General features: G+C 72.0%; 100 protein-coding genes, 2 tRNA genes, 1 pseudogene and 1 riboswitch (1 of these 104 cut by a window edge). Of the genes and pseudogenes, 57 read left to right on the top strand and 46 right to left on the bottom strand.

Going from position 1 to position 114904, the window contains the following annotated elements:
• Positions 1-34 precede the first annotated feature (34 nt).
• The gene (locus C3492_RS16205) at positions 35-1417 is read right to left on the bottom strand and encodes an AarF/ABC1/UbiB kinase family protein (RefSeq protein WP_103812480.1); all 1383 of its coding nucleotides are present in this window, start codon (positions 1415-1417) and stop codon (positions 35-37) included.
• On the bottom strand, positions 1410-2624 hold the full coding sequence (locus tag C3492_RS16210) for a TOMM precursor leader peptide-binding protein (protein WP_103812481.1): 1215 nt from the start codon (positions 2622-2624) through the stop codon (positions 1410-1412). Before C3492_RS16210 ends, C3492_RS16205 begins: the two co-directional genes overlap by 8 nt.
• A 232-nt stretch (positions 2625-2856) precedes the next feature.
• Between C3492_RS16210 and C3492_RS16215 the strand changes: the two genes are divergently transcribed.
• From C3492_RS16215 to C3492_RS16230, 4 genes are all read left to right on the top strand, one after another.
• Positions 2857-3462 (top strand): M48 family metallopeptidase, encoded by a 606-nt coding sequence (locus C3492_RS16215; protein WP_103812482.1) that lies wholly within the window; start codon positions 2857-2859, stop codon positions 3460-3462.
• A gap of 194 nt (positions 3463-3656) precedes the next feature.
• Positions 3657-5330, top strand: coding sequence for a TerD family protein (locus C3492_RS16220; protein ID WP_103812483.1), 1674 nt, complete (start codon positions 3657-3659; stop codon positions 5328-5330).
• Positions 5331-5342: 12 nt separating this feature from the next.
• On the top strand, positions 5343-6023 hold the full coding sequence (locus C3492_RS16225; protein ID WP_103812484.1) for an AIM24 family protein: 681 nt from the start codon (positions 5343-5345) through the stop codon (positions 6021-6023).
• Positions 6024-6040: 17 nt separating this feature from the next.
• Positions 6041-6796: an AIM24 family protein gene (locus C3492_RS16230; RefSeq protein WP_103812485.1), complete on the top strand. Its 756-nt coding sequence runs from the start codon at positions 6041-6043 to the stop codon at positions 6794-6796.
• A gap of 158 nt (positions 6797-6954) precedes the next feature.
• Here C3492_RS16230 and C3492_RS16235 read toward each other — a convergent pair whose 3' ends face one another.
• Together C3492_RS16235 and C3492_RS16240 are read right to left on the bottom strand one after the other, a co-directional pair.
• Complete coding sequence (locus tag C3492_RS16235) at positions 6955-7476, bottom strand: NUDIX hydrolase (RefSeq protein WP_103812486.1); 522 nt, start codon at positions 7474-7476, stop codon at positions 6955-6957.
• The gene (locus C3492_RS16240) at positions 7473-8930 is read right to left on the bottom strand and encodes a zinc-dependent metalloprotease (RefSeq protein WP_103812487.1); all 1458 of its coding nucleotides are present in this window, start codon (positions 8928-8930) and stop codon (positions 7473-7475) included. Before C3492_RS16240 ends, C3492_RS16235 begins: the two co-directional genes overlap by 4 nt.
• A gap of 192 nt (positions 8931-9122) precedes the next feature.
• Between C3492_RS16240 and C3492_RS16245 the strand changes: the two genes are divergently transcribed.
• The 4 genes from C3492_RS16245 to C3492_RS16255 all read left to right on the top strand — a co-directional run bounded on the left by C3492_RS16245 (position 9123) and on the right by C3492_RS16255 (position 12806).
• A complete protein-coding gene (locus tag C3492_RS16245) occupies positions 9123-10286 on the top strand; it encodes an SDR family oxidoreductase (RefSeq protein ID WP_103812488.1) in 1164 nt (387 codons plus the stop codon).
• A 115-nt stretch (positions 10287-10401) separates the two neighbouring features.
• Positions 10402-10863 carry a molybdenum cofactor biosynthesis protein MoaE gene (locus C3492_RS16250; protein WP_014674870.1) on the top strand — a complete coding sequence of 154 codons (462 nt, stop codon included), beginning with the start codon at positions 10402-10404 and terminating at the stop codon, positions 10861-10863.
• Positions 10864-11484: 621 nt separating this feature from the next.
• Positions 11485-11658: a hypothetical protein gene (locus tag C3492_RS44635; protein ID WP_165951753.1), complete on the top strand. Its 174-nt coding sequence runs from the start codon at positions 11485-11487 to the stop codon at positions 11656-11658.
• 50 nt (positions 11659-11708) lie between these two features.
• Entirely contained in the window at positions 11709-12806 is a 1098-nt protein-coding gene (locus C3492_RS16255) for a PDZ domain-containing protein (protein ID WP_181140395.1), read from the top strand.
• Positions 12807-12880: 74 nt separating this feature from the next.
• Here C3492_RS16255 and C3492_RS16260 read toward each other — a convergent pair whose 3' ends face one another.
• Positions 12881-13423 carry a PPA1309 family protein gene (locus C3492_RS16260; protein WP_258055735.1) on the bottom strand — a complete coding sequence of 181 codons (543 nt, stop codon included), beginning with the start codon at positions 13421-13423 and terminating at the stop codon, positions 12881-12883.
• 164 nt (positions 13424-13587) lie between these two features.
• On the opposite strand from C3492_RS16260, the gene C3492_RS16265 reads away from it, so the two are divergent.
• The 4 genes from C3492_RS16265 (at position 13588) to C3492_RS16280 (ending at position 18745) form a co-directional block, all read left to right on the top strand.
• Entirely contained in the window at positions 13588-16470 is a 2883-nt protein-coding gene (locus C3492_RS16265; RefSeq protein ID WP_258055744.1) for a UPF0182 family protein, read from the top strand.
• A 41-nt stretch (positions 16471-16511) separates the two neighbouring features.
• Positions 16512-16585 (top strand) — tRNA-Met (locus tag C3492_RS16270).
• Positions 16586-16791: 206 nt separating this feature from the next.
• Entirely contained in the window at positions 16792-18603 is a 1812-nt protein-coding gene (locus tag C3492_RS16275; protein ID WP_181140398.1) for a tetratricopeptide repeat protein, read from the top strand.
• Between the two features lie 68 nt (positions 18604-18671).
• A tRNA-Met gene (locus C3492_RS16280) sits at positions 18672-18745 on the top strand.
• A gap of 137 nt (positions 18746-18882) precedes the next feature.
• Here C3492_RS16280 and C3492_RS16285 read toward each other — a convergent pair.
• Positions 18883-19299, bottom strand: coding sequence for a Fur family transcriptional regulator (locus C3492_RS16285; RefSeq protein ID WP_103812490.1), 417 nt, complete (start codon positions 19297-19299; stop codon positions 18883-18885).
• Positions 19300-19444: 145 nt separating this feature from the next.
• Here C3492_RS16285 and C3492_RS16290 point away from each other — a divergent pair, with 145 nt between their 5' ends.
• Entirely contained in the window at positions 19445-20899 is a 1455-nt protein-coding gene (locus C3492_RS16290) for a catalase (RefSeq protein WP_103812659.1), read from the top strand.
• A gap of 66 nt (positions 20900-20965) precedes the next feature.
• On the opposite strand, the gene C3492_RS16295 is transcribed toward C3492_RS16290, so the two are convergent.
• Together C3492_RS16295 and hisN are read right to left on the bottom strand one after the other, a co-directional pair.
• Positions 20966-21361, bottom strand: a complete 396-nt coding sequence (locus C3492_RS16295; protein WP_103812491.1) for a cyclic nucleotide-binding/CBS domain-containing protein — start codon at positions 21359-21361, stop codon at positions 20966-20968.
• 159 nt (positions 21362-21520) lie between these two features.
• Positions 21521-22321: a histidinol-phosphatase gene (gene hisN, locus C3492_RS16300; protein ID WP_103812492.1), complete on the bottom strand. Its 801-nt coding sequence runs from the start codon at positions 22319-22321 to the stop codon at positions 21521-21523.
• A gap of 209 nt (positions 22322-22530) precedes the next feature.
• Between hisN and C3492_RS16305 the strand changes: the two genes are divergently transcribed.
• A complete protein-coding gene (locus C3492_RS16305; protein ID WP_103812493.1) occupies positions 22531-23136 on the top strand; it encodes a TetR/AcrR family transcriptional regulator in 606 nt (201 codons plus the stop codon).
• Between the two features lie 8 nt (positions 23137-23144).
• Here C3492_RS16305 and C3492_RS16310 read toward each other — a convergent pair whose 3' ends face one another.
• The 5 genes from C3492_RS16310 to C3492_RS16330 form a co-directional block, all read right to left on the bottom strand.
• Positions 23145-23750 carry a hypothetical protein gene (locus tag C3492_RS16310; protein WP_103812494.1) on the bottom strand — a complete coding sequence of 202 codons (606 nt, stop codon included), beginning with the start codon at positions 23748-23750 and terminating at the stop codon, positions 23145-23147.
• A 10-nt stretch (positions 23751-23760) separates the two neighbouring features.
• Positions 23761-24084: a multidrug efflux SMR transporter gene (locus C3492_RS16315; RefSeq protein WP_103812495.1), complete on the bottom strand. Its 324-nt coding sequence runs from the start codon at positions 24082-24084 to the stop codon at positions 23761-23763.
• 84 nt (positions 24085-24168) lie between these two features.
• Positions 24169-25179, bottom strand: a complete 1011-nt coding sequence (gene rsgA / locus C3492_RS16320; RefSeq protein ID WP_103812496.1) for a ribosome small subunit-dependent GTPase A — start codon at positions 25177-25179, stop codon at positions 24169-24171.
• Between the two features lie 11 nt (positions 25180-25190).
• On the bottom strand, positions 25191-26507 hold the full coding sequence (aroA, locus tag C3492_RS16325) for a 3-phosphoshikimate 1-carboxyvinyltransferase (RefSeq protein ID WP_014674885.1): 1317 nt from the start codon (positions 26505-26507) through the stop codon (positions 25191-25193).
• A gap of 28 nt (positions 26508-26535) precedes the next feature.
• The gene (locus C3492_RS16330; RefSeq protein ID WP_103812497.1) at positions 26536-27258 is read right to left on the bottom strand and encodes a M50 family metallopeptidase; all 723 of its coding nucleotides are present in this window, start codon (positions 27256-27258) and stop codon (positions 26536-26538) included.
• A 50-nt stretch (positions 27259-27308) separates the two neighbouring features.
• Here C3492_RS16330 and C3492_RS16335 point away from each other — a divergent pair, with 50 nt between their 5' ends.
• The 10 genes from C3492_RS16335 (at position 27309) to C3492_RS16380 (ending at position 37293) form a co-directional block, all read left to right on the top strand.
• Complete coding sequence (locus C3492_RS16335) at positions 27309-28124, top strand: SOS response-associated peptidase (protein ID WP_103812498.1); 816 nt, start codon at positions 27309-27311, stop codon at positions 28122-28124.
• Between the two features lie 19 nt (positions 28125-28143).
• Positions 28144-28773, top strand: coding sequence for an alpha/beta family hydrolase (locus C3492_RS16340; protein WP_103812660.1), 630 nt, complete (start codon positions 28144-28146; stop codon positions 28771-28773).
• Between the two features lie 255 nt (positions 28774-29028).
• Positions 29029-29724, top strand: coding sequence for an RNA polymerase sigma factor SigR (gene sigR, locus C3492_RS16345; protein ID WP_014674890.1), 696 nt, complete (start codon positions 29029-29031; stop codon positions 29722-29724).
• The gene (gene rsrA / locus C3492_RS16350; protein WP_103812500.1) at positions 29721-30032 is read left to right on the top strand and encodes a mycothiol system anti-sigma-R factor; all 312 of its coding nucleotides are present in this window, start codon (positions 29721-29723) and stop codon (positions 30030-30032) included. The genes sigR and rsrA overlap by 4 nt, the downstream gene beginning before the upstream one ends.
• A gap of 111 nt (positions 30033-30143) precedes the next feature.
• Entirely contained in the window at positions 30144-31448 is a 1305-nt protein-coding gene (locus tag C3492_RS16355; protein ID WP_103812501.1) for an HD-GYP domain-containing protein, read from the top strand.
• Positions 31445-32728: an HD-GYP domain-containing protein gene (locus tag C3492_RS16360; protein WP_103812502.1), complete on the top strand. Its 1284-nt coding sequence runs from the start codon at positions 31445-31447 to the stop codon at positions 32726-32728. Before C3492_RS16355 ends, C3492_RS16360 begins: the two co-directional genes overlap by 4 nt.
• A 99-nt stretch (positions 32729-32827) precedes the next feature.
• A complete protein-coding gene (locus C3492_RS16365) occupies positions 32828-33808 on the top strand; it encodes a hypothetical protein (RefSeq protein WP_103812503.1) in 981 nt (326 codons plus the stop codon).
• A gap of 64 nt (positions 33809-33872) precedes the next feature.
• Positions 33873-34523 carry a peptide deformylase gene (gene def, locus C3492_RS16370; protein ID WP_103812504.1) on the top strand — a complete coding sequence of 217 codons (651 nt, stop codon included), beginning with the start codon at positions 33873-33875 and terminating at the stop codon, positions 34521-34523.
• A 290-nt stretch (positions 34524-34813) separates the two neighbouring features.
• The gene (cyc1, locus tag C3492_RS16375) at positions 34814-35899 is read left to right on the top strand and encodes an epi-isozizaene synthase (protein ID WP_103812661.1); all 1086 of its coding nucleotides are present in this window, start codon (positions 34814-34816) and stop codon (positions 35897-35899) included.
• Complete coding sequence (locus C3492_RS16380; protein WP_103812505.1) at positions 35896-37293, top strand: cytochrome P450; 1398 nt, start codon at positions 35896-35898, stop codon at positions 37291-37293. The genes cyc1 and C3492_RS16380 overlap by 4 nt, the downstream gene beginning before the upstream one ends.
• 22 nt (positions 37294-37315) lie before the next feature.
• On the opposite strand, the gene C3492_RS16385 is transcribed toward C3492_RS16380, so the two are convergent.
• Positions 37316-38278, bottom strand: coding sequence for a GlxA family transcriptional regulator (locus tag C3492_RS16385; RefSeq protein WP_103812506.1), 963 nt, complete (start codon positions 38276-38278; stop codon positions 37316-37318).
• Positions 38279-38370: 92 nt separating this feature from the next.
• Here C3492_RS16385 and C3492_RS16390 point away from each other — a divergent pair, with 92 nt between their 5' ends.
• A complete protein-coding gene (locus C3492_RS16390) occupies positions 38371-38586 on the top strand; it encodes a hypothetical protein (protein ID WP_103812507.1) in 216 nt (71 codons plus the stop codon).
• 170 nt (positions 38587-38756) lie between these two features.
• Positions 38757-39086 (top strand): annotated as a pseudogene (locus tag C3492_RS16395) (hypothetical protein); the annotation flags it as partial.
• A 7-nt stretch (positions 39087-39093) separates the two neighbouring features.
• Here C3492_RS16395 and C3492_RS16400 read toward each other — a convergent pair.
• Complete coding sequence (locus C3492_RS16400) at positions 39094-40107, bottom strand: ribonucleotide-diphosphate reductase subunit beta (RefSeq protein WP_103812508.1); 1014 nt, start codon at positions 40105-40107, stop codon at positions 39094-39096.
• Entirely contained in the window at positions 40107-42482 is a 2376-nt protein-coding gene (locus tag C3492_RS16405; RefSeq protein ID WP_103812509.1) for a ribonucleoside-diphosphate reductase subunit alpha, read from the bottom strand. Before C3492_RS16405 ends, C3492_RS16400 begins: the two co-directional genes overlap by 1 nt.
• Before the next feature lie 122 nt (positions 42483-42604).
• Positions 42605-42758: riboswitch (cobalamin riboswitch) on the bottom strand.
• Positions 42759-43154: 396 nt separating this feature from the next.
• Between C3492_RS16405 and C3492_RS16410 the strand changes: the two genes are divergently transcribed.
• Positions 43155-46775, top strand: a complete 3621-nt coding sequence (locus C3492_RS16410) for an ATP-binding protein (RefSeq protein WP_103812510.1) — start codon at positions 43155-43157, stop codon at positions 46773-46775.
• 20 nt (positions 46776-46795) lie between these two features.
• Here the strand turns inward: C3492_RS16410 and mctP are convergent, their stop codons facing one another.
• The 5 genes from mctP to C3492_RS16440 all read right to left on the bottom strand — a co-directional run bounded on the left by mctP (position 46796) and on the right by C3492_RS16440 (position 51523).
• Complete coding sequence (gene mctP, locus C3492_RS16415) at positions 46796-48424, bottom strand: monocarboxylate uptake permease MctP (protein WP_103812511.1); 1629 nt, start codon at positions 48422-48424, stop codon at positions 46796-46798.
• A complete protein-coding gene (locus C3492_RS16420; protein ID WP_181140399.1) occupies positions 48421-48684 on the bottom strand; it encodes a DUF3311 domain-containing protein in 264 nt (87 codons plus the stop codon). Before C3492_RS16420 ends, mctP begins: the two co-directional genes overlap by 4 nt.
• Before the next feature lie 137 nt (positions 48685-48821).
• Positions 48822-49583 carry a GntR family transcriptional regulator gene (locus C3492_RS16425; protein ID WP_030657187.1) on the bottom strand — a complete coding sequence of 254 codons (762 nt, stop codon included), beginning with the start codon at positions 49581-49583 and terminating at the stop codon, positions 48822-48824.
• A gap of 229 nt (positions 49584-49812) precedes the next feature.
• Positions 49813-50598: a glucosamine-6-phosphate deaminase gene (nagB, locus tag C3492_RS16430; protein ID WP_103812513.1), complete on the bottom strand. Its 786-nt coding sequence runs from the start codon at positions 50596-50598 to the stop codon at positions 49813-49815.
• A gap of 172 nt (positions 50599-50770) precedes the next feature.
• Entirely contained in the window at positions 50771-51523 is a 753-nt protein-coding gene (locus tag C3492_RS16440) for an SDR family oxidoreductase (RefSeq protein WP_103812514.1), read from the bottom strand.
• Positions 51524-51616: 93 nt separating this feature from the next.
• Between C3492_RS16440 and C3492_RS16445 the strand changes: the two genes are divergently transcribed.
• Both C3492_RS16445 and C3492_RS16450 read left to right on the top strand, forming a co-directional pair.
• Positions 51617-52246: a TetR/AcrR family transcriptional regulator gene (locus C3492_RS16445; protein WP_181140400.1), complete on the top strand. Its 630-nt coding sequence runs from the start codon at positions 51617-51619 to the stop codon at positions 52244-52246.
• Positions 52247-52570: 324 nt separating this feature from the next.
• Positions 52571-54046 (top strand): sensor histidine kinase, encoded by a 1476-nt coding sequence (locus C3492_RS16450; RefSeq protein ID WP_103812516.1) that lies wholly within the window; start codon positions 52571-52573, stop codon positions 54044-54046.
• Positions 54047-54237: 191 nt separating this feature from the next.
• On the opposite strand, the gene C3492_RS16455 is transcribed toward C3492_RS16450, so the two are convergent.
• Positions 54238-54495: a WhiB family transcriptional regulator gene (locus C3492_RS16455; RefSeq protein WP_003992873.1), complete on the bottom strand. Its 258-nt coding sequence runs from the start codon at positions 54493-54495 to the stop codon at positions 54238-54240.
• Between the two features lie 321 nt (positions 54496-54816).
• Positions 54817-55785, bottom strand: coding sequence for a diacylglycerol kinase family protein (locus C3492_RS16460; protein WP_103812517.1), 969 nt, complete (start codon positions 55783-55785; stop codon positions 54817-54819).
• A 136-nt stretch (positions 55786-55921) separates the two neighbouring features.
• On the opposite strand from C3492_RS16460, the gene C3492_RS16465 reads away from it, so the two are divergent.
• A complete protein-coding gene (locus C3492_RS16465; RefSeq protein ID WP_103812518.1) occupies positions 55922-56392 on the top strand; it encodes a hypothetical protein in 471 nt (156 codons plus the stop codon).
• A gap of 58 nt (positions 56393-56450) precedes the next feature.
• Here the strand turns inward: C3492_RS16465 and C3492_RS16470 are convergent, their stop codons facing one another.
• The 3 genes from C3492_RS16470 to C3492_RS16480 all read right to left on the bottom strand — a co-directional run bounded on the left by C3492_RS16470 (position 56451) and on the right by C3492_RS16480 (position 58632).
• Complete coding sequence (locus tag C3492_RS16470; RefSeq protein WP_181140401.1) at positions 56451-57560, bottom strand: RNA polymerase sigma factor SigF; 1110 nt, start codon at positions 57558-57560, stop codon at positions 56451-56453.
• Between the two features lie 17 nt (positions 57561-57577).
• Positions 57578-57994 (bottom strand): anti-sigma regulatory factor, encoded by a 417-nt coding sequence (locus tag C3492_RS16475; RefSeq protein ID WP_009190566.1) that lies wholly within the window; start codon positions 57992-57994, stop codon positions 57578-57580.
• A gap of 377 nt (positions 57995-58371) precedes the next feature.
• The gene (locus tag C3492_RS16480; protein WP_103812520.1) at positions 58372-58632 is read right to left on the bottom strand and encodes a UBP-type zinc finger domain-containing protein; all 261 of its coding nucleotides are present in this window, start codon (positions 58630-58632) and stop codon (positions 58372-58374) included.
• Between the two features lie 61 nt (positions 58633-58693).
• On the opposite strand from C3492_RS16480, the gene C3492_RS16485 reads away from it, so the two are divergent.
• Entirely contained in the window at positions 58694-60277 is a 1584-nt protein-coding gene (locus C3492_RS16485) for a Na+/H+ antiporter (protein ID WP_103812521.1), read from the top strand.
• Here the strand turns inward: C3492_RS16485 and C3492_RS16490 are convergent.
• Both C3492_RS16490 and C3492_RS16495 read right to left on the bottom strand, forming a co-directional pair.
• Positions 60274-61194, bottom strand: a complete 921-nt coding sequence (locus tag C3492_RS16490; protein WP_103812522.1) for a 1-aminocyclopropane-1-carboxylate deaminase/D-cysteine desulfhydrase — start codon at positions 61192-61194, stop codon at positions 60274-60276. The genes C3492_RS16485 and C3492_RS16490 overlap by 4 nt on opposite strands.
• Before the next feature lie 231 nt (positions 61195-61425).
• Positions 61426-62019 (bottom strand): N-acetylmuramoyl-L-alanine amidase, encoded by a 594-nt coding sequence (locus C3492_RS16495; protein ID WP_103812523.1) that lies wholly within the window; start codon positions 62017-62019, stop codon positions 61426-61428.
• Positions 62020-62318: 299 nt separating this feature from the next.
• Between C3492_RS16495 and C3492_RS16505 the strand changes: the two genes are divergently transcribed.
• From C3492_RS16505 to C3492_RS16520, 4 genes are all read left to right on the top strand, one after another.
• The gene (locus tag C3492_RS16505) at positions 62319-63725 is read left to right on the top strand and encodes a family 2B encapsulin nanocompartment shell protein (RefSeq protein WP_103812525.1); all 1407 of its coding nucleotides are present in this window, start codon (positions 62319-62321) and stop codon (positions 63723-63725) included.
• A 112-nt stretch (positions 63726-63837) separates the two neighbouring features.
• Complete coding sequence (locus C3492_RS16510; protein WP_103812526.1) at positions 63838-64983, top strand: family 2 encapsulin nanocompartment cargo protein polyprenyl transferase; 1146 nt, start codon at positions 63838-63840, stop codon at positions 64981-64983.
• Positions 64984-65184: 201 nt separating this feature from the next.
• Entirely contained in the window at positions 65185-65436 is a 252-nt protein-coding gene (locus tag C3492_RS16515) for a hypothetical protein (RefSeq protein WP_103812527.1), read from the top strand.
• Positions 65437-65472: 36 nt separating this feature from the next.
• Complete coding sequence (locus C3492_RS16520) at positions 65473-65805, top strand: DUF952 domain-containing protein (protein WP_103812528.1); 333 nt, start codon at positions 65473-65475, stop codon at positions 65803-65805.
• Between the two features lie 45 nt (positions 65806-65850).
• On the opposite strand, the gene C3492_RS16525 is transcribed toward C3492_RS16520, so the two are convergent.
• The 4 genes from C3492_RS16525 to sodN all read right to left on the bottom strand — a co-directional run bounded on the left by C3492_RS16525 (position 65851) and on the right by sodN (position 68133).
• Positions 65851-66618, bottom strand: coding sequence for a VOC family protein (locus tag C3492_RS16525; RefSeq protein WP_103812529.1), 768 nt, complete (start codon positions 66616-66618; stop codon positions 65851-65853).
• A gap of 79 nt (positions 66619-66697) precedes the next feature.
• The gene (locus C3492_RS16530) at positions 66698-67114 is read right to left on the bottom strand and encodes a VOC family protein (RefSeq protein ID WP_103812530.1); all 417 of its coding nucleotides are present in this window, start codon (positions 67112-67114) and stop codon (positions 66698-66700) included.
• A 34-nt stretch (positions 67115-67148) separates the two neighbouring features.
• Entirely contained in the window at positions 67149-67550 is a 402-nt protein-coding gene (locus C3492_RS16535; RefSeq protein ID WP_103812531.1) for a helix-turn-helix transcriptional regulator, read from the bottom strand.
• 187 nt (positions 67551-67737) lie between these two features.
• On the bottom strand, positions 67738-68133 hold the full coding sequence (sodN, locus tag C3492_RS16540) for a superoxide dismutase, Ni (RefSeq protein WP_014674929.1): 396 nt from the start codon (positions 68131-68133) through the stop codon (positions 67738-67740).
• A 145-nt stretch (positions 68134-68278) separates the two neighbouring features.
• Here sodN and sodX point away from each other — a divergent pair, with 145 nt between their 5' ends.
• A complete protein-coding gene (sodX, locus tag C3492_RS16545; RefSeq protein ID WP_103812662.1) occupies positions 68279-68713 on the top strand; it encodes a nickel-type superoxide dismutase maturation protease in 435 nt (144 codons plus the stop codon).
• Here the strand turns inward: sodX and C3492_RS16550 are convergent.
• Positions 68617-69246, bottom strand: coding sequence for an ABATE domain-containing protein (locus tag C3492_RS16550; RefSeq protein ID WP_103812532.1), 630 nt, complete (start codon positions 69244-69246; stop codon positions 68617-68619). The two genes, sodX and C3492_RS16550, sit on opposite strands and share 97 nt — an antisense overlap.
• A gap of 100 nt (positions 69247-69346) precedes the next feature.
• On the opposite strand from C3492_RS16550, the gene C3492_RS16555 reads away from it, so the two are divergent.
• Positions 69347-70105, top strand: a complete 759-nt coding sequence (locus tag C3492_RS16555; RefSeq protein WP_103812533.1) for a trans-aconitate 2-methyltransferase — start codon at positions 69347-69349, stop codon at positions 70103-70105.
• A 328-nt stretch (positions 70106-70433) separates the two neighbouring features.
• Here C3492_RS16555 and C3492_RS16560 read toward each other — a convergent pair whose 3' ends face one another.
• From C3492_RS16560 to C3492_RS16570, 3 genes are read right to left on the bottom strand one after another with little or no spacing between them, the layout of a single operon-like run.
• Entirely contained in the window at positions 70434-71186 is a 753-nt protein-coding gene (locus tag C3492_RS16560) for an amino acid ABC transporter ATP-binding protein (RefSeq protein ID WP_103812663.1), read from the bottom strand.
• Between the two features lie 41 nt (positions 71187-71227).
• Positions 71228-72163, bottom strand: coding sequence for an amino acid ABC transporter permease (locus C3492_RS16565; RefSeq protein ID WP_014674933.1), 936 nt, complete (start codon positions 72161-72163; stop codon positions 71228-71230).
• Positions 72164-72199: 36 nt separating this feature from the next.
• Positions 72200-73159, bottom strand: coding sequence for an ABC transporter substrate-binding protein (locus tag C3492_RS16570; RefSeq protein ID WP_103812534.1), 960 nt, complete (start codon positions 73157-73159; stop codon positions 72200-72202).
• Positions 73160-73746: 587 nt separating this feature from the next.
• On the opposite strand from C3492_RS16570, the gene C3492_RS16580 reads away from it, so the two are divergent.
• The 4 genes from C3492_RS16580 (at position 73747) to C3492_RS16595 (ending at position 77145) form a co-directional block, all read left to right on the top strand.
• Positions 73747-74970, top strand: a complete 1224-nt coding sequence (locus tag C3492_RS16580; RefSeq protein WP_103812536.1) for an NADP-dependent malic enzyme — start codon at positions 73747-73749, stop codon at positions 74968-74970.
• 253 nt (positions 74971-75223) lie between these two features.
• Positions 75224-76189, top strand: coding sequence for a zinc-binding dehydrogenase (locus tag C3492_RS16585; protein ID WP_103812537.1), 966 nt, complete (start codon positions 75224-75226; stop codon positions 76187-76189).
• A gap of 171 nt (positions 76190-76360) precedes the next feature.
• On the top strand, positions 76361-76570 hold the full coding sequence (locus C3492_RS16590; RefSeq protein ID WP_014674937.1) for a helix-turn-helix domain-containing protein: 210 nt from the start codon (positions 76361-76363) through the stop codon (positions 76568-76570).
• Complete coding sequence (locus C3492_RS16595; protein WP_103812538.1) at positions 76570-77145, top strand: Clp protease N-terminal domain-containing protein; 576 nt, start codon at positions 76570-76572, stop codon at positions 77143-77145. Before C3492_RS16590 ends, C3492_RS16595 begins: the two co-directional genes overlap by 1 nt.
• 151 nt (positions 77146-77296) lie before the next feature.
• Here the strand turns inward: C3492_RS16595 and C3492_RS16600 are convergent, their stop codons facing one another.
• Both C3492_RS16600 and C3492_RS16605 read right to left on the bottom strand, forming a co-directional pair.
• Positions 77297-78343, bottom strand: coding sequence for a PadR family transcriptional regulator (locus C3492_RS16600; RefSeq protein ID WP_103812539.1), 1047 nt, complete (start codon positions 78341-78343; stop codon positions 77297-77299).
• A gap of 1 nt (position 78344) precedes the next feature.
• Positions 78345-79328: a DUF4097 family beta strand repeat-containing protein gene (locus tag C3492_RS16605; protein WP_103812540.1), complete on the bottom strand. Its 984-nt coding sequence runs from the start codon at positions 79326-79328 to the stop codon at positions 78345-78347.
• A gap of 218 nt (positions 79329-79546) precedes the next feature.
• Between C3492_RS16605 and C3492_RS16610 the strand changes: the two genes are divergently transcribed.
• From C3492_RS16610 to fxsT, 8 genes are all read left to right on the top strand, one after another.
• Positions 79547-79726, top strand: coding sequence for a DUF6104 family protein (locus tag C3492_RS16610; RefSeq protein WP_014674941.1), 180 nt, complete (start codon positions 79547-79549; stop codon positions 79724-79726).
• Positions 79727-79892: 166 nt separating this feature from the next.
• Positions 79893-80282, top strand: coding sequence for a CU044_2847 family protein (locus C3492_RS16615; protein WP_103812541.1), 390 nt, complete (start codon positions 79893-79895; stop codon positions 80280-80282).
• The gene (locus tag C3492_RS16620) at positions 80279-82810 is read left to right on the top strand and encodes a trypsin-like peptidase domain-containing protein (RefSeq protein WP_258055736.1); all 2532 of its coding nucleotides are present in this window, start codon (positions 80279-80281) and stop codon (positions 82808-82810) included. Before C3492_RS16615 ends, C3492_RS16620 begins: the two co-directional genes overlap by 4 nt.
• A 187-nt stretch (positions 82811-82997) precedes the next feature.
• Positions 82998-84011 carry a MoxR family ATPase gene (locus tag C3492_RS16625; RefSeq protein ID WP_103812665.1) on the top strand — a complete coding sequence of 338 codons (1014 nt, stop codon included), beginning with the start codon at positions 82998-83000 and terminating at the stop codon, positions 84009-84011.
• A gap of 7 nt (positions 84012-84018) precedes the next feature.
• Entirely contained in the window at positions 84019-87582 is a 3564-nt protein-coding gene (locus C3492_RS16630; RefSeq protein WP_103812542.1) for an SAV_2336 N-terminal domain-related protein, read from the top strand.
• 92 nt (positions 87583-87674) lie between these two features.
• Positions 87675-87953 (top strand): hypothetical protein, encoded by a 279-nt coding sequence (locus tag C3492_RS16635; RefSeq protein WP_258055737.1) that lies wholly within the window; start codon positions 87675-87677, stop codon positions 87951-87953.
• Complete coding sequence (locus C3492_RS16640) at positions 87950-89281, top strand: HEXXH motif-containing putative peptide modification protein (protein WP_103812543.1); 1332 nt, start codon at positions 87950-87952, stop codon at positions 89279-89281. The genes C3492_RS16635 and C3492_RS16640 overlap by 4 nt, the downstream gene beginning before the upstream one ends.
• Before the next feature lie 83 nt (positions 89282-89364).
• The gene (fxsT, locus tag C3492_RS16645; protein ID WP_103812544.1) at positions 89365-92367 is read left to right on the top strand and encodes an FxSxx-COOH system tetratricopeptide repeat protein; all 3003 of its coding nucleotides are present in this window, start codon (positions 89365-89367) and stop codon (positions 92365-92367) included.
• Between the two features lie 99 nt (positions 92368-92466).
• On the opposite strand, the gene C3492_RS16650 is transcribed toward fxsT, so the two are convergent.
• The 4 genes from C3492_RS16650 to C3492_RS16665 form a co-directional block, all read right to left on the bottom strand.
• Positions 92467-96273, bottom strand: a complete 3807-nt coding sequence (locus C3492_RS16650) for a multifunctional oxoglutarate decarboxylase/oxoglutarate dehydrogenase thiamine pyrophosphate-binding subunit/dihydrolipoyllysine-residue succinyltransferase subunit (RefSeq protein WP_103812545.1) — start codon at positions 96271-96273, stop codon at positions 92467-92469.
• Between the two features lie 299 nt (positions 96274-96572).
• Positions 96573-97697, bottom strand: coding sequence for an ATP-binding protein (locus tag C3492_RS16655; RefSeq protein WP_103812546.1), 1125 nt, complete (start codon positions 97695-97697; stop codon positions 96573-96575).
• A complete protein-coding gene (locus C3492_RS16660) occupies positions 97694-98434 on the bottom strand; it encodes a response regulator transcription factor (RefSeq protein WP_014674952.1) in 741 nt (246 codons plus the stop codon). The genes C3492_RS16655 and C3492_RS16660 overlap by 4 nt, the downstream gene beginning before the upstream one ends.
• 112 nt (positions 98435-98546) lie before the next feature.
• Complete coding sequence (locus C3492_RS16665) at positions 98547-99224, bottom strand: spermidine synthase (protein WP_103812547.1); 678 nt, start codon at positions 99222-99224, stop codon at positions 98547-98549.
• A 194-nt stretch (positions 99225-99418) separates the two neighbouring features.
• Here C3492_RS16665 and C3492_RS16670 point away from each other — a divergent pair, with 194 nt between their 5' ends.
• Together C3492_RS16670 and lon are read left to right on the top strand one after the other, a co-directional pair.
• Complete coding sequence (locus tag C3492_RS16670) at positions 99419-100339, top strand: rhomboid-like protein (RefSeq protein ID WP_103812548.1); 921 nt, start codon at positions 99419-99421, stop codon at positions 100337-100339.
• Between the two features lie 55 nt (positions 100340-100394).
• Entirely contained in the window at positions 100395-102815 is a 2421-nt protein-coding gene (gene lon, locus C3492_RS16675; RefSeq protein ID WP_103812549.1) for an endopeptidase La, read from the top strand.
• 314 nt (positions 102816-103129) lie between these two features.
• Here the strand turns inward: lon and C3492_RS16680 are convergent, their stop codons facing one another.
• Positions 103130-105514, bottom strand: a complete 2385-nt coding sequence (locus tag C3492_RS16680) for a SpoIIE family protein phosphatase (protein ID WP_103812550.1) — start codon at positions 105512-105514, stop codon at positions 103130-103132.
• A 139-nt stretch (positions 105515-105653) separates the two neighbouring features.
• Positions 105654-106505, bottom strand: a complete 852-nt coding sequence (locus tag C3492_RS16685) for a lysozyme (RefSeq protein ID WP_181140402.1) — start codon at positions 106503-106505, stop codon at positions 105654-105656.
• Positions 106506-106746: 241 nt separating this feature from the next.
• Between C3492_RS16685 and C3492_RS16690 the strand changes: the two genes are divergently transcribed.
• Positions 106747-107238: a MarR family winged helix-turn-helix transcriptional regulator gene (locus C3492_RS16690; RefSeq protein ID WP_103812551.1), complete on the top strand. Its 492-nt coding sequence runs from the start codon at positions 106747-106749 to the stop codon at positions 107236-107238.
• A gap of 45 nt (positions 107239-107283) precedes the next feature.
• Here C3492_RS16690 and C3492_RS16695 read toward each other — a convergent pair whose 3' ends face one another.
• On the bottom strand, positions 107284-108072 hold the full coding sequence (locus C3492_RS16695) for a protein phosphatase 2C domain-containing protein (RefSeq protein ID WP_103812552.1): 789 nt from the start codon (positions 108070-108072) through the stop codon (positions 107284-107286).
• A gap of 384 nt (positions 108073-108456) precedes the next feature.
• On the opposite strand from C3492_RS16695, the gene C3492_RS16700 reads away from it, so the two are divergent.
• The 5 genes from C3492_RS16700 to C3492_RS16720 are packed head-to-tail and all read left to right on the top strand — an operon-like array spanning position 108457 to position 114070.
• The gene (locus tag C3492_RS16700; RefSeq protein WP_181140403.1) at positions 108457-111216 is read left to right on the top strand and encodes a nitrate- and nitrite sensing domain-containing protein; all 2760 of its coding nucleotides are present in this window, start codon (positions 108457-108459) and stop codon (positions 111214-111216) included.
• Positions 111213-111716 carry a roadblock/LC7 domain-containing protein gene (locus tag C3492_RS16705; RefSeq protein ID WP_103812553.1) on the top strand — a complete coding sequence of 168 codons (504 nt, stop codon included), beginning with the start codon at positions 111213-111215 and terminating at the stop codon, positions 111714-111716. Before C3492_RS16700 ends, C3492_RS16705 begins: the two co-directional genes overlap by 4 nt.
• Entirely contained in the window at positions 111713-112138 is a 426-nt protein-coding gene (locus tag C3492_RS16710) for a DUF742 domain-containing protein (protein ID WP_030657823.1), read from the top strand. The genes C3492_RS16705 and C3492_RS16710 overlap by 4 nt, the downstream gene beginning before the upstream one ends.
• The gene (locus C3492_RS16715; RefSeq protein ID WP_103812554.1) at positions 112119-112775 is read left to right on the top strand and encodes an ATP/GTP-binding protein; all 657 of its coding nucleotides are present in this window, start codon (positions 112119-112121) and stop codon (positions 112773-112775) included. The genes C3492_RS16710 and C3492_RS16715 overlap by 20 nt, the downstream gene beginning before the upstream one ends.
• A 41-nt stretch (positions 112776-112816) precedes the next feature.
• On the top strand, positions 112817-114070 hold the full coding sequence (locus tag C3492_RS16720; RefSeq protein WP_103812555.1) for a styrene monooxygenase/indole monooxygenase family protein: 1254 nt from the start codon (positions 112817-112819) through the stop codon (positions 114068-114070).
• Here the strand turns inward: C3492_RS16720 and C3492_RS16725 are convergent.
• On the bottom strand, positions 114057-114904 hold the 3' portion of the coding sequence (locus C3492_RS16725) for a C40 family peptidase (RefSeq protein ID WP_103812556.1). It continues 226 nt past the right edge of the window; the window shows 848 of its 1074 coding nt (coding positions 227-1074); its start codon lies beyond the right edge, outside the window — the gene reads right to left on this strand; the stop codon is at positions 114057-114059. The two genes, C3492_RS16720 and C3492_RS16725, sit on opposite strands and share 14 nt — an antisense overlap.

The following is a 114904-nucleotide window of genomic DNA, read 5'->3' on the forward strand; positions in this document are numbered from 1 at the left end:
CCCCACCCCGCCCCAAGAACTCAAGGCACGCCGGCTACGCCCCTTCCGCCGACTCCTCCTCGTCGGTGTCGGTGTCCCCGGGCGCGTCGGCGGCGAAGCCTGGGAGCCATTCCTCCAGTTCGTCGCGGAGGCGTACCGTGGCGCCCAGTTGGCACAGGACCCCGATCGTGCTGAGGGTCACCCGGTGTATCAGCAGATAGGCCGGCGGGAGGTTGAGCCGCTTGCCGAGCTGGTAGGCGGGGGAGCGGGGGTCGGCGATGCGGGCGGCCTGGCTGCGCATCCAGGAGCGGGTGAAGGTGAACGCCTCCACGCGGGCCGGCTCGATGATCGGCAGCAGGTAGTCGAGGACCGCGTCCGGGTCCAGCTCGATGGTCTCCTTCACGAAGCCCTCGGCGCACAGCAGCTCGTAGACCGTCTCCGCCTCGCCGTCCAGCGTCATCCGCAGCGAGATGCCGATCGGGGTCGGCAGGCCGCCGGGGAGCCGGTCGACGGTGCCGAAGTCCAGCACTCCCAGGCGCCAGTCGTCCGGGCCGTCCGGGCCACCGGGCAGCAGACGGAAGTTGCCCGGATGGGGGTCGGCGTGCAGCAGGCCGGTGCGGGCCGGGCCGGAGAAGAGGAAGCGGGCCAGGAGCTGGCCGGCCCGGTCGCGCTGCTCCTGGGTGCCGTCCGCGATGACCTCGGACAGTGGGATGCCGTCGATCCATTCGGTCACCAGCACCTGGTCGCACTGGTGCACCACCGCCGGGACGACCACGTCCGGGTCGTCCGTGAACTCCTCCGCGTGGGCGCTCTGCGCCTGGGCCTCCAGCCCGTAGTCCAGCTCCTCCGAGACGCGGTCCCTCAGCTCCGCGATCAGCGGCTTGATGTCCATGCCCGGGATGAGCGGGCCCAACAGCCGGGAGAACCGGCTCAGTTGACCGAGGTCGGAGAGCAGTGCCTCACCCGCGCCCGGGTACTGCACCTTGACCGCCACCTCACGGCCGTCGTGCCACACCGCCCGGTGCACCTGGCCGATCGAGGCCGCGGCGGCCGGCTTGTCCTCGAACTCCTCGAAGAGGTCGCGCCAGTCCGGGCCGAGCCGCTCCTGGAGCACCGCGTGCACGGTGCGGGTCGGCATCGGCGGGGCGGCCTCCTGGAGCTTGGTCAGGGCCGCGCGGTAGGGGCCGGCGATCTCCTCCGGCAGCGCCGACTCGAAGACGGACAGTGCCTGCCCGAACTTCATCGCGCCGCCCTTCAGCTCGCCGAGCACCTTGAACAGTTGCTCCGCCGTGCGCTGTTGCAGCTCGCGGCCGACGATCTCCGCGGACTCGCCCACGATCCGCTTGCCCAGCCCCCAGGTCGCCCGGCCGGCGAAGCCGAGCGGGAGCGCGGCGAGCTTGGCGGTCCGGGTGACCGCCTTCCGGGGAAGATCAGACATGCGCCCTCCAGGTCCCAGTCGGCCGTGCCGCGCCTGCTTCGCGTCGCCGCTTCGTCGACGGCCGTTGCACCGCCATTGTCGCGCGCGTTCCGCCATCGGTTGCGGAGTGCTCCCGTTTCTGTCTCCCGGCCGCCCCGCACGCGCATTCCGGATGCGGCCGCACCGGCCGGGCGCACCAGTCCAGACCGGGCAGGGACACCTCCCAGCGAGTACCCGCGGCGGACGGTGACCCCCCGTCGAGGAAGGCCAGGGCGTGCGCCGCGGCGAGACCGGCCACCGCCGTGGCCAGGGTCAGGTCGCAGGCCCCGACCCGGCGGGACCGTCCGGACCGCCACTGGGTGACCAGACGGGGCCAGGCCGGGTCCCGGTCCGTGCGGTCCCGGTCCAGGCAGCCGGCGCAGCCCGACTCGCCGGGCAGGACGAGCGGGCCGACGACACCGGTGCCCTCCACGACCCCGGCGTAGAGATGAGGGGTGCCGGTGGTCATCAGCGGTTCGGCGGTGAACGGGTCCGGGGCGTGCACGGCGACATCGTCGCGGGGCGCGAAGATCACCAGGGAGAGGCCGGGCTCCTCGGCGCCGGAACCGGGGGAGTGCGCGTGGCGCGGGGGGCGGTCCGGTGCGGCGCGGCGGACGGCGGCCCGGGCCGCCGCGTCCCGGCGGTCGCCCAGCGACTCGGCGGTCAGCCCGCCCGGCGCCACGTCCCACGGCTCCACCCGGCCCACGTCGCACACCTCGACCTCGCCGACGCCGGCGCCCGACAGTGCGGAGGCGAGGAGGGCGCCGACCCGGCCCGCGCCGCGCACCCGGACGCGCAGTGCGCGCCGGGCCGCGAGGCGGGCCAGCGCTCCGCCCGGCTCGGGTGTGAGGAGGGACAGGGAGGCGAGGTCGGGGCGCAGTCGTTCGAGGACGTCCGTCTTCTCCCGCAGTGTGTCGGCGGCCGGTCCGCCGCCGCGTGCGTCGTCGAGGAGGCCCGCGCGGGCCAGCCGCTCCACCAGCGCGTCGACGTGGCCGGCCGGCACGTCCGCCCGGCGGCCCTCCTCGCGCAGCAGCGGCAGTCCGCGCGTGCCGTCGAGCAGGTCCAGGAAGCTGCCGGTCGCCGTGGCGACGGGGCCCAGGGTCAGGGCGTGCGCCGGGGTCATCCCGAACTGCACGGTGTTGCGGTCGCGCCAGCCGCGCCGGAGTGCGGGCTTCACCACCGGATGCATGACTGTCCCCCCGTGTCCGTGAATGCGTGTCTGGGCCAGCATGCCTGGGCGGTGGTCGGGGCGTCGGGAGTTGTCCACAGGCTGGGGGTGTTCTTCATATCAATCAGACGGGGTGAAGTGGTGTAAAAAGGATGGATGATTCGGTCGTACGAATCAAACACATGGTGGGGGATCCGGAGGGAACCGTCCCCGGGCCGGGACTTTGCCCCGGTCCAGCGGGTAACGTCGGGGCGTGCCCGCCGACCCACTGCACCGCGCCGGTGAACCACAGCGCAGCACGACGAGCCAGCCGCCCCGCGGCTCGGGGACGAGCGCGATCGAGGTCCGCAGGAGCGCCCGGCGCCGCCGGACGGTCTCCGCGTACCGCGAGGGCGATCGCACCGTCGTACTGATCCCCGCCCGGATGTCGAAGGCGGAGGAGCAGCGCTGGGTCACCGTCATGCTCGACAAGCTCGCCGCCCAGGAGAGCAAGCGGGTGCTGGGCGACGCCGAGCTGGCCGAGCGTGCCGAGCGGCTGTCCGCCCAGTACTTCGACGGCCGGCCCCGGCCCGCCTCCGTGCGCTGGGTCACCAACCAGAACACCCGCTGGGGTTCGTGCACCCCCGCCGAGGGCAGCATCAGGCTGTCGCACCGGCTGCAGGGGATGCCGGAGTACGTCGTCGACTACGTGCTCTGCCACGAGCTGGCGCATCTGCTCGTCCCCGGCCACGGCGCCGACTTCTGGCGGCTGCTGGATGCCTATCCGCGCACCGAGCGGGCCCGCGGCTACCTCGAAGGGGTGGTCGCCGCCGCCCGGCTGCCGCATGTGCCGGGCGTGAGCGATGAGCAGGAGACCTGAGCGGACTCCGGGCGTCCGGCGTCTTTCCGGGGTGACCGGGGGCAGCCCCGCGCGCCGAGTGCCTTCCGTGTGAGCGGCCGGGTGCGGTTGTGTACCGGGTCTGTACCGACCCGCACCCTCGGGGGTCGCTGTCGGTCTTTGCCGTTAGCCTGGCGCGACGCACTCACATTCGGGATGGGGGACGGTCGTAACGCATGGCCAGGGAATTCCAACGCGGCCACAAGGCCAGGATCAGTGACCTCACCGCGGGCACGGATCTGTACGTAGGCGTGCAGATCTCCGGTCCCGGACTGACCTTCGACATCAGCTGCTTCGGTCTGGACGCCGACGAGCGTCTCTCGGACGACCGGTACTTCGTCTTCTTCAACCAGCCGAAGTCCCCGGAGGAGTCCATCCAGCTGCTGGGTGCCCAGGCGGGTGACACGGAGTCGTTCCGGGTCACGCTCGACCGGATCCCCTCGCACATCCGCAAGCTGTCCTTCACGGCGACCGTCGACGGCACCGGTCAGATGTCCCAGATCGCTCCCGGACACCTGCGCATCGTGGCGGGCGGCGAGGAGGTCGCGCGGTACTCCTTCAGCGGCGCGGAGTTCTCCACCGAGCGGGCCGTGATGCTCGGTGACTTCTACTTCAAGGACGGATGGCGGTTCGCCGCCGTCGGACAGGGCTTCGACGGCGGTCTGGAGGCGCTGCTGAAGAACTTCGGCGGCGAGGTGCTGGAGGAGGAGGCGCCCGCCACCCCGCAGCAGCCCCAGTCCGGTGCGGCCCCGGGCTTCGCCCCGCCCGCCCAGACCACGCCCCCGCCCGCGTTCGGCGCCCCGGCCGCCCCGGCCCCCGCACCCGCCCCGGCCCCCGCACCCGCTCCGGCGCCGGCCCCGCAGGGCTTCGCCCCACCCCCCGGCCCGACTCCGCCCCCGGCCCCGGCGCCCGGCCCGAACGTGCACGCCGCGCCGACGGTCGTCGCCCCCCTGACCCCGCCCGGAGGCGGCACCGTCCCGCCGCCGGCCCCCGCACCCGCGCCCTACGGACAGTCGCCGCAGCAGCCGTCGTACGGCGGCGGGCCCGGCGCGCCGATGCCCCCGGGATACGGCCAGCAGCCCGCACCCTACGGCGGTCAGCCGACCCCGCCCATGCCCCCGGGCTACGGGCAGGTCCCCGGCCAGCAGCCCGCCGCCTACGGAGTGCCGCAGGGCGCGCCCCAGGGCGGTGCCGGCGTGACGGCCGCGCTCCAGGCGTTCAAGGAGACGCCGACCGGGCAGCGCTGGACCCAGCAGAACAAGAAGCTGATCCGCGTCGACCTCGGCATCGGCGGCCGGCCCGTGCTGGCCAAGCAGGGCAGCATGGTGCTCTACCAGGGCAAGGTCGACTTCAGCTACAAGGGCGCCGGGTTCGCCGGGCGGATCGTCGGCAACGCCACCGGCCAGGAGATGCAGCTGATGCGCTGCACCGGCCAGGGCCAGGTGTTCCTCGCCGAGAACTCCACCCACCTGCACCCCGTCGAACTCCAGGGCGACGCCATCTGCGTCTCCGCGGAGAACGTCCTCGCGTTCGACGAGAGCCTCCAGTACGAGGTCCGCCGCATCGAGGGCCACGGCATCCCCGGCGGCGCGCTGTTCACCATGCAGTTCCAGGGCACCGGCACGATCGTCGTCAAGACGCACGGCACGCCCGTGGTGCTGCCGGTCACGCCGACCACCTTCGCCGACTGCAACGCCGTCGTCGCCTGGTCGGCCGCCTCCCAGGTGATCGTCTCCAGCCAGGTCCGCATGCGCCGCAACGCCTACCCGGGCGACACCGGCGAGAGCGTCAACCTCCAGTTCCGGGGCGCGCCCGGCAACTTCATCGTCGTCCAGCCCTACGAGGTCTAGAGGGAGCCCGTCATGAACCAGCCGCTCGCGGGCTTCGCCCCCGCACCCATCACCGCCCGCATGGAGAACCACGGCAACCACATGCTGAAGGTCGCCCTCCAGACCGGGAACGACCTCCTCGCGCGCGTGGGGTCGATGGTCGCCTACGAAGGCTTCATCCAGTACGAGCCCAACCCGCCCGCCGTCCGCCAGATCGCCCGCGACTGGGTCACCGGCGAGGGCGCGCCGCTGATGAAGTGCTCCGGCGACGGCCTGCTCTACCTCGCCGACTACGGCGCCGACGTCGTCGTGATCAACCTCAACGGCGACGGCATCTCCGTCAACGCCACCAACCTGCTCGCCTTCGACGCGCACCTCACCTGGGGCGTGGAGCGCGTGAAGGGGCTCGCGAAGTTCGCCGGGCAGGGCCTGTGGAACACGAAGATCTCCGGGCAGGGCTGGGTCGCGCTGACCTCACGGGGCAAGCCGATCGTGGTGGACTGCGGCGGCGGCGAGGACGAGACGTACGTCGACCCGGACGCGCTCGTCGCCTGGTCGCCGAACCTCAAGGTGAAGGGCAAGCGCAGCTTCAAGGCCCAGTCGCTCATCGGCCGGGGCAGCGGCGAGGCCTACCAGATGGCCTTCTCCGGCCAGGGCATCGTCGTCGTCCAGCCCAGCGAGGACAGCACCGACCGCCTCCGGTTCCGGGGCTGAGGGGGAGCCAGAACACCATGCAGAGCCCGCTTTTCGCGCACAACGACATCCAGACGCAAGAGCGCTGGAGCCTCCAGAACGCGCAGATGCTCCGGGTCACCCTGGAGGGCCACGACGACCTGCTCGCCCGCAAGGGCACCATGGTCGCCTACCAGGGCCTGGTCGAGTTCGACGCCGAGTACCGCAGCAACGGCCAGGCACGCGCGCGTGCGCACACCGGCGAGGGCCTGGACCTGATGCGCTGTCACGGACAGGGCACCGTCTACCTCGCCAACCTCGCCCAGCACGTGCACATCATGGACGTCGAGCAGGACGGGCTGACCGTCGACAGCTCCTACGTCCTCGCCATGGACTCCTCGCTGCACCACGAGGTCATCGCCGTCGACAGCCTCTACGGCATCTCCGGCTCCGGGAAGTACCAGCTCAACATCACCGGTCGCGGCCGGGTCGCCCTCATGACCTCCGGGGCGCCGCTGCTGATGCAGGTCACTCCCGACCGGTACGTCAACTGCGACGCCGACGCGATCGTGGCCTGGTCCACCGGGCTGCGCGTGCAGATGCAGGCCCAGACGCACTCCTCCGGCGTGTGGCGCCGGCGCGGCAACACCGGTGAGGGCTGGGAGCTGAGCTTCATGGGCACCGGCTTCGCGCTGGTGCAGCCCAGCGAGCCGCTGCCGCCGCAGAACGCGGCGATCGGGCAGGGCCTCGCCGCCCAGTTCGGCATGGGGCAGCAGGGCGCGCGCGGGCAGAACCAGGGGAACGTCTGGAGCTGATCGCTCCGCCGGTCCGGCCCGGGGGTTCCGGGGGCCGCCGACCGCGTTCGGCTGCGGTCCGTATGTGGCCGGCGGCGCAGTCCCCGCACCCTCTGGGGGCGCGATGGGCCGCCCGACGCGAGGGGCGACCGCCCACGGTGGTCGCCCCTCGCCTGTGGTCACAGGCGGGCGCGGGTCGCTTCCAGCAGCCGTACGACCGACTCGTCCGCCACGTCGGCCACCTCGTCGTAGGCGTACCAGCGCAGGTCGAGCGACTCGTCGCTGATCCCGTGCACCGCGCCGGGCGGGGCCAGGACCGCGTACTGCACGTCGAGGTGCCAGTGGCACGGAGGCGGGATCGGGTGCCGGTCCAGCCGCACCGGGCCACCGGGAAGCAGCGTCAGCCCGGTGATGCCGGACTCCTCGGTCGCCTCCCGCAGGGCCGCCGCCTCCAGCGTCGGGTCGCCCGGCTCGCAGTGCCCGCCCATCTGCAGCCACATCCGCAGCTTCCGGTGCAGCGTGAGCAGCACCCGGCCGCGCTCGGGATCGACCACCAGGGCGCTGGCCGTGAGATGACCGGCGTGGCACGCCTTCCACAGGCCGTCCGGGTGGGCCGCCAGATGGTCCAGGTATGCCTGGCGCAGCTCTTCCTGGCCCTCGTACCCCTTCAGGACGAGGACCGCGTCGTCGTACAGGCTCACTCGGCGTCGTCGCCCTTGCCGTCGTCGCCCTTGTCGCCTTCGTCCCTCTTGCTCAGGTCCGGCTTGCCCGCGGAGCCGCCCGCCGCCTCGCCGAGCATCTTGTCCAGCTCGGAGAAGTCCAGCTGCTCGCGGTGGACGAAGCCGTCCGGATCGTCCAGGTCCGTCGCGGTCGGCAGCATGTCCGGGTGGGCCCACAGGCCGTCCCGGCCGTCGACCCCGCGCGCGTCCGTGAGCGAGGCCCACAGACGGGAGGCGTCACGCAGCCGGCGCGGACGCAGCTCCAGGCCGATCAGCGTGGCGAACGTCTGCTCCGCCGGGCCACCGGTCGCGCGGCGGCGGCGCAGCGTCTCGCGCAGGGCGTCGGCGGACGACAGGCGCGGCTTCGCGGCGGCGTGGACCACCGCGTCCACCCAGCCCTCCACGAGCGCGAGAGCGGTCTCCAGACGGGCCAGGGCGGCCTTCTGCTCGGGCGTGTCCTCCGGCTGGAACATGCCCTGCTGGAGCGCGTCCTGCAACTGCTCCGGGTTCTGCGGGTCGAACTGGCCGACCACGTCCTCCAGCTTGGCCGTGTCGACCTTGATGCCGCGCGCGTAGCCGTCGACCGCGCCGAACAGGTGCGAGCGCAGCCACGGCACGTGCGCGAACAGCCGCTGGTGCGCGGCCTCGCGCAGCGCCAGGTACAGCCGCACCTCCTCCTGCGGGACGCTCAGGTCCTTGCCGAACGCCTCCACGTTGGCCGGGAGCAGCGCGGCCTTGCCGGCCGGGCCCAGCGGCAGGCCGATGTCGGTCGAGCCGACGACCTCGCCCGCGAGCACACCCACGGCCTGGCCGATCTGGGTGCCGAACATGGCGCCGCCCATCGAACGCATCATGCCGATCAGCGGGCCGGCCATGGCCTGCATCTCCTCCGGCAGCACGTCGCCCATGGCCGCGCCGACCCGCTCGGCGACCGGGTCGACCAGCTCCTGCCAGGCGGGCAGGGTCGCCTCGACCCACTCCGCGCGCGACCAGGCCACCGCCGAGCCGGAGCCCGACGGCAGGGACGTCGCGTCGTCCAGCCACAGGTCGGCGAGGCGGACGGCCTCCTCCACCGCCCTGCGCTCGGCGGGGCCGACGCTCGCGTCCTTCGTGCCGTCCGACGTGCCCTGGGCGACCGTCTGGCGGGCGATCTGCTTGGCCATGTCCCAGTTCACCGGGCCGCCCTCGTAGGACAGCATCTGGCCGAGCTGCTGGAACGCGGCGCCCAGGTCGGTGGGGTTCAGGGAACCGAACATGGCTGCGAGCGGGTTGTCGGCGCCGGGGCCGCCAAAGCCGCCGGCTCCGGGCAGGCCGCCGAAACCGAACGGATTGGCCGGTCCCTGCCCACCACCGCTCTGCTGGTCCTTCTTCTTGCCCTCGTCGCCGTCTTCCGGCTCCTCCGGCGGAAGGCCGAAACCGAATGGGGTGTCACTCACGGGATTCCTCGGCTGGTAAGGCCACCGGTTTCGCTCCGGCGGCGCGGCTGCCCGACAACACCACCCAGCGTAGACACCCCGACCCGATCGGGCCTCGGTGCTTCGCCCACGGAACGCCTGCGGCAGGATGGATGCACCTGGTACGTACGCGTCACTCGCGCCCGTACTGAAGACAACCGCTGGAGACGCCCGGTGAGTTCCCCAGATCCGCAGGTTCGCGCAGCGCGAAACCTCTCAGCCCACCCGTCGCCCGACCACCGCCCCTCGACGACGGCGCTGCGCGCCGGCGAGACGTCTGCCGTGCGCGGGCCCGTCGTCGCGGTGACCGGCGCCGCCACCGGGGTCGGCGCCCTGCTCACCGAGCGACTGGCCGCGTCGGAGGAGATCAGACAGGTCCTCGCCATCGACGAACGGCGCGGTGAGTGCGCCGACGCGCAGTGGCACATCCTCGACGTCCGCGACCCCGCCATCGCGGACAAGCTGCGGGGCGCCGACGTCGTCGTCCACCTCGCGCTCGACCTCGACCTGGAGACCGATCCGGCGGCGCGCACCGCTTACAACGTCCGGGGGACACAGACCGTCCTGACCGCCGCCGCGGCCGCCGGCGTGCACCGGGTGGTGCTGTGCACCTCCGCGATGGTCTACGGCGCGCTGCCCGACAACGAGCTGCCGCTGTCGGAGGACGCCGAGCTGCGCGCCACCGCCGAGGCGACCGGCGTCGGGGACCTGCTGGAGATCGAACGCCTGGCGCGGCGGGCTCCGCGCGCGCATCCGGGCCTGAACGTCACCGTGGTGCGGCCGGCCGTGCTGGTCGGCGGCACGGACACCGCGCTGACCAGGTACTTCGAGTCGCCGCGGCTGCTGGTGGTGGCCGGGTCGCGGCCCGCGTGGCAGTTCTGCCATGTCGAGGACCTGTGCAGCGCCCTGGAGTACGCCGTGCTGGAGAAGGTCGACGGGGAACTGGCCGTCGGCTGCGACGGGTGGCTGGAGCAGGAGGAGGTCGAGGAGCTGAGCGGCATCCGGCGGATGGAGCTGCCCTCGGCGGTCGCGCTCGGCGCGGCGGCCCGGCTGCACCGGATCGGGCTCACCCCGTCCCCGGCGGGCGACCTCGCCTACACGATGTACCCCTGGGTGGTCAGCGGGAGCCGGCTCCACGACTCCGGGTGGCGGCCGAAGTGGACCAACGAGGAGGTGCTCGCCGAGCTGCTGGAGGAGGTGTCCGGCCGGCACACGGTGGCCGGGCGGCGGCTGGGGCGGAAGGACGCGACGGCCGCCGGTGCGGCCGGGGCGACGGTCGCCCTGCTGGGCGCGGCGGCCGTCGTACGGCGCGCCCGGAAGGCCCGGCGACGCGTCTGACGTGCGGGGAGCGGCCGATGCGGAAGCTGCGCTGTAGGAGCCTCCAAGCGTCCCGCGCGCGTGCCTGCGGAAACTCGTATTCCGCGGTGTCACACCCGTGCGGCACGATGGGGGCATGGCGCATACGAACGATCACCCCGGTGAGCAGGCGGCTCAGGACCCCATCAAGCTGATCGGCATCCGGGAGACCCCGCTCTCCGTGGACGAGGTGTTCCAGGCCGTCGGCGACGACGCGGCCGGGGGCGTCGCGCTGTTCGTGGGGACCGTGCGGAACCACGACGGGGGTGCCGACGTGGACGCGCTCGGGTACTCCTGCCACCCGAGTGCCGAGGCCGAGATGCGGCGGATCGCCGAGAAGGTCGTCGCCGACCACCCCGTGCGGGCGCTGGCCGCCGTCCACCGGGTGGGGGACCTCCGGGTCGGGGATCTGGCCGTCGTCGTCGCCGTGGCCTGCCCGCACCGCGCGGAGGCCTTCGACGCCTGCCGCAAGCTGATCGACGACCTCAAGCACGAGGTGCCCATCTGGAAGCACCAGAAGTTCTCGGACGGCACGGAGGAGTGGGTCGGCGCCTGCTGACGCCTGACCGACGCTCGATCCTGACGAGGGCGCCCGCTGATTCCCGGCCCGGGCGCCGGCTGATACTGGCGCGAGCGCCTGCTGACCCGGCCGGAGCCCGCCGTTCCCGGACGGTCGCCTCCGGCCTGGGCTCGGCGTCCGCTGGCTCCCGGCCGGCGCGCCCCGGCACCTCCCGGCTCCGGCCCGGAGCCCGCTGGCCCCGGCCCGGCACCCGCCGGCCCGCCGGCTTGCGCTTGCTGCCTCCCGCCCGGCACCCGCAGGCCCCACGCGGCCCCCGCAGCCCCGCCGGGTGCCCGTCAGCCGCGGCCCGACGACACGGCCCAGCGCCCGCAGCCCCCGCCCTGCACTCGTACACCTCGACCCGGCCCCCGCCGCACCCCAGCCCGTCACCCCCGACCCGGCCCCCGCAGCCCCCGCCCGTCCACCCCGCCCAGTGTCCGGGCCCCTCGCCCCGCCCCGTCCGCTGATCCGTCTGGTCTTCCGCGGTCCCCCGAAGGCGTCACACCCGGCACACGTCTGCTCCGGTTGCGTAACCGGCACCCTAGCGTGAGCGTTGTCCGTGCAGACGGTTAATCTGCTGATCAGTCATTTGCGGACGCTCATGGCGTATGGGAGGTCGGCATGGGGGTGCTTGTCTGGCTGCTGATCCCGCTGGTGGCCGCGATCGGCGGCGGGCTGTGGGGAACGTGGGCCAACCGGACCCGCAAGACGCGGAGCGACGGCCCTGAGCTGGACGGATACGCCCGGTTCCGCGAGGCCATGGAGAAGTCCCACACGGGTGCGCGCGGCGCCTGACGGGGGTGCCCTGACAGTGCGCTGACAGAGGCGTCCCGTACTGTCGTGACATGCCACGCCGCACCGCGACGATGCTCGCCTCGACCCTGATGCTGATCGCGCTCCTGTGCGCGGGAGTCCTCATCCCCGTGCCGTATGCGGAGATGTCTCCCGGCCCGACCGTGAACACGCTCGGGGAGCACGACGGCGAGCCGGTGCTGCAGATCTCGGGGCACAAGACCTACCCGACGGACGGCCATCTGAACATGACGACCGTCCGGGTCACCGGCGCCGACTACCGGATGAACCTGGTGGAGGCCGTCTACGGCTGGCTCGCCCACGACAGCAAGGTCCTCCCGCACGACACGCTGTACCCGGACGGCAAGACGGAGGAGCAGTCCACCCAGGAGAACGCCGAGGAGTTCAGTCAGTCCCAGGAGAGCGCCAAGGTCGCCGCCCTGAAGGAGCTGGGCGTCCCGGTGAAGTCCTGGGTGATCGTCTCCACGGTCGTCAAGGGCTCCCCGGCCGAGGGCAGGCTGCACGCCGGTGACGTGATCAAGGCCGTCGACGGTACGGCGATCAAGCAGCCGTCCGACGTCGCCAAGCTGGTCACCAAGCACAAGCCGGGGCAGAAGGTCGTCTTCACCGTCGTGCCCGCCAAGGAGCAGGCCGCCGCCGAGAAGGCGAACGGGGCGGCGACCAGGACGCGGGAGGTCACGATCACGACGACGACCTCCCACGACACCGCGGCGAAACGGGCCATCGTCGGCATCTCCGCCGGGACCGACCACACCTTCCCGTTCACCATCGACATCAAGCTCGCCGACGTCGGCGGGCCCAGCGCCGGCCTGATGTTCGCCCTCGGCATCTACGACAAGCTCACCCCGGGCAGCCTCACCGGCGGGAAGTTCGTCGCCGGCACCGGCACCATCGACGACAACGGCACGGTCGGCCCGATCGGCGGCATCGAGATGAAGACCGTCGGCGCGCGCGACCGCGGCGCCCGGTACTTCCTGACCCCCGCCGACAACTGCGCGGCGGCCGCCAAGGACACCCCGGACGGGCTCACCCTGGTCAAGGTCAAGACCATCGGTGACGCGCTCGACGCGCTGAAGGACATCCGCAGCGGGGACACCGCCGCCCTGCCGAAGTGCACCGCCAAGGGCTGAACGGGCCGTGACACGGCTGGGGGCGCCCCTGATGGCCAGGGGCGCCCCCAGCGCCGTGCCCCCGAGGGGCGGGATCAGTCCACGAACGTCGCCGCCAGGGCGTCCGCCAGGCCCGGCACCAGGTCGGGTCCGGTCAGGACCTCCGTCGGGGAGTCCTTCTCCCGCAGCCGCAGCGCCGACTCGCGGCTGCCGTCGCGCAGCACGGCGACCGTCATCCGGACCTCCTGGCGCTCGGGGTGCTCGGCCACCCACCTGGCCAGCCCGGCCTCGTCCAGACCGGAGGGGACCTGGGCCTCGGCGGACGGCGGCAGCATCAGGCGCTCCACCGCGAGCGCGCAGCCGGTCACGGCGTCGGGCCAGGCGATGGTGCCGAGGAACTCGTCGAGGGGCTTGCCGGACGGGAGCTCGTCCTGCTCGATCGGGGTGAGACCGACGGTCTCGGACTCGTCCTCCAGGCCCAGCTGGGCCGCGAGCGAAGGTTCCTGAGCCCGCAGCCGTGCGGTGTCTACGAGGGCGAAGAGGCGAGCGGGCTGGTCCCAGCCGAGGCCGGAGACGTACTCGTCGATCTCGAGTACGGCCCGGGTGAGCGGGCTCGCTGCCATGGGAGTGTTGGACATGGTCACAATCCTGCCTCGTTCCCGGCCGGAATCGGGAACCGAGTAGACCGTGAGTAAGTTGCATAGGTGTGGGCCCGCGATCACGGGGGGCCACGGCGGGCCCGCGAACCCGAGGGTCTGACGGATCGACAGCGAACTTCGAGGTGCGCACCTTGGCTTTCCAGATGCCGGACCGCGGCGGAGGCCCGACGGGGCCACGGATCAGAGCGGGCCGCCCGTCCCGGAGGGTGAGGGCCCTGCTCGTGACACTGGGCGTGCTCGCCGTGCTCGGCATGGCGTTCACCATGTTCGCGGGCTTCTGGACGGACTGGCTGTGGTACCGGTCGGTGCACTACTCGTCCGTGTTCACCACCACCCTGTCGACCAAGATCGGGCTCTTCTTCGTCTTCGGCCTGCTGATGGCGGCCGCGGTCGGCCTGAACATCTGGCTCGCCCACCGGCTGCGGCCGCCGCTGAGCGCCATGTCCATGGAGCAGCAGAGCCTCGACCGCTACCGCATGGCCGTCGCGCCGTACAAGAAGTGGCTGCTGCTCGCCGTCACCGCCCTGGTCGGACTGATCGCGGGCGCCTCGGCGGCCGGCCAGTGGCGGACCTGGCTGATGTGGGTGAACGGCGTGCCCTTCCACCAGAAGGACCCGCAGTTCCACCTCGACGTCTCCTTCTACGCCTTCGACCTGCCCTGGTACCGCTTCCTGCTGGGCTTCGGCTTCGCCGCCGCCATCCTGTGCCTGATCGCCGCCGCGCTCACGCACTACCTGTACGGCGGGCTGCGCGTCACCAGCCCGGGGGCGCGTGCCACCGCCGCCGCGACCGGCCACCTGTCGGTGCTGCTCGGCATCTTCGTCGCCCTCAAGGCGGTCGCCTACTGGCTCGACCGGTACGGCCTCGCGGTGAAGTCCAGCGACTTCAAGGCGACCGGCAACTGGACGGGACTGCGCTACGTCGACGCCAACGCCTACCTGCCGGCCAAGACGATCCTGTTCTGCATCGCCGTCATCTGCGCGCTGCTGTTCTTCGCCACCCTGTGGCGGCGCACCTGGCAGCTGCCGGTCATCGGCTTCGGCCTGATGGTGCTGTCGGCGATCCTGATCGGCGGCCTGTACCCGGCCATCGTGCAGAAGTTCCAGGTCCAGCCGAACGAGCAGGCCAAGGAGGCGCCGTACGTCCAGAAGAACCTGAAGGCGACCCGCGAGGCGTACGGCATCGACCAGGCCAAGGTCACCGAGTACCCGGGCAGGTCCACGACCTCGGACAAGACGAAGCTGCGCGACCAGGTCGGCGCCACGGCCAGCATCCGCATCATGGACCCGAACGTCGTCTCGCCGACGTTCCAGCAGCTCCAGCAGATCAAGGCCTACTACGGATTCCCGACCAACCTCGACGTCGACCGGTACCCCAAGGACGGCAAGGAGCAGGACACCGTCATCGGGCTGCGCGAACTGAACCTGGACGGCATCCCGAAGAACAACTGGATCAACGACCACTTCCGCTACACGCACGGCTTCGGCGTGGTGGCCGCCAAGGGCACCGAGGCGGACTCGGAGGGCCGGCCGGTCTTCACCGAGAAGAACCTGCCGTCCCAGGGCGACCTCGGGACGTACGAACAGCGGATCTACTACGGCGAGAAGACCACCACGTACTCGATCGTCGGAGGCCCCCAGAAGGAGGTCGACTACTCCGACAACGAGCGTGAGATGACCACCAGCTACCAGGGCAAGAGCGGGGTCAACCTCGACAACCCGGTCAACCGGGCCGCGTACGCGGTGGCGTTCAACGAGCCGCAGATCCTCTACTCGGGGGCGATCGGCAAGGGCTCCCGGATCCTGTACAACCGCACGCCCAAGGAGCGCGTGGAGGCGGTGGCCCCCTGGCTGACCATCGACGGTGACGCGTACCCGGCGGTCGTGAACGGCCGCATCCAGTGGATCGTCGACGCGTACACGACGTCGAACGGCTACCCGTACGCCTCCCGTACGACCCTCGGTGACACGACGGCCGACTCGCTCACCGCGACGAACAACTCACGCGCGGTGGTGGCCCAGCAGAACCAGGTCAACTACATCCGCAACTCGGTGAAGGCGACCGTCGACGCCTACACCGGCGACGTCAAGCTGTACCAGTGGGACACCCAGGACCCGGTGCTGAAGACCTGGATGAAGGCCTTCCCCGACACGGTGGAGCCGCGCAGCGCGATCTCCCCGGAGCTGATGGATCACCTGCGCTATCCGCAGGACCTGTTCAAGGTGCAGCGGGAGCTGCTCACCCGCTACCACGTGACGGACGCGCAGACGTTCCTCACCGGCAGCGAGGTGTGGGAGGTCCCGGACGACCCGACGAACAACTCGGGCAGCGCGGTGCCGCCGTACTACCTGAGCATGAAGATGCCGGGCCAGAGCGAGCAGGCGTTCTCGCTGACGACGACGTTCACGCCCAACGGGCGGGACAACCTCAGCGCCTTCATGGCCGTCGACTCCGATCCGCGCACCAGCGACTACGGCCGGATCAGAGTCCTGAAGCTGCCGACGAACACGACCGTCGACGGCCCCAAACAGGTCCAGAGCCAGTTCAACTCCGAGTCGGCCATCGCGGAGACCATCAGCCTCCTCAGCCGCGGGCATTCGAAGGTGGAGTACGGCAATCTGCTGACCGTGCCACTGGACGGGGGCCTGCTGTACGCGGAGCCCGTCTACGTCCGCGGTGGTTCGCTCAAGTACCCGTTGCTGAGGAAGGTTCTGGTCACCTACGAGGGCAAGACCGCCTTCAAGGACACCCTGGACGAGGCCCTCGACGAGGTGTTCGGCGTGAAGGGCTCGGCCAGGCCGCCGGAGACCGGCACCACCACCCCGCCCAACACCGCCAATCCGACGGTCAAACAGGCGCTGGAAGACGCGCAGAAGGCGTTCGACGCCGGGCAGCAGGCGCTGAAGAACGGACCGGACTGGGACGCGTACGCCAAGGCGCAGAAGGATCTCCAGGACGCGCTGAAGCGGGCCGAGGAGGCCCAGTCCAAGACGGGCGGCAAGAACGGCGACAAGAACCGGAGTTGATCAAGACCCCCTCGCACCGTGGTACGGTTGACACACAACGGCGCGGGGTGGAGCAGCTCGGTAGCTCGCTGGGCTCATAACCCAGAGGTCGCAGGTTCAAATCCTGTCCCCGCTACTGAAGTCGAAGGCCCGGATCCAACACGGATCCGGGCCTTCGTGGTGTGCGAACTCATGTGCTGAGGGGAGGGACCGGCCGCGCCGCCGTGGGGAGTTGGGCGGTATGTGTTTGACTTGTCTCTCTGTGGGCATGTCGACAAAACGCTCAAGTGACCTCACGGGCTGCGTTATACCGGGTGTACCCAGGTTGCAGGTGGTGCGACGATGGACGTTATGGGGGACAAGGCAACTCTGTTCGAGTCAGGGCGATTTGTGCAGCCTTCCGACGCGGAGCCGGCCCGCGACGAGTTGGCGGACATGGGGGAAGCCGGCGAGGATACGCGCCTCGCGCTCGCCGCGCAGAGCGGTGACGCCGAGGCGGCGAGCGTCCTCGGGGCCATGCTGCTGCGCCGCGGCGACCTGGACGGAGCCGAACCCCACCTGCGCGCGGCCACCGCGGCCGGTGACCGGGCCGCCGCCAACAACCTGGGCGTCCTGCTGCACCAGCGCGGTTACCCCGAGGAGGCGGCCGGCTGGTGGCGGATCGCCGCCGTCGCCGGTTCCGCCGCCGCCGCGCACGCGCTCGGCCGCCACCACCGGGAGCGCGGGGACGAGCCGGCCGCCGAGTACTGGCTGCGCCAGTCCGCCGAGCAGGGCCATGTCCTCGGCGCCTACGCGCTCGCCGACCTGCTGGAGCACCGCGGGGACGTCGGCGCCGAGCACTGGATGCGTGCCGCCGCCGAGCGCGGACACCGCGAGGCCGCCTACCGGCTGGCGCGCGCGCTCGACCGCGCGGCCGGACACGGGGACGAGGCCGGGGGGGACAACGCTGTCGCGGAGGCCGAGCAGTGGTACCGGCAGGCCGCCGCGCGCGGGCACCGGCGGGCCGCGCTCCAGCTCGGGGCCATCCTGGAGAGGCGCGGCGAGCTGAAGGAGGCCGGGCGCTGGTACCTGACCTCCGCCAAGGACGGCGAGCCGCGGGCCGCCTGCGCGCTCGGCTTCCTGCTGCGCGACGCCGGCGACACCGAGAGCGCGGCCGTGTGGTGGCTGCGCGCCGCCCAGGACGGCGACGGCAACGCGGCCAACGCGCTGGGGGCGCTGCACGCCGAGCGCGGCGAGACCCAGACCGCCGAGCGGTGGTACCGGGCCGCGCTGGACGCCGGTGACGACAACGGCGCCTACAACCTCGGGCTGCTCTGCGCCGAGCAGGGCCGCACCGCGCAGGCCGAGCAGTGGTACCGGCGGGCCGCGTACGCCGGGCACCGCGAGGCCGCGAACGCGCTGGCCATCCTGCTGCTCCAGAACGGCGACACGACCGGGGCCGAGCCGTGGTTCTCCAAGGCCGCCGAGACCGGGAGCGTGGACGCCGCGTTCAACCTCGGCATCCTGTACGCCGGGCGCGGCGAGGACGAGATGGCGCTGCGCTGGTACGAGCGGGCGGCGGCCGCCGGGCACGCCGAGGCCGCGCTCCAGGTGGGGATCGCCCGGCTGCGCGAGGGCGACGAGCAGGAGGCCGAACGGCATCTGCGCTGCGCGGCGGGCGGCGGCAGCGCGGAGGGCGCATACCGGCTGGCCGCCCTGCTCGACGCGCGGCGGCCGCCGGAGCCCGCGCACGAGCTGGGGGAGACCGTGCAGGAGAAGACCGAGTGCGAGGAGTGGTACGAGCGTGCCGCCTCGCAGGGGCACCGGCGGGCGCAGGTGCGGGTCGGCATGCTCGCGGCGGCGCGGGGCGACGTGGTGGAGGCGGCGCGGTGGTACCGGGCGGCGGCCGAGGCCGGGTCGCGCAACGGCGCCTTCAACCTGGGGCTGCTGCTCGCCCGCGAGGGGAGCGAGCCCGAGGCGGCGGTCTGGTGGACGCGGGCCGCCGATGCCGGGCACGGGCGGGCGGCGCTGCGGCTGGCCCTCGTCTACGCGCGTCGCGGCGAGCTGGCTGAGGGGCAGCGGTGGGCCGACAGGGCGGTCGCGCTGGGGCCGGCGGAGGTGTCCGAGCGGGCGGCACGACTGCGGGACGCGCTGCGGGAGGAGCTCTCGGCGTGACGCCGGACACCCCGGCCCCAACTGATTTGCTTCTCGATGTCTCCCTCACGTAGTGTCGTGTTCACCGACGCGGGGTGGAGCAGCTCGGTAGCTCGCTGGGCTCATAACCCAGAGGTCGCAGGTTCAAATCCTGTCCCCGCTACTGAAGGCCGAGGGCCGGAATCCAGAGATGGGTTCCGGCCCTCGGTGTTTCCGTACCCGGCAACCCGCACGCGCGACCGGCAAACCGCATACGCGAAGAGCCCCGGCGGATGCCGGGGCTCCAGGGAAGCGGGTGTACTACGCGCCCGCGCAGTCCGGGCACAGCCCCCGGTACGTCACCTCGACGTCCGACACCGTGAAGCCGAAGCGCTCGGTGTCGGGGAGGTCGGCGAGGGGGTTGCCGGTCGGGTGCACGTCGCGGATCGCGCCGCACCGGGCGCAGACCAGGTGGTGGTGCGGCCGGTGCGCGTTCGGGTCGTACCGCTTGGCGCGCTTGTCCGTCGTGACTTCCAGCACCTCGCCGAGCGAGACCAGCTCGCCCAGCGTGTTGTAGACGGTCGCCCGGGAGATCTCGGGCAGCTTGGCGACAGCCCGTGCGTGGACCTCGTCGGCCGTCAGATGGACGTGCTCGCCGTTCAGGACCTCGGCCACCACGCGTCGCTGCGCGGTCATCCGCCATCCGCGTCCACGCAGCCGTTCCAGAAGGTCGCTCATGGCCACCAGCCTAACAGGAAGAGTCCCCAGGTCGGGAATAGGTGTGATTTTGGATCGTCATTTGACTTAGACAATGTCCATTGTAGGATCGGAACCGGCTTTGGCCACAGGACAGGACTAGTCAGTGATGACGCAGGAGGCGTACGTGACGCAGGGACCGCTCACCACGGAGGCCGGTGCCCCGGTCGCCGACAACCAGAACAGCGAGACGGCGGGCGTCGGCGGGCCGGTCCTCGTCCAGGACCAGCTCCTGCTGGAGAAGCTGGCGCACTTCAACCGCGAGCGCATCCCGGAGCGCGTGGTGCACGCCCGGGGCGCCGGCGCGTACGGCACCTTCACCGTGACCGCCGATGTCACGCCCTACACCCGCGCCGCGTTCCTCTCCGAGCCCGGCAAGCAGACCGAGGTCTTCCTGCGCTTCTCGACCGTGGCCGGCAACCTCGGCGCGGCGGACGCCGTCCGCGACCCGCGCGGCTTCGCGCTGAAGTTCTACACCGAGGAGGGCAACTACGACCTCGTCGGCAACAACACCCCGGTCTTCTTCATCCGGGACGCGATCAAGTTCCCGGACTTCATCCACACCCAGAAGCGCGACCCGTACACCGGCAGCACCGAGGCCGACAACGTGTGGGACTTCTGGTCGCTGTCGCCCGAGTCGACCCACCAGGTGACCTGGCTGTTCGGCGACCGCGGCATCCCCGCGTCGTACCGGCACATGGACGGCTTCGGCTCGCACACCTACCAGTGGAACAACGCGGCCGGCGAGGTCTTCTGGGTCAAGTACCACTTCAAGACCGACCAGGGGATCAAGAACCTCACCGCCGGGGAGGCCGAGGTCCTCGCGGGCAAGGACCCCGACTCGCACCAGCGCGACCTGCGCGAGGCGATCGAGCGCGGGGAGTTCCCGAGCTGGACCGTGGGCGTGCAGATCATGCCGGCGGCGGACGCGGCGACGTACCGCTTCAACCCGTTCGACCTGACCAAGGTGTGGCCGCACGCGGACTACCCGGTCATCGAGATCGGCAAGCTGGAGCTGAACCGCAACCCGCAGAACATCTTCGCCGAGGTCGAGCAGTCGATCTTCTCCCCGGCGCACTTCGTGCCCGGTATCGGCCCCTCGCCCGACAAGATGCTCCAGGGCCGGCTCTTCGCCTACGGCGACGCCCACCGCTACCGCGTCGGCATCAACGCCGACCACCTGCCGGTGAACCGCCCGCACGCCACCGAGGCGCGCACCAACTCCCGTGACGGCTTCCTCTACGACGGCCGGCACGGCGGTGCGAAGAACTACGAGCCGAACAGCTTCGGCGGGCCGCAGCAGACCGGCCGTCCGCTCTGGCAGCCGTTCGACGGCTTCACGGGCGGCACCGGCAACCACCCGACGCCCGTGCACGCCGAGGACGACGACTTCGTGCAGGCGGGCAACCTCTACCGGCTGATGTCGGAGGCGGAGAAGGAGCGGCTGATCGCCAACCTCGCGGGCGCGATCTCGCAGGTCTCGCGCGAGGACATCGCCGAGCGCGCGATCGGCAACTTCGCGGCGGCCGACGCCGACTTCGGCAAGCGGCTGGAAGCGGCGGTGCGGGAGCTGCGCGGCTGAGCCGGCCGCCCTCGCGGCTGGGCGGGCCGGACCCCACGGTGCTCGGGGTCCGGCCCGCTTCGCGTGTCACAGCGCGGGCGTGGGTTCGCGGGCCGGGAGCCAGCGGCGGACGATGTCGCGGACCGAGACGATCCCGGCCACGTCGCCGCGGTCGAGGACGACGAGGTGCCGGAAGCCGCCGTGCGCCATGGCGCGGGCCGCCTCCTCCAGGGTCCAGGTGGGGGCGGCGAAGACGACGTCGGTGGTGGTGTGGGCGTGGGTGCGCTCCGCGTCCGGGTTCTGCCCGAGGCCGACGGAGTTGAGGATGTCGCGTTCGGTCAGGATGCCGATGCCGCCGGCGTCCGGGTCGAGGACCACGGCGGCGCCGACACGGCGGGCGGACATCAGGGCGGCTGCCTCACGGAGGGTGTGGGCGGGGCCGAGGGTGAGAATCACCGTGCTCATGGCGTCACGGACGAGCATGGACGGACCACCTCCTAGGAATCCCTGGGAAAGTTCAGGGATTCACAAGTTCACAAGTGGGGGTGGGCTCAGAGTGCCAGGTAAAGGGAGGGTCAACAAGAGGGCGCGCGGCGCCAGTTGAGGGCGTAGCGGGAGTACGTCCGGTCCTCCCCCCGTTCCTCACGGGCGCGGGCGGAGGTACTCCAGCAGCTCGTCGTGGAGCAGGCCGTTGGATGCCGCCGCGTCGCCGCTGTGCGGGCCCGGGCGGCCGTCGAGGCCGGTGAACGTCCCGCCCGCCTCCGTCACGATGATCGCGTTGGCGGCCATGTCCCACAGCGACAGCTCCGGCTCGGCGCAGATGTCCACGGAACCCTCGGCGACCATCATGTACGGCCAGAAGTCGCCGTACGCGCGCGTGCGCCAGACCTGGCGGGACAGATCCAGGAAGCCGTCCAGGCGGCTGCGCTCCTCCCAGCCGGAGAGCGAGGAGTACGCGAAGGAGGCGTCCGCGAGCTTGCCGACGCGCGAGACGTGGATGCGGTTCGCGGAGGTGAGGTTGCGGCCGGTGAAGGCGCCGTGGCCCTTCGCCGCCCACCAGCGGCGGCCGAGCGCGGGGGCCGAGACCACGCCGACGACGGGCTGGTAGCCGCCCTCGCCCGCCTCCATCAGGGAGATCAGGGTGGCCCAGACCGGGACGCCCCGCACGTAGTTCTTCGTCCCGTCGATCGGGTCGATCACCCAGCGGCGGGGGCCCGTGCCCTCGATGCCGTACTCCTCGCCGAGGACGGCGTCCCGCGGGCGGGCGCGCTGGAGCTGGCCGCGGATGAGTTCCTCCGCGGCCTTGTCCGCCTCGCTCACCGGGGTCATGTCCGGCTTCGTCTCCACCTTCAGGTCGAGGGCCTTGAAGCGGGCCGTGGTGGCGGCGTCGGCCGCGTCCGCGAGGACGTGGGCGAGGCGCAGGTCGTCGAGGTAGTCGGGCATGTGAGGCACGGTATCCGGCGGGGCCGCCACGGGGCCACCGGGGGCGCCGGGAGAGCCCCGGAGGGACGCGGCTGGCCGCGCGGCAGGCCATGGCGGACCCGCGGCGGGAGGACGGCCGAACGCCTCCAGCGCTCCCTCGCGAACCCTTGACAGTGCATACAAGCGCGTCAAATCTGGGCGCAGAGTCGGTGTGGTCCAGGGAGGCGAGGATGCCTGCTGCCCGGGAGTCCCTGTTGGACGCCGCGTACACGGCGCTCGCGCGCCGGCCGTGGTCCGCCGTGCGGATGGTCGACGTGGCCGCGTCGGCCGGGGTGTCCCGGCAGACCCTGTACAACGAGTTCGGCAGCAAGGACGGCCTGGCCCGGGCGCTGGTGCGGCGGGAGGCCGACGGATACCTCGCCGGCGTCGAGCGGGCCCTCGCCGGCCCCACCGGCGCGCGGGACCGGCTCACCGCCACCGCCGAGTGGACGGCCACCGCCGCCCGGGACAACGTGCTGGTCCGGGCCATGCTCACCGGCTGCTGGACCGAGTGGTTGCCGAGCCCGCCGCTCACCGCCGTGCCCTCCACCACCGCGGTACCGGCGCAACGCCGGGCGGACGGGCCGCTGCCCGCGCCCCGCGACTTCGTGCGGATCGTCCGGGACCGCGCGGCGACCGCGCTGGCCGGCCCCGGCGCCGACCCGGCCGACACCGCCGAACTGCTCCGCTCCTGTGAGCTCGTCGTACGCCTCGCCCTGTCCTGTGTGGCGGCGCCGCCGGGGGAGGGCGGGATGGCCGAGCTGGTACGGGCGGTGCTGCCACGGCACCTGGTGTGAGGCCGGCCTCAGACACCGTCCTCGTAGGGTCCGCCCCGGAAGTACAGGGCCCCGTAGTGGCGGGGCCGGTCCCCGCGTTCGTGTGCGGCGTCGGAGCGGTCGGCGGGCGCGGAGCGCCGGGCCAGGTCCCGCAGCCGGTCCAGGCCGGCCAGCACCTCGGCACGGTGGCCGGACTCCTTCATCCACCGGGGCAGCCGCGCGAACATCGCCATGGTCGGACGCGCGGGGCCCCGCTCGCGCAACGCGGCACCGACGTAGGCGGCCAGCGCTTCGAGATGCTCCTCGTTGCAGGCCCACAGCACGCGGCCGAGGCACCGGGTCTGGAGCCACAGGGGCCGCCGGAAGAAGGGGTCCTCGGTGCCGCCCGGCTGGGCCGCGACCAGTGCCCGGCCGCGCGGGTCCGCCGTCCAGTGGGCGATCGCGCCACAGCCCGCGCAGGTCAGCCGGCGCGGCAGGAACAGCAGCTCGCTGAAGTACGGCGGCGCAGGCAGGTCCGGCCGGGGAGTGACCAGCGCGCGGCCACCGCAGCCCGGGCAGACCACCAGCACCCGGCCCGTGTACTGGACCAGCCAGCGGCCCGTGTCGTGGTGCCGGGACGGATACGTGCCCCCCATGCCCCGCCCCCTAGTGCGCCGACCCCGACAACTGCAGCCCGATCACCCCGATGATGACCAGGCTGATCGACACGATCTTCAGGGTGGAGACCAGGTCGCCGAGGAAGACCATGCCGTAGATGGCGGTGCCCGCCGCGCCGATGCCCGTCCACACGGCGTAGGCGGGGCCGACGTCCAGCTTCCTCAGGGACAGGGTGAGCAGACCGAAGCTGCCCAGGGCGAACGACGCGAAGGCGATCGTCGGCCACAGACGCGTGAACCCGTGCGAGAGCTTCAGGCACACGGCGAAGCCGGTCTCCAGTATCCCGGCCACTATGACCAGCAGCCACGCCATGTGCGGTCCTCCCGTTGATCCGGATCTCCGGCTCGGTGCGATTATGCACTTACCGCCCTCGCACCCCGGCAAACAACGCGAGGCTCAGTCGCCTTCCTTGCGCTCCCTGGTGGCCAGCAGCCGGCGCAGCGAGTACAGCCGTGCCGGGTCCGCGTGCCCCTCCGCCACCCACGCGTCCAGCGCGCAGTCCGGCTCGTCGTGGCTGCACGCGCGCGGGCAGCCCGCCGTGCCGGGTTCGAGGTCGGGGAAGGCGTGGATCACCCGGGACGGGTCGATGTGCGCGAGCCCGAAGGAGCGGACCCCCGGTGTGTCGACGACCCAGCCCCCGGCACCGCTCAGCGGCAGGGCGAGGGCGGAGGTGGTGGTGTGCCGGCCCCGGCCGGTCACCGCGTTGACGTGTCCCGTCGTACGCCGGCGCTCCTTTGGCACCAGCGCGTTGACCAGGGTGGTCTTGCCGACGCCCGAGTGGCCCACGAACGCGGTGATCTTGCCGTCGAGGTGTTCGCGGACCCGGTCCGCCGCGTCTCCGTTCTCCAGTTCCCCACGGCTGGTGACGACGTACGGGATGTCGAGGGCGCCGTACAGCTCCAGCAGCTTGTCCGGCGGGGCCAGGTCCGACTTGGTCATCACCAGCAGCGGCTCCAGACCGCCGTCGAAGGCCGCGACCAGGCAGCGGTCGATCAGCCGGGGGCGGGGCTCGGGATCGGCCAGGGCCGTGACGATCGCCAGCTGGTCGGCGTTGGCGACGACCACCCGCTCGTACGGATCGTCGTCGTCGGCCGTGCGGCGCAGCACCGACGTCCGCTCCTCGATGCGGACGATCCGCGCGAGCGTGTCCTTCGTGCCGGACAGGTCACCGACCAGGGCCACCCGGTCGCCCACCACGGCCGCCTTGCGGCCCAGCTCGCGCGCCTTCATCGCCATCACGACCCGGTCGTCGACCAGGCAGGTCAGCCGTCCCCGGTCGACGGTGAGGACCATGCCCTCGGCCGCGTCCTCGTGCTTGGGCCGGATGTTCGTCCGCGGCCGGTTGCCCTTGCGGTTGGGACGGCTGCGGATGTCGTCCTCGTCGGTGTGCTTGCCGTAGCGGCGCATGGTGTACGTCCCTACTGCCCGAGCATCCCGGTCCACAGCTCGGGGAAGTCCGGCAGGGTCTTCGCCGTCGTCGCCACGTTCTCGATCCGCACGCCCGGCACGGCCAGGCCGATGATCGCACCGGCGGTCGCCATGCGGTGGTCCTCGTAGGTGTGGAAGGTCCCGCCGTGCAGCGCGCGCGGGCGGATGTGCAGGCCGTCGGCCGTCTCCGTGACGTCACCGCCCAGCTCGTTGATCTCCTTGGTGAGCGCGGCCAGCCGGTCCGTCTCGTGGAGCCGCAGATGGGCCACGCCCCGCAGGGTGGACGGCGAGTCGGCGAGCGCGGCCACCGCGGCGATGCCGGGGGTCAGCTCGCCCACGTCACCGAGGTCCACGTCGATGCCGTGGATCGCCCCCGAACCGGTGAACTCCAGGCCGTACTCGGTGAGTTCGCAGGAACCGCCCATCTCGGTGAAGATCTCCCGCAGCCGGTCACCCGGCTGGGTGGTACGGGCCGGCCAGTCCGGGATCACCACCTTGCCGCCGGTGACCAGGGCCGCCGCCAGGAACGGCTGCGCGTTGGACAGGTCCGGCTCGATCGTCAGGTCCCGTCCGAGCAGCGCGCCCGGCGTCACCCGCCACACGTTCGGCTCGCCGCCCGACTCCGGCGTGTCCACCTGGGCGCCGACCGCGCGCAGCATGTCCACCGTCATCCGGATGTGCGGCATCGAGGGCAGGCTGGCGCCGGTGTGGCGGACCTCCACGCCCTGGTTGAAACGGGGGCCCGACAGCAGCAGCGCCGACACGAACTGCGAGGACGAGGAGGCGTCGATCGACACCGGGCCGCCGTCCAGGGCCCCGCCGCCGTGCACGGTCAGCGGCAGTGTGCCCCGGCCGTCGTCGTCGATCCGGGCGCCGAGCACCCGCAGCGCGTCGATCACGCCGTTCAGGGGACGCTCGTACGACCGCGGGTCCCCGTCGAACCGGACCGGGCCGTCGGCCAGCGCGGCCACCGGCGGCAGGAACCGCATCACCGTGCCCGCGTTGCCGACGTCGACCGTGGCCGGGCCGGACAGGCCCGTGGGCAGCACCCGCCAGGCCTCGCCGGTGCCGTCCGGGCCCACGCCCTCCTCGATCTCCACGCCCATGGCCCTGAGGGCACCGGCCATCAGCAGGGTGTCCCGGGACCGCAGCGGGCGGCGCAGCCAGCCGGGCTCGGAGGCCAGGGCCGCGAGGACCAGAGCGCGGTTGGTGACCGACTTGGACCCCGGCACGTGGACCGTCGCGTCGACGGCTCCGCTCGCGTGCGGGGCGGGCCAGAGGGCGGTGGAGGAGGTGTTCGGGGCCATGGGGCCACTTTATAAGGAGGCAGCGCCGTCAACCCTCCAGCAGCCAGCGGCCCCCGCCGATCAGCGAACACAGCGACACGGCGTGGAACAGGAACAGCCACAGGCCCGCCGGTACGTGCGTCAGCCGCGCCAACTGGTCCGCGTCCGAGTCCCCGGCCCCCGACCGGGACCGCTTGGCCTGGAGCTCGAACGGCGGCCGTACCCCGCCGGACAGCAGGAACCACACCACCGCGTACGCGAACGCGGCCTGCACCTGCGGCCCCGCCAGCCAGGACACCAGCAGGAAGGCCCCGCCCGCGAGGACCACGGTCAGTACGCCGTACGCGTTGCGGATCATCACCAGCATCGCCACCAGCAGGGCGGTGGCCACCCACAGCAGGAGGGTGATCCGCCCGGCGGCCAGCAGCGCGGCCCCGCCGAGACCCAGCAGCGAGGGGGCCGTGTAGCCCGCGGCGGCCGTCAGGATCATGCCCAGCCCGTGCGGCTTGCCCCGGCTCACGGTGAGCCCGCTGGTGTCGGAGTGCAGCCGGATCCCGGTGAGCTGCCGGCCGGTGAGCAGGGCGATCAGACCGTGACCGCCCTCGTGCGCGATGGTGATCGCGTTGCGGGATATCCGCCACACGGGGTGGGGGACGACCACCGCGAGCGCGGCGGCCAGCGTGGCCAGCACCACCCACAGGTCGGGGTCGGGCTGGGTGCCGGTGAGCCGGTCCCAGAGGCCGGGCAGCGCGGTGGCGGCGAGGCGGTCCATATCTGCTGGTGGCTCCCTTTCGCTGGACGGAATCTGGCAGTGTGGCACGTATGTGCGGACGGTATGCATCGAGTCGTGGGCCCGAGGATCTCGCAGGAATCTTCGAGGTCGAGAAGTGGGACCCCGAGGAGACCCTGGAGCCCGACTACAACGTGGCGCCGACCAAGGAGGTCTACGCCGTCCTGGACCGCCCTCTGAAAGACGCGGACTCCCCGCGTCCGGTTCGCCAGCTCCGCTCGCTGAAGTGGGGGCTGGTCCCGTCCTGGGCCAAGACCCCGGAGGGTGGCGCCCGGATGATCAACGCCCGCGCCGAGACCGTGCACGAGAAGCCCGCCTACCGGCGCGCCTTCGCCACCCGCCGCTGCATCGTGCCGGCCGACGGCTACTACGAGTGGGTCACCGGTCAGCAGGAGCGCGACCTGGAGGTGGAGGGCAGGAAGAAGCGGCCGCGCAAGCAGCCGTACTTCGTGCTGCCCGCCGACGGCTCGGTGTTCGCGATGGCCGGTCTGTACGAGTTCTGGCGCGACCGGACCCTGCCCGACGACCACCCGCGGGCCTGGTGGGCCACCTGCTCGGTGATCACCACCGAGGCGGAGCGGACCCCGCTGGCCGTGGCCCCCGCCGAGGGTCCGCGCTCCCTCGCCGAGATCCACCCCCGGATGCCGCTGATGCTCACCCCGGACCGCTGGGACGCCTGGCTGGACCCCTCCCGCACCGACCCCGACGACCTGCGCGAGCTGCTCGCCCCGCCCCCGGCCGGCCTGATGCGGGCCTACCCGGTCCCCACCGCCGTCAGCAACGTCCGCAACAACGGCCCGGAGCTGCTGAAGGAGCTGGAGGGACCGGAAGAGGGCACACTCTTCTGATGTGACGGACGTGACGGAAGTGACCACACAGACGGTCGGTACGGATGCCGGTGACGCCCGGATCACCTGGCACCCGGCGAAGAGGGCACGGCTGGTGCTGGCCGTCAGCCACGGCGCCGGCGGCGGCATCGAGGCACGCGACCTCCGGGCGCTCGCGGCCGCCCTGCCCGCCGACGGCGTGACCGTCGCCCTCGTCGAGCAGCCCTGGCGGGTCGCCGGCAAGAAGGTCGCTCCCGCGCCGAAGACCCTGGACACCGGGTGGCGGGGCGTGTGGCCCGCGCTCGCGGAACCCGGCCTGCCGGTGGTCTCCGGGGGCCGCAGCGCCGGCGCCCGGGTCGCCTGCCGCACGGCGGCCGGGCTGGGCGCGCACGCCGTGCTCGCGCTGAGCTTCCCGCTGCACCCGCCGGGCAAGCCGGAGAAGTCCCGGGCGGACGAGCTGCTGGGGGCCGGCGTGCCCACGCTGGTCGTCCAGGGCGGCAACGACCCCTTCGGGAAGCCGGCGGAGTTCCCGGAGGGTGACTTCCGGCTCATCGAGGTGCCGTACGGCGATCACGGGTTCGCCGTGCCCAAGCGCGCGGAGATCACCCAGGAGCGGGCGCTGGAAACCGTCACCGGCGCGGTACGGGAGTGGATCGCGTCACTCGGGTGACCCGGGAATGTTGTGCGGTGGGCCGCTGTTGACAGCGACGGAAGTGCCGACGGCTTCGGCACCGACGTCGTAGGAGAGGAAGTCCGCCGCATGGGTTCGACCATCTGCCCGGCCCGCAGCAGCCGCAATGACCTGGACTGGTCCGTGCTGCACGCGGCCAAGACCGCTCCTATTCGAGCGGCGGCAGGCACGGGTCGTGTTCTATCCTCCGAAACGAGTGGGATCGGTTTCGGTCCCGCCCGTGATCTTGAGGAGGTGGGTCCGGTCACCGGTACCGACGCAGGGACCGACAACGGCCAGGCGGAGCTGCCCGAGGGCCAGGGCGTCAGCGCGGACGCGTCCGATGAGTCGACCGCGGAGCGCAGCGCGCGCTTCGAGCGGGACGCGCTCGAATTCCTCGACCAGATGTACTCGGCCGCGCTGCGCATGACGCGCAACCCGGCCGACGCCGAGGACCTGGTGCAGGAGACGTACGCCAAGGCGTACGCGTCCTTCCACCAGTTCCGCGAGGGCACCAACCTCAAGGCGTGGCTGTACCGCATCCTCACGAACACCTTCATCAACTCCTACCGCAAGAAGCAGCGCGAGCCCCAGCGCTCCGCCGCGGAGGAGATCGAGGACTGGCAGCTCGCCCGTGCCGAGTCGCACATGTCGACGGGTCTGCGCTCCGCCGAGTCGCAGGCGCTCGACCACCTGCCCGACTCGGACGTGAAGGCCGCGCTCCAGGCGATCCCCGAGGAGTTCCGCATCGCCGTCTATCTCGCGGACGTCGAGGGGTTTGCCTACAAGGAGATCGCGGACATCATGGGGACACCCATCGGTACGGTGATGTCCCGGCTGCACCGGGGCCGCCGTCAGCTGCGCGGCATGCTGGAGGACTACGCCCGTGAGCGCGGGCTGGTCCCGGCCGGCGCCGGAGAGTCGAACGAAGCGAAAGGCTCGGGCTCATGAGCTGCGGAGAGCCGCACGAGACGGACTGCAGTGAGGTCCTCGACCACCTGTACGAGTTCCTCGACAGCGAGATGCCGGACGTCGACCGCGACAAGTTCCAGCACCACTTCGAGGAATGCTCCCCGTGCCTGGAGAAGTACGGCCTGGAGCAGGCCGTGAAGAAGCTGGTGAAGCGGTGCTGCGGGCATGACGACGTGCCCGCCGACCTCCGGGCCAAGGTCATGGGGCGGATCGAGCTGATCCGCTCCGGGCAGACCGTGCCGGAGCACGACGTGGCCAAGGCCCCCGCGGCACCGCAGGAGTCCTGACACGCCGGGACATCTCACCCGAACGTGCTAATCCTCAGGTCATAAGCCCCGCACCCCCCGACTCCGCCCTAGGCTCCGAGCCTGGAGCAGGCACGGTCGGGGAGGGGCGTGATGGACGTGGTACCGGCAAGGGCACGCGGCTATGTCGCCGTCGTCGCCCTGTCGGCCGTCCTCTGCCTGCTGCCCCTGCCGGCGACGCACACCCCCTGGGGGGAGCCGGCCCTGCTCGCCGCGCTCTACGCGGTCTGCGGGCACGCCGTACGCCGCCGCTTCGGCGGCACCTTCTACCCCGTGCTGCTCGCCGGTGCGTTCCTGCTGCCCCCGGCCGCCGCCGCGCTCGTCCCGGTGCCCGCCGCGCTGCTCTCCCCGGTCGAGCACCGGCCCGCCCTGCTCCGGCGCGTGTGGCGGGCCGCGCAGCCCGCGCTCGCCGTGTGGGCCGCCGCCCGGACGCACTGCGCGCTCGGCGGCGAGGACGCCGTCCTCGGCTCCGACTTCCCCTCCGCGCTGCTGCCCGCCGGCGCGGCCGTCCTCGCGTTCTGCCTGGTGCTCACCGCGCTCGACGGCGGCCTGCGCGCGGCGGCCGGGCTGGTGCCGCTGCGGCGGGCCTGGCGCGGGCTGCTGGGGCGCTCACTCGCCCCGGTCACGGTGCACGGACTCGCCGGGCTGATGATGGCTGTCCTGTGGCGCAGCCCCTACGGCCCGGTCGCCGCGCTCCTCGTGCTGCTGCCGATGGGCGTCTCCTGGTGGGTCTTCGCGCTGTACCACCGCGAACGCGCCGCCCACCAGGCCACCATCCGCGCCCTCGTCCAGGCCGTCGACATCAAGGACGGCTACACCCGCGGCCACAGCGAACGCGTCGGACAGGCCTCCGTGCTGATCGCCCGCGAACTCGGCATGGACGACGACCGCGTCGAGGTGCTGCGCTTCGCCGGCATCCTGCACGACGTCGGCAAGCTGGGCGTGCCCACCCGGCTGCTGCGCAAGGAGGGCCCGCTCACCCCGGAGGAACGGCGGATCATCGAGCTGCACCCCGAGTACGGCCACGAGATGGTCCGCGGGATCTCCTTCCTGGGCGAGGCCCGCGCGGCCATCCTCCACCACCACGAACGGCTCGACGGCAGCGGCTACCCGTACGGCCTGGCGGGCGGCCAGATCCCCGAGTGCGCCCGGATCGTCGCCGTCGCGGACGCCTTCGACGCCATGACCTCCACCCGCTGCTACAGCAGGGCCCGCCCGGTCGAGGCCGCCGTCGCCGAGCTGGAGCGCTGCGCCGGGTCGCACTTCGACCCCCGCATGGTCGGCGCGCTCGTGCGCGCCCTGCGCCGCTCCGGCTGGCACCCGGCGGTCACCGCCGACGAACCGGCGTACGGCACCCCGCCCGCGGAGCGGACCACCGGCACCGGGGCGCCCCGGTGACCGCCCTGCGGCTGATCCACGCCGCCGCCGCCCTCGTCGCGGCCGGTTCCCTCGCCGTCACCCTCTGGACCGGCCTGCACGACCGGGGCGTCGCGCTCGCCTTCGGCGTGCTCATAGCCGTCGGCGAACTGACCCGCTGGAACGACGAGCAGGGACAGCGGCAGGCCGCGCCCCTCGGTGCCGCCGGCGCCCTGTCGTACGCCCTGCTGGGCGCCGACGCCGGACGGCCCGGCCAGCACGGAGCCGCCCAGGTCGTCACCGTCGTCCTCGTCGCCACCGTGCTCGGCGCCGTCCCGCACATCTGGTCCGGCCGCGGCCCCACCGCCGACCACCTGACCCGCCGGATCCTCACCGTCGGCTTCGCCGCCGTCTGCTTCCAACCGCTCTACAGCCAGGGCGTCTTCGCCCATTGGGTCGGTCCCGCCTACGCCCTCCTGCTGCTCACCCTGCTCGCCCTCACCTCCCTGTGCGGGGCGGTCCTGGCCGCCGCGCTCGCGCACTGCCGCACTAGCTGGCCGTTCGGCCCGCTGCTGCGCGAGGAACTGCGCGGACTGCTCGGCATCGGCTCCGCGATCTGTGCGACCGGCGCCGTGATGGCACTCGCGGTAGCCGTCGTCGGCCTGTGGGCGCTGCCCGTGTTCTGCCTGCCCATGCTGCTCGTCCAGCTCTCCCTGCGCCGGTACGCGGCCGTCCGCGCCACCTACCGGCAGACCATCGCCTCCCTCGCCCGCGCCACCGAGATCGCCGGCTGCACCCCCGCGGGGCACGCCCACCGCGTTGCCGCGCTGAGCCTCGCCGTCGGCCGGGACCTCGGCCTGAGCGGGCCCGAACTGACCGTCCTGGAGCACGCGGCCCTGATGCACGACATCGGCCAGCTCAGCCTGGTCGACCCGGTCCCGGCCGGCGCCACCGCCGGCCTGCCCGCCGCGGAGCAGCGGCGCATCGCCCTGCTCGGCGGTGCCGTCGTCCGGCAGACCGGCGTGGACGCGGCCGTCGCCGTCGTCGTGGAACGGCAGGCCGACCCCTACCGGGAACAGCCGCTCGCCGCCCGCATCGTCCGGGCCGTGAACGCCTACGAGGAGAAGACCCGGGACGCCGGTCCCGAAGGCCCGCTGCGCGCGCTGGAGGAGCTGCGACTCGGTACCGCCGGGGACTACGCTCCCGAGGTCGTGGAGTCGCTCGCCCGGGTACTGGCCAGGCCTCCCGGAGTCCGGGAGCGCGTGCCGGTGCGACGAACAGGACTGTCTGACCCCGCGCCCGGCGGGGTAACCCATGGGTAATGAGCGCCTTTCCCGCGGCACGTGGTTGGATGCGAGGGAGAGGGTGTCCGGGGGCACAAGCCAGCCCACAGCGGGAAATGGAACTGGCAGGCGGGAATCGTGAGGATCTTCGGCAAGGGACGGCACCGGCCCTCCGCCTCCTGGCGGCAGGCCACCGACCGGGCGTTCACACTCATCGGCGACGGCCGGTACGAGGACGCGGGCGAGCTGCTGACACGCGCCGCCGATCTGGAACCCTGGCTGTCGGAGTCCTGGTTCAACCTCGCCCTGCTGCACAAGTTCCGGCACGACTGGGAGCAGGCGCGCGCGGCCGGACTACGCGCGGTCGCCCTGCTCGACCGGGAGACCGGGGCGCCCGACTGGTGGAACGTCGGCATCGCCGCGACCGCGCTGCAGGACTGGCCGCTGGCCCGCCGCGCCTGGCAGGCGTACGGGCTGAAGGTGCCCGGGGGTGCCGCGGCCTCCGCGGAGCCCGTCGGCATGGAGCTGGGCAGCGCGGCCGTGCGGCTCTCCCCGGAGGGGGAGGCCGAGGTGGTGTGGGGCCGCCGGCTGGACCCCGCGCGGATGGAGGTGCTGTCGATCCCGCTGCCCTCCTCCGGGCGGCGCTGGGGTGAGGTCGTACTGCACGACGGCGTACCGCACGGCGAGCGCACCACCTCGACCGGGCACTCCTACCCGGTCTTCGACGAGATCGAGCTGTGGGCGCCGTCGCCCGTCCCCACCTGGGTGGTCCTGCTGGAGGCGGCCACCGAGGCCGACCGGGACGCGCTGGAGCAACTGGCCGCGGACGCGGGCTTCGCGGCGGAGGACTGGTCGTCGTCGGTACGGCTGCTGTGCCGGATGTGCAGCGAGTCCCGCATGCCGTCCGACGAGGGCGAGGGGGTGCACCTGGACCCGCACGACCACAGCGAGCCGGGTCACCCCGGGCCGCTCGGGCACCGGACGGACGGACAGCTCTGGGTGCCGGAGCGGGAGTGCGGTGTCGCGGCCCCGGCGTCGCTCGTGCGGGGGCTGCTCGACGGGTGGGTCGCGGACAGCCCGGACTCGCGGGACTGGCGCGATCTGGAAGAGGTCTGCTGACCAGGCGCCGTACCCTGTATCAGCAACATCTCTCCCTGTTCTTTGAGGAAGGCGTACGTCGGTCATGGCGCAGCAGGACACCGATCAGCAGCACGCGGGCGTGCTCCCTGTCGACGACGAGGGCTATGTCGTCGACACGGAGGACTGCGAGGAGCGCGAGAGGGCCTGGCGCGAGCGCGGCACCTCCCGGCCGATCACGGTCGTCGGCAACCCGGTGCTGCACAAGGAGTGCAAGGACGTCACCGAGTTCGGCGAGGAGCTCCAGCAGCTCGTCGCCGACATGTTCGCCAGCCAGCGCACCGCCGAGGGCGTGGGCCTGGCCGCCAACCAGATCGGTGTCGACCTGAAGGTCTTCGTCTACGACTGCCCGGACGACGAGGGTGTCCGGCACGTCGGCGTGGTCTGCAACCCGAAGCTGGTCGACCTGCCCGCCGAGAAGCGCCGGCTGGACGACAGCAACGAGGGCTGTCTGTCCGTGCCCACGGCGTACGCGTCGCTCGCCCGTCCCGACTACGCCGAGGTGACCGGCCAGGACGAGCAGGGCAACCCGATCAAGGTCCGCGGCACCGGCTACTTCGCACGCTGTTTGCAGCACGAGACCGACCACCTCTACGGCTACCTGTACATCGACCGGCTCTCGAAGCGGGACCGCAAGGATGCGCTGCGGCAGATGGCGGAGAACGAGCCACGTTACCCCGTGGTCGCCAACGACTGAGCGACGCCGGGCACTTGGGGCGCCCCGGCCGGGATCCTTCCCGGCCGGGGCGCCTTCGTGTCACCGCGCTTCGCTCGTGCGTGCGTCGTACAACCGGTCCCTTCTGCGCTCCTGGTGATCCTTAACCAGTCAAACAGGGGAGATTCGCGGCACCTTGGGGTGGTGAATGGAGCAAATCCGTTCCCATGGCGCTCAGTTGTGGTGCTGAATGGAAGTGCGGGATACGCAACGGCGCACGCCCGGCACAACGGGAGGGGTGTGCGCTCCTGGCGGCTGAGAGGGGTTTGTTCGTGCAAGCTTTCCCACACAGCACCACAGCGACGCAGACGGCGGTCGTAGTCCCACCCTCACTGGCACTCCCGGTGATCGAGTCCGCCTTTCCCCGGCAACTGCATCCGTATTGGCCACGGCTCCAGGAGAAGACCCGGCTCTGGCTCCTGGAAAATCGGCTCATGCCGTCGGCCAAGGTCCAGGAATATGCCGATGGCCTGTGCTACACCGACCTCATGGCGGGCTACTACACCGGTGCCCCCGACGAGGTCCTCCAGGCCATAGCCGACTACAGCGCCTGGTTCTTCGTCTGGGACGACCGCCACGACCGCGACATCGTGCACGGCCGGGCGGGCGACTGGCGGCGGCTGCGGCACCGGCTGCACGCGGCTCTGGACGCACCCAGGCACCATCTGCGCCACCCCGACCCACTGGTGGCGGGCTTCGCGGACAGCGTGCTGCGGCTGTACGGCTTCCTGTCGCCCACCTGGAACCACCGGTTCGCCCGGCACTTCCACGCGGTCATCGAGGCCTACGACCGTGAATTCCGCAACCGCACCGAGGGATACATACCCGGTGTCGAGGAATACCTGGCGCTGCGCCGGCTCACCTTCGCGCACTGGATATGGACGGACCTGCTCGAACCCAGTGCCGGATGTGAACTCCCGGACGCCGTGCGCAAAAACCCGGCATACCGCCGGGCGGCCCTCCTCAGTCAGGAATTCGCCGCCTGGTACAACGACCTCTGCTCGCTCCCGAAGGAAATAGCGGGCGACGAGGTGCACAATCTCGGAATCAGCCTCATCACCCACACGGGGCTGACCCTCGAAGAAGCGGTGGACGACGTCCGGCGGCGCGTCGAGGAATGCATCAGCGAATTCCTCGAAGCGGAGCAGGACGCCCTGAGGTTCGCCCGTGAGATCGACGACGGAACGGTCCGCGGAAAGGAGTTGAGCACCGCGGTCCAGACCTGTGTCGGCAATATGCGCAACTGGTTCAGCTCCGTCTACTGGTTCCACCACGAGTCCGGCCGGTACATGGTCGACAGCTGGGACGACCGCTCCACGCCCCCGTACGTGACGAACGAAGCGGCAGGTGAGAAATGACCGTCGAGTCGGTACAGCCCGTGAACCCCGGGACCCCCGGTACGCCCGAGAACCCCGAGACGCCCGACCTGCGTGAACCGCCCCTGGCCGGAGGTGCCGTACCGGTCCTCGGGCACGGTCTGAAGCTGGTCCGCGACCCGCTCGCCTTCATGTCCGCACTGCGCGACCACGGAGACGTCGTCCGCCTGAAGCTCGGTCCCAAGACGGTGTACGCCGTCACCACCCCGGCGCTCACCGGAGCACTGGCCCTGAACCCCGACTTCAAGATCGACGGTCCGCTGTGGGAGTCCCTGGAGGGCCTGCTCGGCAAGGAGGGCGTGGCCACCGCGAACGGCCCCCGGCACCGCCGGCAGCGGCGCACCATACAACCCGCATTCCGGCTAGACGCGATACCCGGCTACGGGCCGATCATGGAGGAGGAGGCGCACGCGCTGACCGACCGCTGGAAACCCGGCGGCACCATCGACTGCACCTCCGAGGCCTTCCGGGTCGCCGTCCGCATCGCGGCCCGCTGCCTGCTGCGCGGCGACTACATGGACGAGCGCGCGGAACGGCTCAGCATCGATCTCGCCACCGTCTTCCGTGGCATGTACCGCCGGATGGTGATCCCGCTCGGCCCGCTCTACCGGCTGCCGTTCCCGGCCAACCGTGAATTCAACCGGGCGCTGGCCGATTTGCATCTGCTGGTGGACGAGATCGTCGCCGAGCGGAGGGCATCTGGTCAAAAGCCGGACGATTTGCTGACGGCATTGCTGGAGGCGAAGGACGACAATGGCGACCCCATCGGGGAACAGGAGATACACGACCAGGTCGTCGCCATACTCACCCCCGGCAGCGAAACAGTCGCGTCCACGATCATGTGGCTGCTCCAGGTCCTCGCGGCACACCCGGAACACGCCGAGAAGGTACGGACCGAGGTCGAATCCGTGACCGGTGGCCGACCGGTCGGATTCGAACACGTCCGCTCACTCACGCACACCAACAATGTCGTCGTCGAGGCCATGCGACTCCGGCCCGCGGTATGGATATTGACGCGGCGCGCGGTGAGCGACACCGCGCTCGGCGGCTATCGCATTCCGGCCGGGGCGGACATCGTCTACAGCCCGTACGCCATCCAGCGCGACGCCCGCTCCTACGCCCGCCACCTCGACTTCGACCCCGACCGCTGGCTGCCCGAGCGGGCCAAGGAGGTGCCGAAGTACGCGATGAGCCCGTTCAGCGTGGGCAACCGCAAGTGCCCCAGCGACCACTTCTCCATGACCCAGCTGAGCCTGATCACCGCGGCGATCTCCGCGAAGTACCGCTTCGAGCAGGTCAGCGGGTCCGACGACACCACCCGCGTGGGCATCACGCTCCGCCCGCAGAACCTGCTGCTGCGGGCGATGCCCTGGTAGACCACCTGGTACCGGCGCGCGCTCAGGCGGCCTCCGGGCCCCGGAACGTGCGCCGGTAGGCGTTCGGGGTCGTCCCCAGCGCCCGGACGAACTGGTGGCGCAGCGCGGCGGCCGTACCGAACCCGGTGCGCCAGGCGATGGCGTCCATGGTCTCGTCCGTACCCTCCAGCAACTCCTGTGCGAGCAGCACCCGTTGGCGAAGGATCCACCGGTACGGCGTGGTCCCCGTCTCCTGCTGGAAGCGCCGGGCGAAGGTGCGCGGCGCCATATGGGCGCGGGCGGCGAGCTGCTCGACGGTCACCTCCTGGTCGAGATGGGCCTCCATCCAGGCCAGCACCTCCCCGACCGTGTCGCAGGGCGCCTTCGGCAGGGGCCGCTCGATGAACTGCGCCTGCCCGCCGTCCCGGTGCGGCGGCACCACCATCCGACGGGCGATCTTGTTGGCCACCTCCGGCCCCTGCTCCTTGCGCACGAGATGCAGACAGGCGTCGATCCCGGCGGCGGTGCCGGCCGAGGTGATCACGGGGTCCTCGTCCACGTACAGCACGTCCGGCTCGACCGTGAGCCGCGGATAGCGCCGGGACAGCTGCTCGGCGTTGTGCCAGTGCGCCGCGCACCGCCGTCCGTCGAGCAGCCCCGCCGCGGCCAGCACGAACACCCCGGAGCAGACGCTGAGCACCCGGGTGCCCCGGTCCACGGCCCGCCGCAGCGCCGCCAGCAGCTCCTCCGGGTACGCGCGCTGTGTATAGGTCTCACCGGCCGGTACGGCGATCAGATCGGCCTCTTCCAGCCGCTCCAGACCGTACGGCGTGGACACGGTGAACCCGCAGTGGGTGCTCAGTTCGGGCCCCTCCGCCGACACCACGGCGAAGTCGTACACGGGCAGCCCGTCGTCGCTGCGGTCGATGCCGAAAACCTCGCACACGACACCCAGCTCGAAGGGATGCACCCCGTCCAGCAGCACGGCGGCCACGTTCTTCAGCATGCTGCCAGTGTGCCTCGGCAGTGGCAGTAATTCGAGCCTCTACGGCAGTCCTGCCACTCCCGGTAAGGGGTGTCCGGCGCGACAGTGGTGTCATGAACGGAAACCAGATCGAAGGCCTGATCGGAATGATCGCCACCCTCGGGATCCTGGTCCTCCTGGTCCTCCCGTCCGTGCTCGGCATCGTGCGCGACCGGCGCATCGACCGCCAGCTCAGGGCGGCCGAGCGGCCGGGGACACCCGGGCCCACCGAACCGGCGGAGGAGCCCCAGCCCCGCAGGAGCCGCCACGGCGCGGCCCGTACCGCCTGACGGAAACCGTGTGCGGGGCCTGTCCGCCCGCTGTGTAACCTCTCCTCTCACATCACAAGGGGAGGGAACATGCGAGGCAGAACGGCCTGGGCCCTGGCGGGCGGGGCCGCGGCCCTGACGCTGCTTACGGCGACGGGCGCCCACGCGGACACGAGGTGCCGGCCCGCTCGTACAAGGTGAAGCGGGCCTCGCGGCTGACCACGGACGCCTCTCCCGAGCCCGTCGCCAAGGGCGCCAAGCTGACCGTCACCGGCAAGCTGTCCCGGGCGAACTGGGAGGACCTGAAGTACCACGGGTTCACCGGGCAGGACGTCAAGCTCCAGTTCAAGGCGGCCGGCGCCGCCCGATACCGCACGGTGAAGACCGTGCGCACGGGCGACGCCGGAAAGCTCAGCACCAAGGTCACCGCCACCGCGGCGGGCAGCTGGCGCTGGTACTTCCCCGGCACGACGACGACCGCGCGGGTCGTGTCGGCCGGGGACGCGGTGAAGCTGAAGTAACGGCCGGTCAGAAGTCCTCGTCCAGGTCGACGGTGCCCTCCACCGCGACCTGGTAGGCCGAGGGGCGGCGTTCGAAGAAGTTGGTGAGTTCCTGGACGCCCTGGAGCTCCATGAAGGAGAAGGGGTTCTCGGAGCCGTAGAGGGGGGCGAAGCCGAGGCGGGTGAGGCGCTGGTCGGCGACACACTCCAGGTACTGCCGCATGGAGTCGGTGTTCATGCCGGGCAGGCCGTCGCCGCACAGGTCGCGGGCGAACTGGAGCTCGGCCTCCACGGCCTCGCGGAGCATGTCGGTGACCTGTTGCTGGAGCTGGTCGTCGAAGAGGTCGGGTTCTTCCTTGCGGACGGTGTCGACGACGTCGAAGGCGAAGCTCATGTGCATGGTCTCGTCGCGGAAGACCCAGTTGGTGCCGGTGGCGAGGCCGTGGAGCAGGCCGCGGCTGCGGAACCAGTAGACGTAGGCGAAGGCGCCGTAGAAGAAGAGTCCTTCGATGCAGGCGGCGAAGCAGATGAGGTTGAGCAGGAAGCGGCGGCGGTCTGCCTGGGTCTCCAGGCGGTCGATCTTCTCGACCTCGTTGATCCATTTGAAGCAGAACTCGGCCTTCTCGCGGATGGAGGGGATGTTCTCCACGGCGGCGAAGGCGGCGGCGCGGTCGTCGGGGTCGGGGAGGTAGGTGTCCAGGAGGGTCAGGTAGAACTGGACGTGGACGGCCTCCTCGAACAGCTGCCGCGACAGGTACAGCCTCGCCTCCGGCGAGTTGATGTGCTTGTACAGCGTCAGCACCAGGTTGTTCGCGACGATCGAGTCGCCCGTCGCGAAGAACGCCACCAGCCGGCCGATGAGGTGCTGTTCTTCAGGCGTCAGTTTCGCGAGGTCGGCGACGTCCGAGTGGAGGTCGACCTCCTCCACGGTCCAGGTGTTCTTGATGGCGTCCCGGTAGCGCTCGTAGAAGTCGGGGTAGCGCATCGGACGGAGAGTCAGTTCGAAGCCCGGGTCGAGCAGGTTCTGGTTTCGGGTGGTCATTACTGGCAGGCCTCGCAGGACTCGGGGTTTTCCAGGGAGCAGGCGATCGCGTCGGGGTCGGTGGCCTGCTGTACGGGGATGGGCTTGGCGGCCTGCGCCTGGCCCTGGGCGGCGCGGGCGATGCGCGTTGCCGGGCGGGAGCGCAGGTAGTACGTGGTCTTCAGGCCGGACTTCCAGGCGTAGGCGTACATCGAGGAGAGCTTGCCGATCGTCGGCGTCTCCAGGAACAGGTTCAGGGACTGCGCCTGGTCGAGGAAGGGGGTGCGCGCCGCCGCCATGTCGATCAGACCGCGCTGCGGGATCTCCCACGCCGTGCGGTACAGGGCGCGGATGTCCTCGGGGATCCAGGCGAAGTCCTGGATGGAGCCGTTGGAGTCGCGCAGGGCTTCGCGGGTGCGGGCGTCCCAGACGCCGAGGTTCTTCAGGTCCTGTACGAGGTAGGAGTTGACCTGGAGGAACTCACCCGAGAGGGTCTCGCGCTTGAACAGGTTGGAGACCTGCGGCTCGATGCACTCGTACACGCCCGCGATCGACGCGATCGTGGCCGTCGGCGCGATCGCGAGGAGCAGCGCGTTGCGCATGCCCGTCTGAGCGATCCGCTCGCGGAGAGCGTTCCAGCGCTCGGGCCAGGAGAGCTCGACGTCGTAGTGGTCGGGGTGGAGGACGCCGCGGGCGGTGCGGGTCTGGTTCCAGGCGGGCAGGGGGCCGTTGCGTTCGGCGAGGTCGGCGGAGGTCTCGTAGGCGGTGAGCATGATGCGTTCGGCGATCCGGGTGGAGAGGGCCTTTGCCTCCGCCGAGTCGAAGGGCAGGCGCAGTTTGAAGAAGACGTCCTGCAAGCCCATCGCACCCAGGCCGACCGGGCGCCACTTGGCGTTGGAGCGGCCCGCCTGCTCGGTGGGGTAGAAGTTGATGTCGACGACGCGGTCCAGGAAGGTGACGGCCGTGCGGACCGTCTCGTCCAGCCGCTCCCAGTCGATGTCACCGGTCGCCGTGTCCACGAAGGCGCCGAGGTTGACCGAGCCGAGGTTGCAGACGGCCGTTTCGCCGTCGTTGGTGACTTCGAGGATCTCGGTGCAGAGGTTGGAGGAGTGGATGACGTTGCCGGGTTCGGCGGTCTGGTTGGCGGTGCGGTTGGCGGCGTCCTTGAAGGTCATCCAGCCGTTGCCGGTCTGGGCGAGGGTGCGCATCATGCGGCCGTACAGGTCGCGGGCCGCGATGGTCTTCTTCGCCAGGCCCGCCGCTTCGGCCCTGCGGTAGGCGGTGTCGAACTCCTCGCCCCACAGGTCGACCAGTTCGGGGACGTCGGCGGGGGAGAACAGCGACCACTGTTCGTCGGCGTTGACCCGGCGCATGAACTCGTCCGGGATCCAGTGCGCGAGGTTGAGGTTGTGGGTGCGGCGGGCGTCCTCGCCGGTGTTGTCCCGCAGTTCCAGGAACTCCTCGATGTCGGAGTGCCAGGTCTCCAGGTAGACCGCTGCCGCGCCCTTGCGCCGGCCGCCCTGGTTCACCGCCGCCACCGAGGCGTCCAGCGTCTTCAGGAACGGCACGATCCCGTTGGAGTGCCCGTTCGTCCCCCGGATCAGCGAACCGCGCGAGCGGATGCGGGAGTAGGACAGGCCGATGCCGCCGGCGTGCTTCGACAGCCGGGCGACCTGGTGGTAGCGGTCGTAGATGGAGTCCAGCTCGTCCAGGGGCGAGTCGAGCAGGTAGCAGGACGACATCTGCGGGTGTCGCGTACCGGAGTTGAAGAGGGTGGGGGAGGACGGCAGGTAGTCCAGGCGGCTCATCAGCCCGTACAGGTCCGCGACTTCGTCCACGGAGCGGGTCGTGTCGTCCTCCGCCAGTCCGCTCGCCACGCGCAGCAGGAAGTGCTGGGGCGTCTCCACGACCTTGCGGGTGACCGGGTGGCGCAGCAGGTAGCGGCTGTGCAGGGTGCGCAGGCCGAAGTAGCCGAACCGGTCGTCGGCCGTACGGTCGACCAGCGCGTCGAGGCGCTCGGCGTGCAGCCGCACGAACTCGGCGGTGCGGTCGGCGATCAGGCCCTCGCGGTGGCCGACCGCGACGGACCCGGTGAAGGACGTCACGCCCTGCGAGGCGGCCTCGTCCCGGATGGCCAGGGTCAGCAACCGGGCGGCCAGCCGGGAGTAGGCGGGGTCCTCGGAGATCAGGCCGGCCGCGGCCTCCGTGGCCAGCTCCCGCAGCTCCGCCTCGTCGGCCCGAGCGGACCGGCCGCGCAGCGCGGCGGCGGCCACCCGCCCCGGGTCGGCGTCGGGCAGGTCGGCGGTCAGCTCGGTCAGGGTCCGCAGCAGCGCGGCACCGGGACCGTCGGTCTCCAGCTCGCTGACTGAAGCCGGGTCGACTGGCGCGATGGTCACGTGGGGCTCTCCCTCGCTCGGCACGGGGCCTGGCGGAAGGCAGGGGCAGCCACGAGCGCGCACGGCGTCGCGTCCACCGGCCCACTCCACGAGGCCCGGACGTCTGAACCACCCGGGCCTGGACGGCCGGGTGCACCGCCGGCAGGTCTTCGGACTCGACAGGCGTGCGGAGGCACGCGAGTACACCGTTGCGGGACAGTTCCGGATTCACACCGGATTCCCCTGCGACGACAGCGAGAAGAGCATACATCTAGTGCCGGGCTGCCATGTCACCCCCAGATGTAGTGCCGACCCGGCCTCTGAGGGCCAACTCGCACGCAGTGCGATGTCGTCCCGGCCCGGGGATGCCGGTCCCGCTCGGGGGCGCGGACGAAACCGAGGCTCCGGATCTCTGCCTCTCCCGGACCCGCGATGTCGGTCATCCCGCGATGTCGGTCATGGGGACGCCGGAGCGGACGAAGGTGACCCCGCCCAGGAGGACGCCGTCACGAACGGCCACGAGGACCTCCGCGGCGACGGCCCACCGATTCCGCCGGGGGGACACGGCGAGGATCCCCGGGGATCCGAGGCGGCGCCTGCCGGGTTGCGGGGCGGAATGCCCATGTTTTCATGGAAGTAGGTGCTTCGTGGGGTCCTCCGTGCCGAAAGCTGGTCTCGGAAGGAGAACGCACCATGACGCGCATCGTCCGTCATCCACCAGGCAAGGAGCGGCCACGCAACGCGCCGATGGCGACGCTGTACGCGAGACGGGCGTGGCGCCGGGTCAGACGATTCTTCATGGCCTACTGGCACCATCTGACCATCAGGTCGGAGGCCCGCCTCGACACCACCCGCCCCCGGAACTGGCGCAGATGGGCCTCGTACACCAACGTGGCCCGGGTTGTCTGGGCCCTTGCCGCGCTCGCCGTCCTCGCGTGGGTCGGCGAGGGCGTGTACATCCTGATCTCGCACCACACGACGGGGTTCGAGTCGTGGCGGAAGAACAACCAGGGCTTCGACGCCCTTCTCCGCTTCGTCGGTCCGGTCCTCTCCGCTTCGATCGCCGCCGCCCTCTTCCTGTTCTTCTGGTACTGGTGGACCAAGCGGCGCTACCTCGCGAAGGCGCGCAAGCACCCCCGCAAACTGGTGCCCACCGCCGGCCCCGACATCGCCGAGATCGTGGGCCGCGAGGAGATCGTCCGGGTCATCGCCCAACGACTGAGGCAGCGTGACACCCGCAGGCCGTATCTGCTCGTCGGTGGTGTGGGCACGGGCAAGACGGCCGTCCTGGTGCGGCTCACGGAACTGCTCGCCCGGCAGCACGCCGTTCCCGTGCCGATCCGGCTGCGGGACGCCACCGGCGCCGATCTGAACTTCGAGCGCATGGCCAGGGAACGGTTCGCCGAGGAAGCGCCCCGCGGCATCCTGGCACGCACCAAGAACGACCGGGTCTGGCAGCAACTGCTCGCCGACGACAAGGTGGTCGTCATCGCCGACGGCCTGGAGGAGGCGGTCCTCGACGAGCGCCTCCAGGAGGACAGGGACAACATCATCCGCCGGGCCATCGAGCGCGCCCACGAGGAGAAACTGCCGCTCGTCATCGCGTCCCGGCCGCACAGTCCGCTGGAGAGCACCCCCGCCGCGATCGTGGAGCTGGAACCGCTCAGCGAGGAGGAGGCGCTGTACTTCGTCGAGGCCCGGATCCCGGAGACGGACGAGCGCCGCGTCGACTGGATCGTGGAGACCGCCGAGGTCACGGAGTCGCCCATCTATCTGCAGATCGCCCGTGAACTGCACCACCACGGAGACCTGGAACGTGACCGTCCGCGCAACGACAAGGACCGGCTGGACACCCGTAGCTGGGACCGCAGCACGCTGCGGCTGTGGCTGCTGGAGACATGGGATCTCGCCGTGCGGGAGGGCCGACTGCGCGGGGACGTCGAGCTGGACCCGCGGGAGCGCCGCGACACGCTGGAGGTGGTCTCCGCGCTCGCCTGCACAGGACTGCTCCAGGACAAGCTGGAGGTCGGCTTCGCCGAGCTGCTGGACAACGACGTACACCCCGGTCCGGCCCGGCGGACTCGGGCCCGGGCGGAGCACCTGTGGGCCCAGAGACCACGTTTCGACCAGTACGACAAGCGAGGCAACGCCTTCACGGAGTGGCACCGGGAGCGGATCTGGGACACGCTCTGCGCCCATCTGAGCCAGGAACAGAGAGAGCGTCTGACCAAGGGCGACATCGGCCGGTGCCAGACCGCGCTCGCCCACTTGGCGGCCAACGCGAACAAGCTCCAGCTGGTGGAGAGCTTCGAGAAGAGGGTGCGTTTTCCGCACAGCATCATCCAGGCCTACTTCGGCTTCCGCCTGCTGCGGCACCTCGACGAGCGTGACGCCGGCGAGTTGATCAAGCAGGCGCTGCGGCCGCCGGGCCCCAGCCGCGAGCTGCTCATCGCCGCGGTGCTGCTCTCCCGTCACCGGGCGGCGAAGCTGTCGGCCAGGGGAGGCAGTATGGGGGCCGAATGGCAGAAGACCCGGGCCGAGCTGGTGCGGCGCGCCCCCGTGTACGGCCACCCCCTGGCCGAGCGGCTGTTCATGGCCGCGAACCACCGTGCCGACGATCCCAAGGCCCTCGACCTGTACGCGGCGGCCCTGGAGGTCGACAGCGTGGAGCGCCGGCCACGGCTGCTGTGGGACATCGTCGAGCGGGTGCACAGCCGCTGGCCCCACATCAAGGGCGACCGGCGCACCGTCGAGGACGCGAAGCTCGCACTGCTCAAGCAACTCGGCACGGCACTGCGCGCGGCCTCGGAGAAGACCGACACCATGCAGCTCTACGACCACCTCTTCCACATCGGCAAGGCGGAGCCCTCGCACTCCGTACGCCTGGTGGTCGCCCAGGAGTTCGGCAGCGGCGGAAACGACGCGTTCGCCTTCATCCGGGACAAGATCGGCCTGAACACCGACCCCATCGGGGAGTACAACAACGAGGTCGACAAGCTGAGAGTCCACAAGAGGGACCGGTACCAGGACTGGACGGGGAGGATGCGGAAGGCGGTGGCCTCCCGTGCCTCCTCGCGGGACCAGTCGTCGGCGGAGGTCGATCGGCTCCAGGAGGAGCGGAAGGAGATCAAGCAGCAGTACCGCAAGGCCCGCATCGAGCTGTCCAGGGAGTTCATGATGCGCGCCTGGATGCTCCCCATGCTGCTGGGCTCCGTCGACGACGCCCACCGTGACGAGGCCCGGGGCCGCCTGACCAAGTGGCTGCGCCACCTCGATCCGAAGGACACGCACGGCAGCCCCGACCTGCCCCTCCCGCTGGAGACCGCGCTGGCCCAGGGCTTCAAGTTCGCGGCCAACCGGCGCAAACGCCACCCTCACTCGTACCCGGGCAGCCGGGCCGATCTGATCCGGCAGGCGGAGACCGTGCTGCAGCAGTCACGCTGCTGGTACACCCAGGTGATGCTGCTTCAGGCGCTGTGCCTGTGGGAGCTCCCGGACAGCGTCGGCCGTCATGAGAAGGACGCGGACTGCGCGGTGTTGCGGGAGGACGACGTCGACGGTTCCGGCGAACCGTCCCGGGCGATCGGTGGGAGCAACGCGGTGCAGACGGTGCAGCGCTGGCTGTCGATGGCGGGCACGGTGAACACGGTGCCCGGCTGGCCCGGCGGCAACGGCGACGCGCCCCGGCGGGTCCTGCATCCGTTCGTCGCCGAGGCGGGCGACCTGGTGGCCATGGCACTGGAGACCGGACAGCCGGAACGCTTCCTCTGGATCGACGAGAAGACCGTCACCGACAACATCGGCTCGCGCACCGGAAACAACCGTGGCTACCGCAAGCACAATCTGTGGATCCCGCCCTCCGCCGGCTGGAGCACCCTCGACGGCCGCGCCCAGCGCCTCGTCGCCGACGTGCTGATCATGCTGAACCTGGTCGAGCGGGACGGGTATCCGGGCGAGGTCGAGGAGCGCATGCTCCGCGCCGAGCGGCCGGGCATGCCGCTTCCGCCGTGCATCGGCACGAACCGCGACCCGCTACGGCCCGATCTGCGGCCCGGCACCGCCGCCCCGCCCCCGCCGGGCAGCGCCTGTCTGCCCGACTGCAAGTTCCAGCTCTGCCCGTACCCGCCCCGGGGCGGTGTCCCCCGGGGCGAGATCCGTGAGCCCTTCTGCCGCCAGCAGCAGGTCCTCCTGCCCGGTCCCATACGCCGCAAGCTGCCCCGGACCGTGCACCGCAAGACACCCCCCTGGGTGAGCATGCGAGTCCGTGAACTGGACGGCTTCTGGGACGCGATGGCCGGGCGCACGCGTGACTGAGCGCCCGGCCGGGACGTGGGCTAGTGAGCGCTGCCCGCGGTGGCCGGCGGCAGCTCCACCTGGACACCGGGGTCGCCGGCGTCCGCCGTGTAGTCCTCCGGCTTGGTCTCGTCGATGCCCTCGGGGGCCTTCACGGCCTTCAGCACGACGGTGAGGACCACGGTCACCAGGACGTTCAGGACGAACGCCGTCAGACCGATGTAGCCGATCTCCCCGATGCCGGGGATCTCCTTGGCGTTGCCGCCGAAGTGCTTCTGCGTCGGCGAGGCGATGCCGTAGGCCGCGGCCGTGCCGTAGATCATGCCGACCGCCCAGCCGGCGATGAGCGCCCAGCGGTGGAACCAGCGGGTGAACAGGCCACCCACCAGTGCCGGGAAGGTCTGCAGGATCCAGATGCCACCCAGGAGCTGGAAGTTGATGGCGACCGTCTTGTCCATGGTGAGGACGAAGACCAGCGCGCCGACCTTCACCAGCAGCGAGACCAGCTTGGAGACCTTGGTCTCCTGCTCCGCCGTCGCGTCGGGCTTGATGAAGTCCTTGTAGATGTTGCGGGTGAAGAGGTTGGCCGCCGCGATGGACATGATCGCCGCCGGGACCAGCGCGCCGATGCCGATCGCCGCGAACGCCACGCCCGCGAACCAGTCCGGGAACATGTCCTCGAACAGCTGCGGGATGGCTAGCTGGCCGTTGGTGACCTTCACGCCGGCCGCGATCGCCATGAAGCCCAGCAGCGCCAGCAGACCCAGCATGAGGGAGTACAGCGGCAGGATCGTGGTGTTGCGGCGGATCACCTCACGGCTCCTGGACGACAGGGTCGCGGTGATCGAGTGCGGGTACATGAACAGCGCGAGCGCGGAGCCGAGCGCCAGCGTGGCGTACGTCCACTGGCTAGCCTCCCCCGGCGCCAGCGCCCCGCGCGGCTTGCCGGTGGCCGGATTCACCTGGCTGAACGCCTCGCCCGCCTTGGCGAAGATGTCGTCGAACCCGCCCAGCTTGATCGGGATGTAGATGATCGCCACCGCGATGACGATGTAGATCAGGGTGTCCTTGACGAACGCGATCAGGGCGGGGGCGCGCAGACCGGACGAGTAGGTGTAGGCCGCCAGCACACCGAAGGCGATGAGCAGCGGCAGGTCCTTCACGAACCAGTTGGTGTTCTCGCCGCCGCCGACGCCCATCACGTCCAGCACCGCCTGGATGCCGACGAGCTGGAGCGCGATGTACGGCATCGTCGCCAGGATGCCGGTCACCGCCACCGCCAGCGACAGGCCCTTCGAGCCGAACCGGCCGCGCACGAAGTCCGACGTGGTCACGTAGCCGTGCTTGTGCGAGACCGACCACAGACGGGGCAGGAAGGTGAAGATCAGCGGGTACACCAGGATCGTGTACGGCACCGCGAAGAACCCGGCCGCCCCCGCCGCGTAGATCGCCGCCGGTACGGCGACGAAGGTGTACGCCGTGTACAGGTCACCGCCGAGCAGGAACCAGGTGATCCAGGTGCCGAAAGACCGGCCGCCCAGACCCCATTCGTCCAGGGAGTGCTCGTTCTCGGCCCTGCGCCAGCGCGCGGCCAGGAAGCCCATGACCGTGACGGCCAGGAAGAAGAAGATGAAGACGCCGAGCGCGACGCCGTTGACGCCGTCCTTCACTTCACCGCACCCCCGTTCGCGTCCTTGCGGGCACGCTGGTCACGCTTCCAGAGCTGGTGCGCCAGAATCGTGAGCGCGGTGGAGATCAGCACCCAGAGCATCTGGTACCAGTAGAAGAACGGGATCCCGATGAACGTGGGATCCGTCTTGGCGTACGAGCCGACCCACAGCATCGCCACGAAGGGCGCGACGAGACACAGGGCGATGATCACCCGGACCGGTGTCACCACCGGTGGTCTCACTTCAGGCGTTTCCGACATGCCACGGCTCCGTCCCCTCGCTGATCACCTGTGTAATGAGCAGGCAATCTAGGTGACGGTGTCGCGGGAGTGGAAGACCTCGTCCGCATATCGGTATATCGATTCAGCGAACGTACCGGGCACGGGTCGGGCGGCGCCTACTCCGCCGGCCGCTTGAGCCGGGCCACGAACTTGTACCGGTCCCCGCGGTAGACCGAGCGCACCCACTCCACCGGCTTGCCCTCGCGGTCCAGCGAGTGCCGGGAGAGCATCAGCATCGGCAGGCCCACGTCGGTGCCGAGCAGTCCCGCCTCGCGCGGCGTGGCCAGGGAGGTCTCGATGGTCTCCTCGGCCTCGGCGAGGTGGACGTCGTACACCTCGGCGAGCGCTGTGTACAGGGAGGTGTACTTCACCAGCGAGCGCCTGAGGGCCGGGAAGCGCTTGGCCGACAGATGGGTGGTCTCGATGGCCATCGGCTCGCCGTTGGCCATGCGCAGCCGCTCGATGCGCAGCACGCGCCCGCCGGCCGTGATGTCGAGCAGCTCGGCGAGCCGGTCGTCGGCGGTGACGTACCCGATGTCCAGCAGCTGTGAGGTCGGCTCCAGGCCCTGGGCGCGCATGTCCTCCGTGTAGGAGGTGAGCTGCAGCGCCTGCGAGACCTTGGGCTTGGCCACGAAGGTGCCCTTGCCCTGGATGCGTTCGAGCCGGCCCTCCACGACCAGTTCCTGAAGGGCCTGGCGCACCGTGGTGCGGGAGGTGTCGAACTCGGCGGCCAGCGTGCGCTCGGGCGGGACCGGGGTGCCCGGCGCCTGCGTCTCCGTCATGTCGAGCAGGTGCTTCTTCAAGCGGTAGTACTTCGGCACGCGCGCGGTACGGGTGGTGCCGGCCTCGTTCTCCGCACTGCTGACGTCGGTGCTCATGCTCTGCCTTCCCGGCTCCTGATGCCGAAAGCGACCGACATCCCCATCGGCCACGGCTCACATCGTGGCACGGGTTGTCGTGTCAGCACTCCACCCGCACGCTCCGTGATCTCCTCTATATACCGTTGCGCCCGCTGTTGGTCTAGTCCATCGGGAGGGTGAGCCCGGCGGGAGCCCGTGGGGCGGGGGCCCGTGGGACCCGCGGCGCCCTCCCGTCGGGCGCTGCGGGCTAGAGCCCCTGCCAGTCCGGCTTGTTGGCGTAGGTGTGCCGGAAGTAGTCGGCCAGCTTCAGCTTGGACGCGGCGGCCTCGTCGGCGACCACCGTGGCGTGCGGGTGGAGCTGGAGCGCGGAGGCCGGGCAGACGGCCGCGACGGGGCCCTCGACGGTCGCGGCGACCGCGTCCGACTTGCCCTCGCCGGTCGCCAGCAGCACCAGGTGGCGGGCCTCCAGGATCGTCCCGATGCCCTGGGTGATGACGTGGTGCGGGACCTGCTCGATGTCGCCGTCGAAGAAGCGGGCGTTGTCGATGCGGGTCTGCTCGGTCAGCGTCTTGATGCGGGTGCGCGAGGCGAGCGAGGAGCACGGTTCGTTGAACCCGATGTGCCCGTCGGTCCCGATGCCGAGCAGTTGCAGGTCCACGCCGCCGGCCTCGGCGAGCGCGCGGTCGTACGCCTCGCACGCCGCCTGGACGTCCTCCGCCGTGCCGTCCGGCCCCATGAACGCCTCCATGCCCACGCCCAGCGGCTCCAGCACCTCGCGGCGCAGCACGGAGCGGTAGGACTCGGGGTGGTCGGCGGGCAGCCCCACGTACTCGTCGAGCTGGGCGATCCGCGCCCGTGAGGCGTCCACGGCGCCGGAGCGCACCTTGGCTGCCAGCGCCTGGTAGATGGGCAGCGGGGTGGAGCCGGTGGCCACGCCGAGCAGGGCGTCGGGCTTGCGTCGCAGCAGCTGTGCCATGGCCTCGGCGATCAGCTCGCCGCCCGCCGCGGCGTCCGGAACGATGACAACTTCCACGCTGGGCCTGCCGTTCTGAAGAGGGCTCTGTGCGTCTCTATGTGGTTTAGACCAATCTAACAGTATCGGCGTTCGGGGGCGCGGGGAAGACGGGCGGGGGCGGGGAGGGGCGCACGGAAGGAGGGGAGGGGGAGGGGCGGGGAGAGGCCGCGGAGCCGTCACCGGGGAGCTCTCAGGTGAGGGAGCCTCCCGTGGCGTCCAGCCAGTGCCCGGTCACCCAGCGGCCGTCCTCCGAGACCAGGAAGGCCACCGCGTCGGCGATGTCCGCCGGCGTGCCCACCCGGCCCAGCGCCGAGTAGCCGGCCGCCCGCTGCCACGCCTCGTCGCTCGCGCGCAGCCAGGCGGCGTTGACGTCGGTGTCCACGATGCCGGGCGCCACCGAGTTCACCGTGATCCCGCGGGGGCCGAGCATCTTGGACAGGTCCCGGGTGAAGACGTCCAGGGCCGCCTTCGTCATCGAGTACGCCATCAGGTCGGGCATCGCGGCGGTCCGGGAGAGGCCGGACGATATGGTCACGACCCGCCCGCCGTCCCGCAGCCGCCGAGCTCCGAGCCGGGTGAGGAAGAACGGGGCCTTCACGTTGACCGCGAAGAGCCGGTCGTACTCCTCCTCGTCGATCTCCGCGAACGGGCGGGTGGTGCCGATGCCGGCGTTGTGCACGAGGATGTCCAGCCCGTGCGCGTGCCGGTCGAACTCCGCCCACAGTCGCTCCGCGTCCCCGGGTGTCCCCAGCTCCACCCCGAGCGGGAACGCCGAGCCGCCGGCGGCCTCGATCGCCGCGACCGTCTCCTTCGCGGCGGTCTCGTCGCGCCCGTAGTGCACCGCCACCCGCGCCCCGTCGCGTCCCAGCCGTTCGGCGATCCCCCGCCCGATGCCCCGGCTCGCGCCCGTGACCAGTGCCGTCTTCCCCCTGAGCACGCCCATGTCTGACCCTCCAGATTTGTCTAACGGTCGCTACAAAAAAACCGTACACCACCCCGCCGACAATTTTCTAGGGGGCGCTATAAAATGGCCGTCATGACGACGGGTCAGGACACACGGGCGCACGGCGGCACGGGCCGGACGCGGGGCAGGCCGCGCTCCTTCGACCGGGCCACCGCGCTGGAGAAGGCGCTGATGGCCTTCTGGGAGCGCGGGTACGAGGCCACCTCGGTCTCCGACCTCACCCGGCTCATGGGCATCGGCGCGCCCAGTCTGTACGCGGCCTTCGGCGACAAGCGGACCCTCTTCGACGAGGTCGTCCGGGTCTACGCGGGCTCGCACGGCGCCTTCACCGACCGCGCCCTGGCCGAGGAGTCCACGGCCCGGGCGGGCGTCGCCCGCATGCTCCGCGAGGCCGCCGCCGAGTACACCGACCCCGCCCACCCGCACGGCTGCCTGATCGTCCACGCGGCCACCAACTGCACCAGCCCCGAGGTGGAGACGCTGCTGCGGGACATGCGCAACGCCAACATCGCCGCCGTCGAAGACCGGATCCGGGCGGACGTCGCGGCCGGGCTGCTGCCGGCCGGCACCGACGCCGCCGCCCTCGCCCGGCACACCGGCGCGATGATCCAGGGCATGTCCCAGCAGGCCCGCGACGGCGCACGCCGGGAGGAACTGGAAGCACTCGCGGAAATTGCCATGGCCGTCTGGCCCCACGACTGACCCGGGCGGGCTAGGCTGCGTGGCATCGCGTGCCGGTGCTCCCACGAGCGCGGACGCCCCCACACCATGGACACGTCGTCGTGGTCTAGTCCACAATCGAGAACAACACGCTTCCGCCCTCCCCGCACAGGAAGGCGGATCGAGGAACCGGCGCTCTCTGCCCTGACTGCCCCGGCTCCTCGGCCTTCGGCCGACCGGGACCGCACACCCCACGGCCGATGATGCTCCGGGCTGCGGTGCCGGGAGGGTTGAGGGTCCCTTCCAGGCGCCGCGGCCCGCGGGTGTTTTTCGGCCACCCGCGAGGCCCCGGGTACGCTCGCAGACGTGCCCTCCATGAACGAACTCGTACGCCAGCACACCGCCCTCGACGACTCCGACCTTGAGTGGCTCCACCTGCTGGTCTCGGAGTGGCAGCTGCTCTCCGACCTCTCCTTCGCCGACCTGGTGCTGTGGGTCCCCACCCGGGACGGCACCCGGTACGTCTCGGTCGCCCAGATGCGCCCCAACACCGGCCCGACCTCCTACCAGGACGACATGGTCGGCCACCTGGTCCCGCGCGGCCGGCGGCCCATGCTGGACGCGGCGCTGGACGAGGGCCGGATCGTGCGCGAGGGCGACCCGGAGTGGCGCGAAGAGGTCCCCGTACGGGTCGAGTCCATCCCCGTACGGCGCGAGGGCCGCGTCCTCGGCGTGATCGCCCGCAACACCAACCTGCTCACCGTGCGCACCCCGAGCCGCCTGGAGCTGACCTACCTCCAGAGCGCCTCCGACCTCGCGCAGATGATCGCCGCCGGCTCCTTCCCCTTCCCGGACCAGCAGGTCGACATGGACGCCTCCCCGCGCGTCGGCGACGGCCTGATCCGGCTCGACGCGGACGGCATCGTCCAGTACGCCTCCCCGAACGCCCTATCCGCCTACCACCGGCTCGGCCTCGCCGCCGACCTCGTCGGCCACCACCTCGGCCAGACCACCGCCGAACTCGCCCCCACCCGGGGGCCGGTGGACGAGGCGCTGGCCAAGGTGGCCAGCGGCTGGGCGCCGCGCGAGTTCGAGATCGAGGCCCACGACGGGGTCATCCAGTTCCGGGCCATCCCGCTCAAACCCAAGGGCACGCGCATCGGTTCGCTCGTGCTGCTCCGGGACGTCACCGAACTGCGGCGCCGCGAACGCGAGTTGATCACCAAGGACGCCACCATCCGGGAGATCCACCACCGGGTGAAGAACAACCTCCAGACGGTCGCCGCCCTGCTCCGGCTCCAGGCCCGGCGCATCGAGTCGGAACGCGGCCGGGAGGCCCTGGAGGAGGCGGTCCGCCGGGTCGGCTCCATCGCGATCGTTCATGAGACGCTGTCTCAGAACCTGGACGAGCGCGTGGAGTTCGACGACATCGCCGACCGGGTGCTGGCGATGGTGGCCGAGATCTCGCCGGGCAAGGTGGCGGGCCGGCGCAGCGGGCGGTTCGGGATACTCGACGCCGAGGTCGCCACCCCGCTGTCCATGGTCCTCACCGAGGTCCTGCAGAACGCCCTGGAGCACGGTTTCCGTGAGGGCGACACCGGCACGGTCGAAGTCTCCGCGGTGCGTGGCGGCACCACCAAGGAGGCCCGGCTGCTGGTCACCGTCCAGGACGACGGGGTCGGACTGCCCGAGGGCTTCGACCCGCACCGCTCGGGCAACCTCGGCCTGCAGATCGTACGGACGCTGGTGGAAGGCGAGTTGGGCGGATCGTTCGACATGGTGCCGGCGCCGGGGCGCGGGACGCGGGTGATCCTCGACATTCCGGTGCGGGCACAGAAGTGAGCCGGTGCGCCCACCGGGGAGCGGGCACAGCAAAAAGCCCCGGACCGTCGTTGGTCCGAGGCTGATGCTCGTTGCTGCTCTGCTTGTATCGCTAAGCGCATCGGGGGAACTGCGCGCTGCGGCTCGGGGGCGGGAGATGCGTACGTGCTGTGCGCGCCGCCAAGCTCAGGCTGTCAGCAGGGGTGGGTATGTCAGGCGGAGGCCTGACGAGCCCGGTTGCGGGCGGCGCGGCGCTTCATGGCACGGCGCTCGTCCTCGCTGAGACCACCCCAGACGCCGGAGTCCTGACCGGACTCAAGCGCCCACTGCAGACACTGCTCGATCACCGGGCAGCGACGGCAGACGGCCTTGGCTTCCTCGATCTGCAGCAGCGCAGGACCGGTGTTGCCGATGGGGAAGAAGAGCTCGGGGTCTTCCTCGCGGCAAACGGCGTTGTGACGCCAGTCCATGGCTGCTACCTCTCCTTGGTATTACGTGCAGGTTGCTTGTGAATGTGAACGCTTTCACGAATCCCTCAACAAGTGAAGGGCCGACCGCCGAGTCTTCACCCGGCGTGGTCCTGTGTTTGAAGAGGGGTTCTGGCGATCAGTGGAGGCCGGTGTTGCGGGCCGTCCCGATCGCCACGTAGAGACTCGCAAACCTCAGCGGCGGATACAACCCCTTCCGGAAAGTTTTTTTTGATTCCTCGGTGTCGACTAGGTCACAGCCGTACTTCCATGGGGTGGACCCTGGTCTAAACGTTCGAGTGAAAGGACTTTCGCCCGTTCCGCTCACACAATCACACGCAGTGCACGGCGTACGCCTGTGAACGTCACGCTCGTACGCAGCCCGAGATGGTCACCGTCCATCTGAAGGGGGAGAGGCACCTTCGAATGCAAGGTGAACTGGTCCAGGTCGTGCAGTGAGACGGCGTGCTTCCCCTGCGGTCCCCGCTCGGGGGACGAAGTGAGCAACTGGGTGCCATACCGGGCAACCGCGGCCGTGGACAGACGGCTGAGGCCGAGCACGTCGATGCCCGTATCGAACGAGGCCTTAGGTGACGTGTACATCGGGCGATTGCCGAGATACGTCCACGGGGACGTGTTCGAGACTATGGCGACGACCAGATCCTCGATCGGGTCCGCACCGGGCTGTTCGAGCGTGATCGTGCCGTGCCGGCGGTTCGGCTCGCCGAGGAACTGCCGGACGACCTGACGGACGTACAACGCGTGCGTCGACTTCTTGCCGCGCTCGCGCTGCTGCTCGACCCGGCCCACCACGCCCGCGTCGAAGCCGAGCCCGGCGTTGAAGGTGAACCAGCGGGCCGGCACCGCCTCGTCCTCGGTGCCCGGCGTGCCGGAGGTCAGGCCGAGGCCGACGACCCGCTCGGTGCCGTCGCGCAGCGCGTCCAGCAGGGCTCCGGTGGCCTCGACCGGGTCGTTGGGCAGACCCAGCGCGCGGGCGAAGACATTCGTGGAGCCGCCCGGGACGACGGCGAGACCGGGGAGGCGGTCCGGGGCCGGACCGGCGTGCAGGAGGCCGTTGACGACCTCGTTGACCGTGCCGTCGCCGCCGAGCGCCACCACCAGGTCGATGTCGTCGCTCTCCGCCGCCTGCCGGCCGAGGTCGCGAGCGTGGCCGCGGTACTCGGTGGTGACCGCCTCCAGCTTCATCTCGCTCGCCAGCGCATGGATCAGTACGTCACGTCTGCGTGCGCTTGTGGTGGTTGCCGCCGGATTGACCACGAGAAGTGCACGCATGCATGGCAGCGTACCTACTGGGGGGTACTCGGCCCAGACCGAGTTAGGGATCCGGTAAGAGAGCGCGGCGTGAGCCTGGACACTCGGGGGCGCGGGGCGCGGCAGCGCGCCGGAGGGGGAGGGCTACCCTGCTGAGGTGAGCAGTCAGCAGAAGCCCGCCCCGCACACCGCCGAAGCCGCCACGGCAGACGCAGCCGACCCGGCCGCCGGGCCGCGCCCGCGCCGGCTGACGTACGCGGCGGCGCTGGCCGCGCTGGAGGGAGCGGCGCTGGTGGCCGGCGGCCTGTGGGTGCTCGTCCTCGGGCTCACCGGTGACCCGGACGACCGGCAGCAGGCCGTGACCCTGGGGATCACCCTGGTCGTCCTGGCGCTGCTGCCGCTGCTCGCCGCGCGCGGTCTGCTGCTGCGGCGCGGCTGGAGCCGGGGGCCGGCGCTGATCACCCAGCTCATGGCCCTTCCCGTGGCCTACAACCTGCTCCGGGCCGACAGCATGGCCATTCCGGCCGGTATCGCGCTCGGGCTGGTCGCCGTGGTGGCGCTGGTGCTCCTCGTCAACGGCGAGACGACCCGGGCCCTCGGGATCAAGGGACCGGGCCGGGGCGAGTAGGGCTCAGTGGGCGGGGCCTGTTCGCACAGAGCCTCGCCGAGCGGGGCTCGCTCCCCGCTCACTCCTCCACGAGGAGCTTCTCGCGGAGCTGGGCCAGGGTGCGTGCCAGCAGGCGGGAGACGTGCATCTGCGAGATGCCGACCTCCTGCGCGATCTGCGACTGGGTCATGTTCCCGAAGAAGCGCAGCAGCAGGATCCGCTTCTCGCGCGGCGGCAGGTCCTCCAGCAGCGGCTTGAGGGACTCGCGGTACTCCACACCCTCCAGCGCCTCGTCCTCGGCGCCCAGGGTGTCGGCGACCGCCGGTGACTCGTCGTCCGTGTCGGGGACGTCCAGGGACAGCGTGGAGTACGCGTTCGCCGACTCCAGGCCCTCCAGGACCTCTTCCTCGGAGATGGCGAGCTTCTCGGCCAGCTCGTGGACCGTCGGGGACCGGCCGTGCAGCTGGGACAGCTCGGCCGTCGCGGTGGTCAGCGCGAGCCGCAGCTCCTGGAGCCGGCGCGGCACGCGGACCGCCCAGCCCTTGTCGCGGAAGTGCCGCTTGATCTCGCCGACGACGGTCGGTGTGGCGTAGGTGGAGAACTCCACGCCACGCTCGGGGTCGAACCGGTCGACGGACTTGATGAGACCGATCGTGGCGACCTGGGTGAGGTCGTCCAGCGGCTCCCCGCGGTTGCGGAACCGGCGTGCCAGGTGCTCCACGAGCGGCAGGTGCATACGGACCAGCTGGTTGCGCAGCTCGGCGTACTCCGTGCTGCCCGCCGACAGCGTGCGCAGCTCGACGAACATCGCCCGCGCCCCGCTGCGGTCCTGGACGTCGTGCTGCACGGCCTGCGCGGCCTCCGTGCCCAGCGCGTCGTCCTGGGCGTATCGCTCGTGCTCGCTCATCGTCCCGCCCGTAGCCCTTCCCCGAGCCCTGCCCCCCGCGCGGACGGTGGGTCCGGCGCCGCCGCGTGCCGTCGGTGGAGTGCCCGTGGCACCGTCACCGTCGACCCGCGCGGAGTCGTCCTCCGGGTGCGGTCTGGCCTGCTCGGGGATGCCGTCGATGCCGTCCGCCATGCGCCGGGAACCGTCCCGGGGACCCGCCCCGGAGGTCTCGGCGTCGCCCGACCAGGAGGCACCCCCGTCCCCGGTCGGCAGCTCCCGTGTGCCGCGCTCTTCGTCCCGCACCGGCCCGTCCCCGTTCCTCACGCCGGCCCGGGGCCGGCGCCACGCTGTTTGTAGAGGCTGATCGACACCGTCTTGTCCTCGTCCACGGCGGACGAGACCTTGCCCGCGAGGGCCGACAGCACGGTCCAGGCGAAGGTGTCCCGCGAGGGGGCGTGGCCGTCCGTGGTCGGCGCCGACACCGTGACCTCCAGTGAGTCGTCGACGAGCCGGAAGACACAGCTGAGCACCGAGCCGGGCACGGCTTGCTGGAGCAGGATCGCGCAGGCCTCGTCCACGGCGATGCGCAGGTCCTCGATCTCGTCCAGGGTGAAGTCCAAGCGGGCCGCGAGACCGGCCGTGGCCGTCCGCAGCACCGACAGGTAGGCACCCGCAGCCGGAAGCCGGACTTCCACGAAGTCCTGGTTCGCCGCGGGCTCGCCTGCGATCTGGGACACCCTCACCTCCATGGTGGTACAAGCTTTACGGGGCCGAGGGTCGCCCCCCGGGGTAACGCGTACGTGGTTCGAACGGTGACGCTATCGCGCTCCGAACGTTTCTGTCCCCGGGACCCCAACCCCCTGGCGTCACTCACAGTAAAGCTGTGGATACGCTCCGTGTCTAGAGGGTTTGCGGGCCCAAATGGGAGGAGCGCGCGCCGGGTTGACGTACCCAGACGTCAGACGCTCGAACCGTCGTGTGGCAGCCGCCGCATGCAGTGTCACACGAGAACGCGGTCGGACGGGACGCTCTCGGGGAGAACGCTCTCCGGGACGCGGTCGAAGGGCGGTCCGGGACGGTGCTCGCGGGGCGCCCGGGAACCGTCGTGACAGGCTCAGACGAGCACGTGGTCCACGAAGCACCACCGCCAGTCCTCGCCCGGCTCGAACGTGCGCATCACCGGGTGACCGGACTGCGCGTGGTGCTCCGTCGCGTGCCGCCCCGGCGAGGAGTCGCAGCAGCCGATGTGGCCGCAGGTGAGGCACAGCCGCAGCTGGACCGGGTTCGTGCCGTCCCGCAGGCACTCCGGACAGGTCTCGTCGAGCGGCTCCGGTTCCGGGTGCGGCAGCGCGTCGGCATGCGTGCACTGTTTCATGATTGCCAGATTACGACGGTTGTGCGGGTTGCCGCGCGAAAGACGAGGGTGGGCGAGGACCATGGACGTGATGCCCCTGCTGATGCTGGTGGCGGGCAGTGCCGCGGTGGCCGCGGCGGCCCGGCGTACCCCGGCGCCGGCGCCCCTGCTGCTGGTCGCGGTCGGTCTGGCGGTCTCGTACATCCCCGGCGTGCCGTCCTACACCCTCGATCCGCACATCGTCCTGCCGCTGCTGCTGCCCCCGCTGCTGTACACCTCGGCGAGCGACAGCTCCTACCTCGACCTGCGGGCGCAGATGCGACCGGTGGCGCTGCTCTCGGTGGGATACGTGCTCTTCGCGACCGTGGTCGTCGGCTGGGCCGCCTACCTGCTCATCCCCGGGCTGCCGCTGACCGCCGCGCTGGTGCTGGGCGCGGTGGTCGCACCGCCGGACGCGGTCGCCGCCACGGCGGTCGCGCGCCGGGTGGGACTGCCGTCCCGGATCACCACCATCCTCCAGGGCGAGTCCCTGCTGAACGACGCCACGGCGATCACCGCCTACAAGGTGGCGCTCGGCGCCGCCGTCGGGGAGGGGGCCACCTGGGCGGGCGGCATCCGCGAGTTCGCGCTCGCCGCGGTCGGTGGGGTCGGGATCGGTCTCGTCCTCATGGCGCCCCTGCACTGGCTGCGCACACACCTGACCGAGCCCCTTCTGCAGAACACGCTCTCCCTGCTCATCCCGTTCGTCGCCTACGGGGTCGCCGAGCAGGCGCACGCCTCCGGGGTGCTCGCGGTGGTGGTCGTCGCCCTCTACCTCGGCCACCGCGCGTGGGAGGTCGACTTCGCCACCCGTCTCCAGGAGGGCGCGGTGTGGAAGATGGTCGCCTTCGTGCTGGAGTCCGCGGTGTTCGCCCTGATCGGTCTGCAACTGCCGATCGTCCTGAAGCGGCTCGGGGAGTACGAGGGCCCCGTCGCCGTCTGGTACGCGGTCGCCGTCTTCCTGGTCGTGGTGGTGGCCCGGTTCGTCTGGGTCTATCCGGCCACCTTCCTGCCCCGGATCATGTCGACGCGCATCAGGGAGCGCGAGCAGGACCCCACCTGGCGGGGCGCGATGGTCACCTCGTGGGCCGGCATGCGCGGTGTCGTCTCCCTGGCCATCGCCTTCGCCATCCCGCCGAGCATGCCCGCCGGCCCGCGCAACCTGATCCTCTTCCTGACCTTCACCACCGTCATCGGCACCCTCGTCGTGCAGGGCGTGACGCTGCCGCCGCTGATCCGGCTGCTGAAGTTCCCCGGCCGCGACCGGCAGGCCGAGACGCTCGCCGAGGCAAACGCCCAGGCCCAGGCCTCCCGGGCCGCCGAGGCCCGGCTCGACGAACTCCTCTCCGACGACCGCAACGCGCTGCCGCAGCCGCTCGCCGACCGGCTCCGCATGGTCCTGGAGCGCCGCCGCAACGCCGTCTGGGAACGGCTCGGACAGGTCAACCCGGTCACCGGCGAGTCCGTCGACGACACCTACCGGCGGCTGTCCCGCGAGATGATCAGTGCCGAGCGCGAGGTCTTCGTCAGGCTCCGCGACCTGCGCTACATCGACGACGAGATGCTGCGCGGGCTGCTCAGACGCCTGGACCTGGAGGAGGCGGCGGCCTACCGGGAGGCCGGTTAGCGCTCCGGGGCCGCTGTCGCGGGTTCCGGGAACGGCCGTCCCGTGACGACGGCGGCGATCGCCGTTCCGCGCGCGAAGGCGTTCTCCTCCGCGAGGGCGACCAGTCCGAACAGCAACTTGGCGACATAAAGGCGCTCCACGGGCAGCCCGTGCCGCTGCTCGAAGTCCTGTGCGAACGCCTCAAGTTCCGCTGTCGTGCGGGCGTAACCGCCGCAGTGGAAACGGTCGTCCAGGGTCCAGGTGCCGCTGCGGGCGCCGAAGGCACGTTCCTGCAGAGCCGCTACGTCGGCCTCCAGGAATCCGCCCTTCAGGACCGGTACGCCGAGCGCGCGCTGGCCGGCCGCGAGTCCGGCGGCGAGGCCGGCGAGGGTGCCGCCGGTGCCGCAGGCGACCGCGACGACGTCGGCCCGGCCGCGCAGTTCCGTGCCGAGGGCGCGGCAGCCGCGGACCGCCTCGGCGTTGCTGCCGCCCTCGGGGACGACGTACGCGTCCTCGGCGCCGGCCGCGCGCAGGATCCCGGCCAGGGTCTCCGGTTCGGTCTTGCGGCGATATGTCGATCTGTCGACGAAATGCAGCCGCATGCCGTCGGCCGCGCACCGGGCCAGGGAGGGGTTGAGGGGGCGGTCGGCCAGCTCCTGGCCGCGGACCACGCCTGTGGTCGGCAGCCCCAGCAGGCGGCCCGCGGCGGCCGTGGCTCGCAGGTGGTTGGAGTAGGCCCCGCCGAAGGTGACCAGGGCCCGGCCGTCGGCCGCCGCGATGTTGGGCACCAGTTTGCGCCACTTGTTGCCGATCAGCTGCGGGTGGATGAGGTCGTCCCGCTTGAGCAGCAGCCGGAGCCCGCGGCGCTCGAACCGGCCGTCCCGCACCTCGTTGAGGGGCGAGGGGAGGCGGGGGCTGAGCGGATCGGGGCTGGACACGGCTTCATTGTCGCCCGGTACGGACGCGGGCGGGGACGGGGTCACCCGGGCTGTCCGGCGCCCGGTACGGACGCGGGGCGGGGACGGGGTCACCCGGGCTGTCCGGCGCCCGGTACGGACGGGGGGCGGGGCGGGGGCACAGACCTGCCCGGCGCCGGGTACGGACGCGGGTCACCGACCTGTCCGGCGGCGGTACGGACGCGGGGGCACCGACGCGTCCGGACAGCACGCCTAGTCCTTCAGCCGTTCCCGCACCCGCTCCCTCAGCCAGGACATCTCGAAACCCCGGGGGTCCACCTTCCCCGGCTGCCACTCCCGGTGGCCGATGACCGACCGTTCCGTCCACCCGTGGTGCCGGCACAGTGCCGCGGCGACCCGCTCGATCGCCTCAAGCTGTTCGTCCGGCCACGGATCCTCCCCGTCGCCGAGGTTCTCGCACTCGAAGCCGTAGAAGTGCCGGTTGCCGTCGGTGTTGGCCTCGTTGTCCGGCGGCAGCCCCTTCTCGGCGATCACCGCGCGCAGTACCTCGTCGTCCCCGAGCCCGGCGTGGTTGGCGCGGCCGTAGCCCACCAGGTGGACCGTGCCGTCCTTGGTGATCACGCCGTGGCACAGCGGCCCCGGCAGGTCCGGGTGGCCGTCCCGGCACACCTCCACCGTGCGCGCGCTGCCCTTGGTCACCGTGTGGTGGATCATCACGCCGTGGACCGGACCCCAGGGGCCCTTGTGATTGCGGTTGTGGTGCTGCCAGTCGCCGACCTCGACGACCGTGACGCCCTCCGCCCTGAGCGCGTCCAGAAATCCGCTCGCCGACATGGGTGGGGCCATGCCCGACTCCTTCGTGCCGTGCCCGTGCGGCCGCCGGTCGCGGCTGCCGGATGTCCTGCCTGCTTCTACCGAAACCGGACGTCCCGGACCACATCGTTCGTACGGTGTGCGAGCCGATCCGGACAGAGGGGGGCATGCGGTGCGGGCCGGGGCGAGGTCCCCCATCGTGCCCAGTAATCCGATGATCCATTCCCGCTCTTTCGGGTAATGGCGCGCACACGCTCCGTGCTGGGACGCTCGATGCGAGACCGGTGCCCGGCGCACTTCGGCACCGGGCATACATGGGAGGGCATTTCTCTATGTCGGTAGGCGAAGAGGTCCGCACGGATCAGGGCAGGCCGCAGCAGTCCCTCGGGACGGCGGCCGCGCGGAACCTGGCCACCACCACCAAGTCCGCTCCGCAGATGCAGGAGATCAGCTCCCGCTGGCTGCTGCGCACGCTTCCCTGGGTGGACGTCCAGGGCGGCACGTACCGGGTGAACCGGCGTCTGACGTACGCCGTCGGCGACGGCCGGATCACCTTCGTGAAGACCGGCAACCAGGTGGAGGTCATCCCGGACGAACTGGGCGAGCTGCCGGCCCTGAGGTCGTACGAGGACGGGGAGGTGCTGGCCGAACTGGCCCGCCGCTGCCGGCAGCGCGACTTCGCACCCGGCGAGGTGATCGCCGACTTCGGCAACCAGACGGACGAGGTCTACCTGCTCGCCCACGGCCGGGTGGAGAAGGTCGGCACGGGTCCCTACGGCGACGACGCCGTCCTCGGTGTCCTCGCCGACGGCGCCTACTTCGGCGACCAGGCGCTGCTCGACCCGGAGGCGATCTGGGAGTACACCGTCCGCGCGGACACCTCGACCACGGTGCTGATCCTCAGCCGCCAGGACTTCCAGCAGGTCGCGGAGCGCTCCGACTCGCTGCGCGCGCACCTGGAACGGCTGCGCTCGATCCCCGAGCAGCGGACCAACAAGTACGGGGAGAAGGAGGTCGAGCTGGCGGCCGGCCACTCCGGCGAGCCCGACATCCCGCACACCTTCGTGGACTACGAGCCACGGCCCCGCGAGTACGAACTGAGCATCGCCCAGACCGTGCTGCGCATCCACTCGCGCGTGGCCGACCTCTACAACCAGCCGATGAACCAGACCGAGCAGCAGCTGCGGCTCACGGTCGAGGCGCTGAAGGAGCGCCAGGAGCACGAGCTGGTCAACAACCCGGAGTTCGGTCTGCTCAGCAACTGCGAGTACGACCAGCGGATCCAGCCGCACGACGGCGTGCCGAGCCCGGACGACCTGGACGAGCTGCTCAGCCGCCGCCGCGGCACCAAGCTCCTCCTGGCCCACCCGCGCGCCATCGCCGCGATCGGGCGCGAGCTGAACAAGCGGGGACTGGTCCCGGAGACCATCGACATCGCCGGCAACCGCATCCCCACCTGGCGCGGGGTGCCGATCTACCCGTGCAACAAGATCCCGATCAGCGAGGCCCGTACGACCTCCATCATCGCCATGCGTACCGGCGAGGCCGACCAGGGCGTCATCGGCCTCAGGCAGTCCGGCATCCCGGACGAGATCGAGCCGAGCCTGTCCGTCCGGTTCATGGGCATCAACGAGCAGGCCATCATCAAGTACCTGGTGACGGCCTACTACTCGGCCGCGGTCCTGGTGCCCGACGCGCTCGGCGTGCTGGAGAACGTCGAGATCGGTCGATGGAGGTGACGTCTCCGCACGTCGTGGCCGTGTCCCCGCCCCCCGGGGCGGGTAGGCCCTCGGAGTACGCGTCCGGCCGGGCCGGTGACGTCGTACTCCGCGGACCTGGCGAGGGGGAGGCATGGCCGAGTTCATGACGGAGACCGAAGAGCGTTCCTCCGGTGTGCCGCGTCCCGGCACACCGGGGGAGCCACCCGAGAAGGCCGGGGACGGCGCCGCCTCTCCGCTCGACGCACACGAGGCGGCGGCCCAGCTGGAGCGCGCCCGGGCGCTGGTCGACCCGGAGCTGCGCGCGGCCGTGGAGTCGCTGCCCGGCTCCATGCGCCGGATCGCGAGCTACCACTTCGGCTGGCAGCACGCCGACGGCACCCCGGCGGCGGGCAACGCGGGCAAGGCGATCAGACCCGCGCTCGTGCTGGCGGCCGCCACGGCGCTCGGCGGCCCGGCGGCCCGGTCGGCGGCCGTCCCGGCGGCAGCGGCGGTCGAACTGGTCCACAACTTCACGCTGTTGCACGACGACGTGATGGACCGGGACACCACCCGCCGCCACCGGCCGACGGCCTGGACCGTGTTCGGCGACGCCGACGCGATCCTCGCCGGGGACGCCCTCCAGGCGCTGGCCCTGCGGCTGCTCGCCGAGGATCCGCACCCGGCCTCGGTGCCGGCCGCGGCCCGGCTCGCGGCCTGTGTCGTGGAGCTGTGCGAGGGCCAGCACGCCGACACCGACCTGGAGCGATGCGCGCCGGACGCGGTCACCTTGGAGGAGGTGCTCGCCATGGCCGAGGCCAAGACCGGTGCCCTGCTGGGCTGTGCCTGCGCGCTCGGCGCGCTGTACGCGGGCGCGGACGAGGAGGAGGTGGCCGCGCTGGACGGCTTCGGCCGGCAGGCCGGGCTCGCCTTCCAGCTCATCGACGACGTCATCGGCATATGGGGAGACCCGCGGCACACCGGCAAGCCGGCCGGCGCGGATCTCGCCGCACGCAAGAAGTCCCTGCCGGTGGTGGCGGCGCTGACCTCGGGCACCCCGGCGGCGGCCGAGCTCGCCGCGCTGTACGGGGCGCCGCTCCGCGAGGAGGAGGCGGAGGCCGGGGAGATCGCGCGTACGGCGCTGGCGGTGGAGCGGGCCGGCGGCCGGGACTGGGCGCAGGCCGAGGCGGCCGACCGGATGGCCCGGGCCATGCAGGAGCTGGCCCGCGCGGTCCCCGATCCGGAGGCGGCGGGAGGTCTGCTGGCACTCGCCGAGTTCGTGACCCGGCGCACCAGCTGAGGCCGCCCGTCCCGGCGGCCGAGCAGAACCCGGAGCCCCTGGGCCCGTGCGGCTCCTGACCCCGCGCGGTCAATCGGGGGCTCCGGTCAGGCGGCCTCCGCACGCTCCCACAGTGTGCGGAGGCCGCCGATCCCTCGACGACGGACGCGGGGGTCGTGGCGGAAGGGAGCGCGGAGGGCGCCACCGGCCTACCCTGGGGACATGGACAGCGAGGAACACGTCTGTCCCATCTGCGGACAGCCGGTGGAAACGGTCGTCAAGCGGCACAAGACCCTGGGTGCCTGGGTACCGGTCTGGGGCCCCGGCCCCTGCCGCAACCCCGACTGCGCGGCGCACGCCGGGACCGGCCCCCGGCCCGCCGGGCAGGAGCGTTCCGCCGGTGCGCAGGCCCGGCCGGGCGGAAGCGGTCCGGGGGACCCGTCGGCGGCGGGCGCCGAGAACAGCGCCGTCTGAGCACGGGGGCGGGCGGGGGCGCCGTAGCGTGGGCGCATGCCGAAACTGCCGTACGTCCTGCACCTCACCGAGCGCTCCCTGTGGGAGGCGGCGCGCGAGAGCGGCGCCTACGAGATGTCCACCCGGGGCCGCACCCTCCAGGAGGAGGGCTTCATCCACTGCTCCACGCGTGAGCAGCTCCCGCGCATCGCCGACTTCCTCTACGGCGGTTACGACGGCCCGGACGAGCTGGTCGTGCTGGTCGTGGACCCGGCGCGGGTCGGGGCACCGGTGAAGTACGAGTCCGTCGAGCCGGGCGGGGAGGAGTTCCCGCACGTGTACGGGCCCGTACCGGTCGAGGCGGTGGTGGACGTCGAGCCGTGGGGCTGAGCCGGGAGGCGGCGCGGGCAGGCCCTGCACGGTCCCGCGTGGCGGTCAGCCGGCGTCGGCGCCCTGACCACGGCGGCCACCGCCGGTCGGCAGCCCGCCCGTTTCCGGGTCCCGGCCGGTCAGGCAGTACGTGCCGCCGGCCGGGTCGCGCATCACCGTCCAGTGGGCGCCGTCGCGCACCGGAGCCGCACCCAGCTCCTCGTGCCGCGCCCGGACGGCGGTGATGTCCGCGCAGGCCAGGTCGAGGTGAGCGGAGGCAGTGCGCTCCTCGTCGAGCCGCTGGAGCAGGAGCCGTAGCGGCAGGCCCGCCGGCGGCCGCAGCACGGCGAACTCGGGCCGGGAGCCCGTCAGCCGTTCCCACCCGGTCAGCGCGGCCCAGAACGCGGACTCGGTGTCGTACCGGGACGGCGGGATGTCGAGGCACACCTGGTCCAGGCGGCTGCCGGACACCACCGGCGGCCGTACCGTCTCCCCCTGCCAGGGCACGGCGCAGAACAACTGCCCGGCCGGAGAGCGCAGTACGGCCCAGTCGCCGTGGTCCGCCACGAGACCGGCGCCTAGTCGCCGGGCGAGTGCCGTCAACTCCCGTACGTCCTCGGCGCACAGGTCGAGGTGGGCGCCGCCGTCGCCCTCGGTGACGCCCTGGAGCTTCACGCCGGGGTCCGCCCCCTCGGGCAGCAGGGTCACGAACTCGCCGTGCTCGCCCCGGAACGCGGAGAGCCGGGTGCCGGTGACGGCCGCCCAGAAGGCGCACGCGTCGGCCAGGCGCGCGGCGGGGCGGTCGGCGAAGGCGTACGTCCAGCGGATCGTCATCCGGGGAGTCTAGGCGGAGCCGGGACCGAACAGGGCGACGGGCGGCCGGACTTCAGCGGCCGGAGTCAGCGGGCGGGGTTCAGTTCGTGGGGCGTTCGAGGAAGCGGAGCTGGTTGCCGGCCGGGTCCCGGAAGGCGCAGTCGCGCACCCCGTACGGCTGGTCCATCGGCTCCTGGAGGACGTCGGCGCCGGACTCGCGCACCCGCTCGTACAGCGCGTCGCAGTCGGGCGTGGTGAAGATGACACCGCGCAGCAGGCCCTTGGCGAGGAGTTCGTTGAGCGCCTGCTTGTCGGCGGGGGAGGCGTCCGGGCTCGCGTCCGGCGGCTCCAGGACGATCTCCACGTCGGGCTGGAGCGGGGAGCCCAGGGTCACCCAGCGCATCCCCTCGAAGCCCACGTCGTTGCGGATCTCCAGACCGAGCACATCCCGGTAGAAGGCGATGGCCTTGTCATGGTCGTCCACGGCAAGGAAACACTGCGCGAGTTTCACGTCCATGGACTCACCCTAGAGTCGGGGACGGCGTCGCGCCTCAGTACGGGCGGCGGCGCGGCCGGGTCAGCCGGCGGGCCACACAGGGCGGGATCGCCGCGGTCTCAGCGTGGTCACGGGCGCGGTAGGCGCTCGGCGTCTCGCCGACCAGCTCGGTGAACCGGGAGCTGAAGGAGCCGAGCGAGGTACAGCCGACGGCGAGGCACACCTCGGTCACGGTCAGATCGCCCCGGCGCAGCAGCGCCTTGGCCCGCTCTATCCGCCGGGTCATCAGGTAGCTGTACGGCGTCTCCCCGAACGCCTTGCGGAAGCTGCGCTGGAAGTGGCCCGGCGACATGAGGGCGTCACGGGCCAGCTCGGTCATGTCGAGCGGCTCGGCGTACTCGCGGTCCATGCGGTCGCGCACCCGCCGCAGCCGTCGCAGGTCCTCCAGGGCGGTCACCCGCTCAGCTTCGCACAGGGACGCGCAACAGAATCCCACCAATGCGACGGAGCGTTCTCCTCCAGTTGTCCGGGCGTCCGGCGTGTGAGCGACGGGCCGCCGCGGGCCGGAATCCACGCGAGAGCGGCCCGCCCGGGCATCCGGGCGGGCCGCTTCCGCGTCCTGTGCGAGATCCGGGGGCCTTGGGTCAGGCCTTCTTGGTCTCCCAGAAGATCTTGTCGATCTGGGCGATGTAGTCCAGCGCCTTCTGGCCCGTCGCCGGGTCGGTGGACGCCTTGGCGGCCGAGAGGGCCTTCAGGGTGTCGTTGACCAGCTGGTGCAGCTCCGGGTACTTCTCGAAGTGCGGGGCCTTGAAGTAGTCGCTCCAGAGCACGGACACGTGGTGCTTGGCCAGCTCCGCGCGCTGCTCCTTGATGACGGTGGCGCGTGCCTGGAAGTGGGGGTCGTCGTTTCCGGCCATCTTCTCCTGGACGGCCTTCACCGACTCCGCCTCGATGCGGGCCTGGGCCGGGTCGTACACGCCGCAGGGCAGGTCGCAGTGGGCGCTGACCTTGACCTTGGGGGCAAACAGGCGGGAAAGCATGGAGCATTCCTTCCTCGTGATCGTCTTCTCAGGTGCGACATTACTCCCTGTGGAAGGCGATTTCTCGGGTGCCCCCTAGGGCTTAGGACAAAAGTCCAGGGTGAGACTGAGACTGGTGGAGGAACGGACCGGGGAGGTGCCGGGGATGCCGGAGCTGTCGCAGGAGACCGAACGGGGGAGGGCCGTGGCGCCCTTCGGGCTGGCCGAGGTGACCGGCCCGTCCATGGTGCCCACGCTGCACCACGGGGATCAGTTGATCGTGCGGTACGGGGGTGCGGTCAGGTCCGGGGACGTCGTGGTCCTGCGTCATCCGTTCCAGCAGGACCTGCTGGTCGTCAAGCGTGCCGTGGAGCGACGCGAGGGCGGCTGGTGGGTGCTCGGCGACAACCCGTACGCGGGCGGGGACAGCACCGACTACGGGGTCGTGCCCGAGGAGCTGATCCTCGGGACGGCCTGGTTCCGGTTCCGCCCGCTCCGGGCCGGTCAGCGCTCGCCGCTCGCGCTGCTGCGCTGGGCGCTCTCGGCGGCGAGGCCGCTGCTGCCCGACCGGTCGGCCTCCAGGCGCTTGCGGGCCCGGTAGGCGGCGACGTTGGCGCGGGTGGCGCACCGGTCCGAGCAGTAGCGGCGGGAGCGGTTGGTCGAGGTGTCCAGGTAGGCGTTGCGGCACGGGGCGGCTTCGCACAGGCCGAGCCGGTCGACGCCGTACTCGGTGAGGTGGAAGGCCAGGCCCATCGCCGCGATCGCCGCGTAGCCGGCGGTGGCGTTGGAGGGGTGGTCGGCCAGGTGCATGTGCCAGAGCGGGCGGCCGTCGTCGTCGCGGTGGTCGTGCCCGGAGATCTGCGGGCTGACCGGGAACTCCAGCAGCAGGGAGTTCAGCAGGTCCACGGCCAGGGTCTCGTCGCCCTGGTCGGCTGCCTCGAAGACCCCGCGCAGCCGCGCCCGGACCGAGCGGAAGCGTGTGACGTCGGCGTCGGTGGCGCGGCGGGCCGCCGACGCGTTGTCGCCGAAGAGATCGCGGACGGCCTCGACCGTGGTCAGGGTGTCCCTGCCCCGGGCCGGTTCCTCGCTGTTCACGAGACGTACGGCGTAATCCGAGTAATAGGCCAGTTCCACTTGTAGTCCTTACGGAGGCGCTTTATCGTCGGGTCTGCGGTCGGGTAACAGCCGGTCGTGCTTCCAGGGTATTACGCGAACCGAGGGGAGTCGGTGTTCCATGACGACGAGTACCGGAACCGACTGGGCGGCTTGGCAGGAGAGCTGGGACCGGCAGCAGGAGTGGTACATGCCGGACCGTGAGGAACGGTTCCGGATCATGCTCGACATGGTCGAGGCGCTCGTGGGCACGGCCCCCCGGGTGCTCGACCTCGCGTGCGGCACCGGCAGCATCACCGCCCGGTTGCTGCGCCGCTTCCCCGACGCCACCAGCACCGGCGTCGACCTCGACCCCGCGCTGCTCGCCATCGCCCACGGCACCTTCGCCGGCGACGACCGGGTCACCCTCGTCACCGCCGACCTCAAGGACCCCGACTGGCCGGCCGGACTGCCGTACGACTCGTACGACGCCGTACTGACCGCCACGGCCCTCCACTGGCTGCACAGCGAACCCCTCGCGGCCCTCTACGGTCAGGTCGCGGGGCTGGTCCGCGACGGCGGTGTCTTCATGAACGCGGACCACATGATCGACGACACCACGCCCCGGATCAACGCGGCCGAGCGCGCCCAGCGCCACGCCCGCATGGATCAGGCCAAGCGGGACGGCGCCCTGGACTGGGCCGACTGGTGGCAGCTGGCCGCCCAGGACCCGGTCCTCGCCGAGCCGACCGCCCGCCGCTTCGAGATCTACGGCGAACACGCGGACGGGGACGTGCCGTCGGCGGCCTGGCACGCGCGCACCCTGCTCGCCCAGGGCTTCGGCGAGGCCCGGCCCGTGTGGTGCTCGCCCTCCGACACGCTGCTCCTCGCCGTCAAGTAGGCCGGCGCCCGGTACACCACAGAGGCGGTACGAGAAGTCGTACCGCCTCTTCCGCGTCCCCCAGGACCCCCCACCGCACTGGTACGGGTGAGACGGTCCGTATCCGGGGACCGGCGGAGAGGGGGAGTGGACGGGCTTCGTGGGCCAGGGTCCGCGGGGTCCGTTGCCGAAGACCTTCCCGGTCAGCCGGGCCCAGTCGCGCGAACTGGTGCTCAGGCCCAGCTGCTGCCCTGACGACGGGCGAGGGCGGTACGGAGATCCCGTACCGCCCTCGCCCGGTGTGGCGTCGGAGCACCCGCTTCGGAGCACCCGCGTCAGCGCACCCGCCTCAGAGCACCTTGGACAGGAACGACTGCGTCCGCTCGTGCTGCGGGTTCGTCAGGACGTCCCGCGGGTGGCCGGATTCCACCACCACGCCGTCGTCCATGAACACCAGGCTGTCGCCCACCTCGCGGGCGAAGCCCATCTCGTGGGTGACGACGACCATGGTCATGCCGGACTCGGCGAGGTCCCGCATGACGTCCAGGACGTCACCGACCAGCTCCGGATCCAGGGCCGAGGTCGGCTCGTCGAACAGCATCAGCTTCGGGTCCATCGCCAGCGCCCGGGCGATCGCCACGCGCTGCTGCTGGCCGCCGGAGAGCTGCGACGGGTAGTGCCCGGCCCGGTCGGCCAGGCCCACGCGCTCCAGCAGCTGCATGGCGCGTTCCCTCGCCTGCGTCCGGTTCGCGCCCTTGACCTGCACCGGCGCCTCCATGACGTTCTCCACGGCCGTCATGTGCGGGAACAGGTTGAAGCGCTGGAAGACCATGCCGATGTCCCGGCGCTTCATCGCGACCTCGCGGTCGCGCAGCTCGTACAGCTTGTCGCCCTGCTGGCGGTAGCCGACCAGCTCGCCGTCGACGTACAGCCGCCCGGCGTTGATCTTCTCCAGGTGGTTGATGCACCGCAGGAAGGTCGACTTGCCGGAACCGGAGGGGCCGATGAGGCAGAACACCTCGCCCGGCTTGACCTCCAGGTCGATGCCCTTCAGCACCTCGACATGGCCGAAGGACTTGTGGACGTCCTGCGCCTTGACCATCGGGACGGTGCCCTGCGGCGGGGTCTTGCTCAGCTTGTCGGTCATGCCATGCCTCCCTTAGGCCGGCCCAGGGAGAGCATGTTGGTCTTCACCTTCTGCCACGGCGTCGGCGGCAACTGGCGGCTGGAGCCGCGGGCGTAGTACCGCTCGATGTAGTACTGGCCGACGCTCAGCACCGACGTCATGATCAGGTACCAGGCCGCGGCGAGGAAGTACATCTCCACCGGGGCACCGGAGTTCTGGCCGATGTCCTGGGCGTAACGGAACAGCTCGGGATACTGGACGGCCGCCACGAGCGAGGTCGTCTTCAGCATGTTGATCACTTCGTTGCCCGTCGGCGGCACGATCACGCGCATCGCCTGCGGGATGACCACCCGGCGCAGCGTCTTGCCGTGACTCATGCCGAGCGCGTGGGCCGCCTCGGTCTGGCCCTCGTCCACCGCCAGCAGACCGGCCCGGCAGATCTCGGCCATGTACGCCGCCTCGTTCAGACCCAGGCCGAGCAACGCCGTCAGCAGCGGCGTCATGAAGTTCGACCAGTAGTCCTTGTAGAACGGCATCAGGTTGATGTACTCGAAGACCAGGCCCAGGTTGAACCAGAGGAACAGCTGGACCAGGACCGGGGTGCCGCGGAAGAACCAGATGTAGAACCAGGCGATGGACGAGGTCACGGGGTTCTTCGACAGCCGCATCACCGCGAGGACGATGCCGCCGACGATGCCGATCAGCATCGACAGCACGGTCAGCAGGAGGGTCTTGCCGACGCCGGTGAGGATCCGGTCGTCGAAGAAGTAGTCCGGTACCGCGTGCCAGTTGATCCGGCCCTGGCCGAACGCGTAGATGATCGCGACGAGGAGCGCGATCGCGATGACGGCGGAGACATAGCGTCCGTAGTGCCGGACCGGAATGGCCTTGATGGCCTCCGCGCCGGCCGGTGGCGTGTCCACCGGCCCCGCCGTCTTGTCGATGTCAGTCACGGGAATTGCCTCTCAGTGGCCGCTTGGTGCCGCGGGTCACTTGCCGCCGTTGATCACGGACTCCTTGACGGCGCCGTCCTGCGCGCCCCACTTCTCGAGGATCTTCTGGTACTCGCCGTTCTTGATGATCGCGTCCATCGCGGCCTGGAGCGCGTCGCGCAGCTGGGTCTCCTTCTTGGAGACCGCGATGCCGTACGGCGCCGCCTCGACCTGGTCGCCGACGATCTCGAAGTCCTTGCCGCCGCCGGAGGTCTTCACCGCGTACGCCGCCACCGGGAAGTCCGCGGACACGGCGTCCGCGCCGCCCGAACGCAGCCGGGTCTGGGCCTGCTGGTTGTCGTCGAAGGCCTCGATGGCGAGCTTCTTGCCGCTCGGACACTTCTTGGCCTGCTGCTTGGCCAGGTCCTCGGAGGTGGTGCCGCGCTGGACGGCGAGCTTCTTGCCGCACAGGTCGTCCCAGGACGTGATGCCCTTGGTGTCGCCCTTGCGGGTGTATATCGAGACACCGGCGGTCAGGTAGTCGACGAAGTCGACGCCCTCACCGACCTTCTTGCCGGTGTCCGGGTCGACGCCCTCCTGACGGTTCTTGTTGTCCGTCATGGCCGACATGGCGATGTCGTACCGGTCCGAGCGCAGACCGGTGAGCAGGGCGTCGAAGGTGCCGTTCTGGAAGTCGAACGTCACCCCGAGCTGCTTGCCGAGGGCCGCCGCCAGGTCGGGGTCCAGGCCGACGACCTTGCCGGCGGAGTCCTTGTACTCGACCGGGGCGTACGCGATGTCCGAACCGACCCTGATCTTGCCCTTGCTCCGGATGTCCTGCGGGAGCTTGTCGGCGAGCGGGGCGCTGCCGGCGGAAGCGCTGCCGGAGTTCTCGTTCTTGTCCTTGGTCTGGTCACCGCAGCCGGTGATCAGAAGGGCCCCTGCGACCGCGATCGCACCGGCCGCGGCCAGACGGGAGCGCGCTGCGGTCGTACGACGGGTGGAGCTTGCGGTCATCGTGGTTCCTCCGGCGGATGGAAGAGTGGCCGATGGGTCGACGGAAACACACACCTTCGGGTGTCGCGACCTCGTGGGTTTACGGCATCTTGCCATTCGGTCTGCGCCATTCAGGGGCGTCGCTATGTCAAAATCGGATAACGGGTGACCCCCGAACCGCATCAGGTCGGTACAACCTTGGTCCATCCCCACCGAACCATCTGCGGGAATCCAGCGCCCCGGCCGGAAAATCTTCAGCATGTCTCAGGATGTGGTCACTCCTTCACCCGTCCCCATCGGTCGTCCATGGGCGTTTTCGGGCCATTCCGGTCCGCCGTCGCGCGTCATCCGCGTGCCGTCCGCGCGTCGCCCGCGTGTCGTCTTCCGGTTCCGGGATGTGACCTTGCACCTATTGGACTCGTCGCGGGCGCCGTCCGTCCGGTAAGAAGGTTCTTTACACCCCTCATCCGGGGCTCAGGGCGCGTGTGCGGCGCGCCCGTCGCGTAGGAGCTCGTACGTATCCGCAATCGAGCCGTACGCGGTGCCCGCCCACCCCTCACCAGGAGTGGTCGACCCTCAAACCATGCATACCTAAGGGGTAAAACAAAGTGGCAGCGGAGATCGTCAATCCTCGCAGCGACAACACAACGGACCAGGACGGCGGGGCGGAGCCCCTCGATTCCTTCGATCCGGCGTTCGCGCTGCACCGCGGCGGCAAGATGGCCGTGCAGGCCACCGTGCCGGTCCGCGACAAGGACGACCTTTCCCTCGCGTACACGCCCGGCGTCGCTCGCGTGTGCACCGCGATCGCGGAAACGCCGGAGCTGGTCAACGACTACACATGGAAGTCCAACGTCGTCGCCGTCGTCACCGACGGTACGGCCGTGCTCGGACTCGGGGACATCGGTCCCCAGGCCTCCCTCCCCGTGATGGAGGGCAAGGCGATCCTGTTCAAGCAGTTCGGCGGCGTCGACGCGGTGCCGATCGCGCTCGACTGCACCGACGTGGACGACATCGTCGAGACCGTCGTCCGGCTCGCTCCCTCCTTCGGCGGAGTGAACCTGGAGGACATCTCGGCGCCCCGGTGCTTCGAGATCGAGCGCCGCCTCCAGGAGCGCCTCGACATCCCGGTCTTCCACGACGACCAGCACGGTACGGCCGTCGTGACGCTCGCGGCGCTGCGGAACGCGGCGCGGCTCAGCGGACGCGAGATCGGCCAGCTGCGGGCCGTCATCTCCGGCGCCGGCGCGGCCGGTGTCGCCATCGCCAAGATGCTGATCGAGGCCGGCATCGGTGACGTGGCGGTGGCCGACCGCAAGGGCGTCGTGTCGGCCGACCGGGAGGACCTGACCCCGGTCAAGCGCGACTTGGCCGGCTTCACGAACAAGGCCGGCCTCACCGGCTCGCTGGAGGACGCCCTCGCGGGCGCCGACGTCTTCATCGGCGTCTCCGGCGGTACGGTCTCCGAGGACGCCGTCGCCTCCATGGCCGAGGGCGCCTTCGTGTTCGCGATGGCCAACCCGAACCCCGAGGTGCACCCGGACGTCGCGCACAAGTACGCCGCGGTCGTCGCCACCGGGCGCTCCGACTTCCCGAACCAGATCAACAACGTGCTGGCCTTCCCCGGGATCTTCGCGGGCGCGCTCCAGGTGCGGGCCACGCGGATCACCGAGGGGATGAAGATCGCCGCCGCCGAGGCGCTGGCCGCGGTGGTCGGTGACGACCTCGCCGCCGACTACGTGATTCCGTCTCCGTTCGACGAGCGGGTCGCTCCCGCCGTCACGGCGGCGGTCGCCGCCGCCGCGCGGGCCGAGGGCGTGGCTCGCCGGTGACATCGCGCCGCCCAGCGCTGAACAGCGCTTGGTAGTGCCGGGTGGTACCGGGTGGTACCGGGTAGTACTGATCGGCCCCGTCCGTGCGGACGGGGCCGATCCTTTGGTCCAGGGCCCGCCGGTCCGGGGGTTCGGACGGTGCCGTCCGGGGGTGCCGGTGGCCGTGCGCCGCACGGGTGCCGTTGCGCAAGAGGGCATGTGTCACAGGGGGGCCTGGTTCCGCCGGCTGCATCGCGGACCTATCGTCGGCACCATGTTCGCTGTCTACGCCGCCCGAATCGACCGCGACCAGCCGCTCACCGGCCTTGAGTTGGGGGAGCGCCCGGCTCCCGAGGCCCGTCCCGGCTGGAGCACCGTCACGGTGCGGGCCGCTTCCCTCAATCACCACGACCTCTGGTCCCTGCGGGGCGTCGGCCTCCCGGAGGACCGGCTGCCCATGATCCTCGGCTGCGACGCCGCCGGAGTCGACGCGGACGGCAACGAGGTCGTCCTGCACTCCGTCATCGGCCAGACCGGCCACGGCGTCGGCCCCGACGAGCCGCGCTCCATCCTCACCGAGCGGTACCAGGGCACCTTCGCCGAACAGGTCGCCGTGCCGACCTGGAACATCCTGCCCAAGCCGAAGGAGCTGTCCTTCGCCGAGGCGGCCTGTCTGCCGACCGCCTGGCTGACGGCGTACCGGATGCTGTTCACCAATGCCGGGGTACGACCCGGTGACTCGGTCCTGGTGCAGGGCGCGGGCGGCGGTGTCGCCACGGCCGCGATCGCCCTCGGCAAGGCCGCCGGACTGCGGGTCTTCGCCACCAGCCGGGACGAGGCCAAGCGGAAGCGGGCCCTGGAGCTGGGCGCGGTGGAGGCCGTGGAGCCCGGGGCTCGGCTGCCGCAGCGGGTGGACGCGGTCATCGAGACCGTCGGCGCCGCCACCTGGTCCCACTCCGTGAAGTCCCTGCGGCCCGGCGGGACGCTCGTGATCTCCGGTGCCACCAGCGGGGACCGGCCCTCGCACGCCGAGCTGACCCGGATCTTCTTCCTCGAACTGAAGGTGGTCGGCTCCACCATGGGCACCAAGGACGAGCTGGAGGACCTGCTCGCCTTCTGCGCCGCGACGGGGGTGCGGCCGGTCATCGACGAGGAACTGCCGCTGGACCGGGCCCGGGAGGGCTTCGAACGGCTGGCTTCCGGGGAGCAGTTCGGGAAGATCGTGCTGACCAACTCCTGAGGTGCGACGGGTTGTCGGGCCGCGGAGCCCGACGGCCGGGAGGTCGGACGGCTGAGAGGTCGGACGGCCGAGTGGTCGAGAGGCGGGTCCGGAGGGTCGGGCCCGCCTTTCGCATGGCCATGGTTGTCAACTGGGGTTGACGCCCGGTGCATGTCAACCTAGATTGACAGTATGAGTGAGGCAACCGATCTCGCCGAGCGCGCCGGTGACCGTGATCCACGGGTCGGACTGCGGGCCGTGGCCGCGCTGCGCCGGCTGCTGGAGCAGCTGGAGGCGGTACAGGTGCGCAGTGCGCGCAATCAGGGCTGGTCGTGGCAGGAGATCGCCGCGGAGCTGGGTGTCAGCAGGCAGGCCGTGCACAAGAAGTACGGGAGGCATTGATGTTCGAGCGGTTCACCAAGGACGCCCGGGCGGTGGTCGAGGGGGCGTTCGTGTACGCGGAGAAGGATGGGGCGCGGTCCGTGGACGCCGAGCATCTGCTGCTCGCGCTCCTCGACCGGGAGGGCAGCCGGGCGTCCTTCGCGCTGTCCGCCCTCGGGCTCGCGGAGCCGGAGGCGCGGGAGCGGGTACGGCGCGATGTCGGGGAGGCCCGGCGGCGGGCCGGGCTGACCCGGGCCGACGCGGACGCGCTGGCCGGACTCGGGATCGATGTGTCGGAGATCGTGGCGCGGGTGGAGGAGGTGCACGGCGTCGGAGCGATGTCCGGTGACCGAGGGCGGGGTGGGGGCCGGGGTCGGGGTGGGGGCCGGCCCGGCTTCGGTCGGGGGGCGAAGGGGGTGTTGGAGCGGGCGTTGCGGGTTGCCCTGGCGCGGCGTGATCGGGGGATCGGGGATGAGCATCTGCTGTTGGCGCTCACCGTGGTGCCGGGGGTGGCGGGCGAGGTGCTGGCGGATCACGGGGTGACGTTCGAAGGGGTGTCGCGGGTCTGTCCGGCGGCGCGGTCGGCTGGGGGATGAGCGTCGGGTTCGCCCCGGCGGTGTTCGCCCGACCGCCCACCCGACGAGCTCGCCCTGGCGGTGTTCGCCCGACCGCCCGCCCACCCGACTCGCTCGGCCGGGAGGGGGCGTCCGCGGGCGGTCGGCTCGGTCGGCTCGGTCGGCCGGGGTGTCAGGGTTTGGGGGTGTGGAGCAGAGCTGCGATGCGGGCCGCCGCCGTGGAGAGGTGGTGGCGGGCCTCGCGGAGCTGGGTGGGGGTGACGCCGTGGTCGCGGGCCGCGTCGCGGATGTCGTCGCGGAAGCGGTCCAGGAGGCGGTCCAGGTCGCGGGCCGGATCGCCCGTGGTGTCCTCGTGGGCCCAGGAAGGCTCGTAGTCGGCGGGGAAGTCCTCCCCGGGGAACGTGTGGTGCGGTTCCCCGGCGGGGCGGCCGAAGGTCCAGTCCCTGCCGAAGTCCTTGCCGAAGTCCTTGCCGAAGTCCTTCCCGAAGTCCCCGAGCTCCTTGGCCAGTTCCGTGAGGCCCTCGCGGACGCCGGTCGGCCAGTCGCCGCGCGTGAAGTGGTCCTGGACGCGGTCCTGGACGCGGCGGGCGATGCGCTGCATCTCCTCCTGCGCCTGGGCCCGTGCCCGTGCCTGCGCCTCCTGGGCTTGGCGACGGGCACGCTGGGCCTCCTCGCGGGCCCGGCGGCTCTCGTCCTTGGCGCGCCGCGCCTGCTCCTTCCACTCCTGCTTGACCCGGCGCATCTCCTCCTTGGCGGTCTTCCAGGCCTCCTTCTCACCCATCTCGCCGTACGCCCCGAAGGAGTGCTCGGCCCCGGACGCCTTCGTGCCACGGCGGGCCTCGGAGGCGGCGGCGCGCACCTCGCGGCGCAGGTCACCGGCCGCGCCGCGCACGTCGGCCCTTATCTCGGCGGCCAGTTCCGCGACCGACTCGCGGATCTCCAGCTCCAGGTCGGCCAGCTCGCCGCTGCGGTCGGCGAGTTCGGCGCGGCCCGCGTCCGTGATGGCGTACACCTTGCGGCCACCCTCGGTGGTGTGCCGGACCAGGCCCTCCGCCTCCAGCTTGGCCAGGCGGGGGTACACCGTGCCGGCCGAGGGGGCGTAGAGGCCCTGGAAGCGCTCCTCAAGAAGCCTGATCACCTCGTAGCCGTGACGCGGGGCCTCGTCGAGCAGCTTGAGCAGGTACAGGCGGAGGCGGCCGTGGGCGAAGACGGGAGGCATGTCAGAGCACCTTCTTGTCGGTCGTGCCGTCGGCCGGGTCGCCGGTGGAAGCGCCGGCATCGGTGGTGCCGGAGGTGTCCCCGGCGGCGTCCCGGCCGGAGACGGAATTGTCTCCCGGGGCGCCGGGGGAGTGGCCGGCCGGGTGGGGCTCGGAGCCCCAGGGGGTGCTCTCGTCGTCGTCCCGGGGCGGGCGGCGCAGCAGGGCGATCGAGCCGGAGACCGTGGTGGCGCGCAGCTTGCCGGTGCCGGCGCCGAGGCGGCCGGTGATCTTGTGGGCGCCCCACTGGCCGTGCACCCGCAGGCCGTCGAAGGCGTTGGAGATCGTGCCGCTCGCGGTGTTGGCCTCCACCTCGGCGTCGGCCGGGTGCGGCAGGCGGATGGCGATCTCGCCCGAGACGCTGGTGAGGCCGATGTCCGTCGGGCCGTCCGGGTCCAGGTCGACGATCATGGAGCCGCTGACGGTGTCGGCCCGCACGGAGGAGCCGGAGCCCTCCACCACGGTCAGGTCGCCGGAGACCGAGTGGTACCGCAGGTCGCCGGTGACCGCCTGGGCCTCCAGGCTCCCCGAGACGGTGTCCGCGCGGACCGGGCCCGAGACCCCGACCAGGGTGGTGTCGCCCGTCACTCCCTTGACCACCGCGGGGCCACGGATGCCGGAGACGACCGCGGCGGCGCCGACCACGCCCACCTCGACGCGCGTGTCGGCGGGGACCGCGAGGGAGACGACGGCGCTGCGGCGCCAGCCCTTCCGGTCGAGCCACTTGAGGAACCCCTTCCAGGGCAGGTCCTCATAGGCCACGGTGAGGGTGGTGCCGTTCCGGGTGACGATCAGAGGCGGGCCTTCCAGTTCCGAGACCTCCAGGCGGGCCGAGCCCTCGTCCGTGCCCACCACGTTCACCGTGCCGTTGACGATGCGGACCTGGAGGTCGCGCACGGGGGTGTCGAAGGTCAGCTTCTGGGGTTCGGTGACGGTCCATTCGGGCATGGGGCCTCCTCGGCTGGCCAGGACACGTGTCGGGACACGCCATATCGCGTTCCCACGAGATTCACGATATATCGTGGTCGCGGGAAGTCAAGACGCCCTTTCGGGGATCGTCCGCAGCGGGGGCCCGGCTGCCCGGCTGGTCCCGGACGGGGCACGGTGGCGACATAGGCTGGTGGGAGTTGTTGTCAGGCCGATGTATCTGCTGGAGATGGGCACCGATGTACTTCACCGACCGCGGTATCGAGGAGTTGGAGAAGCGGCGTGGCGAGGAAGAGGTCACCTTCGAGTGGCTGGCGGAGCAGTTGCGTACGTTCGTGGATCTGAACCCGGACTTCGAGGTGCCCGTGGAGCGCCTGGCCACCTGGCTCGCGCGGCTCGACGACGAGGAGGACGAGTAGGACGAGGCCGACGAGCACGACGAGGCGGACGAGCAGGACGGGTGGGGGCGATCACCGGCCGTATCCTTCGCCGGCACCCCTCTTCCCCTCCCCCTCTCCCTCCCCGGGAGTTAGCCTTCTCCTCCCATCGGCGAACGGGGGCGTCATGGCTGGAGGAATCGAACGCGTGCGTCTGGACGACGGAACCGTCGTCTGGGCCAGGATCAGCGCCGCCGCCGAGGAGGCGCTGGACGAGGACGGCTACTGGGACACCGGGCTGGGCGACCGGGTCATCGACATGGCGGAAGGACTGGCCGGCACGGTCGGTGGCGTCGTGCGCTCCCTGCGCGCCGGTCTGGACACACCGGCACCCGTCGAGGTCTCCGTCAGCTTCGGTATCGAACTGACGGCGCAGTCCGGCAAGATCGTGAGCGCCATCGCCGAGGGGGGCGGCAGATCCTCCCTCACCGTGTCCCTGACCTGGACCGAACCGGCCACGGCGGCGGACGGCGCGGACCCGGCGACGGCGGGTGGCGCGGTCGTACCGCCGCAGTCCCCGGCCCCCGGCGCCGTATGAGCGCCTTCGACGAGATGGTGCGCCCCTCCCTCGCGCGCATCGGCGCACCGGGTGACGGGTATGCAACGGACCGTGACTCGTACTGGGGGTCGGGGTTCTTCATAGCCCCGGGCTGGCTGTTGACCTGCGCCCATGTCGTGGGGAAGGGGGGAGCCGCGGTGTGCCGAGGGCAGAGCGCCCTGAGCGTGACCTGGCAGGAGCGCACCGCCGACGGCGCCTGGGAGCCGCGCGGCGGCACCGGGACGGCCGTCGTCGTCGCGCCCCGGCCCGAGGCCGGACGGCCGGCGCGTGACCCCTGGCCGTTCCCCGACCTCGCGCTCGTCCGGGTGACCGGGGCCGACGAGGTGCGCTGCCTGTGGCTCGGCGACCGGGAAGCCGGCCCGCGCACCCCGCTCGGGCTCTACGGCTGGTCGGTGCAGACCGGTGAGCTGGGCATCCGGCAGGGCAGCGGCGAACTGGCCGGTTCCGACGCCCGTGCCCTGCTGCTCACCGGCATCCTCCCCATCGGCGGGCTCTCCGGCGGGCCGGTGCTCGACCTGCGGCACGGCTCCGTCATCGGCGTGATCAAAGGGCGCCGGCGGGAGGAGGGCGTCGCCGTCCCGGTCACCGCGCTGTACGAACTGCTGGACTCGCGCGAGGCCGGGCGTGCGGTGCGCGAGGTGCTGCGCGCCCACGACCTCCATCACGCGAGTCTTCTCGGCGTCCCCTCGCCGTACCCCCACTGGACCGCCGTCCAGGCCACCCTGCCCGGTCACGCGCCCTCCGTCTCCGGGATCACCACCGAACTGCGCACACGGCTCCACGGCCATCTCGCCCACCTGCCGCCGCCGGCCGGGGCGGGTGAGGTCGTCCACCTCGTGGAGGACGTGAAGGAGCAGGTGCGGGGCGAACGGCTGCCGTCGCTGGTGCTGCCGAACGTCCGCACCTGGCGCGAGGGCGCCGCGCTGCTGTACGGCCTGCGCATGCTGGACCCCGGCGGCGGTGGAACGCTGGTCGACCTGGATGCCGTACTGCTGTACGCCGCCCGGGTGGCCCGCAAGGCCGCGCGCGAGCACGCCGGGGAGGTGGAGGCGGGACGGCTTCGGGCGTTCACCGAGTGGATAGCCGGGCAGGCCGCCGGCCACCGGCACTGGGCGGTCGGCGAGGCCATCCGCGCGCTGCTGGAGGGCGCCGACGGGGCGGGACGGGCCGACGGTCCGACCACGGCCGTCGTCGATGCGCTGACCGGCGGCCGGCCCGGTGGCCCACCCGGCAGTCAGTCCGGTGGCCTGTCCGACAGTCAGCCCGGTGACCTGCCCGGTGGCCCCTCCAACGGGGTGCCCGTGGCGAACGGAGCGGTCGTGACTCCGGCGCAGGCCGTTCCGGCGCAGAGCGCGGCCGCCGACCTGCCGACGCCGGTCGGCGCCCTCGAAGTGCCGTCCGCTCCGCAAGCGCCGTCTCAGGAAGCGCCGTCCGTCCTGGAAGCGCCGTCCACCGTCGAGTGCCTCGGTACGCCGTCACCCACCGAGCCCGGCACGGCGCCGCTTCCCGCCGGGTCCGTTCACCCGCCCGAGGCGGGCCGCGCGAGCCGGCCGCACGTCACCGCCCCCTCCCTCGTCCCCCCTTCCCCCGACACCCGCACCGACGTCCTCGTCAAGGTCGGCCCGGCCACCTACGGCCGGCATCCGTGGAGCGTGCAGCTGATCTACGGCGGGCAGGACGTCACGCCGGTCGCCGGGGACGACCGGGGCGTGCGGGCCGAGGAGCTGGCGCGGGTGCTGCGGGAGCCGTTGGCCAGGGCGCTGAACCAGGGGGACCACGGGGAGCACCTCGCCGCGATCGAGGTCTTCCTGCCCCGCAAGCTGTTCGACCTCCCGGTGGACGACTGGTCGTTGCTCCCCGATCCCCACGCCGCCACAACCGACCAGGACGTCGTGGACGTCGAGGACGACGAGGAAGACGACTTCGTGGACGAGCGGGCGCTGCCGCTCGGGATGCGGCGGACCGTCGTCGTCCGGGACGTCCGGCGCAACGGCCTGCCACCCTCCCCGGAGTGGCGCCGCCGCTGGAAGGGCGTCCTGCGCGGACCGCTGGCGCACGGGACCCTGCACGGGCGGCCCGCCGCCGAGGGGCATCCGCCGGGGGCCCGGGCCGGGGGCAGGTTCCCGTACTACGGCGCCCTGTCGGCGATGGGTGACGCGTCCGTACCCGTGTACTGCGGTCCCGTCGGCAGCGGCGAGGGCTACGCGGCGATGCGGGACGCGCTGCGCTCCGGGCACGCGGTGGTGCTGTGGCGCCGCGACCTGCATGATCACGACGAGTGCGGGGACTTCCACCGGCAGGCTGCCGACCTGCTGGGGCTCGCCGGGCACGCGGACGGGCTGCACGGTCCGGTCCGCGATCTGCGCATCCGCCTGGCCGACCCGGACACCGCCCGGGCGTACGGACTGCGCGGCAAGATCGCCGTACTGTTCGACCCGCCGCCGGACCGGCCGCCGTACGGGACGGAGAGCATGCGGCCGCCGCCGCTGGCCGCGCCCGGCGGCTGACCCGTCGGCGACCCGCCGCCCTCCCGGTGGCCGACCGTCAACTCTGTTGACTCGGACGGCCGTTCGCGGGAACGGGGAGCGGGTGTCGTACGCCGCGAACCTCGGCGGGCGCGGCCGACGGGCGGTAGCCTCGTACGTCGGACGGCCGGGCCCGCTGCATGATCACCAGAGCCGGGAGGAGCCCAAGGTGAACGACTGGCGGATCTACCGCGGAGTGGGTCAGCCGCACGACGGCATGCGACGGTTGCCGGCGCCGCCGCCCTGGCGAGACTTCGCCGGCTCCCGGGACGGCGCGGACAGCGGCCCGGAGGATCCCAGCAGCGCCCGCCGGCTCGGCGTGCGACGCCGTCTGGTCGAGAACTACGCGCCCCGGCCGGCCGAGGTCGACGCGGTCAACGCGGCCCTCTACCTGCGTCGGCCCCTGCTGGTCACCGGCAACCCGGGAACCGGCAAGTCGACCCTGGCGTACGCGATCGCCCATGAACTCGGCCTGGGCAAGGTGCTGCGCTGGCCCGTCGTCAGCCGCACCACCCTCCAGGACGGGCTGTACCGGTACGACGCCATAGCCCGGCTCCAGGACGTCCAGCTGGAGCGCGCCGGCGGGGACGACCGCGGTGCCGCGGCCTCCGGGATCGGTTCCTACATCCGCCTCGGACCGCTCGGCACCGCGCTCCTGCCCGCCGAGCGGCCCCGCGTCCTGCTCATCGACGAGCTGGACAAGAGCGACCTCGACCTGCCCAACGACCTGCTGAACACCCTGGAGGAAGGCGAGTTCTCGGTCCCCGAGCTGGAACGGCTGGCCGACCGGGAACCCGTCGTCGAGGTGCTCACGCACGACGGCGACCGGGTGGCCGTGCGCGGCGGGCGCGTCGCGTGCACCGCGTTCCCGGTGATCGTGATGACCTCCAACGGCGAACGCGACTTCCCCGCCCCGCTGCTGCGCCGCTGCGTCCAGCTCGAACTGGACCCGCCCGGCGAGGAGCAGCTCACCGCCATGGTCGAGGCACACCTCGGCACGGACGGCGTCGCCGCAGGCAGCGATCTCATCCGCCGCTTCCTGGAGCGGGAACCCGGCGAGGTGCTCGCCGCCGACCAGCTCCTGAACGCCCTGTTCCTCACGCAGCACGATCCGCACGCGCAGGGCCTCACCCGGGAGCGGATCGCCGAGATGCTGATGCAACCGCTCGACCGTACGAGGTGAGAGGCGGATGCCGGGGATGCGCCTGGACGAGCTGATCGGCAAGCTGCGCCAGGGCGGGCTCCAGCCGACCGCCGAGGACATGGCCGACGCGCTCTGGCTGGCCCGGCGGCTGGGCGGGGCCGCGCCCGGTGACCCCGACGGCACGTCCGGCACAGGCCCCGACGGCCCGCCCGGCTCTTCCGGTACCCCGGGTTCCTCCGGAACGGACGGCGCGTCCGGTCCGGGGACGCGGGACGTACCGCCGGACGGCCCCGGCGGCCCGCAGGCGCCCCGCGCGGACGCGCCCGCCCCCGCCGTCCCGCTGCACACCCCGAGCCCTGCCCCCTGCGTCCGGGCCGACGGCGACCCCGCGGCCTTCCCGGTCCGCGCCCCCGCCGCCGGCGCCCTGCCCGGACTGCTCGGCCTGCAGAAGGCACTGCGTGCCCTCGGCCGCTACCGCACCGCCTCCGCACGCGGCCGGGACGAGCGGATCGACGAGGCGGCCACCGCGGACCGGGCCGCCGCCAGCGGCATCCTGCTCCCCGTCACGCGGCCCGGCCGCCACCGGCGCTGCGACGTCCAGCTGCTCATGGACACCGGGCCCGCCATGGCCGTCTGGGGCGAGATGGTCGAGGAACTGCGCCAGGCCTGCCAGCAGTCCGGCGCGTTCGCCTCCGTCCGCGTCCACCAGCTGTACGCCGACGGCTCCGGAGCCCCCTTGGTCGGTACGACCGTCGGTCCGGGCCGGCGCACCCGGCTGCGGCCCGCCGACGAGCTGCACGACCCCAGCGGGCGCCGGCTCACCTTCGTCATCAGCGACTGCGTCGGCCCCCTGTGGCAGAACGGCACCGCGCAGCGCCTGCTGCACGGCTGGCCGCGCACCGCCCCGCTGGCCGTGGTCCAGCCGCTGCCGCCCCGCCTGTGGGGCCGTACCGCGCTGCCCGCCGAGCCGGGGCTGCTGGTCCGCACCGGAGAGTCCGGCGGGCGCCTCGACTTCCTGCCCGAGGACGAGCCGTGGGAGGAGGCGGAGGAACCACCGCCGGGTGCGCGGCCCGTGCCGGTGCTCCAGCCCACCCCGGAGGCGTTCGCGGCCTTCGCCCGGCTGCTCGCCGGCACCGGGCCGACCCGCGAGCACGCCTGGGCCGGCTTCGCCCACCCCGCCACCGCACCGGGATACGTCTCGGCCGCACCGCCGGCGCGCAGCGAGGAGGAGCTGCTGCGCGCCTTCCGCGCCGGCGCCTCGCCCGGCGCCCTCCGGCTCGCCGTCTACCTCGCCGCCGCGCCCCTCACCCTGCCCGTGATGCGGCTGGTCCAGCGGGCCATGCTGCCCGACACCGGTCCCATGGAACTGGCCGAGGTGCTGCTCGGCGGACTGCTGCGGCAACTGCCCGGCACCGAGGAGCAGCCCTGCTTCGCGTACTCGCCGCGCATGCAGGACCTGCTGCTGTCCTCCCTCGACCAGGACGCCGCCGGGCTCGTCCTCAAGCACTGCTCGGCCTATGTGGAACGGCACTTCGGCAAGGGCACCCGCAACTTCGCCGCCCTGGCCGCGGCCCGGCTCGCCGACCACGACCCGGACGCCGGTACGGCGCGCTCCGCCGAGGACGGCGGTGCGCGGGACGGCGGCGGCAGCGTGGAGGCCGAGCTGTTCGCCCGCATCCCCGCGCGCGTGCTGCGGTTCTACCTGCCGGACCTGGTCACCCCCGACCCGCTGACCGAGGCCGAGCGGCTGCTCGACCGGTGGCGGCGGCTGGCCGACCCGGAGATGCTCCGCCGGGCCCGGGAACAGGCCCGCGTCGCCACGGCGGGCACGGGTGCCGGCGTTCCCGGTCCCATGGCCCGGGCGCGGCTGGTCCTCGGCCGCGTGCTGCGCGCGGAGGCCGGTACGGCGGGTGCGCGGGCCGAGGGGCGGCGCGCCGGGCTGCTGCGGGAGGCGGCGGCCGAACTCGCCGGCGCGTACGAGGCGGCTCCCGCCGACAGCCGGGAGCGGGCGGAAGCGGCTCTGGAGCTTGCCTCGTGCCGACGCGAGCTGTGGCAGCTGACGGCCGGACGGGACCATCTGACGGAAGCGCTCGGTGCCCTGGACGGCGAGGTCCCGCCCTGGCCCCGTGTCACCGCCGTCGCCCGCGACTGGCGTCCCGACCTCGGGGTGCCCGAGGGCGCGATCCCGGGTGACGGCAGCCCCGGTGACGGCAGCTCTGGTGACGGCGGGTCCGGTTCCGGCGGGTCCGGTGACGCCGGGCTCGTTGACGGGGCGTCCGGTGGTGGCGGGTCCGGTTACGCCGGGGGCGGTGACGGCGGCTCCGGTGACAGGGGGACCGGCCGCGGTGGTCCCGGTGGCGGCGGGGTCGCCTACGCCGGTGTCGGTGACAGCGAGGTCGGCCAGGGTGGCCCCGGTGACCCCGGAGGCACGTACGGCCGTACCGGTGACGGTGGTTCCGGACACGACCCCGGCGGCACGGACACCGTCGTACCCGCCGCCGCTGCCCCGGAGCCGTTCCCCGCGAGGCGGGGCGGCGTGCCCTGGGAGGTGACCGCCCACCGGGCCCGGCTGCTGCTGCGCGGGCGGGTGCTGCTCGATCTGCGGCGTCCCGGTGCCGCCGTGCCCGAACTGCGGGAGGGCTGCGCGGTGCTGGCGCGGGAGCGGGTGCCCGACGCCGTACGGGGGCCCGCGCTGCTCGATCTCGCGCGGGCACTGCGGGGGGCCGGGGCCGAGGACGCCGAGACCCGGCGGGCGCTCGGCGAGGCGCTGGAGGCCGCCGGGGACGATCCGGATCTGCTGCTGCCGTGCCTGGCCGCGCTGGCCGCGTTCCACGACGCGGCCGGGGAGACCGGGGAGGCCGACGCGGCGTACGAGCGGGCCGCGCTGCTCGCCCCCGCCGACGGCCCGCTGCGCGTCCAGCTCCTCACCGCCTGGGGCGAGTCGCTGCTGCGGCGGGCCTCCGCCGGTGACGGGGCCGGGGTGGTGGACCGGGCCGAGTACGTGCTGCGCGAGGCGCTGAAGTCGCTGCCCGCCCGGTCCGCGCACCGCGGCCGGCTCCAGGGCCTGGTCGGCAGCGCGCTCGCCCAGCGCTTCCGCCACGTCGGCTTCCTGCCCGACCTGTTCGAGAGCCGGCATCTGCTCGGCCAGGCGGTGCGCGCTGCGACCGACGCGGCCGTACGGGCCGAGGTCTGGCTCCAGTTGGGCCGGGTGCGGCTGGAGGGCTGGTACCACGCGGGCGCGCCGGTGCTGCTGGAGGCGTTGCAGGCGTACGAGAACGCCGAGCGGGAGGCGGAGGCGGCCCACGGCGGCGACCCCGGCTCGGTGACGGCCGCCCGCGCCCGGCACGGCTGCGGAGCGGTGCTGGCGCTGATGGGACGGCCCGGCGCGGCCCGTGGCGCGTTCCGGGCGGCCCTGGAGCAGTGGCAGCGGCTCGTCGGGGCGCTGCGCGAGGTCGACTGGGCCGATGTCGAGCTGACCCGGCGGGCGGAACGGCGACCGCCGCCCGAGGACGCCCGGTCGCTGCCGGAGCCGGACTGGCGGGAGACGGCCCCGCCGTGGTGGCCGTGGGCCCAGGAGTGGGCCGACGCGCGCGAACTTGACCGGAGTTGAACCGTCCAGGGTTTCTGGTTCCGGCCTGTCGGGAAGAAGTGGGCAGCCACTGCGGCTGTGCGGGGCGGGCGTAGGGCAGGGAGGAGCCGAGGGTGGGGGAGCTTAGGACACGGGGGGCCGGCCTCGGCGAGGACGCCGAAGAGGCCGTGTTCCCACCCGACCTCACCGACGTCGACCTGCGGACACTGCGTGCCATGGACGATCCGGCGGTGCTCGCGGCGGTCGCCGGGGTGCTCGCCGACCCGGACGGGCTGCGCCGGGTCTGGTACACCACCGGCGGGGACGACGAGATCATGCCGGGCCGGCCCGGGCATGCGTTTTCGGCCGGTCCCGCGCGGCAGCCCTTACGCGGCCAGGACACCGTGGCATGACCCCGGGAGCCGTGGGACCCCTGGGGGACATACGGCCGGCCGCTCCGGCCGCCCCCGCTTCCGGACCGGTCCCGCCCGAGATCCTCCACGCCCTGGCCCGCACCCGGCCGCTGCCCGCCGCCACCGCGGCCCTGCACGCCGCCCTGCACGCCCGGCGGATGCTGCTGCTGAAGTCCCTCCTGGTCCGCTTCGACCGCGTGCGCGGCACCCTGCCCGCGGCGGTACGGCGGCGCTTCGAGGACGACTGGGCGCTGTTGGAGCGGGCCGAGCGGTCCGACGCCCCGGCCGTCCGCGCCGTCCTCGACTATCCGACGACCGGTGCCTGGCTGGCCACGGCGCTCGCCGCGCCCGACGGCCCGGAGTTCGCCGAGGGTCTCGCCGGACTGGGCGCGGTGGCCGTCGCCGCCGCCCTGCGCGCCGGCTGCCGCTTCACCACCACCCGCGTGCTGCCCGCCGGCACCCTGCCGCTGCCCGGTGTCGGGCTGCTGCGCTGCGCCCGGGGCCGGGCCCGGCTCAGCGGCCGGTCCGGAGCCCTGCGCATCACCGACGGTGCGGGCCAGACGCTGCTGCTGCCCGGGGCCGCCCCGGCCGGACCCGGCACCCGGTGGACCGCCGACGGCACCCTGGCCTGGTCGGCGCTGCACACCCTGCCCGGCGGCACCGCCGTACTCGACGACGTCGACCCCCACCGGGTGCCCCCGGGCGGCATAGGGCCGGCGGCGCTGCCCGCGGCCGAGCGGCCGTACTCCGACCCCGCCGCGTGGGCCGCCCGCTGGCGCGACGCGCACGCCCTGCTGGCCACCACGCACCCCGCCCGGACCGCCGAGACCCTGGCGCTGGTGCGTGCCGTCGTCCCGCTGGCGCCGTCGGCGGACGGCGGACCGCCGCTGAGCGCCACCGTGCGGACCGCGCCCGGCGCCGTGCTGGCCCAGCTGCCGGCCGACCGGCGGGAGCTGGCCGAACTGCTGGTGCACGAGACGCACCACACCAAGCTGGCCGTGCTGGACGAACTGGTCCCGCTGTGGCGGCCCGGCGGCAGCCTGCACCGGGTGGGCTGGCGGCGGGACCCGCGCCCGGTGCCGGGCGTCCTCCAGGGCGCGTACGCCCACCTGGCGCTGCTCGACCTGTGGTGGCGGGCCCGCACCGGACCCGCCTGGGTGTGGCGGCGGCGCGCCGCCGAACGGTTCGAGGCGTGCCGGGAGCAGGTCGCCGAGGCCTTGTCCGTGCTGACGGAGTCCGATGAACTGACCCCGGACGGACGGGAGTTCGTCCGGCACATGGGCAGCCACCACGCGCGCCTCGCGGGGGGCGCCCGCGCGCCGGGCTGACGCTCCGTCCACGGTCTATTGCGTTACGTTATGCGTGCGGCAGCCCAGGAGACCGGCGGCCGCGGTGGAAGCAGGGAGCGGCGATGGCGGAACAGCGGCGGCCGGGCACGAACGGTGCGGCGGCACCCGAGCACGTGCTCGTGGTCTTCCCGGGGTACTACCGCTCGTGGGCGGCATGGATCGCGCAGTGCCTGGAGCGGCACGGGCACCGGGCCACCCTGCAACGCTGGGACCCGCCGCGCGAGGTCGCGCTGGAGGACTCGCTCGGCGATCTGCTGCTGGCCAGCGGGAAGGTGCTGCTGGTCCTCAACGACTGGTTCTTCGAACTCGGCCCCCGCCCGCCGGGCGAGTGGAACGACGCACTGCGCGGCTTCGTCGCCGCCCACGCCGACCGGTTCGCGGCCGTCAACCTCACCAACCGGCCGCTGCTGCCCGCCACCGCCGTCCTGGAACCGGCCAGCCTGTGGGCGCTGAGCGAGGAGGCCGCCGAGGACCGCTTGCTGCGCCGCCTCGGCCTGGAACCGCTCACCCGCCCCCGGGCGCTCGCCGGCCGGATCCGCTACCCGGACGAGCGCTGCGAGATCTGGGGCGAGGTGCCGCGCCGCAACCCGCGCTTCACCGGCCGCGACGACCTGCTGGGCGAACTCCACCAGCGGCTCGCCGACGCCGAGCGCGGCGCCGCCGCCTGCACGCTCGTCGGCATGTCCGGCATCGGCAAGACCCAGCTCGCCGCCGAGTACGCCCACCGCTTCAGCACCGACTACGACCTGGTGTGGTGGGTCAACAGCGACGACCGCACCATCCAGCGCGACCGCCTCGGTGAACTCGCCGTCGAACTCGGGCTGCGCATCGGCAGCGAGCCCGGCGAACGCATCCGCGCGGTCCGCAACGCGCTCCGGCGCGGGGAGCCGTACGGGAACTGGCTGCTGGTCTTCGACGGCTGGGACGACATCGACGGCGTGACCTCGCTGCTCCCGCAGGGCACCGGGCACGTGCTGATCACCTCCCGCAACCGGGGCTGGAACGAGCACACGGACGTCCTGGAGATCCCGGCGTTCCTGCGCCCCGAGTCCACCGCCTACCTGATGCGCCGCGCCCCGCACATCAGCGCCCGCGAGGCCGACGAGGTGGCCGCCGAGTTCGGGGACGTGCCGCTGCCGCTGGTGCAGGCCGCGTCCTGGCTCGGCGAGTCCGGCATGGAGGCGGCCGAGTACCTGCGGATGGTGCGTGAACGGCGGCTGTCCACCGTCGACGAGCCCGTCACCGGCGAGGGCTTCCCGCAGTCCTCCCTCACCTCCTGGGCCATACTGCTCAACCGGCTGCGCCGCTCCCAGCCGCAGGCCATCGAGGTGCTCGGCCTGTGCACCTCCTTCGCCCCCGGACGCATCCCGCTCGGCCTCATCCGCGCCTACCCGCGCGCCGAGCTGCCCGAGGAACTGCGCTGGATGTCCACCGACCTGCCCGCCTGGACCCGGGCCCTGGACACCCTCGTCAACTACTCGGTGCTCACCCGTGAGACCCGCGGCCCGCTGGCCGCCGAGATGGGCCCGCACCAGGAGTCGGTGCACATGCACCGGCTCGTCCACGACATCGTCTCCAAGCTGACCGGCGACGGCAGTCACGAACTGCACCGGCGGGCGGTGCGCACCCTGCTCGCCGAGGCCGACCCCGGCAATCCCGCCGACAGCCGCAACTGGCCGCGCTACGCCGAGCTGCTGCCCCACCTGGAACCCTCCGGCGCCCTGGAGAGCCGGCAGCCGCGCGTGCAGGAGCTGGTCCTGAACTGCCTGCGGTACTGCACCCGGAGCGGCGAGTACAGCGGCGGCCTGGAACTGGCGCAGCAGGTGCGCGAGCACTGGTCGCGGTTCATGGACCCGATCGACCAGCCGATGCTCGACCTGGCCACCCAGGAGGGCAACATGCTCCGCAACAGCGGCCGGTTCCGCGAGGTGTACGAGTTGCACCGGGGCGTGCTGAAACAGCTCCAGGCCGCGCCCCGGCGCAACGAGATCGGCGAACTCGTCAGCAAGAGCGCCATCGCCTCCGGTCTGCGCTCCCTGGGCCGCTACCAGGAGGCGTACGACCTCCAGCGCGAGGTCCTGGAGGGCAACGAACGGCTCCTCGGCCCGGACGAGCCGCCCACCCTGGTCGCCCGGCACAACCTCGGCGTCACGCTGCGCATGCTGGGCCGGTACGCCGAGGCGCTCGACCTCGACCTGGAGACCCTGGCCCGGCGCGAGAGCGTGCTGCGCGCCCGGCACATCAACACGCTGCACTCCGGCAACGCGGTCACCCACAGCCTCCGCCTGCTCGGCCGCTACCGCGAGGCGCTGGCCCGTCAGGAGCCCGTCGTACGGCTCCATGTGCAGGTGCTCGGCCCGCAGCATCCGCAGACCCTCGAAGCCCGCTCCCAGCTGGCCATGTGCCGGCGCCGGGAGGGCGGTCACGGGCCGGACGTGGGGCCCGGCATGGCCGGCCTGCTGGAGCAGCTCATGCAGCTGCACGGCCGGGAGCACTACCGCACGCTGGCGTTCCTCACCAACTACGGCAACTACCTGCGGGAACACGGCGATCTCAGTCAGGCCCGCGACCTCATCGACGAGGCCGAGGCCGGCTACCGGTCGCTGCTCGGCCCCGCGCATCCCGTGGCCACCGGCATGCTGTCCAACACCGGGCTGGTGATGCAGGCGGCGGGTGAGCGGGGCGAGGCCCTGTCCATGTTCGAGTCCGCCCTCGCCGGCCTCGGCGCCACGCTCGGCCCGGACCACCCCTGGGTCCTGGGCTGCGCCCTCAACGCGGCCGGCGCGCGCAACTTCAACGGCCGCATCGAGGACGCGGTGGAACTGAGCCGCGACACCGTGCGCCGGTCCCGGCACACCCTGGGCCACGAGCACCCCCTCACGCTGTCGTGCCAGGTCGCCCTGGCCGCGGACCTGAGGGCGGCACACGAGCAGGAGGAGGCCGGAAAGCTGGAGGAGGACGCCCTCCTGTCCCTCACCCGCACCCTGGGCGCCCAGCACCCCCACACCCTCTCGGCCCGCCAACGGGTCCGCCCCTACTGGGACTTCGAGGCGTACCTGGGCTGAAGCGCCCGGGCGGGGCGCAGGGCTGTCGAACAGGCGAAGGGCCCGGTGCCGAGCAAGAACTCGGCACCGGGCCCTCATACGCGGCGAACCGCCGGAGGCCTACGCCTCGAACACCTCACGCACCAACTGCTCCTGCTCCGCCTGGTGCCGCTTCGCGGAGCCGACCGCCGGGGACGAGGAGTGCGGACGCGAGATGCGCCGCAGGCGCTCGCCGTGCGGGACGTCCGCGCCGACCGCCAGGTCCAGGTGGTCGATCAGGTTGAGCGCGATGAACGGCCACGCACCCTGGTTCGCCGGCTCCTCCTGCGCCCACAGGTACTTCTCGGCGTTCGGGTACTTGTTGACCTCCGCCTGGAGCTCCTCACCCGGCAGCGGGTACAGCCGCTCGATGCGGATGATCGCCGTGTCGGTCACACCGCGCTTCTGCCGCTCGGCCTCCAGGTCGTAGTAGACCTTGCCGGCGCAGAAGACGACCTTGCGCACCGCGGCCGGGTCGACCGTGCTGTCGCCGATGACCGGACGGAACTCGCCCGTGGTGAACTCCTCCGCCTTCGAGGCCGCGGCCTTCAGGCGCAGCATCGACTTCGGGGTGAAGACGACCAGCGGCTTGTGGTGCGGGTTGTGCACCTGCCACCGCAGGAGGTGGAAGTAGTTCGACGGCGAGGTCGGCATGGCGACCGTCATGTTGTTCTGCGCGCACAGCTGGAGGAACCGCTCGGGACGCGCGGACGAGTGGTCCGGGCCCTGGCCCTCGTAGCCGTGGGGGAGGAGCAGCACGACGCCGGAGGTCTGGTTCCACTTCTGCTCCGCCGACGAGATGAACTCGTCCACGACCGTCTGCGCGCCGTTGACGAAGTCGCCGAACTGCGCCTCCCACATCACGAGCGCGTCGGGGCGGGCCAGCGAGTAGCCGTACTCGAAGCCCATCGCCGCGTACTCGGAGAGCAGCGAGTTGTAGACGTTCAGCCGGGCCTGGTCCTCGGAGAGGTACTGCAGCGGGGTGTACTCCTCGCCGGTCTCCCGGTCGATCAGCACCGCGTGGCGCTGGCCGAAGGTGCCGCGCTGGGAGTCCTGGCCCGCGAGGCGGACCGGGGTGCCCTCCAGCAGCAGGGAGCCGATGGCCAGGGTCTCGCCCATGCCCCAGTCGATCGTGCCGTCCTCGACCATCGCCGCCCGGCGCTGCAGCTGCGGCTGGAGGCGGGGGTGGACGGTGATGTGGTCGGGGATGTTGACCTGGGACTCGGCGATCCGCTTGACGACCTCCGAGGAGACCGCGGTCGGGACCGCGACCGGGAAGCCGTCCTGGGGCGCCTGGACGTCACCGGCGGCCGGCTGGGAGGTGGCCTCGCGGACCTCGGTGAAGACCTTCTCCAGCTGGCCCTGGTAGTCCTGGAGGGCCTGCTCGGCCTCTTCCAGGGTGATGTCGCCGCGACCGATCAGGGACTCGGTGTAGAGCTTGCGCACCGAGCGCTTCTTGTCGATCAGGTCGTACATCAGCGGCTGGGTGAAGGCCGGGTTGTCCGACTCGTTGTGACCGCGGCGGCGGTAGCAGATGAGGTCGATCACCACGTCCTTGTTGAACGCCTGGCGGAACTCGAAGGCGAGCCGCGCCACGCGGACGACGGCCTCGGGGTCGTCGCCGTTCACGTGGAAGATCGGGGCCTCGATCATGCGCGCCACGTCCGTCGCGTACATCGACGAACGCGAGGACTCGGGCGCGGCCGTGAAGCCGACCTGGTTGTTGATGACGATGTGGACCGTGCCGCCCGTGCGGTAGCCGCGCAGCTGCGACATGTTCAGGGTCTCGGCCACCACGCCCTGGCCCGCGAAGGCCGCGTCGCCGTGGATCGCCACCGGCAGGACGGTGAAGTCCGTGCCGCCCTTGTTGATGATGTCCTGCTTGGCGCGGGCGACGCCCTCCAGGACCGGGTCGACCGCCTCCAGGTGCGAGGGGTTCGCGACCAGGGAGACCTTGATCTGCTCGCCGTCCAGGCCGGTGAAGGTGCCCTCGGCGCCCAGGTGGTACTTCACGTCACCGGAGCCGTGCATCGACTTCGGGTCGAGGTTGCCCTCGAACTCACGGAAGATCTGCGCGTACGACTTGCCGACGATGTTGGCCAGCACGTTGAGGCGGCCGCGGTGGGCCATGCCGATGACGACCTCGTCGAGCCGCGACTCGGCGGCGGAGTCGATGACCGCGTCGAGCAGCGGGATGACGGACTCGCCGCCCTCCAGCGAGAACCGCTTCTGGCCGACGTACTTGGTCTGCAGGAAGGTCTCGAAGGCCTCCGCCGCGTTCAGCCGGCGCAGGATGCGCAGCTGCTCCTCGCGCTCCATCTTGGAGTGCGGGCGCTCCACGCGGTCCTGGATCCACTTGCGCTGCTTGGGGTCCTGGATGTGCATGAACTCGATGCCGGTGGTGCGGCAGTACGAGTCGCGGAGCACGCCGAGGATGTCGCGCAGCTTCATCATCGACTTGCCGGCGAAGCCGCCGACGGCGAACTCGCGCTCCAGGTCCCACAGGGTGAGGCCGTGCTCGACGATGTCCAGGTCGGGGTGCTTGCGCTGCTTGTACTCCAGCGGGTCGGTGTCGGCCATGACGTGGCCGCGGACCCGGTAGGAGTGGATCAGCTCGAAGACGCGGGCGGCCTTGGTGACGTCGTCGTCGTGGCTGGCGTCGATGTCCTTGAGCCAGCGGACCGGCTCGTAGGGGATGCGCAGCGCCTCGAAGATGTCGTCGTAGAAGCCGTTCTCGCCGAGCAGCAGGTTGGCGACCTGGCGGAGGAACTCGCCGGAGGCGGCGCCCTGGATGACCCGGTGGTCGTAGGTCGACGTGAGCGTCATGACCTTCGAGATGCCGAGCTTGTTCAGGGTGTCCTGGCTGGTGCCCTGGAACTCCGCCGGGTAGTCCATGGAGCCGACGCCCATGATCACGGACTGGCCGGGCATGAGGCGCGGCACGGAGTGGACGGTGCCGAGGCCGCCGGGGTTGGTCAGGGAGACCGTGACGCCGGTGAAGTCGTCCATCGTCAGCTTGCCGTCGCGGGCGCGGCGGACGATGTCCTCGTAGGCCTGCCAGAACTCGAAGAAGTTCAGCGTCTCGGCCTTCTTGATGGCGGCCACGACGAGCTGGCGGTCACCGTTCGGCTTGACCAGGTCGATGGCCAGGCCGAGGTTGACGTGCGGCGGCTTGACGAGGGTCGGCTTGCCGTCCTTCTCGCCGAACGACCAGTTCATCGACGGCATGGCCTTGATGGCCTGCACCATCGCGAAGCCGATCAGGTGCGTGAAGGAGATCTTCCCGCCCCGGGCGCGCTTCAGGTGGTTGTTGATGACGATGCGGTTGTCGAACAGCAGCTTCACCGGGACGGCGCGGACCGAGGTGGCGGTCGGCAGCTCCAGGGAGGCGTTCATGTTCTTGGCGACGGCGGCGGCCGGGCCGCGCAGCGTGATCAGCTCCGGGCCCTCGGGGGCCTCGGCGGGCTTCGCCTTGGGCTGAGCGGGCGCCTGTGCGGGCTGCGCCGGCCTGGCCGGGGCGGGGGCCTTCGCCGCGGGGGCCGCGGCCGGGGCCGGGGCCTGGGCGGGAGCGGCGGGCTTCGCAGCCGCGGGGGCGGCCGGGGCGGCGGCCTGGGGGGCCGGGGCCGCGGGCCGGGCCTGCGGGGCCGTGGTGGGGGTCTCTGCGGCCCCCGTGGCCGCAGTACCCGCCGGAGCCGGGGTGGCAGGAGCACCCGGCTTGTAATCGGCGAAGAAGTCCCACCAGGCGCGGTCTACCGAATTCGGGTCCTGGAGGTACTGCTGATAGATCTCGTCGACGAGCCACTCGTTCGGACCGAACGCTGCGGCGGGGTTCTTCCCGGCTTGGTCGTCGGTGGAGATGCTCGAGTTACTGGGGGACTGTGGCGACACGGCGGCAACCGCCCTCTTCCGCTTCACAAGGTGATGGACAGCGGGAATAAAGGCTACGCCTCCCGGGGCGGGAAGGTCAGGTCGAGCAAGGTCATCGTCGCGTAAGTCACATCAAGAATCTTGTTTCAGGGCTTGAAATGGCGGGAAACAAGCGTGGTTCCGCATGTCGCAGGGTGTGCGGGCGCGGGCCCTGCGCGTCTTCGTTCGACGGGTGCCCGGGCCTGCCGCGATCACACGTGTCCAGCCGCGCGGACCGGCGGCGACCGACGTGGATCTTGTGGTTCCGCTCGGACTTTACGTCAACTTGGTGAGGAAGTCAGTCCCGGAAGAGTGACGATGATCCGGCAGCCCCGCTCGGATTCGGCCACACCGATCCGGCCGCCGTGCAGATCCACCGCCCACCGGGCGATCGCCAGGCCCAGCCCCGTACCGCCGTCGCTGCCCGGACCGTGCGGCCGGGTCACCGCACCGCGGTTGAACCGCTCGAACACCCGGTGCCACTCCGACCGGGGGATGCCGGGGCCCTCGTCCAGGACCTCCAGCTCCAGCGACTCCGGCTGCGGCCCGCGCCGCGCCCGTACGGTCACCCGGCCGTGCGGCGGGCTGTGCTTGACCGCGTTGTCGATCAGGTTCGCGACGACCTGGTGGATGCGCTCCGGGTCCGCGTGCGCGGTCAGCTCCGGCGGGGAGACGTCCAGGTGCAGATGGACGTCCGTGCGCGTGTGGCTGCCGGAGCCCGTGGCCATGCCCGCGCGCGCGGAGGCGACCATGTTGGCCTCCTTCAGCACGCCGGACAGGTACGGCCACACCTCGAACCGCCGCAGCTTCAGCGGTACGACACCGTTGTCGAGCCGGGACAGGTCCAGCAGGGTCTCCACCAGGCGGCCGAGCCGCTCGGTCTGCTTCAGGGCCGTCCGCATGGTCTCCGGGTCGGCCTCGGTGACCCCGTCGACGATGTTTTCCAGCACCGCGCGCAGCCCGGCGATCGGGGTGCGCAGCTCGTGCGAGACGTTCGCGACGAGCTCCTTGCGCTGGTTGTCCTGGGCCTCCAGCTCGTCGGCCATGACGTTGATCGTCTGGGCCAGGTCGCCGAGCTCGTCCCGGCGGTTCTCCCGCACCCGGCGGGTGTAGTCGCCCTCGGAGATGGACCGGGCCACCGCGTTCATCTCGTCCAGCGGCATGGTGAGCGAGTGCGCCACGAACTGCGTGATCAGCAGGGTGGCGATCATCGAGAAGACCGTGATGAAGCGCAGCTCCGTCTTGGTGTGCACCGCCACGATCGACAGACCCGTGGTGATCAGCACCGAGATGACGACCAGCACACCCAGCTTGGTCTTGATCGAGAACGGGCGCACGCCGCCCCAGGGGTCCTCGCCGAGGGTCCCGGGGCTCCTCCGTGCGGTCTGGCGCCCGCCGTCGCTCATGGGGTCGGCGTCTCCAGCGCGTAGCCCACGCCGTGCACCGTGCGGATGCGCTCCGCGCCGATCTTCCGCCGCAGCGCCTTGATGTGGCTGTCGACCGTGCGGGTGCCGGAGGCGTCCGCCCAGTCCCACACCTCGGCCAGCAGCTGCTCCCGGGAGAGCACCGCGCGCGGGGTGTTCGCCAGGCACACCAGCAGGTCGAACTCGGTGGGCGTCAGGTGGACGTCCTCCGACTTCACCCGGACCCGGCGCTGCGCGTGGTCGATCTCCAGCTCGCCGAGCCGCAGGATGCCGGAGCGCGGGGTGGTGGCGGCCAGCGCGGCCCGCTCCACCCGGCGCAGCAGCACGTGCACGCGTGCGGCCAGCTCCCGCATCGAGAACGGCTTGGTCATGTAGTCGTCGGCGCCCACGCCGAGCCCGACCAGCATGTCGGTCTCGTCGTCACGCGCGGTCAGCATCAGCACCGGCACCGGCCGCTGCGCCTGCACCCGCCGGCACACTTCGAGCCCGTCGAAGCCCGGCAGCATGATGTCGAGGATCAGCAGATCGGGCTGCCATGCCTCGGCGGTGTCGACCGCGGCCGGACCGTCGGCCGCCGTTTGCACCAGAAACCCCTCGGCGCGGAGCCGGGCCGCGATGGCGTCGACGATCGTGGGGTCGTCCTCGACGACCAGCACCCGGCGCTGTGCGCCCGGGGTGGTCGTCGCCGCGCCGCTCTGGGAGGTGTGTGTCTGCTCCATCGCCCGCCCCTGTTGTTGCTTTCCGGAATCAGTGGGGTGATCCCATGTCTGCGTTTGACGCTTGAATGATCGGCGTCAGGGCAGCACATTACGGTGACCGACCGCGCTGTCGCTATCCAGGTCGGACGGCGAGGTGGATGGCGTCCGGAACGCCCCGGGCAACCGGCACCTCTTCGGTACGCACCTGCTGGAACCCGGCATTCCGCAAGCTTCCTTCAAATTCCGGAGAGGGTTCGGCCGACCACACCGCCAGCACCCCGCCAGGCCTCAACACCCGTGCGCAGGCGGCGAGTCCGGCCGGTGAGTAGAGGCTGTCGTTGTCCTCGGTGACGGTCCAGCCGGGCCCGTTGTCGATGTCGAGGCACAGCGCGTCGAACGTGTCCGATGTCTCATTGACGTACCGCACGAGATCCGCTTCCACGATCGCGGTGCGCGGATCGGCGAGCGCGCCGGCGGACAGTCCGGCCAGCGGCCCGTCCCGGTGCCAGTCGATGACGGCGGGTTCCCGCTCCACCACGGTGATCCGCCCCCACCGCGGATCGGCGGCGGCGTGTGCGAGCGAGAAGCCGACGCCCAGCCCGCCGATCAGCACCTCGGGCGCGGGCCGCCCGTCCAGCGCGGCGCGGGCCGCGTCGACCAGCAGCCGCTCCGAGCGGCCGTCCGAGGTGTCCATCAGGAAGCAGCCGTTGGCGATGATCTGCAGCAGCGCACCGTGTCGGCGCAGCACCACCTCGCCGTACGGGCCGTCGCGTCGGTCCAGGACCACGGGAGTGTCGTACACGGCAGTCATGACCCCATCCTGCTTGAACGGAGCCTGTCGTTCACGGGAATTGCGCTCGACGCCCACGGACGGGTGGTCCGCGCCGGGGTCGGAGCGGGCCGCCGGGTGAGAGGTGGCTGTGAATCCGCTCCCGGGTGGCGTCGGTCATAGACAGCGCCACGCGGAGCGCGAAGGGTGGGGCGCGACGGAAGGAGCGCCTCACCGTGGAACGCAGCACGACGGGCCCCACGCCGGACGCGTACCCGCCCGCGCCGGGCACGCCCCTTCCCGACGGCACGGCCGCCGCCGCGGCCCCGGTCCTCGCGGGCCTGCTGGACGGCATGCCCCGCCAGCGCGCCGCCGCGTCCGGGGCGGCCCCCGCCGCCGCGCACCCCACCCCGCTTCCGCGCCGGCCCCTGCCCCGCCCGTGGCGCCTGCTGCCGACCCCCGCCGGCACCCCGTTCACCTTCGCCTACGCCACCGTCCTGGCCGTCACCTCCCTGATCGCGGCCCACGCCGACCCCGGACTGGTGCACGCGCTCCAGCAGGGCTCCAGCACCGACGTGGCCCATCTGGTGCGCACGCCCGTGCTCGTGCTGCTGGCGAGCGCGCTGTGGGTCGCGGGCGGGATCCTCTCGCCGTACACGGTCGCGTTCCTGCTGGTGCTCACGGCGCTGGAGCGGCGGACAGGCGGAGCGCCGGCCGCCTGCGTCTTCCTGGCCGGCCATGTCCTGGCCACCCTCGCCACCGAGGTCCCGGTGGGCCTCGCCGTCCTGCTGGGCCACCTGCCCGACACCTCGCTGCACCGCCTCGACTACGGCGTCAGCTTCGGCGTGGCCGCGAGCACCGGCGCCCTGACGGGCCTTCTCCGCCCGTGGCTGCGCTGGCCGTTGCTGGCCCTGGCGGCCGGCGGGCTGCTGAGCGACCTGCTGGCCTACGCGGACCCGCTGACGAACTGGGGTCATGTCATCGCCCTCGCGGTCGGTGTCGCGGCCTGGCCCCTGGCCCGGCGCCGGCAGCGGCCGGCTCACGGGGGCGGGGACCGCGCGAGCACCCCGACGCACCCGCACCCGCGCGCGTTTCCGCAGCTCATCCCCTTGGGCGTACGTGATCGCTCACAGCGAACAGAGCCCCGGGAACAATAGACCCCGCCAGAACATTGAGTCGGCATAGCTCAAGTTGACTGCCGAAGGGGAGATCATGGCTGCTGAGTCACCGGCGTTCACGCTGAACCTGCCCGTGCTGCCGCTCGACGACGAGGTCGTGCTGCCCGGCATGGTGGTCCCGCTGGACCTGAGCGACGCCGAGGTGCGGGCCGCGGTGGAGGCCGCTCAGGCCGCCGCCCGCTCCGAACCCGGAAAGCCCAAGGTGCTGCTGGTGCCACGCATCGACGGCACGTACGCCAAGACCGGCGTCCTCGGCACGGTGGAACAGGTCGGCCGGCTCGCCGACGGTGACCCGGGGGCCCTGATCCGCGGACGCAGCCGCGTCCGCATCGGCGCCGGCACCACCGGCCCGGGCGCCGCGCTCTGGGTCGAGGGCGCCCGTGTCGAGGAGACCGTTCCCGAGCCGCTGCCGGGCCAGGTCGCGGAACTGGTCAAGGAGTACAAGGCGCTCGCCACCACCTGGCTGAAGAAGCGCGGTGCCTGGCAGGTCGTGGACCGCGTCCAGGCCATCGACGACGTGTCGGCACTGGCCGACAACTCCGGCTACTCGCCGTTCCTGACGACCGAGCAGAAGGTCGAACTGCTGGAGACCGCCGACCCGGTGGCCCGGCTCAAGCTCGCCACGCAGCAGCTGCGCGACCACCTCGCGGAGCAGGACGTGGCCGAGACCATCGCCAAGGACGTCCAGGAAGGCGTCGACAAGCAGCAGCGCGAGTTCCTGCTGCGCCGTCAGCTGGAGGCCGTCCGCAAGGAACTGCGCGAGCTCAACGGCGAGAAGGAGGGCGAGGAGTCCGACGACTACCGCGCCCGCGTCGAGGCCGCCGACCTGCCGGAGAAGGTCCGCGAGGCCGCCCTCAAGGAGGTCGACAAGCTGGAGCGCGCCTCCGATCAGTCGCCCGAGGGCTCCTGGATCCGCACCTGGCTGGACACCGTCCTGGAGATGCCGTGGAACGAGCGGACCGAGGACGAGTACGACATCCAGGGCGCCAAGGCCGTGCTGGACGCCGAGCACGCGGGCCTGGACGACGTGAAGGAACGCATCACCGAGTACCTGGCCGTGCGCAAGCGGCGCGGCGAGCGGGGCCTGGGCGTCATCGGCGGGCGGCGCGGCGGTGCCGTGCTCGCGCTCGTCGGCCCGCCCGGTGTCGGCAAGACCTCGCTGGGCGAGTCCGTGGCACACGCCATGGGCCGCAAGTTCGTCCGTGTCGCCCTCGGCGGCGTCCGTGACGAGGCCGAGATCCGCGGTCACCGCCGTACGTACGTCGGCGCGCTGCCCGGCCGGATCGTGCGCGCGATCAAGGAAGCCGGGTCCATGAACCCGGTGGTCCTGCTGGACGAGATCGACAAGGTGGGCTCCGACTTCCGGGGCGACCCGGCCGCCGCCCTCCTCGAAGTGCTCGACCCGGCCCAGAACCACACCTTCCGGGACCACTACCTGGAGGTCGAGCTGGACCTGTCCGACGTGGTCTTCCTCGCCACCGCCAACGTCCTGGAGGCCATCCCGGAGGCGCTCGCCGACCGTATGGAGATCGTCCGCCTGGACGGGTACACCGAGGACGAGAAGGTCGTCATCGCCCGGGACCACCTGCTCCCGCGCCAGCTGGAGCGGGCCGGCCTGGACAAGGACGAGGTCACGCTGGACGAGAGCGCGCTGCGCAAGCTCGCCGGCGAGTACACGCGCGAGGCGGGCGTGCGGACCCTGGAGCGGTCCATCGCACGGCTGCTGCGGAAGATCGCGGCCCAGCACGAACTGGGCGAGCGCGAGCTGCCGTTCACCGTCACCGACGGCGATCTGCGCGGGCTGATCGGCCGGCCGCACCACGTGCCCGAGTCCGCCCAGGACCCGGCCGAGCGCCGTACGGCCGTCCCCGGTGTGGCGACCGGTCTCGCGGTCACCGGCGCCGGCGGCGACGTGCTCTTCGTGGAGGCGTCCCTGGCCGACCCGGAGACGGGTGGGGCGGGGCTGACCCTGACCGGTCAGCTGGGCGACGTGATGAAGGAGTCGGCGCAGATCGCGCTGAGCTTCCTGCGCAGCCACGGCGCCGAGCTGGAGCTGCCGGTGGCCGACCTGAAGGACCGGGGCGTGCACATCCACTTCCCGGCGGGCGCGGTGCCGAAGGACGGCCCGAGCGCGGGCATCACGATGACGACGGCCCTCGCCTCGCTGCTCTCCGGCCGCCTGGTCCGCACGGACGTCGCCATGACCGGCGAGGTCTCGCTGACCGGCCGGGTGCTGCCCATCGGCGGTGTGAAGCAGAAGCTGCTCGCCGCCCAGCGCGCCGGGGTGACCACCGTCATCATTCCCAAGCGCAACGAGCCCGACCTGGACGACGTCCCGGCCGAGGTGCTGGACAAGCTCGACGTCCACACCGTGACCGACGTCCGCCAGGTCCTGGAACTGGCGCTCGCGCCCGCCACGAGCGACGCGGCGCCGGAGGTTCCGGTAGCGGCGTGACGGACGCTGCCGGATGAGGCGAGGCCCGGGTCCCGTGAGGGAGGCCCGGGCCTTCGCCATGCCGCGGTGCGGCGCCGCCGGTCCGGGGCCCCGGTCCGGTGCGACGGACGTCGCCGGATGGGGGGAAGGCCCGGGTTCCCGTACCGTGCGGCCCCGGCCGGCCTGTGCCTGCGACCGACTCCCGGCGCTCCGTCCCACCGGAACCCCGGGCCGGCTCCCGAACCGCCCGCCGACCAGGGTCCCGGGTGCCGACCCGGCCCCTGACCGGTTGTCGAGCGACCGGCACCGGACCCCCGCCCCGCCGCACCCCCGGGTCAGAGCGCGGTCAGGGACTGCTCCGCCCACACCGTCTTGCCGATCCGGTCGTGCCGGGTGCCCCAGCGCTCGGCGAGCTGGGCGACCAGCAGCAGGCCGCGGCCGCCCTCGTCGAAGATCCGGGCCCGGCGCATGTGCGGGGTGGTGTCACTGGCGTCGTAGACCTCGCTGATCAGGGTCTTGCTCTGGCGGATCAGCCGGAGCCGGATGGGCGGGCGGCCGTAGCGGATGGCGTTGGTGACCAGCTCGCTGACCATCAGCTCGGTGGTGAACGCGGCCTCCTCCAGGCCCCACGCGGAGAGCTGGTCGGTGGCGTGCCGGCGGGCCAGGGAGACGACGGTGGGCTCGTCGGACAGTTCCCAGGAGGCGACCAGGTCCTCGTGCAGGGCCCGGGTGCGGGCCACCAGGAGGGCGATGTCGTCGTCGGGGCGGTGGCTGAGCAGATCGCCGAGAACCCGGTCGCACACCGCCTCCAGCGACTCGGCGGGCCGGCCGAGCGCGATGAACATCCTGTCCAGGGCCTCGTCGATGTCGTGGTCGCGGGCCTCCAGCAGCCCGTCCGTGTAGAGCGCGAGCAGGCTGCCCTCGGGCAGTTCCGTCTCCATCGCCTCGAAGGGCAGCCCGCCGAGCCCGAGCGGCGGTCCCGCGGGCACGTCGAGGAAGCGGACCATGCCGTCCGGGGTCACCACGGCGGGCGGCGGATGCCCGGCCCGGGCCACGGAGCAGCGGCGCGAGACCGGGTCGTAGACGGCGTACAGGCAGGTGGTGCCGATGCCGCCGGCGGTGTCGGCGCCCGGGTCCGCGCTGCCCTCCTCGGCGGCCAGCCGCAGCACCAGGTCGTCCAGGTGGGTGAGCAGCTCGTCGGCGGGCAGATCGACGTCGGCCAGGGTGCGTATCGCCGTGCGCAGCCGGCCCATGGTGGCGGAGGCCCGGATGCCGTGGCCCACCACGTCACCCACGACGAGCGCCACCCGCGCCCCGGACAGCGGGATCACGTCGAACCAGTCGCCGCCCACGCCGGCCCGGGTCGCGGCCGGCAGATAGCGGGTGGCGATCTCCAGGGCCCCCTGGTCGGGCACCGTGTGCGGGAGCAGGCTGCGCTGGAGGGCCACGGTGGTGGTGCGGGGCCGGGCGCAGCCGCGGGCCTGCTCCATGCCGGCGGCCGCCTTGACGGTGAACTCCTCGGCGAGCCGCAGGTCCTCCGGTCCGAAGGGCCCCCGCTCCCCGTGCCGGCCGAACAGGGCCACGCCGAGCGTGCTGCCCTGGGCGAGCAGCGGGACCGCCAGCAGGGAGCGCGTCCCGGACGTGCGCAGCCAGGAGGCGCCCGGGTCCAGCGCCGCCCAGTCGGCCACGGCCGGGTCCGCCATGGCGTACAGCATCGGGCGGGCCGCCGCCAGACACCGGGCGGGCGGCGAGTCCGCCGGGCAGACGATCACCTCGCCGACCCCCGCACCGACACCGCTCCCGGCGCCGCTGCCGTGGCCGCGCCCACCGGCCTCCGGTACCGCGCGCAGGGCGGCGCGGCGCAGGACCACCCGTTCCGGCGGCCGGCCGGCGGCCTCGGCGGTGGTCCACGGCGAGTCCAGCAGGTCCACCGCCATGAGGTCGGCCAGCCGGGGGACCGTGACCTCGCCGAGCTCCTGCGCGGCGCGGGCCTGGTCCGCCGCCGTGCCGACGGGCGCGGCGGACCCGCCCGGGGCGCGCGCCCCACCGGCGGTCTGCTGGGCCGGCTCCGGCACGGACAGGCAGACGGCCCGCACCCGGCCGTCGGCGTCCTTCAGCGGGGTGAGGACGATGGCCCGGCCGAGGTCCGGGCCGATCCGGCCGCGCGTCTCCTGGGGCCTGCCGCGCTCCAGCGCCCGCCGCATCGACCGGGCGGCCTCCTCGCTCGCGGCCCCGGGCGCGATGTGGGTGAGGCGCAGTCCGCGCATCGCCGTCTCGGGCAGGGCGAGGGCGTGTTCCATCCGGCGGTTGGCGCGCACCAGGCGCAGGTCCGCGTCGAAGATGGCCAGCGGAAAGGGGGACTGGAGGAACGTCCACTCCTCCAGCGGTTCGCCGCGCGGCGGCTGCGTGCGGGCCGTCACCGCGCTCACCACGAGCCAGTCGGTGGCGCCGGTGCGCGAGGTCCGGCGGTGGGCCAGCACGCCCAGTTCCAGGAGCCTGCCGTCCTGGTGGCGCAGCGGGACGGTGCCGTTCCAGCGGGTCCGGCCGGCCAGTGCCCGCCGGACCGCCGCGGCGTCGGCGGCGAGCAGCGCGGTGGCGGGCCGGCCGACCACCGCCGGGGAGTCGTAGCCGAGCAGCCGCCGCGCGCCCTCGCTCCAGCCGGTGAGGACGCCCTGCTCATCGATGGTGGCCGTGGCCGTGTACGTCGACTGTCGCTCCATCGCCGCTCATCTCGCCCTAGCTCGGCAGGCTCTCCTGACCAGCATGATCCCGGGCGGCGCGGAGCACCAACGCAACGCGGCGCGCACGGTGGCCCCTGCCGTCCGCAGGGGCCACCGCGGAGCCGTCAGCCGTCGGCTGTCAGCCGAGGGCCAGGGCCTGCACCCGGTCCAGGGCGCCGTTGAACTTGTCGTGGTCGCCGACCGTCGGGCCGGAGGAGGTGTACTGCCACATCGTGTAGTACGACCACCCGGCCGGAAGCGTTCCCGGGTCGGAGGCGTAGCGGGCGATCCACAGCGGGTTGTTCACGGCGAAGCCGCCGTAGTTGCCGGTGCACTGGGTCCACCAGCTGGTGGCGGTGTAGATGACCGGGTAGCGGCCGGTGCGGGCCTTGTAGGTGTTGATGAAGTCGGCGATCCAGCTCACCATCTGGCTCGCGGTCTTGCCGTAGCAGGCGGCGCCGTACGGGTTCCACTCGATGTCGAGGGCGCCGGGCAGCGTCTTGCCGTCCCGGGACCAGCCGCCGCCGTGGTCCACGAAGTAGTTGGCCTGGGTGGCGCCGCTGGTGGTGTCCGGGGTGGCGAAGTGGTACGAGCCGCGGATCATGCCGACGTTGTAGGAGCCGTTGTACTGCTGGGCGAAGTACGGGTTCGTGTAGTACGTGCCTTCCGTGGCCTTCGTGTACGCCCAGCGGACCCCGCTGTTCCACAGGGTCGACCAGGCGACGTTGCCCTGGTAGCCGGAGACGTCGACGCCCTCGGTCTGGGTGACGTCACCGGTGCTGGGTGTGCCGTCCTGGCCGTCGTGGGCGAGGACGCCCATGCCCATGTGGGCGGAGCCGCGGCTGGGCGTGCTCGCGGCCTGGGCGGAGGTGAGCGGAAGCGTGAGGGAGAGCGCCGCGAGCAGGGCCGTGAGGAGGACGGCGAGGGGGCGGGCGCGGAACGGCAGGGGGGAGCGGACGGAGCGGGTGGAGCCGGGTCTGAGCACGGGCATGACGTGCCTCCGGGGAGTGGAGTGGGGGGAGTGACGTGGGGGACTGCGACACCGACCGTCGGCCCACTGGCGTGGGCATGCCATTAATGACGTGGTAAGGAAGCTACGCACGTAGATACGGCGTGGGAAGAGGGTCCGGACGACGCCGTTGGTCTACGCCTGCGAAATACTGGCAGAGCTGCGGCAATGACGACGTTTGACAGAAACTTTCAGGACTGCGAAACCGAGCAGGGGTGCTGACGTGCACGAGGACGGAAGCGGCGGCGCGCACGGCGCCGTCGGCCAGATGACGCCCAGTGGTGCAGACCAGGAATTCCTGGCGCTGGAGCGCGAGTTGACCGTGCTGCTCCGGCGCGCCCGGGCCAACCAGGGCGAGATGGCCCGGGAGGTCCACCCCGACCTGGAGTCCTCCGCGTACGGCCTGCTCATCCGGCTGGACGAACTGGGCGGCCAGCGGGCCACGGAACTCGCCGGCTACATCGGGGTGGGCAAGGCCACGATGTCCCGCCAGCTGCGTGCCCTGGAGAACCTGGGCCTGATCGCCCGCGAGCCCGATCCGGCCGACGGCCGCGCCTGGCTCGTCACCCTCACCGACGAGGGCCGCCGCCGCGTCGGCACGGTCCGTGAGGCCCGCCGCGCCCGCTACGTCCGCCAGCTCGCCCACTGGGACCGCCACGAGGTCGCCGAACTGGCCCGGCTGCTGCACGAGCTGAACGGCGTCATGGCGAAGTAGCGCGACACCGCTGCCGTGGCCCGCCCCGGCACCCCGTCCCGCCCGTCACAGCTCCACGTACACCACCGTCGCGTCGTCGTGCGTCTTGCCGCGCCCCAGGAACGTCCGCTCCTCCCGGTCCGCCGTCTCCAGCTCCCGTACCCGCTCCACGAGCGACCGGGCGCCCTCCTTGGCGACCAGGTCGAACAGGGCCGTCCAGTCGCCCTCGCGGAACGTCTCCGTCCAGCGGGTCGCGCCGTCCGTCAGTGCCGCCAGCGCCCGGACGTCCCGCCGGGGCAGGGTGCCGGTGACCGCCCGGGCGGCCACGGCGGGGTCGGCGGCGGCGGTGAAGAAGCCGCCCTCCTTGTTGCGCAGGTCCGCGTCGACCAGGGCGTCCGTGGCGAGCGCGGAGCGGGGCAGCCGGGCCAGCCGGTCGTCCAGCAGCGGGGTGACCGTGCCGTCGGGTCCCCGCACCAGCAGCACGGCGTCGGACAGCACCAGGTACTCGACCGCGGTGGCGGACCATCGGGTCAGGGCGACGGTTGCCTGGGGGGTTCGCGGGTGAGAAAGCTCACAGGTCTCCGCATGGGCGTCCGCGGTGCGCCGGATCGCCCGCGCGAGAATCTCCGAGAGCGTCAGATCTCGGTCGTAAACGGTCAGTTCGGTCAGTGCGCCGCCCAGTCGCGCGGTGAACCAGGGGACGGAATGCAGACAGCCCGTCCCGCCGCTGGGCGGAGTTACTCCGTCCAGGACGATCACGCAACCTCCCTGTCCGGAGGCGGGTAGTCCGACACCGGCGAAGTCCTCGTTGGGGCGGGACGCGTCGCCGGGTTCCGAGACGAGATCAGTGCGCATCCAGCCAGTCTGCACGAGCCCTTCACACGGTGCGCCAAAGGCTGGCACGAGCCGGTGAATTCTCACGACCCCGCAGGTCAGGCGCCTGGTTTGGGTAGAAATGATCTACTCCGGGAAGGCGTGGCGGCGAATACTGCCAAAGCCTGCCGCGTGCGTCCAACCGGCCCGCCGCGCAAGAGCGCCGCACGCGCCAGGGGAACTTGCCCGCCAACTCCCCTCCGATGTTCACTCCTTCGGGTGGCGGGTCAGGTGATGCGCGACCACTGCCCACCGGCACTGGGAGGGTCGGGAACCGTACGAACCGGGTGTACGCACCACTTGGCACCGAGCTGACGGGGCGCCACCCGGGCCCCTGGGTAGACGAGTTCAGGAATGCGAGCACCGGTGCAGAAGAAGCGGCCTCGGCGCACAGGCAGGCAGACGGCCCCCGAGGGGACCGTCCCCCAGACCCCCGTGGGCTCCGGTCGCCCCACCCATGTGCGCACCCGGCTGATCGTCGCCGTCGCCGTGGTGGCCGCCGCCGTCGCGGGGGCCGGGGCGCCCGCACTGCTCACCGCCTCCCAGGACGTCAGCGACTCCCAGGACCTGGTGACGCTGGCCGCCCGGACCCAGGACGCGCTCACCCTGGCCCACTCCCTCGCCGACGAACGCGACGAGGTCACCTCCTACGTCGCGGCCGGCCGCCCCAAGGACAAGGCGCCCTCCGAGGACCGCAGCGCCCGGGTGGACCGGCAGGTCGAGGAGTTGCGCGCCGACACCGACATCCCGGCGGGCCTGCGCACCGCCCTCGACGGCGTCGACGCGCTCCGCCGCAGCGCCCTCACGGGCAAGACCGGCGCCCTCCAGACCCACCAGGCGTACTCGGCGACGATCACCGCGCTGCACCGGCTCGCCGAGCAGCTCGCCGCGCAGATGCCCCCGCGGGCCGGCTCCGGCGGCCACGCCCTGGCCGAACTGGACTCCGCCGTCCAGCAGTCCGCCGCCGCCCGCGGCCTGCTGCTGGCCGCGCTGAACATCCCGTCCAGCACCCGGACGGTGATCGACCCCACCACCGGCCTGCCCACCACGACCGCCACCAGCACCGAGGCGGACCGCAAACAGCGCGACGCGCTCACCGCCGCCGCCCAGCAGGCCCGGCTGCGCGCCGACGCGGCCCTCGCCGACTTCCGCGAGACGGCGCCGAAGGCGGCCGTGGACTCCTACGACTCCACGGTCACCGGTCCCGAGGTCAACTCGGCCGACAAGTACCTCGCCTCGCTCACCGACCGGCCCACCCTCGCCGACAGCGAGCTGACCACCAGCACCAAGAAGCTGGACGCGGCCCTGTCCGCCCGTGTCGACCTGATGCGCGGCGCGGAGTCGGCGCTCTACGACCACCGCACCAAGGACCTCGCGAAGCTCCGGGACGACGATGTCACCGCCCTGGAGATCCGCGTCGCCGTCCTGGGTGCGCTGATGCTGGTCGCGGTCGGCATCGCCACGGCCATGGCCCGCTCCCTGACCCGCCCGCTGTCGGTCCTGCGCCGCGGCTCGGCCCGCCTCGCCGGGTCCGAGGACCCGACGGCCCAGGAGCCGATCGCCTTCACGGGCCGCAACGACGAGTTCGCCCAGGTGGTCCGCTCGGTCAACGCCCTGCACGCGCACGCCGTGGCGCTGCACGAGCGCGTGGCCACCCTGGAGACCGACCGCAAGCACCTGGTCGGCCAGCGCCAGAAGATGGCCGACGCCCGCGAGGAACTGCGCGCCGAGCTCGCCGAGTCCACCGCCCAGCTGGGGCGGCTGCGCACCAGCATCGGCTCCACCTTCGTCAACCTGGCCCTGCGCACCCTGGGCCTGGTCGAACGCCAGCTCGCGGTCATCGAGGGCCTGGAGGACCGCGAGCAGGACCCCGACCGCCTCGCCACCCTGTTCAAGCTGGACCACTTCGCCACGGTCATGCGCCGGCACAGCGAGAACCTCCTGGTCCTCGCCGGCACCGAGCACGTCCAGCAGCATCCGGGCCCGGTGCCGCTGGTCGACGTGGTCCGGGCGGCGGTCAGCGAGATCGAACGCTACGAACGCGTCCGCATCGCGGCCCTCCCGCCGCACGCGCACGTCGCGGGCTTCGCCGCCGACGACCTCTCCCACCTGCTGGCCGAACTCATGGAGAACGCGACCTCGTTCTCCCCGCCGGACCTGCCCGTCGAGGTCTCCGGCTGGCTCCTGGAGTCGGGTGAGGTCATGCTGTCGGTCCAGGACGAGGGCATCGGCATGACCGCCGACCGCCTGGACGCCCTCAACGGCCGCCTCGGCGACTTCGACCCCGACTCCCTCTACGACCAGGAGGGCGAGGAGGGCCTCGGCCTCGGCCTGTACGTCGTCGCGCGCCTCGCGCACCGGCACGGCGTCCGCGTCCAGCTGCGCGAGCAGAAGCAGGGCGGCATCGCGGCGGTGGTGGTCCTCCCGGCCCCCCTGCTGGTCGAGGCCGCGCCCACGGCGCTCCCGCCGCAGAGCACCGCCCCCGGCGGCACGGGCACCTTCACCCTCCCCGGCGCCGACGCCGAGGCCAACTCCAACGTCCTGCCCACCCGCGCCAAGCACCAGGACCCCCTGGTCACCCTGGCGGAACAGGCCGTGCGGGACGCCTCCGCCGAAGCACCGGGGGAGTCACCGCGGGAGGCACCGGCGGAGGCCCACGAGCAGGCCGCCCAGCCCGCCCAGGACACGGAGACCCGCCCGAAGGCCCCGGCGGAGACGTACGCCGAGACGACGATGGAGCTGCTGCTCCCCAGCCCGCCGGCCGCCGCCGACGGCGAACACACCCCACAGGAGCCCCCCGCACCCGACGACGAGACCCGTACGGATGGCGCCGACGGGCACCCGGACTCCGAAAGCGGAGCCGAGGAGGAGCGGCTCACCAGCAAGGGGCTCCCCAAGCGCACACCGAAGATCACCGCCCCCAACACCCCGCCCCGCCAGCGCAGCACCAGCGTCGACGCCGAAGCCCTGCGCCGCAGGCTCGGTGGTTTCCGCACCGGCGCCCAGGCCGGCTACCGCGACGTAGAGGCGGAGATCGCCGAGCAGACGGCCAACAACCGGCGGCCGACCAGCCACGCACACGCCGAAGAAGCCACGGGGGGCACAGCCGAGGAGGCAAGCAGTTGACCGCGCCCACTACCTACGGACTGAGCAGTGAAGCCCGCAACCTGCACTGGCTGCTGACCAACCTGGTCGAGGAAGTACCCGGCATCCAGTCCGTCGCCGTGGTCTCCTCCGACGGGCTGCTCCTGCTGTCGTCCGACCCGGGTCACACGGAGGACGCCCGCCAGTCCCGCGACACCAAGCGGACCGGCCCCCGGGGCTCCTCCGCCGACCTCGCCACCATCGTCTCCGGCATCGGCAGCCTGACCGTCGGCGCCGCCAAGCTGCTGGAGTTCGGCGGGGTCAAGCACACGATGGTCGCGATGGAGGAGGGCAGCCTGTTCGTGATGTCGATCAGCGACGGCTCGCTGCTCGGCGTGCACGGCTCCGCCGAGTGCGACATGAGCGTCGTGGCGTACCACATGGCGCTCTTCGTCGGCCGTGCCGGCCACGTCCTGACGCCCGAGCTCCGCAGCGAGCTGCGCAAGAACCTGGAAGCCGATTCGACGGGGAGCGACCGATGACCGGTACCCCGAAGAAACCAGGGAAGACACAGCTCCCGGTCCGCGGCGGCGACCGCAAACCCGCCCGCGTCCGCCCCTACTCGCTCACCGGCGGCCGTACCCGCTTCGGCCACGTCCTCCTCGTGGAGACGTTCGTGGCGGCGCTGGAGGCCCCCGAGGAGCGCAAGGAACTGACGAACGGCTCGCTCACCACCCGGGTCATGCCGGAGATGCGGGCCATCGTCGAACTGTGCCGCCGTATGCGCACGGTGGCCGAGATCGCCGCGCTGCTCAAGATGCCGCTCGGCGTGGTCCGCGTGCTCCTGAGCGATCTCGCGGACCAGGGAAAGATCCGTGTGTACGGCACCGGAACCGGTCACGGCACCGGCCGCCCGGACCGCGCTCTGCTGGAAAGGGTGCTGAGTGGACTCCGCCGTCTCTGACGCCACCGCCTCCTTCGGGGGCACCCCCCTCGTCGCCGGGTTCAGCGAACCGGACGAGGACCTGAAGTCCTGGCAGACGGACCGGACGCGCGCCCCCATCGCGACGAAGATCGTGGTGGCGGGCGGCTTCGGCGTCGGCAAGACCACGCTCGTCACGTCCGTCTCGGAGATCACGCCGCTGCAGACCGAGGCGCTGATGACCGAGGCCAGCGAGGGCACCGACGACCTGTCCGCCACGCCGGGCAAGCTCACCACCACCGTGGCCATGGACTTCGGCCGCATCACGCTCGACGACGACCTGGTGCTCTACCTGTTCGGCACGCCGGGCCAGCAGCGGTTCTGGTTCATGTGGGACGACCTGGTGCGCGGCGCGATCGGCGCCGTCGTCATGGCCGACACCCGCCGGCTGAAGGACTGCTTCCCGGCCCTGGACTACTTCGAGAGCTGCGGACTGCCGTACGTCGTCGCGGTCAACCACTTCGACGGCAGCGAGCGGTTCGAACCGGAGGACGTGCGGGAGGCGCTGACGATACCGGCGCACATCCCTGTCATGATCATGGATGCGCGGCGGCGGATCTCGGCGATCGAGGTCCTCCTGGCCCTGGTGGGCCACGCGCTGGACGAAACCCCCGAGTAGTCCTCACCCCTCGTCCTGATCCCGTAGGAGGCACCACCCGCATGCGGAAGATACTCGTCGTCGGGGCCGGCCAGTCCGGCCTCCAGCTCGCCCTCGGCCTGCAGTCGCACGGTTACGAGGTCACCCTGATGTCGAACCGGACCGCGGACGAGATCCGCTCCGGCCGGGTCATGTCGACGCAGTGCATGTTCGACACGGCCCTCCAGCACGAGCGCGACCTCCAGCTGAACTTCTGGGAGTCCCAGGCCCCGAAGATCGAGGGACTCGGCGTCTCGGTGGCCGCGCCCGGCTCGCACGACCCGGGCCCGACCCAGCGGGCGATCGACTGGGTGGGCAGGCTCGACGGGTACGCGCAGTCGGTGGACCAGCGGGTGAAGATGGCCGGCTGGATGGAGACCTTCGCCCAGCGCGGCGGCCAGCTGGTCATCCACGGCGCGGCGGTCGGCGACCTGGACTACTTCTCCCGCACCTACGACCTCGTCCTGGTCGCGGCCGGCAAGGGCGAGCTGGTGTCGATGTTCGCCCGCGACCCGGAGCGCTCCCCGTACAGCGAGCCGCAGCGGGCGCTGGCGGTGGCGTACGTCCACGGGCTCGGCCCGCGCCCGGAGCACCCCGAGTTCGACGCGGTCCGCTGCAACCTGGTCCCCGGCGTCGGCGAGCTGTTCGTCATGCCGACGCTCACCACGTCCGGCCGCGCCGACATCCTCTTCTGGGAGGGCATACCCGGCGGCCCGCTCGACGTCTTCCAGGGCGTCAAGGACCCGGCGGAGCACCTCTCCCTGACCCTGGAACTCATGGAGAGGTTCACGCCCTGGGAGTACGCGCGGGCCACGAAGGTCGAACTCACCGACGCGGGCGGCACCTTGTCCGGCCGCTACGCCCCGACCGTCCGCAACCCCATCGGCCGGCTGCCCTCGGGCGGGCTGGTGCTGGGCGTGGCCGACGTGGTCGTCGCCAACGACCCGATCACCGGCCAGGGGTCCAACTCGGCGTCCAAGTGCGCCGCCGCGTACCTCGCGTCCATCCTGGAGCACGGTGACAAGCCGTTCGACGAGGAGTGGATGCGGCAGACGTTCGACCGGTACTGGGCCACCGCCCAGCACGTCACCAAGTGGACGAACGCGATGCTGGCGCCGCCGCCGGAGCACGTGCTGAACCTCATCGGCGCGGCCGGGCAGTTGCAGCCGGTGGCGGATCGATTCGCCAACGCGTTCAACGACCCGGCCGACTTCGAGAACTTCTTCTACGACCCGGAGAAGACGTCCGCGTACCTGGGCTCGCTCACCGGAGCCTGACGGGCTCCCCCCGCGAGGGCTGGCCGCGCCCGCCCGTACCGGGACGTACGGCGCCCAGGACCGGAAAGCTGGCGATCGGTGACACCGTGACCTTCTCACCCGGCCTGGGCGCCTGCACCACCTTCCCGCCGCCGACGTACATCGCCACGTGCGTCGCCTCCGGGAAGTACACCACCAGGTCGCCCGGCAGGAGCCGGTTCAGCGGGACCCTTCCCAGCCGTTCCCACTGCTCCTGGCTGGTGCGCGGGATCGGTGTCCCCGCGTGGGACCACGCCTGGGAGGTCAGGCCCGAGCAGTCGTACGCGTCGGGGCCCTGCGCGCCCCACTGGTACGGCTTGCCGACCTGGTCCAGGGCGTAGCGGACGGCACGGTCGCCGGCCGGGGTGGCCGCGCGGTCGGCGGGCAGGGCGCCCGCGGTGGTCAGGCGCTGCTGGGCCGCGGTGACCCCCTGCTGTTCCAGCCGGGCCACGGCCGCCAGCCGGTCCGGGGTGAGACCGGCCAGCAGGCGTTCCACGTCGGCGAGTTTCCCCTGGACGTCGTCGCGCTGCCGTTTCTGCCGGGCGGCCAGGCCGAGCTGGGTGTCGAGGGCCTTGCGGGCCGCGCGGGCCAGCGCGTCCTTGCGCTGTTCCGCGGCGGTGAGACGGTCCACCGTACGGGCCCGTTCGCGTGCCAGCTCGCCGAGCACATGGCCCTCGTCCAGCGCGTGCTGCGGGTCGGGCGCGAGGAGCACGCGCACGTACGGGCCGAGGCCGCCGCTGCCCTGGTACTGCTGCCGGGCCAGGCGCCCGGCCTCGGTGCGGCTGTCCTGGAGGGTGAGCCGGGCGCGGGCGAGTT

It is taken from the genome of Streptomyces sp. Ru62, from assembly GCF_002920615.1.
GTDB lineage: Bacteria > Actinomycetota > Actinomycetes > Streptomycetales > Streptomycetaceae > Streptomyces.

Coding starts and splice junctions, on each gene's coding strand:
- C3492_RS16205 (WP_103812480.1), bottom strand. CDS start 1,417: ATGTCTGATCTTCCCCGGAAGGCGGTCACCCGGACCGCCAAGCTCGCC.
- C3492_RS16210 (WP_103812481.1), bottom strand. CDS start 2,624: ATGCATCCGGTGGTGAAGCCCGCACTCCGGCGCGGCTGGCGCGACCGC.
- C3492_RS16220 (WP_103812483.1), top strand. CDS start 3,657: ATGGCCAGGGAATTCCAACGCGGCCACAAGGCCAGGATCAGTGACCTC.
- C3492_RS16225 (WP_103812484.1), top strand. CDS start 5,343: ATGAACCAGCCGCTCGCGGGCTTCGCCCCCGCACCCATCACCGCCCGC.
- C3492_RS16230 (WP_103812485.1), top strand. CDS start 6,041: ATGCAGAGCCCGCTTTTCGCGCACAACGACATCCAGACGCAAGAGCGC.
- C3492_RS16250 (WP_014674870.1), top strand. CDS start 10,402: ATGGCGCATACGAACGATCACCCCGGTGAGCAGGCGGCTCAGGACCCC.
- C3492_RS44635 (WP_165951753.1), top strand. CDS start 11,485: ATGGGGGTGCTTGTCTGGCTGCTGATCCCGCTGGTGGCCGCGATCGGC.
- C3492_RS16255 (WP_181140395.1), top strand. CDS start 11,709: ATGCCACGCCGCACCGCGACGATGCTCGCCTCGACCCTGATGCTGATC.
- C3492_RS16260 (WP_258055735.1), bottom strand. CDS start 13,423: ATGTCCAACACTCCCATGGCAGCGAGCCCGCTCACCCGGGCCGTACTC.
- C3492_RS16265 (WP_258055744.1), top strand. CDS start 13,588: ATGCCGGACCGCGGCGGAGGCCCGACGGGGCCACGGATCAGAGCGGGC.
- C3492_RS16275 (WP_181140398.1), top strand. CDS start 16,792: ATGGACGTTATGGGGGACAAGGCAACTCTGTTCGAGTCAGGGCGATTT.
- C3492_RS16285 (WP_103812490.1), bottom strand. CDS start 19,299: ATGAGCGACCTTCTGGAACGGCTGCGTGGACGCGGATGGCGGATGACC.
- C3492_RS16295 (WP_103812491.1), bottom strand. CDS start 21,361: ATGCTCGTCCGTGACGCCATGAGCACGGTGATTCTCACCCTCGGCCCC.
- hisN (WP_103812492.1), bottom strand. CDS start 22,321: ATGCCCGACTACCTCGACGACCTGCGCCTCGCCCACGTCCTCGCGGAC.
- C3492_RS16305 (WP_103812493.1), top strand. CDS start 22,531: ATGCCTGCTGCCCGGGAGTCCCTGTTGGACGCCGCGTACACGGCGCTC.
- C3492_RS16310 (WP_103812494.1), bottom strand. CDS start 23,750: ATGGGGGGCACGTATCCGTCCCGGCACCACGACACGGGCCGCTGGCTG.
- C3492_RS16315 (WP_103812495.1), bottom strand. CDS start 24,084: ATGGCGTGGCTGCTGGTCATAGTGGCCGGGATACTGGAGACCGGCTTC.
- rsgA (WP_103812496.1), bottom strand. CDS start 25,179: ATGCGCCGCTACGGCAAGCACACCGACGAGGACGACATCCGCAGCCGT.
- aroA (WP_014674885.1), bottom strand. CDS start 26,507: ATGGCCCCGAACACCTCCTCCACCGCCCTCTGGCCCGCCCCGCACGCG.
- C3492_RS16330 (WP_103812497.1), bottom strand. CDS start 27,258: ATGGACCGCCTCGCCGCCACCGCGCTGCCCGGCCTCTGGGACCGGCTC.
- C3492_RS16335 (WP_103812498.1), top strand. CDS start 27,309: ATGTGCGGACGGTATGCATCGAGTCGTGGGCCCGAGGATCTCGCAGGA.
- rsrA (WP_103812500.1), top strand. CDS start 29,721: ATGAGCTGCGGAGAGCCGCACGAGACGGACTGCAGTGAGGTCCTCGAC.
- C3492_RS16355 (WP_103812501.1), top strand. CDS start 30,144: ATGGACGTGGTACCGGCAAGGGCACGCGGCTATGTCGCCGTCGTCGCC.
- def (WP_103812504.1), top strand. CDS start 33,873: ATGGCGCAGCAGGACACCGATCAGCAGCACGCGGGCGTGCTCCCTGTC.
- C3492_RS16380 (WP_103812505.1), top strand. CDS start 35,896: ATGACCGTCGAGTCGGTACAGCCCGTGAACCCCGGGACCCCCGGTACG.
- C3492_RS16385 (WP_103812506.1), bottom strand. CDS start 38,278: ATGCTGAAGAACGTGGCCGCCGTGCTGCTGGACGGGGTGCATCCCTTC.
- C3492_RS16390 (WP_103812507.1), top strand. CDS start 38,371: ATGAACGGAAACCAGATCGAAGGCCTGATCGGAATGATCGCCACCCTC.
- C3492_RS16400 (WP_103812508.1), bottom strand. CDS start 40,107: ATGACCACCCGAAACCAGAACCTGCTCGACCCGGGCTTCGAACTGACT.
- C3492_RS16410 (WP_103812510.1), top strand. CDS start 43,155: ATGACGCGCATCGTCCGTCATCCACCAGGCAAGGAGCGGCCACGCAAC.
- C3492_RS16420 (WP_181140399.1), bottom strand. CDS start 48,684: ATGTCGGAAACGCCTGAAGTGAGACCACCGGTGGTGACACCGGTCCGG.
- C3492_RS16425 (WP_030657187.1), bottom strand. CDS start 49,583: ATGAGCACCGACGTCAGCAGTGCGGAGAACGAGGCCGGCACCACCCGT.
- C3492_RS16440 (WP_103812514.1), bottom strand. CDS start 51,523: ATGGGCGTGCTCAGGGGGAAGACGGCACTGGTCACGGGCGCGAGCCGG.
- C3492_RS16445 (WP_181140400.1), top strand. CDS start 51,617: ATGACGACGGGTCAGGACACACGGGCGCACGGCGGCACGGGCCGGACG.
- C3492_RS16455 (WP_003992873.1), bottom strand. CDS start 54,495: ATGGACTGGCGTCACAACGCCGTTTGCCGCGAGGAAGACCCCGAGCTC.
- C3492_RS16460 (WP_103812517.1), bottom strand. CDS start 55,785: ATGCGTGCACTTCTCGTGGTCAATCCGGCGGCAACCACCACAAGCGCA.
- C3492_RS16480 (WP_103812520.1), bottom strand. CDS start 58,632: ATGAAACAGTGCACGCATGCCGACGCGCTGCCGCACCCGGAACCGGAG.
- C3492_RS16485 (WP_103812521.1), top strand. CDS start 58,694: ATGGACGTGATGCCCCTGCTGATGCTGGTGGCGGGCAGTGCCGCGGTG.
- C3492_RS16495 (WP_103812523.1), bottom strand. CDS start 62,019: ATGGCCCCACCCATGTCGGCGAGCGGATTTCTGGACGCGCTCAGGGCG.
- C3492_RS16505 (WP_103812525.1), top strand. CDS start 62,319: ATGTCGGTAGGCGAAGAGGTCCGCACGGATCAGGGCAGGCCGCAGCAG.
- C3492_RS16510 (WP_103812526.1), top strand. CDS start 63,838: ATGGCCGAGTTCATGACGGAGACCGAAGAGCGTTCCTCCGGTGTGCCG.
- C3492_RS16515 (WP_103812527.1), top strand. CDS start 65,185: ATGGACAGCGAGGAACACGTCTGTCCCATCTGCGGACAGCCGGTGGAA.
- C3492_RS16520 (WP_103812528.1), top strand. CDS start 65,473: ATGCCGAAACTGCCGTACGTCCTGCACCTCACCGAGCGCTCCCTGTGG.
- C3492_RS16525 (WP_103812529.1), bottom strand. CDS start 66,618: ATGACGATCCGCTGGACGTACGCCTTCGCCGACCGCCCCGCCGCGCGC.
- C3492_RS16530 (WP_103812530.1), bottom strand. CDS start 67,114: ATGGACGTGAAACTCGCGCAGTGTTTCCTTGCCGTGGACGACCATGAC.
- sodN (WP_014674929.1), bottom strand. CDS start 68,133: ATGCTTTCCCGCCTGTTTGCCCCCAAGGTCAAGGTCAGCGCCCACTGC.
- sodX (WP_103812662.1), top strand. CDS start 68,279: ATGCCGGAGCTGTCGCAGGAGACCGAACGGGGGAGGGCCGTGGCGCCC.
- C3492_RS16555 (WP_103812533.1), top strand. CDS start 69,347: ATGACGACGAGTACCGGAACCGACTGGGCGGCTTGGCAGGAGAGCTGG.
- C3492_RS16560 (WP_103812663.1), bottom strand. CDS start 71,186: ATGGTCAAGGCGCAGGACGTCCACAAGTCCTTCGGCCATGTCGAGGTG.
- C3492_RS16570 (WP_103812534.1), bottom strand. CDS start 73,159: ATGACCGCAAGCTCCACCCGTCGTACGACCGCAGCGCGCTCCCGTCTG.
- C3492_RS16585 (WP_103812537.1), top strand. CDS start 75,224: ATGTTCGCTGTCTACGCCGCCCGAATCGACCGCGACCAGCCGCTCACC.
- C3492_RS16590 (WP_014674937.1), top strand. CDS start 76,361: ATGAGTGAGGCAACCGATCTCGCCGAGCGCGCCGGTGACCGTGATCCA.
- C3492_RS16595 (WP_103812538.1), top strand. CDS start 76,570: ATGTTCGAGCGGTTCACCAAGGACGCCCGGGCGGTGGTCGAGGGGGCG.
- C3492_RS16600 (WP_103812539.1), bottom strand. CDS start 78,343: ATGCCTCCCGTCTTCGCCCACGGCCGCCTCCGCCTGTACCTGCTCAAG.
- C3492_RS16605 (WP_103812540.1), bottom strand. CDS start 79,328: ATGCCCGAATGGACCGTCACCGAACCCCAGAAGCTGACCTTCGACACC.
- C3492_RS16610 (WP_014674941.1), top strand. CDS start 79,547: ATGTACTTCACCGACCGCGGTATCGAGGAGTTGGAGAAGCGGCGTGGC.
- C3492_RS16620 (WP_258055736.1), top strand. CDS start 80,279: ATGAGCGCCTTCGACGAGATGGTGCGCCCCTCCCTCGCGCGCATCGGC.
- C3492_RS16630 (WP_103812542.1), top strand. CDS start 84,019: ATGCCGGGGATGCGCCTGGACGAGCTGATCGGCAAGCTGCGCCAGGGC.
- C3492_RS16640 (WP_103812543.1), top strand. CDS start 87,950: ATGACCCCGGGAGCCGTGGGACCCCTGGGGGACATACGGCCGGCCGCT.
- fxsT (WP_103812544.1), top strand. CDS start 89,365: ATGGCGGAACAGCGGCGGCCGGGCACGAACGGTGCGGCGGCACCCGAG.
- C3492_RS16655 (WP_103812546.1), bottom strand. CDS start 97,697: ATGAGCGACGGCGGGCGCCAGACCGCACGGAGGAGCCCCGGGACCCTC.
- C3492_RS16660 (WP_014674952.1), bottom strand. CDS start 98,434: ATGGAGCAGACACACACCTCCCAGAGCGGCGCGGCGACGACCACCCCG.
- C3492_RS16665 (WP_103812547.1), bottom strand. CDS start 99,224: ATGACTGCCGTGTACGACACTCCCGTGGTCCTGGACCGACGCGACGGC.
- lon (WP_103812549.1), top strand. CDS start 100,395: ATGGCTGCTGAGTCACCGGCGTTCACGCTGAACCTGCCCGTGCTGCCG.
- C3492_RS16680 (WP_103812550.1), bottom strand. CDS start 105,514: ATGGAGCGACAGTCGACGTACACGGCCACGGCCACCATCGATGAGCAG.
- C3492_RS16685 (WP_181140402.1), bottom strand. CDS start 106,505: ATGCCCGTGCTCAGACCCGGCTCCACCCGCTCCGTCCGCTCCCCCCTG.
- C3492_RS16695 (WP_103812552.1), bottom strand. CDS start 108,072: ATGCGCACTGATCTCGTCTCGGAACCCGGCGACGCGTCCCGCCCCAAC.
- C3492_RS16710 (WP_030657823.1), top strand. CDS start 111,713: ATGACCGGTACCCCGAAGAAACCAGGGAAGACACAGCTCCCGGTCCGC.
- C3492_RS16720 (WP_103812555.1), top strand. CDS start 112,817: ATGCGGAAGATACTCGTCGTCGGGGCCGGCCAGTCCGGCCTCCAGCTC.